Below are 104951 nucleotides of genomic sequence, written 5' to 3'. Positions count from 1 at the left end.
CAAACTCTCCATAAAAGCTTCTCAGCACTACGAAAAGCACAATCCAAGCAAACAAACAAACCAAAAACTGGCTGTTATAAAACGCGACCCCACAGACAGGGAAAGTGAGGCCGCAACCAAAAAAAATTTGGCACTATCACAAACAAAACACACTGTTGAGTTCTCAAACAACACCCACACACCGGTCCGCGGCGGCCGGGTCGGCTGCTGCTTCTCGGGGCTGTACTGCGTCTCGCCACCCTTCTCGGGGCAACTTCTCCAGGCTAGCGGAGCGGTTTCTCCGAGTCAACCCGGATTCCCTCTCCGCCCCTCCCGGAGCTCGTCTCCGCAGTGGGTCCGGCCTCTCGGCCCTGTCCCGCTCGCGGCGACTTCCAATAAGTTACGCAGACGTGAACCGAAACGCAAATCGCCTGGTGATGGCGAAAAACAAGAGGGCGCCGGGAGGCCCCGGCGCCCTCGTTCACGATGTCCTGCGGATCAGCTGATACGGACGCCCGCGAAGTTCTTCTTGCCCCTCCGCAGGACGAGCCACCGGCCGTGTAGCAGGTCGGTCGTCGTGGGCGTCCAGTCCGGATCGGTGACGCGCTCGTTGTTGACGTACGCACCGCCCTCGGCGACTGCGCGGCGGGCGGCTCCCCTGCTCTCGCTGAGGCCGGCCGCGGTGAGCAGGTCGACGATCGTCGCGGGGGCTCCCGGCTCCATCGTGACGGCTCCGGCGTCCTCGACCGCGGCGGCGAGCGTCGGCTCGTCGAGCTGCCTCAACTCCCCCCGGCCGAAGAGTGCCTGGGCGGCGGCCTGGACGGACTCGGTCGCGGCCACGCCGTGAACGAGCGTCGTCATCTCCTCGGCCAGCCGCTTCTGCGCCGCCCGCAGGTGCGGCTTCTCCGCGGTGAGCTGCTCAAGCTCCTCGAGCTCCTCGCGTCCGAGGAAGGAGAACCAACGCAGGTAGCGCACCACGTCGGCGTCGGCGGTGTTGAGGAAGTACTGGTACCAGGTGTAGGGGCTCGTCATCGCGGGGTCGAGCCACAGGCTCCCGCCGCCGGTGGACTTGCCGAACTTCTTGCCGTCAGATGAGGTGACCAGCGGCACGGTCATCGCGTGCACGGTCTCGCCGTCGACGCGCCGGTTGAGGTCCACGCCGCCCACGATGTTGCCCCACTGGTCGGAGCCACCGACCTGCAGCGTGCAACCGACCGCGCGGCGGAGCTGGAGGAAGTCGTTGGCCTGCAGGAGCATGTAAGAGAACTCGGTGTAGGAGATCCCGTCGCCCTCGAGGCGCCGCTTGACCGTGTCCCGCCCGAGCATCGTGTTGAGCGAGAAGTGTTTACCGACGTCGCGGAGGAACTCGATCGCCGTGAGGTGACCGGTCCACTGCATGTTGTTGACCACGATCGCACCCGTCGGCCCGTCGCCCAGGTCGACGAACGCCTCGAGCTGCCCGGAGATCCGCTCGGCCCATTCCGCGACGGTGTCCGTGGCGTTCATGGTGCGCTCACCAACGTCCCGCGGGTCGCCGATCATGCCCGTCGCGCCGCCGGCGAGGACCACGGGACGGTGCCCGGCGAGCTGGAAACGCCGCAGCGTGAGCAGCGGGATGAGGTGCCCTGCGTGCAGGCTCGGACCGGTCGGATCGAACCCGCAGTAGAGGGTCACCGTCCCCTCGTCGAGGTGGGCTCGCAGTGCATCGAGGTCGGTGGACTGCGCGATGAGTCCACGCCACTGCAGGTCGTCGAGGATGTTCTGCGTCACGGGCACCATTGTCCCCCATCGGCAGGCGCGTTCACCACGGGGCGGGGGTGGGTCGCCCGCGGGGCGCGCGGGCTGCGGCGGTACGCGGAGACCTCGCGTGCTCCGGCCAGCCAGAAGCGCCACGGGCGGTCGGCCTCCACCGAGACGCCGACCCGCGGTCCGGTCCGGATCTCCGGGGACGGGTGCGGATCGGGGCGGAACGTCACGGGCGAGGTCGGGTCGAGGACGTCCGTCCCGCCGTCGGCGAGCACGATGCCCAGCGTCCGGCCGAGGTTCCCGGGTCCGCGGGCCGCGCGGTCCGCGGGGACGCCCGGCCGCCGTACGTCGAGCGCCGCGTGCCCGGCCTCCACGCGGCCGGCGCGCAGCAGCACGCCGCCACCCTCCCCCGACGGCCGGCACGTGATGTTGACGCAGTGGTGGATGCCGTGGCTGAGGTAGACGTACAGATGACCGGCGTCGCCGAACATCACCGCGTTGCGCGCGGTGGGGCCCGACCAGGTATGCGCGGCCGGATCGGGGAACGCGCTGTCCGCCGGGCCGCCGTAGGCCTCCACCTCGACGATCCGGACCGCCACCCCGGCGTGGGAGAGCACCCCGCCGAGGAGTGCGCGCGCGGCGTCCGCGGGCGCGGCCTCGCGCAGGAACTCCCGGAACGACCCGGAATCGGTCGCGGTCGGACTCACTCCGCCGCGGATCCCCCCGCCCGGACGAGCAACTGCGCGTGCTCGTCGTCGTCCACCTGCCGGGCCTCGTCCACGAGGAGCACCGGGATGCCGTCGTCGATCCGGTAGATCCGCTTCAGGCGGGGGTTGTAGAGCGCGTCTTCACCCACGAGAAGCAGCGGCCCCTTGTCCTCCGGGCAGGCGAGGATCTCCAGCAGGCGGTCGTCGATGACGGGCATACCGCTCACCCTACCCACGCCGCGAGGTCGTCGCGGACCGAGCCGAGGCGGCGCCGCTGATCGGCCACCGCGGTCGCCGCCGTGCCACCACGCGCGTCGCGGGAGGCGATCGACCCCGTCACCGTGAGCACCTCGCGCACCTGCGGGGTGAGCGCGGGATCGACGGCGGCCAACTCGTCGTCGGTGAGCTCGTCGAGCCCCACGCCGCGCCCCTCGGCGACCCGGACGCACTCTCCCGCCGCCTCGTGGGCGACGCGGAACGGCACGCCCTGGCGGACCATCCACTCGGCGATGTCGGTGGCCAGCGTGTAGCCGGCCGGGGCCAGCTCCGCCAGGCGAGCCGGGTGGAACTCGAGCGTCCCCACGAGCCCCGCCATGGCCGGCAGCAGCAGCTCGAGCTGGGCCACGGAGTCGAAGACCGGCTCCTTGTCCTCCTGCAGGTCCCGGTTGTAGGCCAGCGGCTGCGCCTTGAGCGAGGCGAGCAGTCCGGTGAGGTTGCCGATGAGCCGGCCCGTCTTACCTCGCATGAGCTCGGCGACGTCGGGGTTCTTCTTCTGCGGCATGATCGAGCTGCCCGTGGACCACTCGTCGGCCAGCGTGACGTACCCGAACTCCGGCGTGGACCACGCGATGATCTCCTCAGCCAGGCGGGAGAGGTCAACGGCGATCTGGGCCAGGACATAGGCCGCCTCGGCCGCGAAGTCGCGCGAGCTGGTCGCGTCGATCGAGTTGTCCGCGGCGGAGTCGAAGCCCAGCTCGGCGGCGATCGCGTCGGGGTCCAGTCCCAGGGACGACCCGGCCAGCGCGCCCGATCCGTAGGGCGAGACCGCCAGGCGGCGATCGAGGTCCCGGACCCGGTCCAGGTCCCGCAGCAGTGGCTGCGCGTGCGCGAGCAGCTGGTGCGAGAGCAGAACGGGCTGCGCGGCCTGGAAGTGGGTCTTGCCCGGCATCACCGTCTCGGGGTGCGCATCGGCCTGGGCGACGAGGGCGTCCACCACGTCGAGCACGCCCGCCCCGACCGAGCGGACGGCGTCCCGCAGCCACATCCGGAACAGGGTGGCCACCTGGTCGTTGCGGGACCGGCCGGCCCGCAGGCGACCGCCTACCTCCGGCCCGACACGCTCGATCAGCCCGCGCTCGAGGGCGCCGTGGACGTCCTCGTCGGACTCCTCGGGGCCGAAGGCGCCCGAGTCGACGTCCGCGGCCAGGCGGTCGAGGCCGTCGAGCATGGCGTCGAGATCGGCCCCCGAGAGCAGCTCGGCCCGGTGGAGCACCCGGGCGTGCGCCTTGGACGCCCGGATGTCGTACGGCGCGAGCGCCCAGTCGAAGTGGGTGGACTTGCTCAGCGCCGCCATGGCGTCGGCGGGGCCGCCGGAGAAGCGGCCGCCCCAGAGCGCCCCGGTGTTGGTGCCGTGTCGGTCGGCCCCGCCCTGTGTGCTCACCGGATCGCTCACAGCCCCAGGTCCCGCTTGGCCGCGATCTTGGAGCTCAGGCCGTGCAGGTTGACGAAGCCCTTGGCGTAGCTCTGGTCGAAGGAGTCGCCCTCGTCGTAGGTCGCCAGGTTGAAGTCGTAGAGCGAGGCGTCCGAGCGGCGACCGTTGACCGTGATCGCCCCGCCGTGCAGCACCATGCGGATGTCGCCCGAGACGTGCTGCTGCGTGTTCTCGATGAAGGCGTCAAGGGCGTACTTGAGCGGCGAGAACCACAGGCCGTCGTAGACCGCGTTGGACCACGTGTCGGAGACTCCGGACTTGTAGCGGGCGACCTCGCGCTCGAGGGTGACGTCCTCGAGGGCCTTGTGCGCGGTGATGAGGACCATCGCACCGGGCGCCTCGTACACCTCGCGGCTCTTGATGCCGACGAGGCGGTCCTCGACCATGTCCAGGCGTCCGACGCCCTGCGCGCCGCCTCGGCGGTTGAGCTCCTCGATCGCCTCGAGCACGGTGACCTTGCGTCCGTCGATCGCGACCGGCACGCCGGCGTCGAAGGTGATGGTGACCTCGTCGGGCGCGGCGAAGTTGAGGGTGGGGTCCTCGGTGTAGTCGTAGACATCCTTGGTGGGCGCGTTCCACAGGTCTTCGAGGAAGCCGGTCTCCACGGCGCGGCCCCACACGTTCTGGTCGATGGAGAACGGCGACTTCTTGGTGACGTTGATCGGCAGGTCGTGCTCCTCGGCGAAGTCGATCGCCTTCTCGCGGGTCCACGCGTAGTCGCGGACCGGCGCGATCACATCAAGGTCCGGGGCGAGCGCGCCGAAGCCCACCTCGAAGCGGACCTGGTCGTTGCCCTTGCCCGTGCACCCGTGCGCAACGGCGGTGCCCGCGTGCATCTTCGCCGCCGTGACGAGGTGCTTGACGATGAGTGGCCGGGAGATGGCCGAGACCAGCGGGTACTCGCGCATGTAGAGGCCGTTGGCCTTGATGGTGGGTGCGCAGTACTCGTCGGCGAACTCGTCGCGGGCGTCCACGACGATCGACTCGACGGCGCCGCAGTCGAGGGCGCGCTGGCGCACGACCTCCATGTCCTCGCCCCCCTGGCCGAGATCGATGGCGACGGCGACGACCTCGGCGCCGGTCTCCTTACCGATCCAGCTGATGGCGACGGAGGTGTCGAGGCCGCCGGAGTAGGCGAGGACGACGCGGTCGGTCATGGTGTGCTCCTTGGTGTTCTGTGTCGGTTCGTGCGGTCTTCGGGGGCGGGGTCAGGGCTGGCGTCGCGCGAGCGCGGCGAGCCGGTCGGCGAGCGCCGCTCCCCCGTCGGGTTCTCGGGCCACCACGAATATGGTGTCATCCCCGGCGATCGTGCCCACCACGTCGTCGGGGTTCGCGCGGTCGATCGCGCTCGCGAGGAAGTTCGCGGCCCCCGGCGGGGTGCGCAGGACGGCGAGGTTTCCGCTGTGGTCCGCAGAGACGAGCAGCTCGCCGAGCAGGCGGGCGAGCCGGTCGGTGCCCCCGGGGATCCCGACGACGCGGGTGCCGTCCTCGGGGATGACGTAGCGGCCCGCCCCGCCGTCTGCGGCACGCAGCTTGACGGCCCCGAGCTCGTCGAGGTCGCGGCTCAGGGTGGCGACGGCCACGGCGATTCCCTCCTGTGCGAGCGCCTCGGCGAGCTCGGTCTGGCTGCTGACCGGCCGGCGCAACAGGATGTCGGCGATGCGGGCGTGCCGGGCCGCGCGCGTCACGGTGCCGGCGGTGGTCACGATCGCTCCAGGAGCCAGACGAGCAGCGCCTTCTGCGCGTGGAGCCTGTTCTCGGCCTCGTCGAAGACCCGGCTGCGCGGGCCGTCGATGACCTCGGCGGTGATCTCCTTGCCGCGGTACGCGGGCAGGCAGTGCAGCACGATGACGTCCTCCGACGCCGCGTCCACCGCGGCCTGCCCTAGCTGGTAGCCGGCGAGATCACGGAGTCGGTCGGCGGCGAAATCCTCCATGCCCATCGACACCCAGGTGTCGGTGATGAGGACGTCCGCACCCGCGATGGCCGCGTCGGCGTCGGTGGTCACAGTGACCGAACCACCGGTCTCGGCCGCCACGCGCTCAGCGTCGGCGACCACCTTTCCCGTCGGCTGGTAGCCCTCCGGCGCGGCGACGGTGATGTGCATCCCCGCCGTGGCGAAGCCCAGGAGGTAGGAGTGCCCCATGTTGTTGGCGCCGTCGCCGAGATAGACCGCGCGCAGCCCCGCCGTGCGACCGAACTCCTCCCGGATGGTGAGCAGGTCGGCGAGGATCTGGCACGGGTGGAACTCGTCGGTGAGGGCGTTGACGACGGGGACGGCGGAGTGCGCCGCGAGCTCCTCGAGGCCGGACTGCGAGAAGGTTCGCCACACGATTGCCTCGACGTAGCGGGACATCACCATGGCCGTGTCGGAGAGGGTCTCGCCCTTGCCCATCTGGGTGGACCCGGAGTCCACGATGATCGCGTTGCCGCCGAGGTGCGCGACGCCGGCGTCGAAGGAGAAGCGAGTGCGGGTGGAGGTCTTGTCAAAGATGACGGCGACGGATTTCGGTCCCTCGAGCGGGCGTGCCGAGAAGGGCTCGGCCTTGAGCCGCATCGCCAGGTCGAGGACCTCGGCCTGCTCGGCGGGGCTCAGGTCGTCGTCGCGCAGGAAGTGGCGGACGGCCGCGGTCGTCTCGGTGGTCATGACGTGGTCTCCTTCTCCTGAGCGGAATCGAGGATCGCGGGCAGCGCGGCGACGAAGTCCGCGGCCTGCGCCTCGGTGAGGACGAGGGGCGGGGCGATCCGCACGACGTCGGCGACGGTGGCGCCCACGAGGTAGCCGGCGTCCCGCGCCGCCACCTCGACGCTCTTGGCCAGCGGCGCGGTGAGCACCATGCCCAGCAGCAGCCCCCGTCCGCGGACGTGGTCCACCAGCGGGTGGTCGAGGCACTCGATCTCGGCGGCGATCATCGTGCCCAGCCGGTCGACGTGCGCGAGCAGGTCGTCCGCCTCGAGGGTGTCGAGGACGGCGAGGGCCGCCGCGCACGCGACGGGGTTGCCGCCGAACGTCGTGCCGTGCTGCCCGGCGGTGAGCAGGTCGCCGGCGGCCCCGACGCCGAGGCACGCGCCGATCGGCAGGCCGCCGCCGAGACCCTTGGCGAGCGTGATGACGTCGGGCACGACGCCCGCCTTGCGGGTGGCGAACATCGCTCCGGTGCGGCCGATGCCGGTCTGGACCTCGTCGACCATCATGAGGATCCCGTGCTCGGTGCACAGAGCGCGGACGTCGGCGAGGAAGCCCTCCGGGGGCTCGACGACGCCGCCCTCGCCCTGGAGCGGTTCGAGGATGATCGCGGCCGTGTCGGCCGGCGCCTGCTCCAGGAGCGCGGTGAGCGCGGCGATGTCGCCGTAGGGGTAGAACTCGACGCCGGCGGGCATGGGCTCGAAGGGCTCGCGCTTGGCCGGCTGGCCCGTCATCGCCAGCGCGCCCATGGTGCGGCCGTGGAAGCCGTTCTCTGCGGCGAGGATGCGTGAGCGCCCGGTGCGCCGCGCGATCTTGAACGCGGCCTCGTTGGCCTCGGCTCCCGAGTTACAGAAGAACGCCCGGACGGGGGCGTCCGCGGCGAGGAGCGACTCCAGCCGTTCGGCCAACGCGACGGCCGTCGGGTGCACGTAGAGGTTGGAGACGTGGCCGAGCTCGGCGACCTGACGGCTCACGGCCTCGACGACGGCCGGGTGCGCGTGGCCGAGCGCGTTGACGGCGATGCCGGCGAGCAGATCGACGTACTCGCGCCCGTCGGCGGCGGTCACGGTGACGCCCCGTCCCGAGACGAGCTCGAGCGGCGGGGTGCCGTAGTTGTGCATGAACGCGGCGTCCCACCGCGCGGTAAGGGTGCTGGCGTTTCCGCTCACGACGACTGTCCTCCGTTCCCGGTTCCCACCGGCTTGCGCGTCTCGTGGTCGCCCCTGGTGACCATGGTCCCGATGCCGCCCTCGGTGAGGACCTCGAGCAGGACCGAGTGCTCGACGCGGCCGTCGATGACGTGGGCCGCGCCGACGCCGCCGTTCACCGCCTGCAGGCACGCCTCCATCTTGGGCACCATGCCGCTCTCGAGCGACGGCAGGAGGCGTGCGAGCGGGCCGGTGCCGATGTAGCTCACGAGCGAGGACCGGTCGGGCCAGTCGGTGTAGAGGCCCTCGACGTCGGTGAGGACGACGAGCTTCTCGGCCCCGAGCGCGGCGGCGAGTGCTCCGGCGGCCGAGTCGGCGTTGATGTTGTGGACGGTCCCGTCGGCGTCGGGCGCGATGGTGGAGACGACGGGGATGCGACCGGCCTCGATGAGGTCGAGCACCGCGCGCGGGTCGACCGAGCCGACGTCGCCGACCAGTCCGATGTCGGTGGGCTCGCCGTCTACCATCGCGGTGCGGCGCACGGCGGTGAACAGGCCGGCGTCCTCGCCGGAGATCCCGACGGCGTACGGACCGTGGGCGTTGATGAGGCCGACGAGTTCCCGGCCGACGTGGCCGAAGAGGACCATGCGGACCACGTCCATGACCTCGGGCGTGGTCACCCTGAAGCCGCCGCGGAACTCGCCCTCCATGCCGAGGCGGCCGAGCATCGAGGTGATCTGTGGGCCGCCTCCGTGGACCACGACGGGCTTGATGCCGCAGGTGCGCAGGAACACCATGTCGGCGGCGAATGCGGCCTTGAGCGCATCGTCGACCATGGCGTTGCCGCCGTACTTGACCACGATGATCTTCTCGTGGAATTTCTGCAGCCACGGCAGGGCCTCGGCGAGGACGTGCGCGCGGACCAACGGCGTGAGCTGGGTCGAGCCGTCGTTCATCGAGGTCGTCGGCATGTCAGGCGCCTCCGGGGTCGGTGGGGATGGTCAGGGTCAGGTGGACGGTCGCGCCGCCGCGGTGACGGAACCGGAACTCGGCCCCGGTGTCGGTGGCCGCCGGCTCGGGCCACGGCTCCGCCTCGGCGTCCGGACGGAACACGAGCACCTCGATGGGACCGACCGCAGCGACCTCGGTCGTGAGCAGATCGGCCGCCGCCTCCGCCGCCCGGTGCGCGTGCTCGAAGCCGGCCGAGACGTCGTCGAAGCCCTCATCAGCGAGCAGGACGACGGCGCGGGTGGCGGGGATCTCAGCGCACCGGGCGCTCCACAACAGATCGGGGGCGGACTCCGGATCGCCGTCGATCTCGAGCCGGGCGGTGGTCCCGCTCGGCGCGCACCAGATCCGTCCTCCGGCCATACCGGTCGGCTCGTCGGCGCAGGCGAGCCCACCCACCCCGGGGGCGACGTTCACGGGGCGAGGCCCACCGTGCTGAGCCCCGCGGTCTCGGGCAGACCGAGCGCGAGGTTCATGGACTGGATCGCGCCGCCGGCCGTCCCCTTGGCCAGGTTGTCGATGGCCGCGGTGAACACGGCGCGACCGGCCCGCTCATCGACCTCGATGCCCAGCTGCACGGCGTTGGAGCCGAGGACCGACGCGGTCATGGGCTGGACTCCGGCGGGCAGCAGGTGCACGAAGGGCTCGTCGGCATACACCGCGGTGTACTCCTCCCGCAGCCGCTCGGCGGTGGCGGTGGTGGGCACGACCGCGGTGGTGAGGATGCCGCGGGCCATCGGCGCGAGGACGGGGGTGAAGCTCACCGAGACCGGCGCGTCGGTGAGGGCGCGCAGGTTCTGGGCTATCTCCGGTGTGTGCCGGTGGGTGGTGACGCCGTAGGCCTTGGCCGAACCCATGACCTCGGAGGCGAGCATGGGCACCTTGGCGGCCTTGCCCGCGCCCGAGGCGCCGGTCACCGAGACCACGGTGACGGCCGAGGCGTCGACGAGGCCCGCGGCGACGGCGGGGTACAGCGCGAGGGTCGCGCCGGTCGGAAAACAGCCCGGCACGGCGATCCGCCTGGTGGACCGCAGCGCCTCGCGCGCCCCCGGAAATTCCGGCAGCCCGTACGGCCAGCTCCCGGCGTGCTCGGAGCCGTAGTACGCCTCCCAGTCGTCCGCATTGGTGAGTCGGAAGTCCGCGCCCAGGTCGACTACGAGCACGTCCGGGCCGAGCTTCTCGGCGATCGCCGCCGAGTGTCCGTGCGGCAGGCCGAGCACCACCACGTCGTGCCCCGCCAGCGTGTCGGCACTGGTCTCGGCCAGTACGCGATCCGCGAGCGGGAGCAGATGCGGGTGGTGCTCGGCCAGCGCCTGGCCCGCGTTGGAGCCGGCCGCCAGTGTGCCGATCTCGATCTCTCCCGAGACGTAGTGTGGGTGCGACAGCAGGAGGCGGAGGAACTCCCCGCCCGCGTAGCCCGAGGCACCGGCGACTGCGACTGTGATGGCCATGCGCACGAGTATGCACTAGTTTGCAAGGTTTTGCACTAGTGCCCCTCGACCTCAGGGAACTCGCTCTACGCCCCGAGCTGCCGCAGCCCTCCCGCGAAGCGGCGCTGCCCCAGGTCCACCGCACCGCCGGCGCGGCGCCCCTCCGCCAGCCCGGTGGCGGCAATGCGGCGGCGACGACCCGGCGCCGTGCGCGGGAACCGCTCGCGCAACGCGGCCGCCGCGCGCTGCGCGTCCGACCGCAGCACGATCCCGGCCCCCGCGGCGTCAGCACTCTCCCGGACCGCGGACCGCTCCGCCGCCTCGAGCCTGCGCCCCACCTCGAAGGCGAAGCCCGCCATGAACGACTTACGGTGGCTGACGGCCGAGACCCCGGACACGGGGCGTTGACGGGCCGCCGCGGCGAGCATGACGCCGGAGAGTGCGCCGGCCAGCATCGCGACGCGCTCGACGTGACGGCGGACGCCTACCACGTGGACGACGCGCCGACCGTCGGCGGCCGGTGCGACCACCGCACGGCAGTGCAGCGCGCCGGCGAGAACGGCGACCAGCGCCACCTGGTCCGGCTGGTAGCGCCCCGAGACCACGTGGTCGAGCACCGTCACCTCCGACGCACCCCCGTCGGGCGCCGATCGGGCTAGCGCCTCGTCCACGCCGTACTTGGCGAGCAGGTGGTAGGCGCGTTCGAGCAGGACCTCCGCCTCCGGGGTGCCGGCGACGGACTCCGCCTTGGCGAAGAGCTTGCGGATACGCTCGAGGGACTTGTCGGCGGGACGAGTGGCGGAATCACGAATGGTCACGGCGTTCTCCTGATCTCTCGGGTGACGCGCCCTCGGTGGGCCGTCGGAGCGGATGCTCGCACACGTGTACGACACCGGGCCGTCGGCCTACTCGCCCCCTGCGGAAATTCCCTACAACCGTTGACGAGCGTGGTGGGGCCGCCCCCACGTCGATGACCGCGCCGTCGGGACCCACCCGCGCCGTACCCGGAAGGGTATCGCTCAGTGGTGGAGGAACCAGCCGTGGTCGAGAGGACCGGCGCCCTGACCCACCTCGAGCGTCAACCCGCCGTGGAGCGCCCCGTCCATCCACGGACGGACCCGCCGGTAGGCGGAGAGCCAGTCACCCGCGCCCACGCGGGCGGTGGCCAGCGCCGAGGAGAGAGAGCACCCGGTGCCGTGTGTGTGCGGGGTGTCCACGCGGACGAAGGGCAGGCGGCGGGTCGTCCGCCAGTCGCGCTCTGACTCCACGAGAACGTCGTGCGAGCTGCCGTCCGCCAGGTCGCCGGTGGTGGCGAGGACCGCGCTGCCGGTCTGCTCGTGGACGAGCTCGGCCTGCTCCACGACCATCTCGAGGTGCGGCGCGGTGGTCTGCCCGCACAGCACGCCGAGCTCGGGGACGTTAGGGGTCACGATGTCGACCACCGGCACCAGCTCGCGCAGCAGCCGCGCGGCGTCGTCCGAGGCCAGGCGGCCGCCGGTGGTGGCCACCATGACCGGGTCCAGCACGACGTTGCGCGGTCGCCGGCGCTCGAGCCACTCGCCCACCGCCTCGACCAGTGACGCCTCGCCGAGCATGCCGATCTTCATCGCGTCGATCTCGACGTCGTCGGCCACCGCGTCCAGCTGGGCCACCACGGTCTCGACCGGGATCGCGTGGACGCCGGTGACCCCGCGGGTGTTCTGCACGGTGACGGCGGTGACCACGCCCATCGCGTAGCCGCCCATCGCGGCGACGGACTTGACGTCGGCGAGCAGGCCGGCGCCGCCCGAGGGGTCCGTCCCCGCCAGGCAGAGGACGCGGGGCACGCGGGGGGGCGTCGTCTCAGCCACGGAGCACAGCCCCCACGGCGGATTCGGCGGCGGCGACGGCGGCGGTCCGGTGCTCGCTGGCCTCGTCCTCGGTGAGGGTGCGGTCGTCCGCCCGGAAGCTCAGCGCGTACGCGAGCGACTTGCGGCCGGCCCCGAGCTGCGCGCCCGTGTAGACGTCGAACAGGCGGACGCTCTCGAGCAGGTCGCCGCCCCCGGACCACAGCGCCGCCTCGACCGCGGAGGCCGGCACGGAGGCGTCCACGACCAGCGCGACGTCCTGGTTGACCGAGGGGAACGAGGAGATCGCCGGAGCCGGCAGGACCTCGCGGACGCCGATGGCGGTGAGGTCGAGCTCGGTCGCGCACGTCCGAGCCGGCAGCCCGAGCCGCTCGCACGCCGCGGGGTGCAGCTCTCCGGCGTGGCCGACCACCTCGCCGTCGACGAGGACCTCGACGCAGCGCCCGGGGTGCCACGGCGCGTATTCGGCCGCCCGCACGTCCACCTCGGCGCCGAGCTGGCGGGCGACGATCCGCGCGGCCTCGACCGCGTCGAGCGCGTCGGCGTCGCGCCCCGACCCCCAGTGCCCGTCGGGATTGCGTCTACCGGTGTAGAGGACGGCGACGTGCAGGGGCTGCTCGGGCAGGGACTCCCGGAGCGTCTCCTGCTCCTCGGCGGTGGGTCGGCGGTCCACGGGGAGCATCTCGACGCCCCGCGTGGTGTCTGTGCGGAAGGACACCTGTGCCACGGCGTAGAGCGAGAGGTCGCGCAGGCCGCGGGTGATGTTGCGGCGCGCGATCTCGACGAGCGAGGGCAGCAGCGTCGTGGCGAGATCGCCCTTGTCGCTCTCGAGCGGGTTGACCACGGACATCGTGCGGCGACGCTCGTCGTCGTGGGCCAGGCCCATCGCGTCGAACACCGTCCGGTCGATGAACGGGGAGGTGAGCACCTCGACGTGGCCCGCCGCGGCGAGGGCGTGCCCGACCGCACGGCGGCCCCGCTGCGTGGCGGTGAGGCCGCGCCCGGCCGGCGCGGTGGGCAGCACCGACGGGATGTCCTCGAGCCCCTCGAGGCGCAGGACCTCCTCCACCAGGTCGGCCGGCAGCGTGAGGTCGGGGCGCCACGTGGGTGGGGTGACGTGCAGGACCGTCTCGTCTCCGCCCACGGTGCAGCCGATCTGCTCGAGGCGGCGGCGGGCGGTACCGGGCGGGTAGTCCACGCCCGCGACCCGCGAGGGCCTGTCGGACCCGAAGGCGATGGTCGGCATCTCGGGTGCCGAGCCGACGTCGGTGAGGCCCGGCTCCACCGTGCCACCGGTGATCTCGGCGAGCAGCGTGGCGGCGCGGTCGAGGGCGGCCACGGAGGCGGCGGCGTCGACGCCGCGCTCGTAGCGTTTGCCCGCCTCGCTCGGGAGCTTGTGGCGGCGGATGGTGCGGAAGACGGCGAGGGGGTCCCACACCGCGGCCTCGAGCAGGACGTCGGTGGTCTGCTCGGACACCTCGGTACTCGCGCCACCCATGACGCCGGCCAGCGAGACCGGCCCGGTCTCGTCGCAGATCACCACGTCCTCGGGGTCGAGCGTGCGCTCGGTGTGGTCGAGGGTCGTGAGCGTCTCCCCCGCCCGGGCCCGGCGGACGGTGAGGCCACCGGACAGTCGTGCGGCGTCGAAGGCGTGCATGGGGTGGCCCAGCTCGAGCATGACGTAGTTGGTGACGTCGACCGCGGGCGAGATCGGGCGCACGCCCGAGAGCAGCAGACGGCGGGCCATCCACCACGGCGTGGCGGCGGTGGGGTCCACGCCCGTGACACGACGCAGCGCGAAGCGGGCGCAGCCGGCTTCGGGCTCGACCGCCAGCGGCCAGGCCTGAGCGTCCGAGGGCAGGCCCTGCTCGACGGCGGGGTCGGCGTAGTCGAGGTCGAAGCCACAGGCGAGCTCGCGCGCCAGGCCGCGGACCGACAGGCAGTAGCCGCGGTCCGGGGTCACGTTGAGCTCGATCACCGTGTCGTCGGTCCCCAGCACCGGGCCGGCCGGGTCGCCCGGTTCGGCGGTGCCGGCGGGCAGGACGATGATCCCGCTGTGGTCGGATCCGATACCCAGCTCGGAAGCCGAGCAGATCATTCCCTCGCTGGGCTTGCCGTAGGTCGTGCGCTCGCTGATCTCGAAACCGCCCGGCAGGACGGTGCCCGGCAGCGCCACCACCACGAGGTCTCCTGGAGCGAAGTTCCGCGCACCACAGACGATCTGCTGGGGCTCGTCGCCGCCCACGTCCACCAGACAGAAGCGGATGGGCTTCTTGAATCCCTCGAGCTCCTCGATGCTCGTCACACGGCCGATGGTGAGCGGGCCGGTGATCTCGGGCAGCGTCTCGGGCTCGCCCTCGACCTCGAGGCCGACCCGGACGAAACCGGCGTCGAGCTCAGCCGGGGTCACCGACCAGCCGTCGTTGGCGCGCTGCAGGATCTCGGTCAGCCAGGACTGCGCTACTCGCACGGTGGTGTCCTTCTCCGTCTCGTCAGGTGGGGGTGAGGTCTAGGCGCGGACGCCGAAGGGCAGGGAGAACCGGATGTCGCCCTCAACCATGTCGCGCATGTCGGACAGGCCGTTGCGGAACTGCAGGGTGCGTTCCAGGCCCATGCCGAAGGCGAAGCCGGAGTACTCCTCCGGGTCGATCCCGCAGGCGATGAGGACGTTGGGGTGGACCATGCCGCAGCCGCCCCACTCGACCCACCCGGCGCCGCCCTTTTTGCGCGGGAACCACACGTCGACCTCGGCGGAGGGTTCGGTGAAGGGGAAGTAGTTGGGGCGCATCCGCGTGCGGGTCTCGGGTCCGAACAGCGCGCGGGCGAACGCGTCGAGCGCTCCGCGCAGGTGCGCCATGGTCAGGCCCTTGTCGATCGCCAGTCCCTCGACCTGGTGGAACACCGGGGTGTGGGTGGCGTCCAACTCGTCGGTCCGGAAGGTCCGCCCGGGGCACGCGACGTAGATCGGCGGCTCGCGGTCGAGCATCGTGCGGATCTGCACCGGCGAGGTGTGCGTGCGCAGCACCTGGCGGCTGCCGTCGGGTGCCACGTGGAAGGTGTCCTGCAGGGTGCGCGCGGGGTGGTCGGGCAGAAAGTTCAGGGCGTCGAAGTTGTAGTGCTCGGCCTCGACCTCCGGCCCCTCCTCGATCTCCCAGCCCATACCCACGAACACGTCGGCCACCTGCTCGGTGATGATCGTGATGGGGTGCTGCGCGCCGCGGGGGGCGCGACCCGACGGCACGGTGAGGTCCATGGTCTCGGCGACGAGCACGGCGGCGTCGCGGGCCGCCTGCAACTCGGCCAGCCGGGCGTCGTAGGCCTGCTGGACCCGCCCGCGGGCCACGTTGACCGCCCTGCCCGCGGACGCCTTCTGCTCCTTGGGCAGCGAGCCGAGGGCGCGGCGCCCGAGCGCGATCGGGCTCCGGTCGCCCATGTGCGCGGTCTTGGCGGCGGCGAGCTGGTCGAGGTCGCCGGCATCCGTGAACGCCCGCTCGGCGGCCTCGGCGTAGCCCGCCAGGGAGTCCTCGTCGATCTGCACGTCATTCTGCCCGCTGCCCTCAGTCACGGCGACCAGCCTAGTCGACGTCTTTCCGGGTGATTCCCCGGAGGAAGGGCGGGCCGTCATCTCCATCTGCAGCAGGGAGCACGTGGTCGCGGAGAGCGTCGGCACCGCGTCCCACCGGCCGCGGAAGTTGGAGACGATCATCCGGAGCACCTCGAAGCCGCGGCGGTAAAGGAGGTGGCCCGGCAGGTCGTCGTTGTGCTCCCGCCATTTCTCAAGGGCGAGCCGTTGCAGCGAGTTGATCGGCGTGTGCGGCAGGGACGCGTTGAACCAGGTCGAGGTAGCCGCGACAGCTCACCGCCGACCCTCCCGGACCCCGCGGCCCTCCACCACGAACTCGCGCGTGGCCCGGAAGGCCGCGCGCATCCGCCGGTCGTGGGTCACGAGCAGCACCGTGCCGTCGAAGGCCTCCACCGCCTGTTCGAGTTGCTCGATCGCCGGCAGGTCGAGGTGGTTGGTGGGCTCGTCCAGCACGAGGAGGTTGACGCCCCGCTGCTGGAGCAGCGCCAGCGCCGCCCGGGTGCGCTCCCCCGGTGAGAGCGAGTCGCACGCCCGGCCCACGTGCTCGCCGCCGAGCCCGTACTTGGCCAGTAGGGTCCGCGCCGCGGTGGGGTCGAGCCCGTCTGGGTCGGCGGCCTCGCAGAACACGTCGAGCAGCGCCCGGGGTCCGTCGAAGGCCGCCCGCGCCTGGTCGACCCGCCCGGGCTGGACCCCGGCACCGACGGTGGCCCGGCCGGAGTCCGGGGCGCGGTCGCCCACGAGAAGTCCGAGGAGCGTGGACTTGCCCGCGCCGTTGGAGCCGCTCACCAGCACGCGGTCCCCCGCGTCGAGCTGCAGTGAGACGGGGCCGAGGGTGAAGGCACCGCGGCGTGCCACCGCGTCGTCGAGCACCGCCACCACCGCCCCCGAGCGGGGAGCCGCCGCGATCTCCATCCGCAGTTCCCACTCCTTGCGCGGCTCGGCCACCACCTCGAGCCGATCCATCGCGCGCTCGGTCTGGGCGATCTTCCCGGCCTGCTTCTCCGTGCGCTGCCCGGCGCGGTGACGAATGTGCTTGTCCCGCTCGGGATCCCTGCCGCCGGTCTTGCGCATCGCCGTCCGCACACCCTTGTCGAGCCACGTCTTCTGCGTCTGTAGCCGCCCCTTGAGGCGGTCCACCTCGCCGGCGTACTCCTCGTAGGCCTCACGGGCGCGCCGCCGGGCCAGCTCCCGCTCGGCGAGAAAGGCCTCGTAGCCGCCGTCGAACACCGTGATCTGGCGCTGCGCGGCGTCGAGCTCGACCATCCCGGTCACGCAGCGGGCGAGGAACTCGCGGTCGTGGCTCACCACCACCATCGGGCGCCGCTCGGCGCTCATGAACCTCTCGAGCACCTCGAGCCCGGCCAGGTCGAGGTCGTTGGTCGGCTCGTCCAGCAGGAGCACGTCGTACCGGCTCAGCAGCACCGCGGCCAGGTTCACACGGGCGGCCTGCCCGCCGGACAGAGCGGTCATCGGCAGCTCGAGCGCCTCCGCGGCCAGCCCGAGTCGCGCGGCCACGGCGGGAATCCGCTCCTCGAGGTCTCCCCCGCCCAGCGCCAACCAGTGTTCGAGAGCGTCGCCGTAGGCCCCGGCGGCCTCCTCTGTGCCCGATGTCGTGCCCGACATCTCTTCGGCGAGCGCGTCCATCGCGGACTGCGCGTCGGCCACCCCCGTGACTCGGTGCAGGTACGAGCGGACGTCCTCGTCGTCGTCACGCTCCACCTCCTGCCGCAACAACCCGACCGTCGCGTGGGGCGGGCTCACGGTGATCTCGCCGGACATCTCCGCGTCGGGTACCCCGGCCAGGGCCCGGAGCAGGGTGGACTTGCCGGCGCCGTTGGGGCCGGTGAGGCCCCACACGTCGCCGGGTGTGACGACGAGGTCGAGCCCGTCGAACAACGTGCGCGCGCCCCGGGAGGCCCCGACCCCGCGAGCGGTGAGGGTGGCGGTCACGGACGGCGGCCCCGCACCCGCGCGCTGGAGTGCAGGCAGATCGACGCGGCGGTGACGATGTTGAGGCTCTCCGCGCGGCCGCGGATCGGGATGCGGACGCGGGCGTCGGCGGCGGCGGCGAGCGCCTCGCGCACGCCGTGGGCCTCGTTGCCGAACACCCAGGCGGTGGGCCGGGCGAGCAGCTCGTCGGCGTTCTCGATGTCCACCTCGCCGTCGCCGGTCGCCACGAGCACCTGCAGGCCGGCGGCGTGGGCGCGCCCGACGAGGTCGGCCTCTGCGATCCCGCGAACCACCGGCACGTGGAACAGGCTGCCGGCGGAGGCGCGGACGGCCTTGGAGTTCTCGGGGTCGGCGGCGCCCTCGGTGAGCCACACCGCATCGGCGCCCAGGGCGTCGGCCACGCGGACGAGCGTGCCCACGTTGCCGGGTTCGGCGAGCGCCTGCCCCACGGCGACGAGACGCGGCGCGGCGGGGCCGTCCTCCCCCGGGCCCCGCGCCACGGCGCGGCACAGGGCGACGATCCCCGTGGGGGTGACGGTGTCGCTCAGCGACCGCGCCGCCCGGTCGGTGACCACCGAGACGGCCACGCCGTCCCCCCGCGCGGTCTCGACGAGGCCCGGGAACCGCTCGAGCGCGTCCTGGGTGCAGAACAGCTCCACCGCAGCGCCCGTGCCGAGCGCGGCCTCCACCGAGTTGGCCCCCTCGGCGAGGAAGCGCCCCGCCCTACGCCGGGCGGCGGAGCGGTGGAGCTTGGAAGCGGCGACGACCCGCGGGGTCCGTTCGGTGAACGGATCCGCGGGTCGTCCCGGGGTGTGCGTCAATGCGTCCTGCGTCAGGCTGCCGGCGCGTTGACGTCGCTCGGCAGTGCCTTGCGCGCGACCTCGACGAGCGCCGTGAAGGCGGCGGGGTCGGTCACGGCGAGGTCGGCGAGGACCTTTCGGTCCACCTCGACGCCCGCGAGCTTGAGGCCCTGAACAAAGCGGTTGTACGTCATGTCGTTGGCGCGGGCCGCCGCGTTGATGCGGGAGATCCACAGCTTACGGAAGTCGCCCTTGCGCTGGCGACGGTCGCGGTAGCTGTAGGTCATCGAGTGGAGCATCTGCTCCTTGGCCTTGCGGTACAGGCGCGACCGCTGCCCCCGGTAGCCCTTTGTGGACTCGAGAACAACCCGACGCTTCTTCTGGGCGTTGACAGCCCTCTTCACGCGTGCCACTGATCAATCCTTACTGGTCTGGGTGGGCCGGCGGGCGACCCTACGTTCTGGGGTGGAGGGGGCTCAGAGCCCGAGGAGCCGCTTGACGCGGGGCACGTCGGCCGGGGCGACGTCGGTGCGGCCGTCGAGGCGACGGGTGCGCTTGGTGGGCTTCTTCTCCATGATGTGGCGACGGTTCGCCTGCTGGCGGACGAGCTTGCCCGAGCCGGTCTTCCGGAAGCGCTTAGCGGTGCCCTTGTGGGTCTTCATCTTCGGCATGATCGCCTCTTCCTCGCATGGTTCGTCCCGGGGCCCGGTGGGGCCGCGGGTGAGCGGACGCCGGGGGCGTCCGTGGTCTTCTTCTCGGCGGTCGGCCGCGGTGGCCTACCCGGAGGTCTGGTCGGTGACCTTCGACTCCTGTGCCTTCTGGCGGGTCTTGGCGCCACGGTGGGGGGCGACGACCATGGTCATGTTCCGACCGTCCTGCTTGGCGCTGGTCTCGACGTATCCGTACTCGGTGATGTCGTCCGCGAGGCGCTGCAGCAGCCGGAACCCGAGCTCGGGCCGGGACTGCTCGCGTCCGCGGAACATGATCGTCACCTTGACCTTGGAGCCCTTCTCCAGGAAACGGACGACGTTCCCCTTCTTGGTCTCGTAGTCGTGCGTGTCGATCTTCGGCCGGAGCTTCTGCTCCTTGACCACGGTCTGCTGCTGGTTCTTCCGGGCCTCGCGCTCCTTCTGCGCGGACTCGTACTTGAACTTGCCGTAGTCCATGATCTTGCACACCGGCGGCCGCGCGTTGGGCGCGACCTCGACGAGGTCCAGGTCGGCCTCCAGGGCCAGACGCAGGGCGTCCTCGACGCGAACGATCCCCACCTGCTCTCCACCGGGCCCGACGAGCCGGACTTCGGGGACGCGGATCCGTTCGTTGATACGTGCTTCGGCGCTGATGGGCCCTCCTCGGTAGACACGGTTGCTCTGGCGCGACCGCCGACGCGGTCGCACATCCGCCCTCGAGGGACCCCCGGCCCCCACCGGACGAGGCCGGTGGAACCGAGAAGGCCCCGCGGTGAACACACCGGGGGCCTCTCACTCCTCACCCGTCGACCGCCGACGTCCCGCGAATCCTCGCAGGACCCCTCGCCGGGGGTGGTGACCATCAAACTGCCGTCGAGGGCGTCGGATGGTGGGAGATCGGGCTCCTCTTGGACGTCGGAACCCGCCGGGTGGCCGGTTCCCACAGTCGATCCTGGACCTTACCAGGAATGGCCCCGACCCCCAAACCGTGCCCCCGCCCCGACCTGGCACCACAAGCCCGGGGGCGACGTGGGACAGTGGTCGCCATGACCAGCGAGCAGCCCGCGTCCGCCGATCAGGCCGGCGTGTCCCAGACCGACGAACACCTCGACGCGCGCGAGGTGGAGATCGTCGACCTCGCCGACGTGTCGGCCCAGGAGATCATCTCCCGCTCGATCGTCGTGCTCATGAGCGCCGCCGCGGAGAAGCTCGGGCTCTCCGACGACGACCCCGCCACCAGCACGCACCTCGACCTCGACGAGGCCCGCAAACTCATCGGCGCCCTGGCCGGCCTCGTCACCGGCTCCGCCGAGTACCTCGGCCCGCAGGCGGGCGTGGTTCGCGACGGACTGCAGGGCCTGCAGCGCGCGTTCCGCGAGGCGAGCGCGTTCCCGGACGAGCCTGGTCAGGGCCCCGGCGAGAAGTTCACTGGCCCCGTCTACTGAGCACACGGGTCAGCGGAGAGCGCGGGCCTTCCGGGCGGCCTTGGCCGCGGCCTTCTTCGCGGGGGTCTTCGCGGCCGCGACCTTCTTCGCCGGCGCCTTCGTGGCCGACGCCTTCTTCTTCGGTGCCTTCGTGACCGACGCCTTCTTCGCCGACACCTTCCCGGCGGCGGCCTGCTCCCCCACCTCGGGCAGGATCTCGGCGAGGAACCGGCCGGTGTGGCTGGCGGCGACGCCGGCCACCTGCTCCGGCGTGCCCTCGGCCACGACCGTGCCGCCCCCGGCACCACCTTCGGGCCCCATGTCGATCACCCAGTCGGCGCACTTGATCACGTCGAGGTTGTGCTCGATCACGATGACGGTGTTGCCCTTGTCCACCAACCCCTGGATCACCACCAGGAGCTTGTTGATGTCCTCGAAGTGCAGTCCGGTGGTGGGCTCGTCGAGGATGTAGACCGTCCGCCCGCTGGAGCGCTTCTGCAGCTCGGCGGCGAGCTTGACGCGTTGCGCCTCGCCGCCGGAGAGCGTAGGCGCCGGCTGGCCGAGTCGAACGTAGCCCAGGCCCACCTCGGTGAGGGTCTTGAGGTACCGGTGGATCGAGGTGATGGGCTCGAAGAACTCGCAGGCCTCCTCGATGGGCATGTCCAGCACCTCGGCGATGGTCTTGCCCTTGTAGTGCACTTCGAGGGTCTCGCGGTTGTACCGGGCGCCGTGGCACACCTCGCACGGGACGTAGACATCCGGCAGGAAGTTCATCTCGATCTTGAGCGTGCCGTCGCCCTGGCAGGCCTCACAGCGGCCGCCCTTGACGTTGAACGAGAACCGTCCCTGCTTGTAGCCGCGGACCTTGGCCTCGGTGGTGGCGGCGAAGAGGGTGCGGATCTTGTCGAACACGCCCGTGTACGTGGCGGGATTCGAGCGCGGGGTGCGGCCGATGGGCGACTGGTCCACCTGGACGAGCTTGTCAAAGGAGTCCACTCCGTCGATCCGCGAGTGCCGACCCGGCACCTGCCGCGCCCGGTTGAGCTGGTTGGCCAGCGAGGTGGCGAGGATGTCGTTGACGAGCGTGGACTTACCGGAGCCGGAGACGCCCGTGACGGCGCAGAGGACGCCTCCGGGGAACACCACGTCGACGTCCTTGAGGTTGTTCTCCCGGGCACCGCGCACCAGCAGCTGCTTGTCGTCGCTCCAACCACGTCGCACCTCGGGCAACGGGATCTCCCGACGGCCTGCCAGGTAGTCGCCGGTGAGCGACTCGGGATTGGCGAGCAGGCCGTCGTAGTCGCCCGAGTGGACCACCCGCCCGCCGTGCTCGCCCGCGAGCGGGCCGATGTCTACGATCCAGTCGGCGGAGCGAATCGTGTCCTCGTCGTGCTCCACCACGAGCAGCGTGTTGCCGAGGTTTCGGAGCCGCACCAGGGTGTCGATGAGTCGCCGGTTGTCGCGCTGGTGCAGCCCGATCGACGGCTCGTCCAAGACGTAGAGGACGCCGGCGAGACCGGAGCCGATCTGGGTCGCCAGCCGGATCCGCTGCGCCTCGCCGCCGGAGAGGCTGCCGGCCACCCGGTCGAGCGAGAGGTAGTCCAGGCCCACGTCGAGCAGGAACCCCATGCGGGCCTGGATCTCCTTGAGCACCCGGCCGGCGATCATCGCCTGCCGGGCGTTCAGCTCGAGCCCGTCGAGGAACGCCGCGCAGTCCGCGACCGACATCCGGCTGATGTCCGCGATCGACCGCTGCGCCCCGTCCGGTCCGGCGAGGGTGACGGCGAGGATCTCGGGCTTGAGCCGCGTACCGTCGCACGCCGGGCAGGGGACCTCGCGCATGTAGCCCTGATACCGCTCCTTGGCGTGCTCCGACTCGGTCTGCTCGAGGCGACGCTTGAGGAACGCCATGACGCCCTCGAACTTCGCGTCGTAGGTGCGGACGCGGCCGTAGCGGTTCCGGTACCGCACGCGGACCTTGGTGGAGGCCCCGCCGAGGACCGCCTTGCGCACCCTGGCGGGCAGGTCCTGCCACGGGGTCCGCAGGTCGAAGCCCATGTCGTCGGCCAGGCCGGTGAGGAGCTGCTGGAAGTAGTCGGCGCTCTGGCCGCCGGACCAGGGCGCGATCGCCCCGTCGGCGAGGGAGCGTTCGGGGTCCGGCACGACGAGGTCCGGATCCACCTCGAGGTGCGCGCCGATGCCGTCGCACACCGGACACGCCCCGTACGGGGAGTTGAAGGAGAACGCGCGGGGCTCCATGTCGTCCAGCGCGATGGGGTGGCCGTTGGGGCACGCCATGTGCTCGGAGAACCGCCGACGGCGGCCGGGGTCGCTCTCCTCACGATCCACGTAATCGATGACGATCACGCCGTCGGCCAGCCCGAGGGCGGTCTCCACCGAGTCAGTGAGCCGTTGACGCGAAGACGCCTTGGCGGCCAGGCGGTCCACCACCACCTCGATGTCGTGCTTCTCCTGCTTCTTGAGCGTGGGGGGCTCGGTGAGCTGGTACAGCTCGCCGTCCACGCGTACGCGGCTGTAGCCGTCCGCGGCGAGCTGGGCGAAGAGGTCGACGAACTCGCCCTTGCGGGTCCGGACCACCGGGGCCAGGACCTGGAAGCGGACCCCCTCCTCGTCCTCGAGGATCTGGTCGACGATCTGCTGCGGAGTCTGCCGGGAGACCACCTCGCCGCACTGTGGGCAGTGCGGGACGCCCGCCCGCGCGTACAGCAGCCGGAGGTAGTCGTAGACCTCGGTGATCGTGCCGACGGTCGAGCGCGGGTTGCGGTTGGTGGACTTCTGGTCGATCGACACCGCCGGGGACAGGCCCTCGATGAAGTCCACGTCCGGCTTGTCCATCTGGCCGAGGAACATCCGGGCGTACGACGAGAGCGACTCGACGTACCGGCGCTGGCCCTCGGCGAAGATCGTGTCGAACGCCAGCGAGGACTTGCCCGACCCCGACAGGCCGGTGAACACGATGAGCGAGTCCCTCGGCACATCGATGTCGATGCCCTTGAGATTGTGCTCTCGCGCGCCACGCACGACCAGGCGGTCCACCATGGGGTTCTCCTTCCGAGGGGAGGTCGACACCGAGCCGCGATACGCGTGACGGCCGCCGTTCCCCGCAGACCGAAGGTACCAACGTCCTCGGACAAGGCTGTCCCCGCAGCACCCCTGCGACGTCGGTAGCCTGCAGGTATGTCGAATCCCACCGAGAACATCCCCGAACAGGTCACCCTCGCCGAGGGCTACACCGGCAGGCTCGACGGGCGCCTGACCGGCGAGCGCTTCCCCGTCGGGCCGGCCCGCGTCTCCAAGATCACCGTCGGGGAGATGGACAACAACGTCTACGTGGTCGAGTGCACCGCGAGCGGAGCGGTCCTGCTCGTGGACGCGGCGAACGACGCCCCCCAACTCGTCGCCCACCTCCGGGCGGAGGCGCCGGGCGTCTCCGAGGTGCTCACCACCCACCAGCACCCCGACCACTGGGTCGGTCTCGCCGAGACCGTCGAGGCCCTGGGACTTTCCACCCTCGCCTCCCCGGGCGACGCCGAGGGAATCGACGTCCCCACGGACCGGACGGTCGTCCATGGCGACGAGCTCGCCGTCGGCGACCTCCGGCTGGAGGTCATCGGGCTGCGCGGCCACACCCCCGACGGCCTGGCCCTGCTCCTGCGGACCGACGCGGGCACCCACCTGTTCTCCGGCGACTCGCTCTTCCCCGGTGGTCCCGGCAAGACCCACACCCCCGAGCAGTTCGGGCAGCTCATGGACGACCTCGAGCAGCGGGTCTTCGATCGGCTGGACGATGACGTGGTGGTCCACCCCGGGCACGGCGACGACACCACGCTCGGCGCCGAGCGGCCGCACCTGCAGGAGTGGCGCGACCGCGGCTGGTGACCCGCGGAGACGCCGGGAGGTCCACCGATTCCCAATCGTTATCAGCGCCTCCCGTGCGGCGGATCGGCCCAGCACACGCCCCCGTCGGGCGTGCCCGTGTGAGCGCCGCGACACGCGGACCGGCGGCGCGCCGGGCGGTTAGCGGTTAGGTTCGACCACGCATCCCATCTCCCCAGGAGGAACGATGATCCGACGACTCGCACGACCCATGCTCGCCTCGGTGTTCATCATCGACGGCGTCGAGACGCTGCGTAACCCGCAGGCCCGCATCGAGAACGCGGCGCCGCTCGTCGACAAGGCGACGCCGCTCGTCGAAAAGGGCGAGCAGGCCGTGAACGAGCGTGTGTCCACGAACGTCCCGCCCGTCCCCAAGGACACCGAGACCCTCGTCAAGGCCCTCGCCGGGGTCAAGGTCGGCGCGGGTGTGCTGTTCGCGCTCGGCAAGGCCCCGCGCCTGTCCGCGCTGGCCCTGACTGCCTCGCACGTGCCCACGACCGTCTCGAGGCACGCGTTCTGGATGGAGTCCGACCCGGCCGCCCGGAGCCGCAAGACCACCGGCCTGGCCACGGACGTCGCGCTCCTCGGTGCACTCATCCTCGCCACCGCCGACACCGCGGGGCAGCCCGGCCTGGGCTGGCGCGCCCGCAAGGTCGGCGACAAGGTCTCGGCCAAGCTGCCGGGTGCCAAGTCCGAGACGGCCGCCGCCGGCGCCGCCATCGCCGGTGTCGCCGCAACGGTCGCGGACCAGACCCGCAGTGTGGCCGACACGGTCAAGGAGAAGGCTCCGGTCGTCGCCGACACCGTCAGGGAAAAGGCCCCCGAGGTGGCCGACCAGGTCCGCGAGCAGGCGACGTCCTTCGCGGACGTCGTCCGCGAGAAGGCGCCCGTGGTGGCTGCGCAGGTCCGCGACCAGGCGTCCGCGGCACGCGAGCAGGCCGCACCGCTGGCCGCCCAGGTCCGCGAGCAGGCCTCCGCCGCCCGCGAGACCGCCTCCCCGGCCGCCGCCTCGGCGCTCGAGCAGATCAAGGGCCAGGCCGGCGCCGCCGCCGCGGCCGCGTCCGCCGGTGCCCACGACGCCCGGGAGCGGGCCGCCGTGGCCCGCGAGGCCGCCGCCGCCCGTGCCGCCGAGGTCGACACCGATCAGCTCCGCGCCGACGCCGGTGCGGCGGCCGAGCGGGCCAAGCTGAGGTCCGACCGGGCCCGCCTGGGCCTCGCGCGCATCATCGCGCCCTGAGCGTTCCCGCCGGCCCCGCGCCGGTGACCCCGGCGACGACCCCGCCCGGCATGCCGGGCGGGGTCGTCGCCGTCCGATGCCCTCCGGCCGCAACCGGTAGCCTGGACGTCCTGTCCGATCCACCCGTGAGCCCGAGAGGAGCGCCCGTGCCGGAACCCGACGCCGTCGCCGAGGAGCAGCGCCACCTCGGCCGGCTCCTCGACCGCCTCGAGGAACTGCGGACCGACACCCGCGCCCGGCTCGACGCGGTGCTGCGGGGCGCCGGGGGGACGCCGCAGGCCCGCTCCGAGCGGGAGTCCTTCGTGCGCCTGTACTCGGCGGAGCTCGCGGCGTACGGCGCCGCCAACCTCGGCCTCTACTTCGGTCGCCTGGACATGGAGGACGGCGAGGTCCGGCGGATCGGCCGGGTGGGTCTGAGAGACGACGACGAGGATCTCACCCCGCTGCTCCTGGACTGGCGCGCGGACCACAGCCGACCGTTCTACCTCGCCACCACCGCACGGCCGGAGGGCACGCACCGGCGCCGCCACCTCCGCACGATCGGTCGCCGGGTCATCGGGGTGCACGACGAGTACCTGACGGCCCCGGTGGGCGGGGCGCTGCCCGGGGAGGACACCGCCGACGTCGTGGGCGAGACAGCGCTACTGGAGACGCTCGACGCCGCCCGCTCGGGGCACATGACCGACATCGTGGCCACGATCCAGCGCGAGCAGGACGAGATCATCCGCAACCCGCACCGTGGGGTCCTGGTGGTCCAGGGCGGCCCGGGGACGGGCAAGACGGCGGTGGCCCTGCACCGAGCCGCGTACCTGCTGTACACCCACCGGCGCCAACTCGACCGCAGCGGCGTCCTCATCGTCGGCCCCAACGCCCGGTTCCTCGACTACATCGCGCGCGTCCTGCCGTCCCTCGGCGAGTCCGGGGTCGTGCTGCGCACCCTCGCCGACCTCTACCCCGGGATCCGGGCGACCGGCGCGGAATCGCTGCGCGGCGAGGAGGTCAAGGGCTCGGAGGACATGGTGGGGATCCTCCGCGCCGCGGTGCGGGCGCGTCAGCTCGCGCCGGAGTCGGACGTCGAGGTGCTGTGCGAGGGGCACCGGCTGGTGCTCACGCCGGCGATGGTGCGCTCGGCGCGGGGGCGCGCGCGAATGAGCCGCCGTCCCCACAACGCGGCGCGGGAGGCGTTCGCGGACCGCATCGTGGACGCGCTGGCGGAGCAGTACGTCGCCGCCCTCACCGAGCCCGTGGGCGACGCCGAGGCCGCCGCATGGGCCCCCGAGGGTGACGGCGTGGGTGACCTCGGGGACCCGTCACGGCCTCTCCTCGGGGCGGACGATCGCGCGGAGCTGCGCGCGGAGGTCGCCGCTGCTCCGGAGGTGCTCGAGGCGATCGACCGGTGGTGGCCGGTCCTGCGCCCCGAGCAGGTTCTGGCCGACCTGCTCGGCGACCCGGACCGGATCGCCGAGGCGGCCGGTGAGTACGTCGCCGAGGATCAGGTGGCCCTGCACAGGGTCGACGGCGAGGACTTCTCCGCGGCCGACGTGCCCCTCCTCGACGAGCTGGCCGAGCTGCTCGGCGAGGATCCGGCCGCGGACGGCTCCGAGGCCGACCGCGCGTGGGCCGAGCAGGTCCGCCAGGCCGAGGAGGCGCTGGAGATCCTCACCGGGTCCGCCGTCCAGGACATCGAGGACGACCTCGACCCCGAGGTGCTCATGGCCTACGACGTGGTCGACGCCGAGTCGCTGGCCCGCCGCCACACGGCGGACTCCGATCTCACCGTGGCGGACCGCGCCGGGGCCGACCGCACCTGGGCCTTTGGCCACGTCATCGTTGACGAGGCCCAGGAGCTGTCCGCCATGGCCTGGCGGATGCTCATGCGCCGTTCCCCCAACCGCTGGATGACGCTGGTCGGAGACGTCGCCCAGACCTCCAGCCCCGCCGGCATCGACGCGTGGGGGGACGCGCTCTCGCCGTACGTGGACGACCGGTGGGTGCACTGCGAGCTCACCGTCAACTACCGGACGCCGGCCACGATCGCCGCGGTCGCCGAACTCCTCCTCGCGGAGATCGACCCCGCCGCCATCTCCCCCCGGACGGTGCGGCCGGGTCGCCGCGAGGTCGCCTGGCTCGAGCCCGAGCCCGGCGCCGTGCCGCGGGTGGTGGCCGAGGAGGCCGGCGCCGTGGACCCGGAGCGGACGATCGCCGTGCTCCTCCCCGACGGGGCGGGGCATGCACCGGTGGTCGACGCCCTCGCGGCGACGCGACCGGACACCGTCGTGCTCCCGGTGTCCCAGGCCAAGGGGCTCGAGTTCGACACGGTCGTGGTGGTGGATCCCGACGGCGTACTCACCCGGTCCCCGCAGGGCCTGCAGGATCTCTACGTGGGCGCGACGCGCGCCACCCAGGAGTTGGTCCTGGTCCAGCCGGGTGGCTTCGGGCCGCTACTCGCGGGGATCCGCGACGCCCTGGGCGCCGGCGGACGGGAGCTCATCGCATGAGGACAATGCGCACACGGGCCGCGATCGCACTCGCGGCGGGCCTCGTCGGGGTCGCGGCGGCAGCGGGGTGCGCGAGCCCGGCGGACGAGCCCGCGGAGACCACCGGGACCGCCGCCGCCTCCGCCCCCGGCGGACAGGATCCTTCGGACACGCCGTCGGACACCGGCACCGGCACCGGCACCGGCGCGGAGCGCAGCAGCAACGAACAGGCGTTCCTCGACGACCTCGCCGGCCGCGGTGTCGCGACGGACACCGCGGCCGACACGGCCGTCGAGGTGGGGCTGGGGATCTGCCGCGGCATCGCCGAGGGGGCGGACCCGGGGACGGTCCTCGACCGCTTCCGTCCCTTCACCACCGCACTGGCCGCCCGCGACGGCGACGGCGGAACCAACTCCGCGGACGCGGGCCGCGCCCTCGTGGACGCGAGCCGCGCGCACCTCTGCGGCTGACCGCCGTCAGGTCGTGTGGACGATGAGCACGTCGCAGGTCGCACGACGGGCGGCGTCGGCCGGGACCGAGCCCAGCAGCCGGCCGGTGATGGAGTTGAGACCCTTGTTGCCCACCACCAGCAGGTCGGCCCCCACGTCGTCCGCGAGCTTGATGAGCGACTCCACCGGGGCGCCCTTGACGGTGCGCACCTCGATGGTCCCGGCACCCGCCGCGACGGCACGCTCGCGGGCACTGCGGACGATGTCCTCCGCCGGGTTGTCGCCGCGGATCTGGTAGGCGTCGTCACCCAGCTGGTCGGCGGCGTGGCTCACGGACCGCTGGTCGGCCAGGACGTACGCGCAGGCGATCACCAGGGTGGCGTCCTCGCCGGCCGCCAAGGTCGCCGCGCGCTCGACCGCCCGAAACGACGATTCGGAACCGTCGGTACCGACGACGACCTTCCTGTAGGCGCTCATGCTCTTCCTCTCCTCGGCGCGCGGCCGGTCCCCCGACCGGCACGGAACCGCGCTCAACTCGTTCCCCACAGCGTAGTGCCCGGGGTGGGGCCGCGTCCGCCGTAAGCGCCGGACGTCACATCCCGGTCAGTCGATGCCCGCCTCGCGCATCCCCTTGAGCTCGCGCCGCAGCTCGGCGATCTCGTCTCGGAGGCGGCCGGCCAGCTCGAAGCGTAGGTCGGTGGCCGCGGACATCATCTGCTCGGTCATCTCCTCGATGAGCTTCTCCAGCTCCTTGCGCGGCCGTGCGGCGTCGCCGGCCGCACGTGCGCCGACGAGCTCGGGGCGCAGGGTGGGGTCTGCGTCCTCCGCGGCGTCGTCCCGCTCCTCCCCCACCCGGTCGAGGATGTCGGCGATCTTCTTGCGCAACGGCTGCGGGTCGATGCCGTGCTCGGTGTTGTAGGCGATCTGCTTCTCGCGCCTCCGCTCGGTCTCCTCGATCGCGTAGCGCATCGAGTCGGTGACCGTGTCGGCGTACATGTGGACCTCGCCCGAGACGTTGCGGGCGGCGCGGCCGATGGTCTGGATGAGCGAGGTGCTGGACCGGAGGAAGCCCTCCTTGTCCGCGTCGAGGATCGCCACCAGGGAGACCTCCGGCAGGTCCAGGCCCTCGCGCAGGAGGTTGATGCCCACCAGGACGTCGTACTCCCCGCGCCGCAGGTCTCGCAGGAGCTCGACGCGCTGCAGGGTGTCGATCTCCGAGTGCAGGTAGCGCACCCGCACCCCAAGTTCGAGCAGGTAGTCGGTGAGGTCCTCGGACATCTTCTTGGTGAGTGTGGTGACCAGGACACGCTCGTCGCGCTCGGCGCGGGCGCGGATCTCGCCGATGAGGTCGTCAATCTGTCCCTTGGTGGGTTTGACGACGACCTCGGGGTCGACCAGCCCGGTGGGGCGGATGACCTGCTCGACGAACTCGCCGCCGGTCCGCCCCAACTCGTACGGGCCCGGGGTGGCCGAGAGGTACACGGTCTGCCCCACGCGGTCGGAGAATTCCTCCCACGTCAGGGGGCGGTTGTCCAACGCGGACGGCAGGCGGAACCCGAAGTCGACGAGGTTGCGCTTGCGGGAGGCGTCGCCCTCGTACATCGCCCCGATCTGCGGGACGGTGACGTGGGACTCGTCGATCACGGTGAGGAAGTCCTCGGGGAAGTAGTCGATGAGCGTGGCGGGAGAACTGCCGGCTTCGCGGCCGTCGATGTGCCGCGAGTAGTTCTCGATACCGGAGCAGAAGCCCACCTGCTGCATCATCTCGATGTCGTAGGTGGTGCGCATGCGCAGCCGCTGTGCCTCGAGGAGCTTGCCCTGGTTCTCCAGCTCGGCCAGCCGCTCCTCCAGTTCCTCCTCGATCGACGCGATCGCTCTGGCCATCCGCTCCGGGCCGGCCACGTAGTGGGTGGCGGGGAAGATGCGGACCTCCTCCACCTTGCGCACGACGTCGCCGGTGAGCGGGTGGATGTAGTACAGCGCGTCCACCTCGTCGCCGAAGAACTCGATGCGCACCGCGAGCTCCTCGTAGGTGGGGATGATGTCCACCGTGTCGCCCTTGGCGCGGAAGGTGCCGCGCGTCATGGAGACGTCGTTGCGCTCGTACTGCACGTCCACGAGCAGCCGCAGGAGCCGGTCCCGCTCGACCTCCTGGCCGACCTTGAGCGGGATCGAGCGGTCGAGGTACGACTGTGGCGTGCCCAGACCATAGATGCAGGACACGGAGCTCACCACCACCACGTCGCGCCGGGAGAGCAGCGACGAGGTCGCCGAATGCCGGAGGCGCTCCACGTCGTCGTTGATCGACGAGTCCTTCTCGATGTAGGTGTCCGTCTGCGCGATGTACGCCTCGGGTTGGTAGTAGTCGTAGTAGGAGACGAAGTACTCGACGGCGTTGTTCGGCAGCATCTCCCGCAGCTCGTTGGCGAGCTGCGCCGCGAGGGTCTTGTTGGGCGCCATCACGAGTGTGGGCCGCTGGACCTTCTCGATGAGCCACGCCGTCGTCGCCGACTTGCCGGTGCCGGTCGCGCCGAGCAGGACCACGTCCCGCTCCCCCGCCCGCAGCCGCTCGTCCAGTTCCGCGATCGCCGTGGGCTGGTCGCCGGACGGTGTGAACTCGCTGACCACCTCGAAGCGATCCGAACTCCGCTCGATCTCGCCGATCGGCCGGAACTCCGAGTAGGAGAGCACGGTGGGGTCGACGGGGGCCCCGTCGTCGGGGATCTCTGTCGCGAAGGCCATACGCCCAGAGTACGAGTCGCTCGTGCACCCCCACCCGGGAGAGCACCCCCTTCTGTCGTAGACGGACCCTAGTATGAGTCGCGACTTACCTCGACGCCCCATGGTCGACGCCCGCTGCCCCAGCCCGACCGGATCCGTCCGGGCGGGCGGAAAGGAGCCCCCGTGAACCCTCTCCGCCGTCTCACCTCGGCCGCAGTCGCTCTCGCCACCACCGTCCCACTGGCCACCGTGCTGTCCGCCCCGGCGGTCTCCGCCGGCCCGTGCAGCGAGATGTTCGGCAACTTCGGTTCACTCCTCGAGCACCGGACCGGCGCCGGGATGGCTGCCGGATCCCTGGGATCGCTCGGGTCTGCCGGATCCGCCGGGCCGGACGGTTCGGTGGGGTCCGCCTCCCGCGCGCTGGGGTCCGCGGACCGCTCGGGCTCGCTCGTCCAGCAGCTCGAGACGGGCTCGCTCGGGAACATCATCTCCGGATCGCTGAACCCGGTCACCGGCTCCGTCTACGGCATGCCGCCGTGGATCACCGGCGAACAGGGCACGGTCCCCGTCCTGCGCGGGCCCACGCAGTTCCTGCAGCTCGTCACCGGCCCGACCAGCCCGACCGAGTCGATCAACCGGTTCGGGGTCGCCGGCACCGACCTCGGGATCATGTGGGACAACGGCGACGCCGCCGACCCGCAGATCCTCATGGCCTTCGGCGACACGATGGGCGACTGCACCGTCCCCGGGAACCAGTGGCGCTCCAACGTCCTGTTCCGGTCCTCGACACCTGCAGAGGCGCTCGGCGACGGCATCACGATCGACTCGGCGGCGACGGGCCCCGACGGTCTGGCCAAGTCGATCGTTCCGCGTTCGCACCTGCCCGGCGAGGTCACCACCATCCCCACCGCCGGCATCTCCGTGGACGGCGTCCAGTACCTGCGCTTCATGTCCGTGGCCCAGTGGGGGCAGCCGGGCAGCTGGACCACCAACTACTCCGGCCTGGCCTACTCCGAGGACAACGGCGAGAACTGGGAGGTCGTCCCGGCGATGGCCCGGCCGATCACCGACACCGTTCCCGCCGGTGACGGCGCCCCGCCCGTCGACGCCGCATGGCGCGGCGCCCAGATGAGCGCGTTCCTCACGGCGGAGGGGTACCTGTACGAATACCTCACCCCCTCCGGCCGCCAGGGGGCGCCGGTGCTCGCCCGCGTCCCCGAGGCCGACGTCCTCGACCCCGGCGACTACGAGTACTGGGACGGCACGGGCTGGGTCCCCGATGTCCGCGACGCCGAGACGGTCATGCCCGGACCGGTCAGCGAGATGTCGGTGATGTGGAACGCCCACCTCGGCAAGTACACGGCCATGTACTCGCAGGGCTTCGACTCGGTGGTCCTGCGCACCGCGGACCACCCGGAGGGCCCCTGGAGCCGCTCGACCTCGCTCATCGACTACTCGATGCTGCCGGGCGTGTACGGCGCGTTCATGCACCCGTGGGCGCAGGGCGAGGACCTGTACTACCTCGTCACCACGTGGAACGCCTACAACGTCTTCCTTGTCCGCACGAAGCTCTCCGAGATCGCGGTCCACGGATTCCACCGGGCCTCGGAGCCGGCGGTCCCCGCCACGACCACCGAGGTCGTCCGGCAGGTCCCCGTGTCCGAGCTGGTCGACGGCAAGGTGCCCACGTCGTGATGCCCGGGCGCCGGGCGCCCGGAGCCGCGGTCGTCGCCCACGCGCCCAAGCGGGAGACCTTCGACGTCGCCGCGCGCGCGAACACCGACCCCAAGGGGTTCGTGCGCCCGGTGGACGTGTTCCGCGAGACAGCACACGGGCTCTACATGGCGCGCGAGGCCGACCATCCCCGGTTCTCCTACGTCGAGTCCTGGTTGCTTCCCGCTCTGGACCTGCGGATCACCGATTTCCACTTCACTCCCGGCAACGAGAAGGAGCAGGAGTTCTACGTGGACATCATGACAATCGAGCGGCCGGCCGGGGGCTCGGGTCCCTGGCGTACGCGGGACCTCTACCTGGACATCATCTGCAGGACCGGAGCCTTCACGGAGGTGCTCGACGGCGACGAGCTCGCCCTGGCCATCGCGGAGGACCTCCTCGATCCGGACACCGGCGGCCGGGCCATGGAGACGGCCTTCGCGGTCTCGACCGGAATCGCCGCGCACGGCCACTCGCTGACCGAGTGGCTGCGATCCGAGGGCCTGAGCCTGGAGTGGCTGCGCCGCTGACCGGCCGGGGCCGGCGGGGCTCGGATTCAGCGGCGGGCGCGGCTCACCGCCGGGCGCGGGCGCAGCGCGTCCGCTCCCACTCCCGGGTCGCCTCGCGGTCGGCCCGGCCCAGGATCTCGGAGTACTCGGCACGGGCCACGGGATCGGCGCCGATCACCTCGGCCATGAGGAGCGCGAACTCCTGCTCCGGGTCCTCCTCGCCGCGGATCGTCACCTCCAGCGGTCGTGCGGGGTCGCACCAGTGCAGGACCGGCCGCTCGGAGGAGCGGTCCCGCACGTAGCCCGCGGCCGTGAGCACCCGTACCGCCCGGTCGACGGCGTCCGAGTCCTGCACGGTGACCTGCAGATCGACGATGTCGGGGGCGTCCAGCCCGGGAACGGCGGTGGGCCCCACGTGGTCGATGCGGGACACCGTGTCGCCCAGGACGTGCCGCAGGCGGGCGCAGGCCCGCTCCGCCTCCGCCGCCCACTCGGGGCGGTGCGGCACCACGGAGCGGTCGCCCACCACCGGCGTCCCCGTGCGGAGGTTATGCTCGAACGGGCGCAACCGCTGCGCGACCAGGTCGTGGACCACCCCGCGCACAAGATCACGCGGTCCGGAGTTGTCCACCAGCACGTCCGCGACAGCCCGGCGGGCCTCGTCCGTCGCCTGCCGGGACATGCGGGCGCGGGCGTCGTCCTCCGGCATCCCCCGCTGCTCCACGAGCCGCTCGAGGCGGATCTCCGCCGGGGTGTCCACCACGATCACGAGGTGGTAGCCCGGGGTCATCCCGCCCTCGACGAGCAGCGGCATGTCGTGGACGACGATCGCGTCTTTTGGGGCGGAGGCGAACAGCTCGGACGTCCGCTCCCCGATGAGCGGGTGGGTGATGGCGTTGAGCGCGGCCGTTCGGTCGGGGTCGGAGAACGCGCGGGCCGCGAGCTCGGCACGGTTCAGAGCCCCATCCGATCCCACGATGTCGTCGCCGAACTCGGCGACGAGCATGGCGAGCCCAGGCGTGCCCGGCTCGACGACCTCGCGGGCGATCAGGTCAGCGTCGACGATCACCGCGCCCTCGTCCTCGAGGACGGCGGTGACCGTCGATTTGCCCGCGCCGATCCCACCGGTCAGACCCACCATCAACATGGCCAGGATTCTAGGCCAGCGGTGGACCCACCGGACCGGCGCGGCGGGCGTCAGTGCCCGTGCGACGCGTGTGCGGCACCGGGCGCGTCCCCGCCCACCCCGGTGAGCTCGTCAGTGGCGTGGGGCAGCGTCACCTCTGCCGTGACCTCCCCTGTCCGGAGGTCCACGGCCACGAGGCGCGAGGAGGACGGCTCGGTGACGTACGCGGTACCACCACGGACGTAGAGGGTCGGGCGCGGGTCCTTCCACTCGGTGGACTCGGTCCATTCGTCGACGACGTCGATCGAGCGGACGATCTCCGCCGACTCGGGATCGATCACGTGGAGTCGGCCGTCGGTGCCGAGCACGAGCGCCTCACCCTCCGGCCCGCGCCCCAGGGAGCGGAAGCTGTAGCTGGCCGGCAGGTCTACGAGACGCAGGGAGCGCTCCTCGGTGTCGACGAGAGCCACGCGCGTCGGCCGCTCGAGCTCGGCGTCCTCATCCACCTTGTAGTCGCCCAACACCACCGGAGACGACTCCGACCCCGCCTGGTTACCGATCCGGCCGTAGGCGTCAGGGGCCTCCACCTTGTGGAACTCGCCGTCGGAATAGACCACCACGCCGTCGGTGCAGCCGAAGACGAGGGCGCCGAGGGCCGCCGCCTCCCCGTGGATGCCGGGGCAGTCCTCGGTGCGGGTCACCTCGGCCCCGTCGGCGTCACGAACGTAGAGGCCCACTCGCGAGTCCTCGTCTCCGAGCGTGCTCACGACCGTCCCGTCCGCGGCGGGAACGGCGACGCCGTGGTGTGCGTACTCCGACTCGAGCGTACGACGCTCGACGCTGGGGTCCGCGGCGTCTGCGCTGTCCACCACCGTGATGCGGCCGGTTCCGTCGTCGAAGAACGCGGTGAGCCCGTCGTGGACCACGACGTGCCCCGGCTTCTCCGCCTCGAGAGTCACCGGGGTGAGCGCCGGGTCCGCGGTGTAGTGGTGGGCGTGATCACCGTGGGGCTCGCCCCAGGTGCCGACGTCGAGGATCCGGAAGCCTCCGGATGTGGAGACGGCCACGTGCCGGTCGTCGCCGAGCGGGTTGACGCGGTTGAAGCCGTCCAGCGGGAGGTCCGCCACCGTCTCGAGGGACTCCGCGTCCAGGACGAGCAGGCCGCCGTCGTAGGTGGCCACGAGCCGAGGCGTCGCCTGACGCTGCTCGACGGGGGCCGACGTCGTCTCCGCCGCCGTGTCGCCGCCGCCCTGGGCAGCGCTGTCGGTCTCGTCGTCGGTTCCACCGCACGCGGCGAGGACGGTGGCGGACATGGTCAGGAGTGCGGCGCCCCGTAGACGCCAGGTGAAAGTGTTGGGCATGCCGGGAATGATTACCAATAAGGAGGTGGCGCACAAGGCGTCGTATGCGCATCCCCGCACGTCCGCCGCCCGGGCAGAAGAGAGCGGCCCCGCACCCGGCGTCAGGCCGGAGTGCGGGGCTGCGTCAGCGAGCAGCTAGGGCGTGATCACTCGCCGCCGGCGAGCTTGGCGCGCAGGGCCGCGAGCTGCTCATCCGAGGCCAGCGAACCGCCGGTGGTCTCGGAGGTGCCGGCGTCCGAGGCGGACGGACGGGCCGACGCGCTGGACTCCGACGAGTAGTTGGTCGGAGCGGCCTCGGCGGCCTCCGCGGCGGCGGCGCGCCCCTTCTCGATCTGGGCCGTGTGCATCTTGTGGCGACGCTCGGCCTCCGCGTAGCGGTTCTCCCACTCCTCGCGCTGCTTCTCGAAGCCCTCGAGCCACTCGTTGGTCTCGGGGTCGAAGCCCTCGGGGAAGATGTAGTTGCCGGCCTCGTCGTAGCTGTCGGCCATGCCGTACTTCGACGGGTCGAACTCCTCGGTGTAGTCCTCGTCCGCCTGCTTGAGCGAGAGCGAGATACGACGACGGTCGAGGTCGATGTCGATGACCTTGACCATGGCGTCGTCGCCCACCGACACGACCTGGTCCGGCACCTCGACGTGGCGCTCGGCCAGCTCGGAGATGTGGACGAGGCCCTCGATGCCTTCCTCGACGCGGACGAACGCGCCGAACGGGACGAGCTTGGTGACCTTGCCCGGGACGATCTGGCCGATCGCATGGGTCCGGGCGAAGTGCCGCCACGGATCCTCCTGCGTCGCCTTGAGCGAGAGGGAGACGCGCTCGCGGTCCAGGTCCACGTCGAGCACCTCGACGGTGACCTCCTGGCCCACCTCGACGACCTCGGACGGGTGGTCGATGTGCTTCCAGGACAGCTCGGAGACGTGGACGAGACCGTCCACACCGCCGAGGTCGACGAACGCACCGAAGTTGACGATCGAGGACACGACGCCCTTGCGGACCTGGCCCTTCTGCAGCTGGTGCAGGAACTCGGAGCGGACCTCGGACTGGGTCTGCTCGAGCCACGCACGGCGCGAGAGGACGACGTTGTTGCGGTTCTTGTCCAGCTCGATGATCTTGGCCTCGAGCTCCTTGCCCACGTAGGGCTGGAGGTCGCGGACGCGGCGCATCTCCACGAGCGAGGCGGGGAGGAAGCCACGAAGACCGATGTCGAGGATGAGGCCGCCCTTGACGACCTCGATGACGGTGCCCTTGACGGCCTCGTCCTTCTCCTTGAGCTCCTCGATGGTGCCCCAGGCGCGCTCGTACTGGGCGCGCTTCTTGGACAGGATCAGACGGCCGTCCTTGTCCTCCTTGGTGAGGACCAGGGCCTCGACCTCGTCGCCCACCTCGACGACCTCACCGGGGTCGACATCGTGCTTGATGGACAGCTCGCGCGAGGGGATGACGCCCTCGGTCTTGTAGCCGATGTCGAGCAGGACCTCGTCGCGATCGACCTTGACGATCGTGCCCTCCACGATGTCGCCATCGTTGAAGTACTTGATCGTGGCGTCGATGGCGGCGAGGAAGTCGTCCGCGGAGCCGATGTCGTTGACGGCTACCTGCGGGGACGTGGTGTTGGTGGTCATAGGGTGGGGTGCTCCGAGGTGGATAGGAATCGTAGTGGACAGAGGAACTTCTCGCGCGTGACATGGGACTCGTACACACGCGACCGTCGACTGTACGCTTCCGTCGTGACGTGCACAAACCCCCCGCCACCGGACGACTCGGTCCGCGCCTCCCGCGCGTGGTGGGACGCCGAGGCGGTGGACTACCACCGAGAGCACGGCGACTTCCTCGGCGCCCACTCCCCCGACGGCGAGTTCGTCTGGTGTCCCGAGGGACTACACGAGGGTGACTGGCACCTCCTCGGCGACGTGGCCGGGCGCGACGTGCTGGAGATCGGCGCCGGTTCGGCACCGTGCTCACGCTGGCTCGCCGGGCAGGGAGCCCGCGCGGTGGCCACGGATCTGTCCTCGGGAATGCTCCGCGTGGGCGCAGAAGCCGCCTCCCGGTCTACCGGCCCCGCGGCCGACGTGCCGCTGATCCAGGCCGACGCGGGTTGCCTGCCCTTCGCCGACGAGGCCTTCGACGTCGTCTTCTCCGCCTTCGGCGCGGTCCCCTTCATCGCCGACACCGCCGCCGTCATGGCCGAGGCCGCACGGGTCCTGCGGCCCGGCGGCCGCTTCGTCTTCTCCGTCAACCACCCGATGCGGTGGATCTTCCGCGACGATCCCGGGCCCGAGGGACTCGTCGCACTGTTCCCCTATTTCGACCGCAGCCCCTACGCCGAGTACGACGACGCCGGCGAGCTCAGCTACGTCGAGCACCACCGGACGGTCGGCGACCGGATCCGTGAGCTCGTGGCCGCCGGATTCGTCGTGGAGGACCTCGTCGAACCCGAGTGGCCGGAGTGGCTGGACCGCGAGTGGGGCCAGTGGAGTCCGCTGCGCGGTGCGATCTTCCCCGGCACCGCGATCTTCGTCGCCTCGCTGCCGCGGCCGCGCTAGAGAATCTTGGACAAGAAATCCCGCGTCCGCCGGTGCTGCGGGTTACCGAGCACCTCGGCGGGCGCGCCGGACTCCACCACGACGCCGCCGTCGAGGAAGGCCACGGTGTCGGCGACCTCGCGGGCGAAGCCCATCTCGTGGGTCACCACGACCATGGTCATGCCACCGGCGGCGAGGTCGCGCATCACGGCGAGCACCTCGCCGACGAGCTCGGGATCGAGCGCCGAGGTGGGCTCGTCGAAGAGCATGAGCTTGGGCTCCATGGCCAGCGCGCGGGCGATCGCCACCCGCTGTTGCTGGCCGCCGGAGAGCTGGGCGGGGTAGGCGTCGGCCTTGCCGCCCAGGCCCACCTTGTCGAGCAGCTCTCGCGCCCGCTCGGTCGCCGTCGCCCTGGATACCCCCTTGACCAGCATCGGAGCCTCGATGACGTTCTCGAGGGCGGTGCGGTGGAGGAAGAGGTTGAAGTGCTGGAACACCATGCCGATGTCGCGGCGCTGGCGGGCGGCCTGCTTAGGCGAGATCTCGTAGAGCTTCTCACCTTTCTGGCGGTAACCCACCAGTTCGCCGTCAACATAGAGGCGTCCGGCGTCGACCTTCTCGAGGTGATTGATGCAGCGCAGAAAGGTGGACTTGCCGGAGCCAGAGGGGCCCACCAGGCACAGCACCTCTCCGCGGGCAACCTCGAGGTCGATGCCCTTGAGCACCTGCAGCGACCCGAAGTTCTTGCAGACCTGCTGCGCGAGGACCATCGGGGTCATTGCGCGCCCCCCTTCTCGCGGCCGGTGGCGGACATGATCGCCGAGGGGGTGACCCCATCGGCCTCCGCCATCACGCGCAGCTGTCGCGCGGTGAGCTGGCGGGTCGCGCCGCGGGAGAACCGCTTTTCGAGGTAGTGCTGGCCCACCATGAGGACGCTCGTGATGACGAGGTACCAGGTGGCCGCCACGAGCAGCAGCGGGATGGGCTGGAAGTTGACTCCGGAGATGTCCCGCGCCTGACCGTAGAGCTCGCCGGAGAACGGGATCGCGACGACGAGCGACGTGGTCTTGAGCATGGAGATCAGCTCGTTTCCCGTGGGCGGGATGATCACGCGCATCGCCTGCGGGAGCACGGTGCGGCGCATGGTCTGGGCCCGCGACATCCCGAGCGCCGTGGAAGCCTCGGACTGCCCCTCGGGGACAGACGAGATACCAGCACGCACGATCTCCGCCATGTACGCGGCCTCGTTCATGGCGAGGCCGATCACGGCCAGCCAGAACGCCGAGTACAGGACCATCGTGTCCTCGAAGCGCACGAAGGTCAGGTCGGTGAACGGGATCCCGAACTGGATCTGGCGGTAGAGGGTGAAGATCAGTCCCCAGAACAGCAGCTGCACGTAGATCGGCGTGCCGCGGAAGATCCAGAGGTATACCCAGGCCACGGCCTTGAGCACGGGGTTCTCGCTCATCCGCATCACCGACAGGATCACGCCGAGGATGACGGCGAGGATCATCGAGAGCACGGTGAGCGCGACGGTGTAGAACACCGCCATGCCGAACCTGGTGTCGAACAGGTAGCGGCCGTAGGTATCCCAGCGGTAGGCGGGGTTGGTGGCGGCGCCCCAGACGAACAGAAATACCAAGACCAGCACGAGCGCCGCCGAGATCCAGCGCCACGGGTGTCGCAGCGGGACAGCCTTGATGGGTACGGGCGTGCTCGGTTCGGGTCCGGTCTCGGGTCCCGTCTCGTCGGAAGTCACCGGCGGTTCACTCAGCCCTTTCGGACCTGCGGATCGTCGATGAGGCCGTCCTCGACACCCCAGTTGCCGGCGATCTTCTCGAAGTCGCCGGACTCGGCGAGCTTCTTGGCGGCAGCCTCGAGCGCCGGGCCGAGCTCGGAGCCCTTGCGGACGGGCCAGCCGTAGGGGGCGGCGTCAAAGACGTCGCCGGCGAGCTGCATCTTGCCCTCGGACTGCTTGACCGCGTACGCGCTGATCGGCGAGTCGGCGGACATCGCGTCCACCTTGCCGAGCGCGACGGCGGTCGAGGCCTCGTCCTGCGAGTCGAACTGGACCTTCTCGATGGCCGGCTTGCCGGCGTCGGTGCAGGCCTTGCTCCGGGCGGGGACGTCCTCCTGGTCGGAGACCGTGGTGCGCTGAACGGCCACGGTGAGGCCGCAGGCGTCATCGGGGTCGACATCCTTGCCGGCGGCGGAGGCCCACTGGATGCCGGCCTCGAAGTAGGTGACGAAGTCGACGGTCTTGAGCCGCTCGTCGTTGACGGTGAACGAGGAGGCGCCCATGTCCATGGTGCCGCCCTCGATGGCGGGGATGATCTTCTCGAAGTCCGACTCTCGCACGTCTGCCTCGAGGCCCATGAGCTGGGCGACGGCCTTGACCACGTCGATGTCGAACCCGACGATCTCGCCCTGCTCGTTCTTGAACTCGTTGGGCGCGTACGGAACGTTGGAGCCCACGACGAGCGTGCCACGCTCACGGATGTCGGCCGGCACCAGCGCGGCGATCTCCTCGTCCACCTCCAGTGCGACCTCCTCGCGGGGCTCGCCCGAGTCCTGTGGGCCCTCGGTGTTGGTGGTGCAGCCGGTCAGCGCGAGGGCGGCGGTTGCGGTCAGGGCGAGCGCGGCGCGCAGGCCACGTCGGGAGGTGGGGGTCATGTTCTGCTCTTTCAGGCGTAGAGGGTGCCGAGTATGGGACTGAACCTAAGGCATAGGGGGGCCGCCACAAAACGGAATGCCCGACAGTGGTCAGTGCCCGGCGGAATCCCAGTCGGGCCCGATGCCGGTGGAGACGTCCAACGGAACGTCGAGCTCGATCGCCTTGTACATCCGGTCCACCACGAGGTCGCGCACCTCGTCGAGCTCTCCGGGGGCGATCTCGAGCACGAGCTCGTCGTGCACCTGGAGCAGTAGCCGGCTGCGCAGCTCACGGTCGCGCAGATCGGCGTCGACCTGGAGCATCGCCGCCTTGATGATGTCCGCCGCGGTGCCCTGGATCGGCGCGTTCAACGCGGCGCGCTCGGCGTTCTCGCGCTTGAGCCGGTTGTCGGAGTTGAGCTCGGGCAGGTAGCGGCGCCGTCCGAAGAGGGTCTCGGTGTAGCCGTCCTTGCGGGCCTTCTCCACGACCTCGCGCAGGTAGTCGCGCACGCCGCCGAAGCGGGCGAAATAGGCTTCCATCTGTTCGCGTGCCTCTGCCTGGCTGATGCCGAGCTGCGCGGCGAGACCGAAGGCGCTGAGGCCGTAGGCGAGGCCGTAGCTCATGGCCTTCACCCGGCGGCGCAGGTCAGGGGTCACCTCGTCGATGGGGACGCCGAAGGCGCGGGAGCCGACGAACGAGTGCAGATCCTCGCCCGTCCGGAACGCCTCGATGAGTCCCTCGTCGCCGGACAGGTGTGCCATGACGCGCATCTCGATCTGGCTGTAGTCGGCGGTGAAGAGGCACTCGTAGCCCTCGCCCACGACGAACGACGAGCGGATGCGGCGGCCGTCCTCGGTGCGGACGGGGATGTTCTGCAGGTTGGGATCGGTCGAGGAGAGCCGGCCCGTGGCGGCGACGGTCTGGTTGAAGGTGGTGTGGATGCGTCCGTCGTCGCCGATCGTCTTGACCAGCCCCTCGACGGTGGTGCGCATCTTGGTGGCCTCGCGGTGCAGCAGCAGCGCCTCGAGGAACGCGCGGCCCGGGGTGTCGCTGGTCTCCTTGGCGAGCAGGTCCTCGAGCGCCTTGGCGTCGGTGGTGTAGCCGGTCTTGGTCCGCTTGGTCTTGGGCATGCCGAGCGTCTCGAAGAGCACCACCTGCAGCTGCTTGGGCGAGCCGAGGTTGATCTGTTCGCCACCGATCGCGGCGTAGGCGGCCTCAGCGGCGTCGCTCCCGCGATCGGCGAAGCCGCCCCGGAGGTCGTCGAGCGCGGTGCGGTCGACCGCGATACCCGCCGCCTCCATGCGCGCGAGCACCGGCACGAGCGGCAGTTCCATCTCGGCGAGCAGCCGGGCCCCGTGGACCTGCTCGAGCTCCACGTCGAGCCGCTCGGCCAACTCGAGCACCGCGCGGGCACGGGTGGCGGCGCCGTCGGCGGACTGCTGCTCGGCCTCGGACTCGTCCACCTCGTCGAGTAGCGAGAGCTGGGACTGGCCGGTCTCGACCTCGGGCAGTTCCTTCTGCAGGTGCCGCTGGTAGAGCTCGGCGAGCCCGTAGGTGCGTTGGCCGGGCCGGACGAGGTAGGCGGCCAGCGCCACGTCGCTGGTCACCCCGACCAGGTCGAGGCCGCGCCCGAGCAGCGCGTGGGTGGCGGGCTTGGCGTCGTGTACGGCCTTGGCCACCGCGGCGTCGGCGAGCCAGACGCGCAGCGCCTCTTCGTCGTCGGGCCCGATCCGGGCCAGGTCGATGTGCCCGGAGGCGCCGTCGGCGGCGGCCACGGTCACGGCCTGCGCGTCCCCCTCCGCGGGGCGGGAGGGTCCGACGACGACGAGTCCGTGCCGCTGCCCGGCGGCGGCGTGCGCGGCAAGCCAGTCGGACACCTCTCCGGCGTGCAGGACCACGGCCTGTTCGAGCTCGGCGGGTGCCGGCGGCTCGGGCTCGCCCTCGGAGAGGAACGCGGTGTAGAAGCGGTCGCGGGCCTGGGGTCCGAACTCGAGCTTGTCGAACAGCGCGTTGACGTCGGCCCGCTCCGGCTCGGCGCGGGTGAGGTCGTCGATTCCCACGCCCAGCTCGAGGTCCCGGGTGAGTTCGGTGATGCGCCGGTTGAGCTGGACCTGCGGCAGGTGCTCGCGGAAGCTCTCGCCAACCTTGCCCCTGACCTCGTCGGCATGGGCGATGAGCTCGGACAGGCTGCCGTACTGGGTGATCCATTTGGCGGCGGTCTTGTCCCCCACCTTGGGCACGCCCGGCAGGTTGTCCGAGGTGTCGCCGCGCAACGCCGCGACGTCCGGGTACTGCGCCGGGGTGACGCCGTACTTGGCCTCGACCGCCTCCGGCGTGTAGCGGGTGAGCTCGGAGACGCCCTTGACCGGGTACAGCACGGTCACCTCGTCGGTGACGAGCTGCAGCGCGTCGCGGTCGCCGGTGCAGATGAGCGTGTCCATCCCCGCCGGACCGGCCTGCGTGGCGAGGGTCGCGATGATGTCGTCGGCCTCGTGGCCCTCGAGCGAGAGGGTGCGCACGCCGAGCGCGGCGAGCGCCTCCTGGATGAGACCGATCTGGCCGGCGAACTCCTCCGGCGTGGCCGACCGGGTGGATTTGTACTCGGGGTACTCGGCCGTACGGTGCAGCGTCGAGCGGGAGACGTCGAACGCCACGGCGATGTGCGTGGGCGACTCCGATCCCACGAGGTTGGCGACCATGGACAGGAACCCGTAGACCGCGTTGGTGTGCTGGCCGGAGCTGGTGGAGAAGTTCTCCGCCGGCAGTGCGTAGAAGGCGCGGAAGGCCAGCGAGTGCCCGTCGAGGAGCAGCAGGCGGGGCCGCTCTCCCCCGTTGGTGGGCGTGGCGGGGGCGGGCGCGGTTCCTGGGGCCTGGCTCGTGGTGCTCACACCGCCACTCTAGGGGCGTGGTCTGACGGCCGCGCGGGGGTCTCCGTTAGACTTCCCGACCAGCGGTTCACCGCCGATCAGTCCCGCGGCCCCGCCGCGCCCGCCCCCGTAGCCCAATTGGCAGAGGCAACGGATTCAAAACCCGTCCAGTGTCGGTTCGAGTCCGACCGGGGGCACCATTGCTGACGCCGTCCTACCTGCGAGGACGGCCGCCAGTCCCGCCCGTGACAGGCCGGGATGCGGCGGGATTCATACGAACGGACGACACCGGATTTGTCGGACACCAGAACGAGGATTATCTTTGCTTGACGCAAGCAATTGTTTTCGGTGTGGTCAGGAGGACCCCGTGCCCGTCGATCCGGAGCTGTCGGCCGACCTCGCCGTCGACCTCTCCCGCGTGGTCAAGCTCCTCCGCGCCCTCAGCGCCACCTCGCCCCGCTTCCACGAGCAGATCGAGGTGTCCACCTACCCCCTGCTCTTCGCCGTCCGCGAGGCGGCTGCCCGGGTCACGACCCTGGCCGAGCGCGTCCACACCGACGTCTCGGTGGTGAGCCGACAGGTCCGACACCTCGAATCGCTCGGGCTGGCCGCCAAGGCCCCCGACCCCGACGACGGCCGGGCCAGCCTCGTGACCCTCACCCCCGACGGCGAGGAGCTCCTCGACCGGGTCACCGAGGGCCACGGACGCTGGCTCGCCGGCATCCTCGCCGACTGGAGCCCCGAGCAGGCCCGGTCGCTCCACCACCACCTCACCCACCTCGCGGACTCACTCCGGACCGAGCTCGACGCCCGCACCACCCCCGAGGAGACCCCGTGACAGACCAGGCCACCGCGCACTCTCCCGCCGCGGACGACGGCGAGCTCACCCACCGCCAGATCCTCACGATCCTCGCCGGCCTAATGTCCGCCATGTTCCTGGCCAGCCTGGACCAGACGATCGTCAGCACCGCGATCCGGACGATCGCCGACGACCTCCACGGCCTCGACGCTCAGGCGTGGGTCACCACCGCCTACCTCATGACGTCGACCATCTCGACGCCCCTGTACGGCAAGCTCTCCGACATCTACGGGCGCAAGCCGTTCTTCGTCATCGGCATCGTCGTCTTCGTCATCGGCTCCCTGCTCTGTTCGTTCGCCGACTCGATGTACACGCTCGCCGCCTACCGCGGGGTCCAGGGGCTCGGCGCCGGCGCGCTCATGTCGCTCTCGCTGGCGATCATCGGCGACATCATCCCGCCGCGCGACCGCGCCAAGTACCAGGGCTACATGCTGGCGGTGTTCGCCTCGTCGTCGGTCCTCGGGCCCGTCATCGGCGGCTTCTTCGCCGACCACGACACGATCCTCGGCCTCGACGGCTGGCGCTGGGTCTTCCTCATCAACGTGCCCATCGGCGCCGCCGCCCTGACCCTGGTCCTGGCCACGCTCACCGTCAAGAACGTGCGGGTCGACCACCGCGTGGACTGGGCGGGCGCCGCCGCGATCGTCGTGGGTCTGGTGCCGCTGCTCCTCGTGGCCGAGCAGGGTCAGGCCTGGGGCTGGTCCTCCCCCGCCGCGCTCACCTGCTTCGTGGTGGGCGCCGCCGGCATCGGTCTGTTCCTCCTCGCCGAGGCCCGCGCCGGCGACGAGGCGCTCATCCCGCTTCGCCTCTTCCGCGACCGGACGTTCGCCATCGCCACCGCCGGCGGGGTGATCGTGGGCATGGCCATGTTCGGCGGCATGATGACCCTGCCGCTCTACATGCAGATCGTCCACGGCGCGAGCCCCATGGACTCCGGCCTCATGATGCTCCCGCTGGTGCTGGGCATGATGGTCGCCTCGATCGTCTCCGGCATCCTCATCTCCCGGACCGGCCGCGTCCGCGAGTTCCCGATCCTCGGCACCGTGCTCCTGGCGGTGGGGCTGTTCCTGCTGTGGACGATCGACGCCGACACCTCGCTGTGGCTGGTGATGACCTACATGCTCGTCATGGGCGCGGGTCTGGGCAACTGCATGCAGCCGCTCACGCTCATCGTCCAGAACGCGGTGAGCCCGCGCGAGATCGGCGTGGCCACGAGCTCGGCCACCTTCTTCCGCCAGGTCGGCGGCACCGCGGGCGTAGCCGTTTTCCTGTCCATCCTCTTCAGCCGGGTGGGCGACTCCATCCGCGGCCAGCTCGAGACCGCCGCGGCCGACGGCAGCCTCGCCGTCGGGATCCGCGAAGGACTCGCCGACCCCGCTTTGCAGCAGGATCCGGCCGCGCTCGGCATCCTCCGGGGCCTCGCCGACCCCGCGACCGGCACGGCCGCCCTCGAGTCCGTGACCAAGGACTCGTCGGTGATCAACCGACTCCCCGAACTCGTCGCGCACCCATTCGAGCAGGGCTACGCGCTGAGCATGTCCGAGATCTACCTCGTGGCCGGGGTCCTCGCCGTGGCCGCCGCCGCGATCCTGACCCTCCTGCCCCGCATCGAACTGCGGACCGGCTCGGCCCGGGCCGAGGCGGCCCGGGATGCCGCGGCCGCCGCCCCGAGCGGCGTCGATTCCGAGGCCGCGGCCGCGCACAAACCCCCGCGCGACCGCTCCGCCGTGTCCTATGTTCGTACGACACCGCGGACCAATAGCCGCACGCGCGGGCGGTGAACACCGATAATTCGGGGAGAGAGCGACCGGGGGGCGACGAGAGGACCGACGTGATCAGAGTGGCGCTCGTGGACGACCACGAGACCGTGTTGCTCGGGCTCCGGGCCATGCTCGCCGACGTGCCCGACCTCGAACTCGTGTGGTCGGGCGCCACCGTCCCGGAGTTCCTCGCCGCGAAGGTCGACGTGGACCTGGTCCTGCTGGACCTGCGCCTGTCCGACGGCTCCTCCCCGGAGCTCAACGTGCGCGCCCTGCACGAGACCGGGGCCCCGATCCTCGCCTTCACCTCCGCCGAGAACCCGTACCACATCCGACGCGCCGCGCAGGCCGGCATCTGCGGGGTCCTGCGCAAGTCCGAGGCCGCCTCCGACATCGTGGCCTCCATCCGGGCCGCCGCCTCCGGCGAGACGGTGCCCGGGCTGGACTGGGCGGCGGCGATCGACGGCGACCCGGACCTGCCGGCCGTGGGCCTGTCGGACCGCCAGCGCGAGGTCCTCTCCCTCTACGCCTCCGGCGAGGACGCCGGCACCGTCGCGGCCATGCTCCACCTGTCCCCCCAGACCGTGCAGGACTACGTGGCCCGGATCCGCACCAAGTACGCCGAGTCCGGGCGGCCCGCGCGCAGCAAGATGGATCTCTACAAGAGGGCGGTGGAGGACGGCTACCTGCCGATACCCGAGGCCGGGCGGTGACGACGGGGCCGCGTTCCGCGACCTCACGGATGGCCGCCCTCTTCGGCGTGTTCACCGGGACCGCCGTCCTCCTGTTCATCGGAACGTTTCCCCCGCGGATCGTCGACGCGTTCCACGACTTCCCGTGGTGGACGGCCTGGGTGGTGGCCACCGAGACGCTTTGCGCGCTCGCCCTCCTGACCGCTGGGCTCACGGGCCGGCCGCGCCTCCAGCGCGGCGCCGCCACGGCGCTCGCCGGGTCCTACTGCTTCTCGTCCGCCTGGATGCTCGCGATCCGGGGCCTCGGCCACGGGACGGAGGCGGACGTGGTCTGGCACGAGGCCTACCCCTCGATCATCGTCATCGGCCTCGTGCCCTTTCTGCGGACCCGTATGGTCCTGCTGCTCGCCGTCGCGCTGTTCACGGTCGTCGGCCTCCTCGCCGTCGACGATCCCGGACGGTGGGTCGTCGTCAACATCCTGCACATGTACAGTCTCGGCGGCTTCAGCGTCGCCGTCGCCTACGCGATCCTCGGCATCGCGACGTTGAGCGACGAGGAGTCCGAACGGACGAGGGAGCGCATCTCGATCGCCTCCGTCGCGGAGGCCGAACAGATGGAACGCGAGCGGGTCGACGGACTCATCCACGACGCGGTGATGTCCACGCTCCTCGCCGCCGCCGGCGTCGGATCCGAGCCCCGGGTCGTGGCCTCGGCGGAGAACGCGCTCGCCGAACTCGACGCACTGCGGTTCCCCCGCGGCGACGACCAGCTCGTCCCCGTCGAGGACTTCGTCCATTCCCTCCGCTCCGGCCTGCACTTCATCGACCCCGGCCTGGCGGTCACGACGTCGATCACCGAGGCCCCCGTCGAGCCGATCCTCCCGGTTTCGGTGGCCCGCGACCTCACGGCGGCCGCGGCCGAGGCCCTGCGGAACAGCGTCATCCACGCCCGGGGGCACCGCAGGTCCGCCACGGTGTCCTACCGGGACGACGCCGGAGGTCCCCTCACACCCGGTGTCGTGGTCGTCGTGGAGGACGACGGCCCGGGATACGATTCCCGGACCGTCCCTCCCCACCGGATGGGCACGCGGGCCTCCATCGTGGGGCGCATGGACGCCGTCCCCGGGGCCGGCGCCACCATCGAGACCGCGCCGGGCGCCGGCGTCCGGGTCTCACTCACCTGGACCACCCCGTGACCGCGGACCTCCGGAACCCCTACGCCCCGATCGGGCTCACGCCGAGAACCGCCACGTTCATCCTCACACTTGTCGCCACGTTCCTCGTCGCCAGCATCGTCTCCGACCCCGCGGCCACGCCCCACCGCCCCATCCACCTCGCGGCCGCCGCCGCCATGGTGGTGGCACTGGGGTCGGTGTCCGGCCGGTCCTCCCGCGGTGCGACGCCCCTCTCCTCGACGCTGCTCGTCCCCGCCGTGGTCGGCGCGGCGGCCGTGGTGTTCGCGACGTGGACGACGATCCCCGAGGTCAGCGACTACCTCTGGTCCTGGCCGCTGTACATGGCGGGGATCATCGAGCTCGTCCTCTGCCTCAAGGGCAGGCCCGTCCCCGCGATCGTCATCCACGCCGGGGTCGCCGCGGCCCTCGCCCTCCGGGCGTGGCGGATCGACGGCACGCCGGCCACGGCGGCGCAGTCCCTGGGGTCGTACCTCCCGATGTTCTTCGTCGCCCTGCTGATCGCGATCTACGCCCGCCCGGTGATCGGGGAAATCGTGGCCCTCCGGGGCGCCGGCGAGTCCGCGGCCCGGGCCGAAACCGCCGCCGTGGCCGCGGTCGCGGCGCGCAACGACCGCCTCGACTGGATCGACCGCACCGCCGGCCCGTGGCTACGCCGAATCGCCTCGGGGGACCCGCTCGACGACGGCGACAGGCGGGCCTGCCGCCTCCTCGAGGCCGGTATCCGCGACGCGCTACGCGCACCCGGGCTCACCGGCCCCGGACTCGACGAGACCGTGGGGCGGGCCCGGGAACGCGGCGTGGAGGTGGTACTCCTGGACGACGGTGCACTCGACGGTGCACCCCCACGACTGAGGGCGGCGCTGCTCGGACTGGTGGCCCGTCGCGTCGCCGCGGTCGATGCCGGGCGCGTGACGATCCGGATCTGCCCACCCGGTCGCGAGGAGATCGCGACGGTCCTGCTCAGTTCCTCCGGCAGGGCCGAGAGGACGGTGCTACGTCCGGACGACCTAGAGGACGCCGCACGCCGGGACGCCCCCTGACCCGGTGCCCCTGCCGCGGGGGGCACCAGCCGCTGGGCACCGTCCGCGGGCTACGCGGTGTCGTACCCCGCCAATAATGTTCTCCTCATCAACGTTCGAGGACCAGGAGGACACGAGATGACCAGCGCCGTCGTCGACCACGCCCCCGCTGACGGGTCGCTTCGCCAGCGACCCGCGCTGAGCCCCCGCGAGGTCGAGGTGCTGCGCACGTGGTTGCTCGCCGACACCAAGGAGGAGGCGGCCCGCTCGCTATACCTGGCGCCGACCACCGTCACCACCTACATCACCCGGGTCCGGTCCAAGTACCTCGCGGCGGGCCGGCCGGCCCGGAGCAAGTCCAGGCTGCTCGCGCACGCCCTCCGGGACGGATGGATCCGGCTCGAGGACTTCGCCTAGCCCGGATCGGGATGAGCTTGCGCACGAGGTCCTGACCGGCACCCGTCTGCGACCCGAGCCGCTGGACCACCCGGTCCTTCGCCGTCGGCCGCACCGCACGGCCGGAACAGGCCGGACGCTACCGGCCGGCAGACGCCTCGACGTCGTCCTTGAGGTTCTTGAGGAGCGAGTGCTGGATCCGCTTGAGCCCGGCGGGCGCGAAGAGGCGCTCGAAGAAGCCGCCCACTCCCCCGGCACCCTTCCACGAGGTCGTCATCTCGACGAGCGAGCCCGCGGTGGCCTCGCGGACCGTGTACACCGTCGCCATCGACGAGTTGGCGTCCTTCTCCACGAGCGACCAGTGGCCGGGGGCGTCCTCCACCGTCACCTCCGCCTGCACGTCGCGGCTCCGCTTGGACGTGGCCCGGAGGTTCCACGCCGCCACGGTGCCGTGACCCTGCCCGCCTTCGAGCAGCCGGTAGGCCGTGTACTCCTCGGGCTGGATCCGGGGTCGGACCTGCGCGTAGTCGGCGATCGCCGCGGTGACGGCGGCGACGGGCGCCTCGATGACGATGGTGGTGTTGGCGGTGACCCTGCCCATGACGGTGCGTCCTCCCGGGTGATGCGGCCTCTCAGACGACCTCCATCCTGCCCGAGGCCCCGGCGCGGCGTGCGCGCCACCTCGCCCCGACCTTACGGGCCTCCTCGAGCCACAGGACCGACGAGCCCACCGCGAACTCAGGGAGAAAATCACCTCGTCGGTCGGAAGGGTGTGCCAGGCGATGGGGTCGTCGGTCGCTGACGCGGTCCTCGTCGTCATACCCCCATCGTGCCGCAGGGCGGATCAGTGGCCGCGGGCGATCCACTCCTCCAGGTGTGGGGCCTCGTCGCCCACCCTGGTGCCGTCTCCGTGCCCGGTGTGCACGAGAGTCTCCGCGGGCAGGGTGAGGATGCGCTCGCGGATCGAGGTGATGATGGTCGGGAAATCCGAGTAGGACCTGCCCGTGGCGCCCGGCCCACCCGAGAACAGCGTGTCCCCGGAGAACAGCACGCCCGCCTCCGGGACGTGGAAGACGACCGAGCCCGGCGAGTGCCCGGGGGTGTTCATCACGTCGATGCGGGTCCCCGCGATCTCCAGCCTCTGACCGTCCGCCAGGTCGGCGTGCCCGACCCCCGGGTGGGTCTGGTCCCACAGCATCTGGTCGCCCGGGTGCACGAGGATCGGCGCATCGAGCGTCTCGCTCAACTCCGGCGCCACGGTGATGTGGTCGTTGTGGGCGTGCGAGCACAGGATCCCCTTGACCCGACGGCCCGCGACGGCCTCGACGATCGGGGCGGCGGTGTGCGCGGCGTCGATGACGTAGACCTCGTCGTCGTCACCAAGGATCCAGATGTTGTTGTCCACCTCCCACTCGCCGCCGTCGAGCGCGAAGATACCGCTCGTCACCACTTTCTCGATGCGCAGACCGCCGGCGTATCCGGCGCTGGTGTAGGTCTCGCTCACAGGGTCACCACCGATCGGAGGACGGAACCGGACTTCATGGCGTCGAACGCGGCCTCGACGGCGTCGAGGGAGATGCGTTCGGTGACGAACTTCTCGAGCGGGAGCCGACCCTGCAGGTGCAGGTCTACGAGCATCGGGAAGTCCTTCTCGGGCAGGCAGTCGCCGTACCACGAGGACTTGAGGGAGCCGCCGCGGCCGAAGAAGTCCAGCAGCGGCATCTCCAGGCGCATGTCGGGGGTCGGCACGCCCACGAGCACCACCGTGCCGGCGAGGTCGCGGGCGTAGAAGGCCTGCTCGTAGGTCTCCGGTCGCCCCACCGCGTCGATCACCACGTCGGCACCGACACCACCCGTGAGCTCCTGGATCGCCGCCACCGGGTCGGCGGCCGAGGAATCGATCGTGTCGGTGGCTCCGAAGTCGGTGGCCCACTCGAGCTTGCGGGGGTCGATGTCCACCCCGATGATCGTCGAGGCGCCGGCCAGTCGCGCGCCCGCGATCGCCGCGATGCCCACGCCGCCGCAGCCGATCACCGCGACCGACTGCCCGCGCGTGACCCCGCCGGTGTTCATCGCCGCGCCGATACCCGCCATGACGCCGCAGCCCAGCAGGCCCGCCACGGCCGGGTCGGCGGCCGGATCGACCTTGGTGCACTGGCCCTCGTGGACGAGCGTCTTCTCGATGAACGCGCCGATGCCGAGCGCCGGGGTGAGCTCCGTACCGTCGGCCAGCGTCATCGCCCGCGAGGCGTTGTGGGTGGAGAAGCAGTACCGCGGCTCCCCTCGCCTGCAGGCGCGGCACTCCCCGCACACCGCGCGCCAGTTGAGCACCACGAAGTCGCCCTCCGCCACATGGGTTACCCGGTCGCCGACGGACTCGACGACCCCGGCCGCCTCGTGCCCCAGCAGGAACGGGTACTCGTCGTTGATCCCGCCGTCCCGGTACGCCAGATCGGTGTGGCAGACGCCGCACGCCTGTACGCGCACCACCACGTCGTTCGGGCCGGGTTCGGGGACCACGACGTCGACGAGCTCGACCTCCGCCCCCTCGCTTCGGGCGATCACACCCCTGACGGTCTGCGACATGAGCACTCTCCTGACGGTCGTCGGCGGTCTCTCCGACCCACTGTGTCAGAGATTCACGTATCGCGACACGGCAATGCGTCGCGCCCCGCCTCCCGAGTGGGAAGCGGGGCGCGACGAGGGACGTGCGGGGTGCGCGGACCGATCAGACCACCACGCCGTTGGCGGCGAGCCACGGCACGGGGTCGATCCACTGGCCACCCGGGTTCTGCACACCGAAGTGCAGGTGCGGACCGGTCGAGTAACCGCGGTTGCCCACGGTGCCGATGACCTGGCCGGCGTGAACGCGCTGGCCCACCGAGACGAAGTTCTTGTCGTTGTGGCCGTACTCGAGCAGGTAGCCGTCGTCGGTCTTGATGCGGATCCACAGGCCGTACCCGGAGGCCGGGCCGGCGGCGACGACGGTGCCGGACTTGGCGGCGTACATCGGGGTGCCGATCGGCGCACCGAAGTCGGTGCCATTGTGGAAGGTGCCCCAGCGGGGGCCGAAGCGCGAGGTGATCGGGCCGGTCGTCGGGGCGTGGGCGCCACCGCCGAGGAAGGGCAGCTCGACCGAGCCGAGACCGGGCATGCCGGCGTACTCACGCAGCTGCTCGTCGGAGACGCCGAACTGGCCGGCGACGTCCTGGGCGATCTGACCGAGCTCGGCCGGATCCACGAACTGGGCGGGGTCGAGCTCCGCCGACTGCGCGTTGGCGGCGGGGGCTGCAGCCATGGCCACACCACCGGACAGGGCGGCACCGGCGACGGCACCGGCGACCACGCGGCCGACGCCACCGGAGGAACGGGCGGCGCGATGACGGCCGGCGGACGCGGCGGAACCGCCCACCCCGAGCCGGTCGGCGAGCTCGGAGAAGGGGACGGTGCGGGTGGCGTCGGACATCAGGGAACCTCGTCAGTCGTGGAACGTGTGAAGCAGGGGGTCCACCGGATTCCCGGCGGCCTCCAAGAAGGTAACAGAAGCATCTCGGCGTTGTCACGCCCAAAGCACGAAATAACACGAAAACGCTGGTGACAGCAGGTATCACCAGCGCTTCGGGATCGTTATCGAGTAGTTGCAGAGCGCTCCGGGCTCAGTGGTCGGCCTCGCCCATCCGGTGCACGAGGATGAAGTTGGTCGAGCCCTCCACGCCGGGCACGCTCCCGGCCACGATCACGATGAGGTCGTCCTCGTTGTAGCCCTCCACCGGCAGCAGCAGCTCGTCCGTCACCTTGACGATCTCGGCCGTCTCGTTGACCCGGCTCGTGAGGAACGTCTCGGCACCCCACGTCAGCGCCAGCTGGCTGCGGATGCGCGGGTCGCCGGTGATCGCGATGAGCGGCAGGTGGCTGTGCAGGCGCGCCAGGCGCCGCACCGTGTCGCCGGTCGAGGTGACGGCCACGAGAGCCTTGGCGCCGAGCCGCTCCCCGATCTCGCGGGCGGAGTAGGAGATGACGCCGCGCTTGGTCCGCGGGATGTGGACGAGGTCCGGGGCGGCCGTCGAGTCCTCCTCCACGGCCAGCGCGATGGAGGACATCGTGCGCACCGCTTCGTACGGGTACCGGCCTACCGAGGTCTCGCCCGAGAGCATGACCGCGTCCGCGCCGTCCATCACCGCGTTGGCCACGTCGGAGGCCTCGGCACGGGTGGGCCGCGAGTTGGTGATCATGGACTCGAGCATCTGCGTGGCCACGATGACCGGCTTGGCGTTCTCCCGCGCGATCTGGATGGCGCGCTTCTGGACCAGCGGCACCTCCTGCAGCGGGAGCTCCACGCCGAGGTCACCGCGCGCCACCATGATGGCGTCGAAGGCCAGGACGATCGCCTCGAGGTTCTTGACCGCCTCCGGTTTCTCGAGCTTGGCGATCACCGGCACGTGGATGCCCAGCTCGTCCATGATCTCGCGGACGAGGTCGACGTCCGCCGGGGAGCGAACGAAGGACAGGGCGATGAAGTCGACGCCGAGGCGCAGCGCGAAGCGCAGATCCTCCTTGTCCTTCTCGCTGAGCGCAGGCACCGAGACGTTCATCCCGGGAAGGGAGACGCCCTTGTTGTTGGAGACGGTGCCGCCCTCCGTGACGACGCAGTGGACGTCGTCGCCGTCCACCGACTCGACCTCGAGCGCGATGTTGCCGTCGTCGACGAGCAGCCGGTCGCCCCTGCGCGCGTCCGCGGCCAGACCCTTGTAGGTGGTGGACACCCGGTCCTTGGTGCCCTCGACGTCGGCGACGGTGATGACGACCCGGTCGCCGTCCTCCCACTCGTGCTTGCCGTCGGTGAACCGGCCCAGCCGGATCTTGGGCCCCTGCAGGTCCGCGAGGATGCCCACGGCCCGACCGGACTCGTCCGAGGCCTGGCGGACCCAGCGGTAGTTCTGCTCGTGGTCGGCGTGCTCGCCATGGCTGAAGTTGAGCCGGGCGACGTCCATGCCCGCCTCCACCAGGCGGCGGATGCCGAACTCGGAGGCGACGGCGGGGCCCAGGGTGCACACGATCTTGGTACGACGCTTCACGGGCACCAATGTAGTCCCCCCGGCGATACCGGTCGTGAACCCGCGGGCAACGGCGGGCCAACGGAGGTGGCCGCCGGGCTACCCCTCGGGATCGCTCGCAGGTCGGAGCTCCGCGGGTTCCTCGCGGCCGCGGCGTTCCCACCACAGGTAGACGAGCGCCGCGAGTAGCACCACGGTAGAGACGATTGTGTTGATCCGCAGCCCGAGCACGTGGGTCGCGGAGTCCGCGCGGAGCAGCTCCACCCAGAAGCGGCCGAAGCAGTACAGCGCCACGTAGAAGGCGAAGACGCGGCCGTGGCCGAGACGGAACCGCCGGTCGAGGAGCACCAGCAGCACGGCCACGAGGACGTTCCACAGCAGCTCGTAGAGGAACGTGGGGTGGACGGTGGCGATTACCTGGCCCGTCGAGCGGCCCAGGGTCTCGGAGTAGCCGTACGCCTCGTCGTAGCGCTCGTAGATCTCCAGCGCCCACGGCACGTCGGTCTGGCGGCCGTAGAGCTCCTGGTTGAAGTAGTTGCCGAGTCGGCCGATGCCCTGCGCCAGGACGATGCCCGGCGCCACGGCGTCGCCGAACGCCCCGATAGCGCGGATGCCCTGCTGTCGCAGTCCGAGGTAGGCGCCGAGGGCGCCTAACGCCACGGCGCCCCAGATGCCGAGGCCGCCGTCCCAGATCTTCAGCGCGTCGAGGGGGTTGCGTCCCTCACCGAAGTAGCGGTACCAGTCCGTGGCCACATGGTAGATCCGCCCGCCGACGAGGCCGAACGGCACGGCCCACAGGGCCGTGTCGAGGACGACGCCGGGCCGGCCGCCGCGGGCCACCCAGCGCTTCTCGCCCCAGTAGATCGCCACGACGATGCCGACGATGATGCACAGCGCGTACGCGCGGATCGGGAGCGGGCCGAGATGCCACACCCCCTGGGGAGGGCTGGGGATCACGAGGCCGCCCCCGGGCGGCGCACGCCCTCGGCCAGCTCCGCGGTGAGTGCGCCGAGCGCGGCGCGGTCCGTGCCATCCGGGCCGGTGGCGGAGATGAGCGCCGAGCCCACGATCACGCCGTCGGCGTACGAGGCGATCTCCGCCGCCTGGTCGCCGTTGCGCACACCCAGGCCCACGCCGCACGCGATGTCCGAGATCTCGCGGACCCGCTGCGTGAGCACGCGCGGGGCGTCGGTCACCACGTCGCGCGCGCCCGTGACGCCCATGACCGCCTGGACGTAGACGAATCCGGCGGTGTGCTCGAGCGTCATGGCCAGCCGCTCGTTGGTCGAGGACGGCGCCACGAGGAACACGCGGTCGATGCCGTGTGCGTCGGTGGCGGCGATCCATTCCCGCGCCTCGTCCGGGATGAGGTCCGGAGTGATGACGCCCGTGCCGCCCGCGGCGGCCAGGTCCGCTGCGAAGCGGTCCACGCCGTACTGCAGGATCGGGTTCCAGTAGCTCATGATGACGGGGACGGCGCCGGCCTCGGCGACCGCGCGGACGACCTCGAACGTGTCCCGCACGCGGAAGCCCGCCGCCAGCGCCGCGTCGGCGGCGGCCTGGATCGTGGGACCGTCCATCATCGGATCCGAGTACGGGATGCCCACCTCGACCACGTCGCACCCGTGCTCGACCATCGTGCGGACGGCCTCGACCGAATCGGCCACCGTCGGAAATCCCGCAGGGTAGTAGCCGATGAGGGCGGCCCGCTCCTCGGCGCGGCACCGTGTGAACACCTCACTCAGCGCACTCATGACTCCACTCCCCCCTCCGCGTACTCGCCGTCGCCGTCATCGGCGCCCTGCCTGTGGTCCACCCCGGCTTCGGGGGGCGACCCCCCACCGATGAGGCCGAACCAGCGGGCGGCGGTGTCGACGTCCTTGTCACCCCGCCCCGACACGTTGACCAGGACGAGGCCCACGCCCTCGGCGGCGAGCTGCGCGGCGCCGGCGAGCGCGTGCGCGGACTCGATGGCGGGGATGATCCCCTCGGTGCGGCACAGCTGCGCGAAGGCGTCCATCGCCTGGGTGTCCGTGACCGGCCGGTACTCGGCGCGGCCGATCTCGGCCAGGTGGGAGTGCTCCGGCCCGACACCCGGGTAGTCCAGGCCGGCCGAGATGGAGTGGGACTCGACGGTCTGGCCGTCCTCGTCCTGCATGAGGTGGGCGTACGAGCCCTGGAACACGCCCGGACGGCCCGCGTTGACCGTCGCCGCGGTGCGCCCGGTATGCACGCCGTCGCCGCCCGCCTCACAGCCCACGAGCCGCACCCCGGGGTCGTCGATGAACGGGTGGAACAGCCCGATCGCATTGGAGCCACCGCCCACGCACGCCACCGCGGCGTCGGGCAGCCGACCCACCTGGTCGAGCATCTGGGCCCGGGCCTCGGTGCCGATGATCCGCTGGAAGTCGCGGACCATCGCGGGGAACGGATGCGGGCCCGCGGCCGTGCCGAAGGCGTAGTAGGTGTCGTCGGCGCGCGCGACCCACTCGCGCATGGCCTCGTTGATCGCGTCCTTGAGGGTGGCCGACCCGATCTCCACGGCCTCGACCTCGGCGCCGAGCAGCCGCATCCGCGCCACGTTGAGGGCCTGGCGGCGGACGTCCACGGCGCCCATGAAGACCTTGCACTCCATGCCCAGCAGCGCGCAGGCGGTGGCGGTGGCCACGCCGTGCTGGCCGGCGCCGGTCTCGGCGATGACGCGGGTCTTGCCCATGCGCTTGGCCAGCAGCGCCTGTCCGAGCACGTTGTTGATCTTGTGCGAGCCCGTGTGGTTGAGGTCCTCGCGCTTGAGCAGGACCCGCGCGCCGATCTCGGCGCCGAACCGCTCGGCCTCGTACAGCGGCGACGGGCGGCCCGAGTAGTGGCGCTGCAGGCGGTCGAGCTCGTCGAGGTACGCCTCGTCGGCGCGCGCCTTGGCGTAGGCGTCGGTCACCTCGTCGATCACTGCCATGAGCGCCTCGGGGATGTAGCGGCCCCCGAACAGCCCCCAGTGCCCCCGCTGGTCCGGTTCGTGCCCGGTGGGTTCCCGGAGCACCTCTCCCATGGTCGGCAGCGTCGGCAGGTCGTCTCTAGTCACGCCGCCCAGTCTGCCCGACGCGCGGGGGCGGCGGTCAGCGGGGGCCGCGGGCGGAGCGGGTCAGCGCGGACCCTGCGGGCAGGCCGGATGAGCGCCGGCCGTCGCCAGCGACGCGCACGCCGCCCGGGGGTCGCCCTGAGTGACGAGTCCCTCGCCCACGAGCACGGCGTCCGCGCCCGCGCTCGCGTAGGCCAGCAGGTCCGCGGCGTCCCGGACCCCCGACTCGGCCACCTTGACGACGTCCGAGGGCAGCCCCGGCGCGATGCGGGAGAAGACGTCCCGGTCCACCTCGAGGGTCTTGAGGTTGCGGGCGTTGACGCCGATGACGCCTGCGCCGGCCTCGAGGGCGCGGTCCGCCTCCTCCTCGGTGTGTACCTCGACGAGGGCGGTCATGCCGAGCGACTCGGTGCGGTCGAGCAGCGACACCAGCGCGTCCTGCTCGAGCACCGACACCATGAGCAGGACGAGGTCCGCACCGTGCGCCCGCGCCTCGTGGATCTGGTACGGCCCCACCACGAAGTCCTTGCGCAGCACGGGGATCCCCACGGCACGGCGCACCGCGTCCAGGTCGGCGAGGCTGCCGTGGAAGCGGCGCTCCTCGGTGAGGCACGAGATGATCCGCGCCCCGCCCTCCTCGTACATCCGGGCGAGCACCGCCGGGTCGGGAATGTCCGCGAGCTGCCCCTTGGACGGGCTCGCGCGCTTGACCTCCGCGATGACGCCCACCCCGGGCTCCCGGAGTGCCTTACGGGCGTCGAGGGGCTCGGGGGCGGCCTTGGCCGCCTTCTTGACCGCGGCGAGGTCGAGGACCGCCTCGCGGGCGGCGACGTCCTCGCGGACCCCGTCGAGAATCGAGTCGAGAACGTTGCCCACCGCGACCTCCCTCAGCGTTGACCGGGCGTACAAGTGTGATCGGCATCAACCATAGAGGGCCGTCGCAGGGTTCCCGAAACCGAGGTCCGGCTCGCCGCCGTCAGGCCGTGGGGTCGCGTCCCTCGTCGAGTTCCTCCCACAAACCCCGGCCCGTACCGGCGTCGCCGGCGCCGGCCTCCCCGCGCCGCGTCGACGGCGTCACGTACCGGTCGTCGCGGCGTGCCGCCCGCGCGGGCCACGCGATCACCACGGCTCCCGCCGCGAGGAGTGCCAGTGCGCCCCCCGCGGTGAGCGCGGGACCGGTCGCCCGCGTGGCGGTCCCGGTGATCTCCGACCACTCGGGCAGAGACTGCACCCCCGACGCGCCGGGCCCGGCGTTGGTGCGGCCGAGCTCCTCCTCACTCGTCACCGCGGCGTGCACGCGGTCGGTGTCCACGTCGCCCACCGTCGAGGCGGCCTGCGCGCCGGCGGCCACCCCGAGGAGCGCGATGACCGCGCCCACCACCCGGGCTCCGGTGCCGCGGACGAGGGCTACGGCCGCGACGGCGGCCACCGCCCCGAGGGCGATCGGCACGAGCGCCGGTTGCCAGTCGGCGCCGACGAGCGTTCGCCGCGCCTCGCCGGACTGGTCGTTGAACGCCACGACCTCGAGCCACGCCGTCCGCGAGGCGGCCCACAGCAGGACTGCCCCGAGGAGCAGGAGCACGACCGGGACGAGGAGCCGGTTGCGGGGCGTCACCCCGCTCCCCCGCCCGCCGGCCGCAGCGTCCCGGCGGCGGCCACGGCCCGCAGGACGGCCATCGCCTTGTTGCGGCACTCGGCGTCCTCGGAGGCCGCCACCGAGTCCGCGACGATCCCCGCGCCGGCCTGCACGTACGCCGTGCCGTCCCGGAGGAGGCCGGACCGGATGGCGATGGCCTGGTCGGCGTTGCCGGCGAAGTCGAAGTAGCCGATCACCCCTCCGTACACGCCGCGCCGGGTGTCCTCGAGATCCTCGATGATCTGCAGTGCCCGCGGCTTGGGCGAGCCCGACAGAGTGCCGGCCGGGAAACACGCGGTCACCGCGTCGACGCCGGTGCGCCCCGCGGCGAGCCGCCCGGTCACGGTCGACACGAGGTGCATGACGTGACTGTAGCGCTCCACCTGGCGGAACTCCGTCACCACGACGGTCCCGGGCTCACACACGCGGCCGAGGTCGTTGCGGCCGAGGTCCACCAGCATGAGGTGTTCGGCGTTCTCCTTGGCGTCGTCCACCAGATCCTTGGCCAGGAGGACGTCGTGCTCGTCGTCGTCCCCCCGTGGCCTCGTCCCCGCGATGGGGTGGGTCGTGGCCACCCCGTCCTGCACGGTGACCAGCGCCTCCGGACTGGAGCCGACGACCGTGAACGCGGTGCCGCCGAAGCCGTCGGGGCCCGAGCCGTCGGGCACGGTGAGCAGGAACATGTACGGGCTCGGGTTGGTGGTGCGCAGGATCCGGTAGACGTCCCGCGGGTGCGCGCTGGTGTCCACCTCGAAGCGCTGGCTGAGCACCACCTGGAACGCCTCGCCGGCGTGGATCTGCTCGATGATGTCGGCCACCCGTGCGTGGTAGGTGGCCTCGTCGGTGCAGCGGCGCACGTCCGGGTCGGGGGTGTCGAAGACGCTGACGCCGCCGGTGCCGGGCGCGGCGAGTCGGGCCGTCATGGCCTCGACGCGGGCACGCGCCTCTGCGTACGCCTCGTCGACCCGCTCGTCGCTGCCGTCCCAGTTGACCGCGTTGGCGATGAGGTGGATGCGGCCCTCGTGGTGGTCGAAGGCGGCCAGGTCGGTCGCGAGGAGCTGCATCAGCTCGGGCACCCGCAGGTCGTCGGCCGTGTCGGCAGCGATCCGCTCGAGCCGGCGGACGATGTCGTAGCCCAGGTAGCCGACCATCCCCGAGGTGAGCGGCGGCAGGCCCGGGATCGAGTCGGTGCGCAGCAGGTCCAGGGTGCGGCGCAGGACGTCGAGCGGGTCCCCGCCCGTCGGTGCGCCCGCGGGGACGTGCCCCCACCACGTCGCCTCGCCCGCGGCGTCGACCGTGAGCGCGGCCGCGGCGCCGCAGCCGATGAAGGACCACCGCGACCATGAGCGCCCGTGCTCGGCGGATTCGAACAGGAACGTGCCCGGCCGGTCGCCTGCGAGCTTGTCGTAGGCCGAGAGCGGCGTCTCGGCGTCGGCGAGCACGGTACGCACGACGGGCACCACGCGGTGCCCCGCTGCGAGGGCCCGGAACTGCTCGAGGGTCGTGGTCTGGGTACTCATCCGACGACCCGGCCCCCGATCCCGAACGAGTCGCGGGGCATGTCGTTGACGAGGCACCACACCGCGGCGGGGTCCTTGCCGGAGGCCTCGGCGTACGCGGCGGTGACGGCCTCGATGACGCGGGCCTTGTCCGCGGCGTCCATCCCGTCGAGCTGGTTGATCTGGATGAAGGGCACGGGTTCAGTCCTCCCCGAGAAGTGTCGCGGTGTCGAAGCAGCTGGTGGTGCCGTTGTGGCAGGCGGCGCCCGTCTGGTCGACGCGCAGCAGGACGGTGTCGCCGTCGCAGTCGAGCTGCACCTCCCGCACGTGCTGGACGTGGCCGGAGGTCTCGCCCTTGACCCAGCGCTGACCTCGCGAGCGCGAGTAGTACACCCCGCGCCGGGTGGCGAGGGTCTCGGCGAGCGCGGCGTCGTCCATCCACGCCATCATGAGCACGCGGCCGCTGGTGGCGTCCTGGACCACCGCCGCGATCAGCCCGTCGGCGTTTCGCGTCAGTCGGTCGGCGAGCCCCGGGTCGAGCACGTGGTCACTCATCGGACCGTGATCCCCTCGTCGGCCATCGCCTTCTTGACGTCGCCGATCGTCATCTCTCCGAAGTGGAAGACGCTCGCCGCGAGCACCGCGTCGGCGCCCGCGTGCACGGCCGGGGCGAAGTGCTCGACCGCGCCGGCCCCGCCGGAGGCGATGACGGGGATCGTGACGGCCGCGCGCACGGCTCGCACCATCGCCAGGTCGAAGCCGGCCTTGGTGCCGTCGGCGTCCATGGAATTGAGCAGGATCTCCCCCACCCCGAGCTCCTGGCCGCGCCGGGCCCACTCGACGGCGTCGATCCCTGTGCCTTTGCGGCCGCCGTGGGTGGTGACCTCCCAGCCGGACGGCGTGGGCTCGCCGCCCTCCGGCACGGTGCGGGCGTCGACGGACAGGACGATGCACTGGGAGCCGAAGCGGCGGCTGAGCTCGGCGAGCAGCTCGGGCCGGGCGATCGCCGCGGTGTTGACGCTCACCTTGTCGGCGCCGGCCCGCAGGAGCTGGTCCACGTCCTCCGCGGTGCGGACGCCGCCGCCCACGGTGAGCGGGATGAAGATCTGCTCGGCGGTGCGCGTGACCACGTCGATCATGGTGCCGCGGCCCGAGGACGACGCGGTGACGTCGAGGAAGGTGAGTTCGTCGGCGCCCTGAGCGTCGTAGGTTGCGGCGAGCTCCACCGGGTCGCCGGCGTCGCGGAGGTCGAGGAAGTTGACGCCCTTGACGACGCGGCCGGCGTCGACGTCCAGGCAGGGGATGACGCGTGTGGCGAGGGTCATGGCCGGATCACCGCCCGTCCTGCAGCCAGGGGCGCTGCGTCTCGGGTTCCGGCGTGGCCCAGCGGCGTCCGGCCTCGAAGAAGTTCCCGGGCTCGCCGAGTTGCCGGACGATACTCAGCACCTCGCCGTGCGCCTTCTGCCCCGCGGCCAGCACCGACGGGGAGTCGATCGCCCAGGGCTCGCCGGCCAGGTCGGTGACGACGCCGCCGGCGGCCCGCACGTGGCACACGCCGGCGGCGTTGTCCCACGGGTAGTTGCCGAAACTGATCGACGCGGAGAGCCGGCCGGAGCCGACGAACGCCATGTCGACGCCGGTGGATCCGAACTTGCGGGTCCGCGCGGCGTCCAGGGTGAGGCGCTCGAACACCTCGCGCCGGTAGGCGGGCGGGTAGGTGGCCCGGGCGCCGGTGTTGAGCGAGCCCAGCCCCAGGGCGACGTCGCGGACCGAGACGTCCCGCAGCGGGGTCACGTCCTCGCCGTTCTCCTGCAGCGTGCCGCCGGCCGTCGAGGTGAAGCGCAGGCCGAGCAGCGGAAGCCACGTGAGCCCCAGCACCGGCTGCCGGTCGTGGACGAGCGCGACGAGCATGCCGGTGGTGGGGATCCCGAGGGAGTAGTTGGCGGTGCCGTCGATCGGGTCCACCACCCACAGGGTCCCCTCGTTGACGGGCGGGCCGCCGTACTCCTCGCCGTGCACCTCGAGCCCGGTGCCCTCCCGGAGCGCGTCCGAGATCCGGCGCTCGAGCTCCAGGTCGAGGTCGATGGCGACGTCCGTGCGGGACTCCTTGGTGCGGGTGCCCTCGGTGCCCACGCCCTCGACGAAGCGGGGTGTGACCTCCTCGAGGGCGCGGACCGCTGCGGCGAGTGCCTCCGCCGGGTCGACGGGCAGGCCCGTCGGCAGGGTCGTTCCGGTCTGATCGGGCATCTCGGGCCTCCTGCTCGAGGTCGTGCGGTGGTGCTACCAGAGGGTCACGGCGCGCTCACCGGGCGCTGACGGCGGCGAGCGCCTCGGGGAGGGTGAACCGGCCGGCGTAGAGGGCCTTACCCACGATCGCGCCCTCCACCCCCTGCGGGACGAGGGTCGCGATGGCCTCGAGGTCCGCGATCGAGGAGACACCGCCCGAGGCGACGACCGGCGAGTCGGTGGCCGCGCACACCTGCGCGAGCATCTCGAGGTTGGGGCCGGTGAGCATGCCGTCCTTGGAGACGTCGGTCACCACGTAGCGAGCGCAGCCGTCGTTGTTCAGTCGCTCGAGGACCTCCCATAGGTTGCCTCCGTCGGAGACCCACCCGCGGCCGCGCAGGCGGGGCTCGCCGTCCACGACGCGGACGTCCAGTCCCACGGCGATCCGGTCGCCGTGCCGGGCGATGGCGGCCGCGCACCACTCGGGGTTCTCCAGGGCGGCGGTGCCGAGGTTGACGCGGGCGCAACCGGTGGCCAGGGCAGCGTCGAGCGAGTCGTCGTCTCGGATCCCGCCGGACATCTCCACCTTCACGTCGAGCTCGCCCACGACCTGCGCGAGCAGCTCCCGGTTGGAGCCACGACCGAACGCCGCGTCGAGGTCCACGAGGTGCACCCACTCGGCGCCGTCGCGCTGCCACTGGAGGGCGGCCTCGAGGGGGGCGCCGTAGGAGGTCTCCGTCCCGGCCTCGCCCTGGACGAGGCGGACGGCCTGCCCGTCGGCGACGTCGACGGCGGGCAGGAGTTCGAGATGCGCAGCGTTGGTCACGGTGTTCAGCCTAGTCCGTGCCCGGGACCGGGCCGGTCATCGGCCTCGCCGGGCTCGTGCGCCTCGCCGGCCACGTCGTCGCCGTACTCGGCGCGGATCGCCCGCGCGGTGACCCGGTTCGAGGCCACACCCATGGCCGCGACGGTGGCGACCAGCCCCACGAGCAGCGCCAGCGCCCGGCCGAACGGAGGGAGCGGCAGGAGCGCGACCGCCGCCCCGGTGAGCGCGAGGCCGAGCACGCCGGCGCCCGCCACGCTCAGCGCGAGGACCGCGAACGACACGGGTGTCGGGGGCTCCCCCGTCCGCCTAGCCAAGGGAGCGGATCCAGTTCTCGAGCAGGTGCGCTCCCGCGTCCCCGGACTTCTCGGGATGGAACTGCGTCGCGGACAGCGGTCCGTTCTCCACGGCGGCCACGAACCGCGAACCGTGCTCGGCCCACGTCACCATCGGGGGCCGCAGGACCTCGGACGGCTCCATCTCCCAGGTCCGCACGCCGTAGGTGTGGACGAAGTAGAAGCGCTCGTCGGCGGGCATGCCGGCGAACAGAACGGAGCCCTCGGCCGCGTCGACCGTGTTCCAGCCCATGTGCGGCAGGACGGGCGCCTCGAGGTGCTCCACCACCCCGGGCCACTCCCCGCAGCCGGGGACGCCGGGCGAGCCCTCGTGCTCGCCGTCCGCGAACTCGACGCCGCGCTCGAACATCACCTGCATGCCCACGCAGATCCCGAGCACCGGGCGGCCGCCCGCGAGCCGCTCGCCGATGATGCGCGGGCCGCGGATGGCACGCAGGCCCTCCATGCACGCGGCGAACGCCCCCACTCCGGGCACCACGAGGCCGTCTGCCTGCGTGGCGACCTTCGGGTCCGAGGTCAGCTCCACCTCGGCACCCACGCGCTCGAGCGCGCGGAAGGCCGACCGGAGGTTGCCCGAGCCGTAGTCCAGGAGCGCCACGCGTGGGGCGGGTGTCGTCATGGGGAAAGAGTATCGTCCGCCCCCGACACCACCCGATCCCGCGGGGGGCGGGTGCGGCGGGCGCCCACGGCGGCCGGGCCGCCCAGGGCCAGGACGAGACCGGCGGCGACGGCGAAGAGCACCACGTACCCGAAGCCGGCGAGCCCGCCCATGACGATCGAGCCGAGCCCGGTGCCGGCGTCGAAGGAGATGTTCCACGACGCCGAAGCGGTGCCGAGCCGCGACCGGGGCATCCGCTCGAAGGAGCCGACCAGGGCCTCGTTCTGCACGGCGCCGAAGCCCAGGCCGAAGACGACGCTCGGGAGGACGAACCACCAGGGGTTCGCCTCGGCGACCAGCAGCGCCGCGATGCCCGCCATGCCGAACGCCGATACGCCGAGGCCGGGCCACACCAGGGCGCCGGGGCCGCGGCGGTCGGAGACCATCCCGGCGACGGTGCGGCCCACGATGACGCCGGCGCCCAGCAGGCCGAGGCCCACGCCGGCGACGACGGCACCGCTGCCGGCGACGATCTGGTCCAGCGCCGGCGAAAGGAAGGAGGCGGCCGCGCCGTAGGGGACGGACACGGCGAGCATGACGAGGAACGGTCCGATGAGCAGGAGGATCGCGGCCCGCGTGCCGAGTGCGCCCGTGTCGGTCGTCTCGGGCGGGGCGGGCCGGACGTCCGGCAGGCGCGCGGCGGCGACCAGCCCCACGATCCCGAACGCGGTGGCGCTCCACGCGGCGGTCGGCAGGCCGAACGCGTCGAGCAGCCAGAGGCCGACGGGCAGGAACACGGCCTCGGAGATCCCCACGGCGAGCCCGACGAGCGAGCTGGCCCGGCCGAGCATGCCCGGCGGGGCGAGCTCGGCGACGAGGGCGGAACCGGCGACGGTCATCATGCCGAAGCCGGCGCCGCGCACGCCGCTGATCGCGAGGACGGCGAACGGCCCGTCGAACACCGCGAGCAGCCCGGAGGGCACGCCGAGAAGCGAACTTCCCACGGCCAACGCCCAGCGGTAGCCGACCGCGCGGAGGAACCGCGGCGTGAGGAGTTGGACGCACACTGTGACGGTCATGAACACGCCGGTGGTCGCCCCGGCGACGAGCTCGCTGCCGCCGCCGCGCACCACGGCGAGCGGCACCACCGGCAGCAGTAGGGAGAATCCGCCGAAGGCCAAAAGGACCAGGACGAACGCCGCGCGCACACCCGGCACCCGGAAAAGCTCGCCGAAGGTCCCCCGCGACCCGGGTCGGGCCGTCACGCCGACATCACTGCGCTCTCCCCCGTCACAGCGCGCCCTTGGTCGAGGGCACGCCGGTGATCCGCGGGTCCGGCTCGACGGCCGCGCGAAGCGCGCGGGCGACGGCCTTGTACTCGGCCTCGGTGATGTGGTGCGGGTCGCGGCCGTAGTGCACGCGCACGTGCAGTGCGATGCGGGCGTGGAAGGCCATGGACTCGAAGACGTGGCGGTTGAGGACCGTCCCGTACGGCGCGCTGTCGTGGCCGGTCACGACGTAGCCCATCATGAGGTCGGGCTCGCCGGTGTGCACGCAGTACGGGCGGCCGGACACGTCGACGACCGCCTCGGCGAGCGTCTCGTCCATGGGGATGGAGCACTGGCCGAAGCGACGGATCCCGCGCTTGTCGCCGAGCGCCTGTGCGAGCGCCCGGCCCAGGACGATCGCGGTGTCCTCGACGGTGTGGTGGGCCTCGATGTCGAGGTCGCCGGTGGCCTTGACGGTGAGGTCGAAGGCGCCGTGCTGACCGAAGGCGGTGAGCATGTGGTCGAAGAACGGCACCCCGGTGGCGATGTCGGTGACCCCGGTGCCGTCGAGGTCGATCTCCACGACGATCGACGACTCTCTGGTCGTCCGCTCGACGCGGCCCCGCCGCGCGGTCTGTTCGCTCATCGCTTCTCCTCGGTGACGGTGTCTGTGGCGGTCCGGAGCTCGGTGGCGGCCAGTTCGGCGCTCACCTCGAGCAGCCGGTCGTTCTCGCTCTCCAGTCCGATGGTCGCACGGAGGCGGCCCGGGATGCCCACGTCGCGGATGAGCACGCCGGCGTCGAGGTAGCGCTGCCAGGCCCGCGGCCCGTCGGCGAACGGCCCGTAGAGAACGAAGTTGGACTCGCTCGGCAGTACCTCGAAGCCGAGCTCCTCGAGGCCCGCGGTGACGCGTTTGCGCTCGTCGGCCAGCAACGCGACGGCGGCGAGGGTCTCCTCGGCGTGCCGTAGGGCGGCCCGCGCGGCGGCCTGGGAGATGGCGGAGAGGTGGTAGGGCAGCCGGACCAGGAGCACCGCCTCGACGAACGACGGATCGGCCGCGAAGTAGCCGAGCCGCCCGCCGGCAAAGGCGAAGGCCTTGCTCATGGTGCGCGACACGACGAGCTTCGCCGGGTAGTCGGCGAGCAGGGTGCACGCGCTGGGCGACGGCGAGAACTCGGCGTACGCCTCGTCCACGATGACGATTCCCGGGGCCGCGTCGAGTAGCCGCCGCAGGTCCTCGAGCTCCACCACGTGGCCGGTGGGGTTGTTGGGGGTGGTGACGAAGAGCACGTCGGGCCGGTGCTCGGCGATTGCCGCGAGGGCGGCGTCCACGTTGATCGCCAGGTCGGCGGCCCGCTCGACGGGGATCCACGCTGTGTCGGTGCCGGCCGCGAGGAGCGGGTGCATCGAGTAGCTGGGGACGAAACCCATCGCCGTGCGCCCGGGGCCGCCGAAGGCCTGCAGGAGCTGCTGGAGGATCTCGTTGGAGCCGTTGGCCGCCCACACCCTGTCCACGTCGAGCGCCACCCCGGTCTGCCGGGTGAGGTACGCGGCGAGGTCGCCGCGTAGCGCCACGGCGTCGCGGTCGGGGTAGCGGTTGAGGTCGGCGGCGACCTCGGCCACCGCGGCCGCGACGTCGGCGACCAGCGCCGCGCTGGGCGGGTGCGGATTCTCGTTGGTGTTGAGCTGCACGGGTACCTCGAGCTGCGGGGCGCCGTACGCACTCTTGCCACGGAGGTTCTCCCGCAGGGGCAGGGCGTCCAGGCCGACGCCGGGGTGGGGTGACGTCGTCACGGCTGCTCCCCCTCGTCCACACGGGCCACCCCGAGGTTCTCGAACCGGGCGCGCACCGCCTCTCCGTGGGCGGGCAGCCGCTCGGCGTCGGCGAGCGCCACCACGGTGGGGGCGATCTCCTTGAGCGCGGCCTCGTCGTAGTCCACCACGTGGATGCCGCGCAGGAAGGTCTGGACGCTCAGGCCCGAGGAGTGCCGCGCGGTGCCCGAGGTGGGCAGGACGTGGTTCGAGCCGGCGGCGTAGTCGCCGAGCGGGACCGGCGAATATGCGCCGACGAAGATCGCGCCGGCGTTCCGGACGCGCGCCGCGTCGGCCGCGGCGTCGCGGGTCTGCACCTCGAGGTGCTCGGCGGCGTAGGCGTTGACGACCCGCAGGCCGGCCGGGATGTCGTCGACGAGCACGGTCCCGGACTGCGGGCCCTCGAGTGCCTCGCGCACGCGGTCGGCGTTGAGCGTCACGGTGTAGCGGGCCCCGATCTCGCGGTCGACCGCGTCGGCCAACTCCTCCGAGTCGGTGACGAGCACGCTCGCCGCGTCGGGATCGTGCTCGGCCTGGCTGATGAGGTCGTAGGCGAGGTGGACGGGGTCGGCCGAGTCGTCGGCGAGGATCGCGATCTCCGTGGGGCCGGCCTCGGAGTCGATGCCCACGACGCTGCGGCACAACCGCTTGGCGGCGGTCACGTAGACGTTGCCGGGGCCGGTGACGATGTCGACCGGCTCGAGTTCCTCGCCCCCGGTGTCCTCGCCGCCGTAGGCGAGCAGGGCCACGGCCTGGGCGCCGCCCACGGCCCACACCTCCTCCACTCCGAGCAGCGCGCACGCACCGAGGATGGTGGGGTGCGGCCAGCCTCCGAAGTCGGCCTGCGGCGGGGAGGCCACGACGAGCGAGCCGACGCCGGCGACCTGGGCGGGGACGACGTTCATGATGACGCTCGACGGGTAGACGGCCTTGCCGCCGGGGACGTAGAGGCCCACGCGCTCGACGGGCACCCACTTCTCGGTGACGAACCCGCCCGGGGCCACCTCGGTGACGGTGTCGGTGCGCTGCTGCGCGGAGTGCACGATGCGGGCTCGCCGGATCGCCTCGACGAGTGCCTCGCGGACGTCGGGATCGAGGTTCTCCTCGGCCTCCGTGAGGACCTCGGCCGGGACCCGGACCGAGGCGGGCCGGACGCCGTCGAACGTCTCGCCGTGGTCCAGTGCCGCCGCGGCCCCGTGCTCGCGGACCGCCTCGACCACCGGGCGCACGGTGTCGACGACGGAGTCGACGTCCGCCGCGCCGCGCGGGAGGGTGCGGCGCAGCTCGGCGGTGCCGAGGGTACGGCCGCGCAGGTCGATGCGGGAGAGCATGGTGAGGCCTTTCCGTGGGGACGCGGAGATGAACGGGGCGCCCGGCACGCGGCCGGCGCCCCATTCCAGTCTAGGTGTGCGTGCGGCCGTGGCCTCGCCGAGCATCACCCGGACGGGGCGGCGAGCGCAGGCCCCGACCCGGCCCTCACACCGGGGCGCCGTCGACCAGATGCATCCGGGAATCGCACCGAGCGGCCACGGCGGCGTCGTGGGTGACCAGCATGAGCGCCACGTCGACCTCGTGTACCAGGCCCAGTAGCAGATCCGTCACGGCCGCGCCCGCCTCGGTGTCCAGGGCGCTGGTGGGTTCGTCGGCCAACAGCAGGGCCGGGTCGTTCATCAGCGCGCGCGCCACGGCGACGCGCTGCCGCTGACCACCCGACAGCGCGCCCACGGTTCGGTCGCCGGCCGCCCCGAGTCCCACCAGTTCTAGCAGCTCGCGGGCCCGGTCCCCGGCCGCGCGGCGTCGGGCCCGCGAGGGCCGGCCGTCGAGCCACGCCATCGCCTCGAGTTGCTCGCGCGCGGTGAGCGAGGCGAGCAGGTTGGACTGCTGGAACACGATCCCGATCTCGGTGCGGCGTAGCTCCGCGGCGCGGGCGCGGGACACGGTGGCCAGGTCCACGGGCCCGGCACCGGTCGCCAGCCACACGTGGCCGGAGTCGGGGCGGGTCAAAGTGGCGGCCACGGCGAGCAGGCTAGATTTGCCGGAGCCGGACGGGCCGGTCACGGCGAGCGATTGGCCGCGGCCGATCTCCAGCGAGACGTGGTCGACGGCGGCGACGCGGCTGTCGCCGTCGGGGTAGGTGAGCACGACGTCGTCCATCGCGAGGGCGGTGCGGGCAGGGGCGAGCAGCGGGGCGGTCATCGGGGGCACTCCTAGGGGTGTAGAGGATCAGCGCAGGGCGCCGAGGGCGGTGGTGGGGTCGGCGGCGACGACGGGGCGCAGCGACACGGCGGCGCCGGCCAGGCCGAGGACGGCGAGGAGCGCGGCCGGGGCCAGGGTGGTCGCGGGCGAGACGACGAACGGCACGGCCCCGGCCGCCCACAGTCCGACCAGCGCGGCGATCCCGACGCCGCCGGTCACGCCCACCACGAGGACGATCGCCGCCTGCCCCACCGAGTCGCGCACCACGGCGCGGGTGGAGGCGCCGAGCGCCTTGAGTACGGCGACGTCGCCGCGCCGCTGCATGCCCCACACGGCGAAGAACGCACCCACGACCAGGGCCGTCACGGCCAGCAGCATGATCGTCATGGTGTTCAGCGACGTGGCCTCGGCCTTGTGCGAGGGCAGGGCGCCGACGAGCCCGTCGCCGTCGACGATCGTCGTCGCCGGCACCGCGGTCGCCGTCCCGGCCGGCACCGCGACGAGGGTCGCCGCCCCGCCTCGGGGCGCGAGGCCGCGCCACGTGTCCAGGTCGGTGACGACGACGGGGGTGTGCGAGTGCCAGAGGTCGCCGACCGCGCCGGCGACGCGCAGAGCGTGCTCCCCGGAGCGGATCACGGCGGCGCCGGCGCCCACCTCGTCGTCGATCTCCGGGGACACCAGCACCTCCCCCGGCGCGGGCGGGGTCACCTCTCCCACCTTCCCGGCGAGGCCCAGGGCGACGGCGGAGACACCGGTCTCGGTGCCGTCGTCGAGGCGCACCCGCGCGAGTCCGACGGGCACCGCCCCGGGCGTCCCGGCGGTGACGGCGGTCACCTGCTCGTCCGACAGTGCGGCTCGGTCGAGGTCGACGGGCCCGGACTCCTCGGCGGGCAGGACGAAGTCGGCGCCGCCGGCGCCGAGGGCCCTCAGGGCGGACACACTCTGGTGGGCCAGGCCGGCGGTGAGGCCGAGCAGGCCGGCCACCAGGACGGAGAGTAATAGCACGACGCCTGTGATGAGGGCGAAGCGCCAGCGGGCGGTGCGCAGGTCGCGGAGCGCGAAGAACACGGTCGGGGTCCTCTCGTGACGGGGTCCCCTCCACCCTCGCCCGCGTCGGCACCCCGGCGGATCGCCCGGGAGACCGGTTCCTCGTCCGCGGACGATCGAGGCCGGGTCCATCGTTCGATGGATGCCCGCGGCGGTGACTCCGGCTAGCGTCGGGGCGTGACCCGCGTGCCCGACCCTTCCACCGAGGCCGCGCCGCCCCCGGAGTCGGCGGGCGTGCGCGCCGTTTTCGCGCAGCTCCAGGTGGCGCTGCACACGCTGGTGGCCGCGCTGCTCGCGCTCACGCTGGTGGCGGCGCACAGCCGCATCGACGCCGCGCTCGACGTGGGAGTGGTGCTCGCCGCGGCGGGCTTCGCCGCGGTGTACGTGGCCGGTACGGTCCGCGAGCGGCGCAGGGCCACCACCCGGCCGGCCCGCCTGGCCTGGCTGGCCGCGGTGCTCGGCCTGTGGGCCGCGCTCGTCGTCCAGGTGCCCGAGGCCGCCTACCTGGCGTTTCCGCTGTTCTTTCTCTCCCAGTTCCTCCTGGGCGTGTGGCCGGGCGTGGCGGCGGTGGCGGCGCTCGCCGCCGTGGCGGTGCTGGCCCTGGCCATGCATCACGGCTTCACGCCGGCGGGCGTCGTGGGCCCCGTGGTGGGCGCTCTGGTCGCGCTGGGCCTGGGCGCCGGCGTCCGGGCGTTGCACCGCGAGTCGCAGGCGCGTCGCGCTGTGATCGCCGAGCTCGTGACCGCGCGCTCCGAACTCGCCGCACGCCAGCGCGAGGTTGGCCGCGAGGCCGAGCGCACGCGGCTGGCCGGCGAGATCCACGACACGGTGGCCCAGGGTCTGTCGAGCATCCAGATGCTCCTGCACGCCGCCGAGCGCACCGACCCCACCCACCCGGCCACCGGGCAGATCCGACTGGCCCGCGAGGTGGCGGCGGACAACCTCGCCGAGACCCGGCGCCTCATCGCGGCGCTGCGGCCGGCCCCGCTCGAGGGGGTGGCGCTCGCCGACGCCCTCGGCCGCGTGGCGGATCGGACCCGCGCGGAATACCCGGGGATCGCGGTGGAGATCGACGGCACGATCGGCGTCGAGCCGCCCGCCGAGGTCGCGGCCGCGCTCGTGCGGGTGGCGCAGGAGGCACTGGCCAACGCCGCCCGGCACGGCGCGCCCACCCTGGTCTCCCTGCTGCTCGAGGAGGCCCGGTCCACGGTCTCGCTGACGGTGACCGACGACGGCTGCGGCTTCGACACCTCCGCCCCGCGCGCCGCGGCCGCCTTCGGCCTCGACGGGATGGCGCGGCGGGTGGCGGATCTGAGTGGGGAATTCGGAGTGGAGTCGGCGCCAGGCTCGGGGACCGTGGTCCGCGTGGTGCTCCCGGTGCGCGGCTCTACCGGCGTCGAGGAGGATCAGGGGTGACGACGACGAGGGTGCGCGTGCTCATCGCGGACGACCACGCCGTGGTACGGACCGGTCTCCGAGCACTACTGGCTTCCGAGCCGGACGTCGAGGTGCTCGCCGACGTGGCCGCGGCGGAGGACGCGGTCGAACGGGCACGGATCGGCGACGTGGACGTGGTGCTCATGGACCTGCGCTTCGCCGGCGACGCCACGGCCGGCGTCCGCGCCACCCGGCGGCTGCGCGAGCTCGCCACCGCTCCCCAGGTCCTGGTGCTGACCAGCCACGACACGGACGCCGACATCCTCGGCGCGGTCGAAGCCGGGGCGTGCGGCTACCTGCTCAAGGACGCCGCTCCCGACGAACTGCTCGCGGCCGTCCGCGCGGCTGCGGCCGGCGAGAGCGCGCTCTCCCCCACTGTCGCCGCGAGGCTCCTGGGTCGGCTCCGCGATCCGCGGCCGGTGCTCACCGACCGCGAGGCCGAGGTCCTGCGCGCCGTGGCCGCGGGCGCCACCAACCGGCAGGCCGCCGCCTCGCTCCACGTCTCGGAGGGGACGGTCAAGACGCACCTCGTCCACATCTTCGACAAGCTCGGCGCGACCTCTCGGACCGCGGCGGTGGCGCGGGCACGCGAGCTCGGGATCCTATGAGAGAGCCCTGTCGCCACCGTGCGGGAAGTCCTACCGTGATCGCAGCCCTGGTCCCGGCGATCATCGGGGCCGTGCTGTGGCTGTCCGGCAGGGACTCCGGACGCGACAACGGAGCGTGATTGCCCCACCAGCGCGACCCCGGCGATGGGCCCGTCTCGACCGCCTATGAGCCGCCTGGGCCTTAGGGCCCGCGCCCGCGGCCACCGTTGACCTGTCGGCTCGGCAAGGGGCCGCCGGATACACGGCTCGACCGACCAGGTGACCGGCGACGCGGCGGCGAGGTGACCGTCCCGAGGTGACGGTGGCCTTGCCTCCACGCGGCGTTCAGGTCGTCGTCACATCCCGTCCAGCTCCCGGGCACCGGGGGCCCGTACGGTTCGCGCCGACCTACTCAGAAGCGATCCGTCCGAAAGGCCCGCCGATGCGCCTGCGCCCCCCGTCCTCCGGCATCCTCGCCGTCGCCCTCGCCACCTCCACCGTCGTGGGGGTGCCCGTGCTCGCGGCCGCCGCGCCTCCGGCCACCGCCGACGACATCGTCATCAACGAGGTCGAGTCCAACGGCGACCCGGTGGGCGACTGGGTGGAGCTGGCCAACACCAACACCGAGCAGGACCTGGACATCTCCGGCTGGACACTCATCGACAACGACCCGACCCACGTGCCGTACACCTTCGCCGAGGGCACCGTGATCGAGTCGGGCGGCTACCTCTCCGTCTACACCGACGAGGACCCGGACGGATTCGGCCTGGGTGGCAACGACTCGGTGACCCTTCGCGACGCAGACGGCGAGATCGTCGACCACACCGAATGGTCCGGCCACGCCGCCACCACGTGGGGCCGTCTGCCCGACATGACCGGTGAGTTCGCCGTCACCGGCGAGCCCACCCGCAACCTGCGCAACGTCGCCCCGACCTCCGAGGACCCGATCGAGACCTCGCCGTGGCCGTTCGACCCGCAGGACATCACCGCCGTCGACCTGGGCGGCGACTTCGCCGGCGACGACATGTCCGGCGTCGACCTGGCCGCCGACGGCACCGCGTACGTGGTGAACAACGGGACCGGCACGCTCTACGTCCTGGACCGCGACGCGGAGACGGACACGTACGAGATCGCCCGGACCCACGTCCTCGCCTACGCCGACGGCACCGGCATCCCGGACGCCGAGGGCGTCACCGTGACCCCGGACGGGGTCGTGTACGTGGCCACGGAGCGCGACAACGCCGACAAGAGCACCAGCCGCCCGTCCGTCCTGCGCTACACGCTGCCCGCGGACGCCACCACGGGCGAGCTGCGCGCCGAGGCGGAGTACGACCTCTCCGGGATAGTCGGCGAGATCGGCGCCAACGCCGGGCTCGAGGCCGTCCAGTACCTGCCGGACGCCTGGGGCGGCGCATTCGCCGTGGGCGTCGAGGGAACCGGCGCGGTGCATTTTGTGCAGCTGGGCGCCGACGCGTCGGTAACGGAGAAGCAGACCTACGCGTCGCCGTTCCAGGGGGTCATGGCGCTCGACCTCGACGAGGCCACCGGAGTCCTCCGCGTGCTCTGCGACGAGGTGTGCGAGGGCCGCTCGCTCGAGATGACCTTCGACGGCACCGAGTGGACCACCGACGGCACCCTCTACGCCCGCCCCGCCGCGATGCCGAACATCGCCAACGAGGGCTTCGCCTCGCATCGCGAGACCGTCGCATGCACCCTCGACGGCGCCGAGGGCACAACCACCCGGGTCCGGCTGCTGTGGGCCGACGACGCCGCCACTGACGGCGTGGGCCTGCGCACCGCGGTCGGCGAGCCCGGCGAGTGCGAAGCCGCCGACTCCGGGCCGGTCGCCCCGGGCTCGCTCGGCGGGGCGACCTCGTCCGTCGAGGGCTCGCTGGCGGCGATCGGGTCGACCGTCACCGCGAACTCGGTCGCCGGGCTGGCGCCGCTGCCGCCGCGCTGACCGACGACCTGTGCGGGCGGGAACGACGGGCCCGGGTGCCCTCAGTAGATGTGGACCACCGCGTTGTTCCCGCCGGTACAGGTCACCACGCTCCCGCCACTGCAGGACATGGTGTAGGTGCGACCGGTGACCGGGCTGTAGGCCCAGACGACCATCGAGCCACCACTGCCTCCCGAGGAGAGGTAGCTGGAGCGGACGGCGACCGCGAACTCGCACGAGGTGACCGACGATCCCACGGCCACTCGCGAGTACTGGCCACCGCCGGTGTCCGCACACTCGTAGGCCCCGGAGGGTCGGGAGACCCGCGGGGCCTGGGCCGGTGCGACCGGCTCGGTCGGCGTGACCTCTCGCTCGGCGGTCGCGGTCTCGGTGGCGACCACCGTCGACGTCTCGGGCGCCGCGGACCCTCCCGTCAGCCCGGGGAAGGCGAGATAGCCGACGGCCCCGATGAGTCCGATGATCGTGACGGCCATGAGCGTGAGGAGCACGGCCAGCCCGGCTGACATCCCCTGTCGCGGTGGCGGCGCGCCGTAGGCCGAGGGCGGCACCTGCGCGAACTCCGAGGTCTGCGGGGAGCCCCAGTGCCCGCCCCCGCCGGAGGTGCCACCGGCGCCATGGGCATCCCCGTATGCGGTGTCGTCGTCCCATCTGGGACCCGGATCCCGGCCCATCTCTTACCTCCCGGTTTCCCCGGATCGCCTCTTCCGTCGAGACGAGTATGAGCCTCAGCTTACTGCTAGATACATCAACGGATGACCACTCCGGGTTGAGTCGGGAATACTCAATTCTGACGGTTGGTTGAACCGAGTGCCACCCGGCGCCGCCGGGGGCGAGACGACCAGTCCCGAAGGAGACCAGCCATGGCCACCAGCAACCGCTTTGATCCGTTCCGCGAGCTCGACCGCCTCCTCGGCGAGGGGCTGCGCAGCGTGAGTGGGTCCACCACCCTGCCTATGGACCTCTACAAGGACGGCGACCGCTTCGTCGGCCTCATCGATATGCCCGGTGTGGACCCTGCGTCGATCGACATCGACGTCGAGGACCGCACCCTCACCGTCCGCGGCGAGCGCCGCGCCCCGGCCGCCGGTGACGCCCAGTGGCTGATGCACGAGCGCCAGTCGGGCACCTTCGCCCGCCAGCTCGCGCTGGGCAAGGGCCTGGCCACCGACCGGATCGAGGCCGACTACACCGACGGCGTGCTCCGCTTGGTGATCCCGGTGGCCGAGGAGGCGCAGCCGCGCAAGATCGCCGTCACCCACGGCGCGCAGAAGTCCGAGCAGCCGCAGATCGTCGACGGCGACGCGCGCAGCGAGAGCGAGAACTGATCGCAGCGACGAACTGACGCCTGGAATGCCCCCGGCTCCCTGCGGGCCGGGGGCTTCTCGTCGCCCCATACTGTGCCTCGTCTGGCCGTAGGAGGGCACGGCGGGCATCACGCGGGGCATCCCATCCAGGTTAGGGAGGGATTTCCGGGACCGGCGCGAACGCGGGACAATGTGCAGATCGCGGGCGCCGGCCCGCCCCCGAGCCCCTTAGTCCCTGAGTCCCTGAGCCCGAGGAGTCCAGTGAGCACGTCCATCGACCGGTCCGACGCCCGCGGCGCCGGCCGAAGCGCCACCCGCGATCTCGCGCAGATCGCGGTGTTCGCCGCCCTCATCGTGGTCCTCGGTCTGCCCGGACAGCTCACCATCGGGACCGCGGGCGTACCCATCACCCTGCAGACCCTCGGCGTGATGCTCGCCGGCTCACTGCTCGGGTGGCGCAAGGGTGCCCTGGCGGTGGTCACCGTGATCGTCATCGGCCTGGCCCTGCCGGTCCTCGCGGGCGGGCGCACCACGCTCACCTCCCTGGCCGGCCCCACGGCGGGCTTCCTCGTGGGCTGGCTTCCCGCGGTGATTGTGATCGGCCGGCTCACCGCGTGGATGATGCCGCGCTACCGGGTGCTGCCCGGCCTCGTCGTCAACATCCTCGGCGGCATCCTCGTGCTCTACGCCTGTGGCGTGGCCGGCATGCTCGTGCGCACCGACCTCACCCTGGGCGCGGCGGTTGCCGCCAACACCGCGTTCCTCCCCGGCGACGTCCTTAAGGCCGTCGTCACCGCCCTCGTCGCGGCACAGGTCCACAGGGCGCGTCCCGGCCTGATCCCGCCTCGCCGCAGGGCGTGACGGCCCCGCCATGACGGAGATCCGCTTCGCCGGCGTCGGGCACTCCTTCGGCGACCGCACGGTTCTGGAGGGCATCGACCTCACGCTCACCGAGCGGCGGATCGGCATCGTGGGGGTCAATGGCGGCGGCAAGTCCACGCTCGCTCGGATGATCAACGGCCTGGTCGTTCCCGAGACCGGCACCGTCACCGTCGACGGCCTCGACACCCGTCGCAAGGGTGCGCAGATCCGCAGGCGCGTCGGGTTCTGCTTCACCGATCCCGACACCCAGATCGTCATGCCGACGGTGGCCGAGGACGTGGACTTCTCCCTGCGGCGCACCGGGTTGAGCCGGGAGGAGCGGCGCCGACGAGTCGAGCAGGTCCTCGACCGGTACGGCCTCGCCGACCACGCCGATCACCCCTGCCACCTGCTCTCCGGCGGTCAGAAGCAGCTGCTGGCGCTGGCCGCGGTGCTGGTGACCGAGCCGTCGGTGATCGTGGCCGACGAACCCACCACCCTGCTCGACCTGCGCAACCGCGCGCTGGTTGCCGAGACCTTCGCCGGCCTGCCCCAGCAGCTCGTCGTGGTGACGCACGACCTGGACCTGGTGGCCGACTTCGACCGCGTCCTCGTCGTCGACGCCGGCCGCGTGGTGGCCGACGACGCCCCCGCCCCCGCCCTCGCCGCCTACCGGCGGCTGGCCCTGGACACGGGGCGCTGAGGCGTGTTCGCCACCTACCTGCCGGGCACCTCGCCGCTGCACCGCCTGTCGGCGGGCTGGAAGATCCTGCTCGTGTGCGTACTCGTGCTGGCGATCTCGGTGACCGTCCGGGAGCCGTGGCACGTGGCACCCGCCCTCGCCCTGGCCGCCGCCCTGTACGCGGTGGGGCGCATCCCGCCCCGCGCGGCGTGGGGGCAGGTCCGGCCGGTGTTGCCGATGCTGGTGGCGATCCTGCTCCTGCAGTGGCTCGTCGCGGACCTTTCCACCGCGGTGCGTGTGGTGGGCGCCCTGCTCGCCGCGATCGCGGTGGCCGGTCTCGTCGCTCTCACAACCCGGATCTCGGACATGCTCGACGCGGTCACACGCGCCGCCGGTCCGCTGCGGCACATCGGCGTCTCCCCCGACCGTGTCGCCCTCGTCCTGGTCCTCACGGTGCGCGCGATCCCCCTCATCGCCCGCCGGTTCCGGCAGGTCGGTGAGGCACGGAAGGCCCGCGGGCTCGGGATATCGATCCGGGCGCTGGTCGTGCCGACGGTGCTCGGGGCACTGCAGACCGCGGATCAGTTGGGCGACGCACTGGCGGCGCGCGGGGTGGACGACGGAGAAACGTCTGTCATCACTCCTGCAAAAGGACGTCGTCCGCGGCCTCCGGTAGAGGGACGTTGACCATCTTCTGACGTTCCTGAGTGGTGAGAAGCTGCGCCCGCAGAGCCGGATCGAGGTCCACGACGTGAAACTCGACTCCGAAGACGTCAGCCGCGTGCTGCACCCATCCTGTGATCGACTGGCGGGCCTCATCGCTCGCGAACGCGATTATGGCTCTCACGTCGGTGTAGTCGGGGTCCTGCCGCAACATCGCGAGTTTCAGGACATCTTGTGCGATCTTCTTGAGCTGACCGCCCTTCAGCCTGCCCTGTCGCGCATAGGCCTCGACCGCGGCCCCGCCGTCTTCGCTCACTGCATCGAGGTGGATCCTTGCCCCGTTGCTCAGCGTCAACGCACCACCCGCGTCGAAAGGGATCCGGAGCTTTTCCGATAGCGCCGCGACGATTGCGCTCTCCGCTCCCCGCTGTACGGACGAATCGCTCGGATGGGGTCCGGTCATGGTGTGGACCTACGTCGGCTAGCCCGTCCGCTGTGTCGGCGCCGCGAACTCCAGCAGCGCATCGTGATGGTTGTGCGCGTACGGCCGCGGCGCACGACCGGTCTGCCGAGCAGCGAGGAGGTCTGCGTACTGCTCGAGTGGGGGCCGCGGATCGCCGAACGCCTTCCGCGCCTCGGCGGGCGTATAGACGGAGGAAGTGGCCGCCGGGATCCCGCGCAGATACCCCTCGAGCACCGGCCCGCCGCGCGGGGCGACGCGCCGCAGGAACCACAGCTGCGCCGGGGTGCTGCGGGCGAGGGCGGCCATCGCGGGCCGGATGACGGCGCCCACCCCGGCGTCGACGAGCACCGACTGGTGCACCCCCATGAGCGGGCGCATCCACCGCGGGTAGGTGGCGATCACGCCGGCGCGGACGAACGGGCCGAGGACCGCGCGCATCGGTGCCGGCAGTGCGGTGAAGACGGTGCGCATGCCGTCGAGGATGAAGTCGATGTTGTGCACCGCGGCCTCGGAGGCCGCGAGCCGGTCGCGCCAGTCGTCGAAGTACTTCTGGACCTCGCCCCGGGTCCGCGGGACGTCCGCGACCCGGATCGGCTGACACTCGGCGGCGACGGCGCACTCGCGCCAGTACTCGTTCTCGTCCGCCCGGGTGAGCCGTCCGGGACCGTACCGCTCGTAGACGTAAAGGATTGAGTGCCACGCGGTCATGTGGATCCACAGCTGGGAGTCGGGATCGTTGGAGTCGAATTCACCGCCGGTGACCGGGTTGGGGCCGTGCGCCCGGGCGTGAACCTTCATGAGGATGTCGGAGGATTTCATCACCGACTCGGCGTCGCCGAAGAGCACGGTGGCGAAGTACTGCACTGTGCGGTCGTAGCGCAGGGCCGGACGCTGGACCACCTGCCCGCTGTGGTCGACCGCCGCGGTGAGGTCGGGGTCGAGATGCTCGATGGTGACGGCGCGGATGAAGCCGAGGAGGGCGGAGGTCGGGTACGCCCACACCCGTCGGGCCACGGAGTCAGGGGCGAAGAGCCCCTCGTCCTGTCGGATTCCATCGGAAGTCATAGTTGACACCACCCTTGATTTTGTCCAGTGGTGGAACTGTAACACCGAACGTGATGCGCGTCACCCGTCGATCGGTCGTCGGGACCCTACGGGGTACGCCATTCGTGATCGCACACGGAACAGAGAAACTCAGGGGTGTCGTCGGTGATGATGCAGCCCACGGTCGCGGTCCCCACCGGCCCGGGCCCCGGGGCGTACCCCCATAGCACCTTGACGGTCCGCCCGGCACCGCACCGCGGACAGGACGGGCGACCGACGCAGGTCAGCTCGGTGAACGACGGAGCCCCGGGGCCGTGCAGTCGGGCGTGGCAGCTGCGGCAGACAAAGACCCCGTCGGTTCCGGCGAACTCGACGTCGCCGCCTTCGAGCCGGTGGAACTCCGGTGTCGCGTCCTCGTCCCCGCAGCACGGGCAGCCCGGCGGGTAGGTCACCGGGGGCGCGGCGAAGGGGGGCGACACGCAGCCCTCGGGATCGGTTCCGGCCATCTCTCATCACCTCGGCTCCATGATCACACCCGGGTCGGACAGCGGACCCGCCTGCGACTACGACTCCGCGCTCCCCCGCCGCCAGTAGCCCATGAACGCCACCGCCTCCCTCGGGATCCCCGCCGCGTCCACGCAGAGACGCCGCATGGCGCGGACGAGCCCGGCCTCGCCGGCGAGGAACACGTACGGGTCGTCGCCGGCGGCCCCGGAGGCCGGCTGCCAGTCCCGCTCGGCCGGACGGTGGCCCGCCAGGACCGTCTCCACCGCGGCCTCACCGAGGCCGAACTCCCAGGACAGCCGTCGTGCCAGCGCCTCACCCGGGGCCTCGCCGCGCGCGAGCACCGAGACGATCCCCGGGGTGCCCGGCGCGTGGTCCCGCGCGTCCGCCGCGAGCGCCCGGGCGTCCGCCGCGGTGGGGACCTCGACGAGGATCCGCACCTCCCGCGCCCCGGCTGGTTCGGCGGCCAGTTCCTCCGCGATCGCCAGCAGCGCGGGCGCCGCCGTCTCGTCGCCGGCACACACGACGCGGGCGGCCTCCCCCGGCGCCCACGCGGCCCACGGCGATTGCGCGAGGCCGGGTCCGAGCACGCGGACCCGGTCGCCGACGCGCACCTCGCGCGCCCACGCCGAGCCCGGCCCCTCCTCGGCCCCCGGGTGCACCACGACGTCGACCGTGATCGACGGCACCGACGCACCGTCCACGACCGCCGTCCCCGACCGGCGCACGGTGTAGGTCCGCATCCATCCCCGTTCGGCCTCGGGCAGAGCGAGCCAGCCACGCACGTCGGCCGCGTCCGGCTTCACGCCGAGGCCGGACCCGTCACGCCCTCCGCCGGGGGGCGGAATCAGGAGCTTGACGTAGGCGTCCCCGGCGGTGCCGCCCGCCATGAGCGCGCCGCTCCAACGCGCCAGGTCCCTCCCGGCCACGACGAGGCGGACGAACGACCCCCCCAGCGGCTCGGCCGCCACCACGGTGGTCTCGGCGCAGACGATCGGTTCCTCTACGGCGGTAGCGGTCATGCGGTGTCCTTTCGTCGTGCCCGCGGCAGGACCACGGGGTCCCCGGTCACGGGGTCGTCGAGCACGTCGGCCTCCAGGTCGAAGACGCGGCGCAGGGTGTCGGGCGTGATCACCTCGCGCGGCGGCCCCGCGGCCACCACGCCTCCGTCCGCGACGGCCACGAGGTGGTCGGCGACGCGGGCGGCCAGGGTGAGCTCGTGGAGCACGGCCACCACGGTGCGGCGCCCGGCCCCGTGGCCGGCGGGCAGCGGCAGCCCCCGCACGAGGTCCAGTACGTCGAGCTGGTGCGCCAGGTCGAGGAAGGAGCACGGCTCGTCGAGCAGCAGCGTGGGCGTGGCCTGCGCCAGGACGAGCGCGATCCAGGCCCGCTGCCGCTGCCCTCCGGAGAGTTCGTCCACCCGCCGGTCGGCGAGCCCGACCGTGTCGGTGAGCGCGAGCGCCTCGGCGACGGCGGTCTCGTCGTCACTCCCCCCGCCCCACCACCGCCGGTGCGGGTGCCTCCCCCGGGCGACCAGCTCGGCCACGGTGAGCCCCTCCGGCACGAGCGGGGACTGGGGCAGGAAGGCCACGGAGCGCGCGTACTCGCGCGGGCGAATCCGGGCGAGGTCCCGCCCGCCGACCTCGATCGTCCCCGCGCCCGGGGTGAGTTGGCGGCCGAGCGCGCGCAGGAGGGTGGACTTCCCGCAGCCGTTGGCGCCGACGAGCACCGTGGTGCGCCCGCGGGGGATGTCCAGGTCGAGCCCGTCGATCACGGGATCGGCGCCGTAGCCGAGGCGCACTCCGCGCAGCCGGAAGGCGGGGTCGGCGGTCGGCGGGTCCGCCGGGGGTCGCAGGGCGGTGGAGGGACGGGTCATGACGCGGCCTTTCGGGAGCGCAGAAGGATCCAGAGCATGGCGGGGGCGCCCAGGGCGCCGGTGACGACCCCGGTGGGCAGGTCCACCCGGCCGAGCGCCTCGGCGGCGACCACGTCGGCGGACACGACGAGCACCGCGCCGACGAGCGCCGCCGCGAGCAGGCGCGGCCGTCCGCCCCCGAGCGCCGTGGCGACCGGGGTGGCGAGCAGCGCCACAAAGGCCAGGGGGCCGGACACGGCGGTCGCGGTGGCGGCCAGGACGACGCCCACGCCGAGGGCGGCGGCGCGGGTGGGGACGGGCCGGGCCCCGAGCCCCACGGCCAGCTCGGGGCCGAGCTCGGCGGGCCGGAGCGCGCGGTGGAGCCACGCGGCCGCGGGGAGGACGACGACGAGGACCGCACCGAGCCAGGTGATCCGTTGCGCGGAGGCCCCGGACAGCGATCCCACGGTCCACACCACGGCCTCGTGGGCGCTCGTCAGGGTCAGCCGCGCGACGAGCTGGGTGACCACGGCCGTGGCGAGCGCGGCGACGGCGACCCCGCCGAGGAGGAACCGCTGCCCGACGATACCCGTGCGTCGCCCGGCGGACGCCGCGAGCACCAGCGCGAGGGCGACCGTGGCCCCGGCGAGGGCCGCCGGGACCACGGCGGTGCCCCGCAGCCCCCACAGCGCCATCCCGGCGACGGCCCCGGCGGACGCACCGTACGTCACGCCGAGGATGTCGGGGCTGGCCAGCGGGTTACCGAGGACCCGACGGAAGAGCGCGCCCGACGCGCCGAAGGCGCAGCCCACGAGTGCGGCGAGCACGGCGCGGGGCAGCTTCTCCTCGAGCACCACGAAGCTCGCCCCGGGCAGGGTCGCGCCGCCGACGATCGCGAGGAAGTCCGGGATCGTCACCGTGTACCGGCCGAGCAGCACACGCACGGCCATCGCGCCCAGGAGCACCACGGCGAGGCCCGCGGCGACGGCGGCGGCGCGGCGCCGACGCCCGGCACAGAGCTCACGGACGCGGTCCACGGCGGCGCTCGCGGCGGGATCGACCGGCGTGGTTCCGGTGCCGGCGGTGCTCACGCGGGCACCGCCGCCCCACGCAGCCCGCCGCGGCGCAGGAGCACGAGGAGGAACGGCACCCCGAGCGCCGCGGTCATCACGCCCACGGCGACCTCACCGGGCGGGGCGATCACGCGGCCGACGGTGTCGGCGAGGAGCACCACGGCGGGTCCGACGAACGCGGAGAGGGCGAACACCGCGCGGTGACCCGCGCCCACCACCCGACGCAGCACATGCGGCACGAGTAGACCGAGAAAGGCGATCGGGCCGGCCAGCGCGGTGGCCACTCCGGAAAGGATCACGACTCCGGCCAGGACCGCGGCCCTGCCCGCCGCGGGCCCCACCCCGAGGCCGCGGGCGAGGTCGTCGCCCAGCGCCAGGGCGTCGAGGGTGGACGCGCCCAGGAGCACCAGCAGCAGCCCCAGGACGACGAACGGCAGCGCGGCCCCCAGCTCGGACATCCCGGTGCGGGCCACCGAACCCAGGCCCCAGAAGCGGAAGCGGTCGAGCACGCCGGGCAGCGCCACGACGAGCGCCGACGTGAGGGCCGTACAGCCGGCGGTCACGGCGGCGCCGGCGAGCACGAGTCCCGTGTCGGAGTCGGCGCCGAGCCGGCCGGCGGAGACCACCACGACACCGGCGGCCAGCGCGCCGCCAACGGCGAACAGCGCCACCGCGTGGGGTCCGGCGGCCGGCGCCAGGGCCAGGCCCACGACCACGGCGAGCGCGGCCCCCGCGGTGAGACCCAGCAGCCCGGGGTCGCCGAGCGGGTTGCGCGTCGCGCCCTGCAGGCCGGCTCCCGCAACGGCGAGCGCGGCGCCCACGAGGATCGCGGTGAGCGTGCGCGGGACGCGGGCCGACACCACCGCCTCGTCCATCGTGGCCGCGCCCGTGCCCGGAAGTCCCAGGCCGCTCACGACCTGCCACACCACCTGCGGGTCCACGGCCCGGGCGCCGACGAACAGCGAGACCGCCGTCGCCGCGGCGAACAGCACCGCGGTGACGAGTGCTGCGAGGAGCGTGGTCCGGGGCATCGGGCAGCTCAGCGCCGCTCCGCGACGGCGACGATCTCGGGCACGACGTGCTCCAGGGCCCACGGCAGACTCAGCGGCGACGCGGCCGAGAGGGCGAGGACCTCCTGCTCGTCGGTCTGCACGACCATGCGTCCGGCCTCGACGGCGGGGATGCGCCCGAGCAGCGGGTCCCGCTCGATGGCCTCGCGGACGTCCGGGGAGGCGCCGTAGGTGACGAGGATGTCGGAGTCGAGTTCGTCGGCCCGCTCAGGCGACCACGTCACGGAGAACTCGTCGGGCGTGCCGCGGGAGGCCTCGGCGACGGCCGGGGACTGGACCATGCCGAGCTGCTCGAGGAAGCGGGGGCGGTTGTCGACGCCGGTGTAGGCGTAGATCTTCTCCGCGGCCGCGGGATCCACGGTGCCGAAGACGAACGAGGTTCCCCGGATACCCGGGTGTTCGTCGGCCACCGCCGCGATGCGGCCCTCGACGTCGGCGATCACCTCGTCGGCCCGCTCGGACAGGCCGAGCGCCTCACCGATGAGTCGGGTGGAGTCCTGCCAGGCGGTGCCGAACGGCGCGTCACCCTCGGGCATCGCCACCGTCGGGGCGATCTTGCTCAACGTGTCGTACTCTTCCCGAGTCATGCCGGAATAGGCGCCCAGGATGAGGTCCGGCTCGAGCGCGGCGATCGCCTCGGCGTCGATGCCGTCCGTCTCGGAGTACAGCGTGGGTGTCTCGCCGCCGTGGCGCTCGAGCTCGGCGTCGAACCAGTCGGTGGAACCGGCGGCGTTGGCGCCGAAGGACGCCCGGGGCATGCCCACCGGTACCACCCCGAGCGCGAGTGCGACGTCCGCGTTGACCCACGAGACCGTGGCGACGCGCGTCGGGGCGGCCGGGATCTCCGTGGTGCCGTACGCGTGGGTGATGGTGCGGGGAAAGTCGCCGGTACGCTCGACGTCCGTCGAGGCCGAGCCCTCCCCGCCGGTGTCGCCGATCGCACCCGTCGAGCAGCCCGCCAGCAGCGCGAGAAGCGCCGCGGCGGCGGCCAGGACGAGCAATGCGGGTCGGAGTCTGCCGATTCCGGCAGGGGCGTCGGTGAGGGACATGCGGTCTCCGTTGACTCGGGGTGGGTGCGCCGCGCGGCGGGTGGGACACGCCCGCGAACAACCACTTAGGTTTGGCTTACCTTGCTTCGGGAGACGGTAGACCGAGGGCATCCCTCAGCGCAAGGCCACCGTTTTAGAATCTCACTTCCACACTGCGGCAGAGTGTTTCATCTCACATCACCATTGCTTAGGTCAGGCTACCCTAACTACCGTTCGCCGGTGCCCACCGATATCGACCAGACCGGAGCACCCGTGCACGAGCACCTGCTGACCCGCCACAACCGCCACGGCCACGACGCCGCGCTGGCCGCCGCCACCGCCGAGGTCGGGAGATTCCTCGACGGCAGGACCACTCCGAGATCGGCCGCCTCGCCGTCGTCTCTCGCGGCCGCCACCGCCGCCGTGGACCTCGACACCCCGCTGGGCACCCTCGAGGCGGCACTGGACGAGGTCCGCCGCCTCTACCTCGACCACGCCGTGGGGTACCACCACCCGCGCTACCTTGCGCACCTCAACTGTCCGGTCACCCTGCCCGCCCTCGCCGCAGAGACACTGGCCACCTCGGTCAACACGGCTGTCGAGACCTGGGACCAGGGCACATCGGCATGCCTCATCGAGCAGCGTCTCCTCGACTGGGTCTGCGGCCTCGTCGGCTTCGACCCCTCCCCCGGAACGTCCCCGGACGGGGTGTTCACCAGTGGGGGCACCCAGTCCAACCTGCACGGCCTGTTCACCGCCCGCGAAGCCCGTCTGGCCCGGCCCGGAACCGGCGACCGGTGCGCGCGCCTGCCCCGGTTGCGGATCGTCACCGGCCCCCACGCTCACCTGAGCGTGCACAAGGCGGCGCGGTTGCTCGGTCTCGCCCCCGACGCGGTTACGGTCCTCCCGGGGACCGACGACCGGATGGATCCCGCGGCGCTCGCGGATGCCCTGGCCGCGATCGCCTCGACCGGGGACGAGGTCGCCGCCGTGGTCGCACTCGCCGGCACCACCGACCATGGGGCGATCGACCCGCTGGCCGACATCGCCCGGGTGTGTCGAGAACACGATGTGTGGTTGCACGTGGACGCGGCCTACGGCGGAGGGCTGCTCGTCTCCTCCACCCACCGCGGGCTGCTCGACGGGATCGAGCACGCCGACTCGGTGACCGTGGACTTCCACAAGACGTTTTTCCTCCCGGTGGCCGCATCTGCCCTGCTCCTGCGTGACGGCGCCGGGTTCCGCCACTCCACCGTGAACGCCGACTACCTCAACCCCGCCGACGGGGACACCCACGCGGTGGACAAGTCACTCCAGACCACACGCCGCTTCGACGCGCTCAAGCTCTGGATGACGCTGCGCGTACTCGGCGCCGACGGCATCGGTCGGCTCCTCGACGACGCGATCGCCGCCGCCGGGAGGGTCGCGTCGATGGTCGCCGCCGATCCAGAGCTCGAGCTGGTCCGTCGGCCGGCGCTGTCCACGATCCTGTTCCGCCCGCGGCCCCCGGGATGTCGCGACGGCGAGGCGGACGGCCTGGTCCGACCGGTCCGGGACGCGATGTTCGCCGAGGGTCGATCCCTCGTCGCCGCGACCCTGGTGGACGGGCGGCCGTGCCTCAAGCTCACCGTGCTCGACCCCACCCTCACCGACACCGACGCCGCGGCGGTCCTGACGGAGGTGCGTCGCACGGCCGCGCACCTCCACCGCGACGCGGTACGTGATCGCCGCCCGCACGCCGCCACGGGGGTGGTCGGATGAGCGAGCGCGTCCACGACCTGGTGGGGATCGGTATCGGCCCGTTCAACCTGGGCCTGGCCTGTCTGGCCGAGCCGCTGGACCTGGACGCGGTGTTCCTCGACGCCCGCGACGGGTTCGCCTGGCACCACGGGTTGATGCTCGAGGATTCCACGGTCCAGGTGCCGTTCCTCGCCGACCTCGTCACGTTGGCCGATCCGACCTCTCCGTACTCGTTTCTCGCCCACCTGAAGGAGGTCGGCCGCCTCTACCGCTTCTACATCCGCGAGGACTTCCAGCCACTTCGCGCCGAGTACGACGCCTACTGCCGCTGGGCTGCCGACCGCGTGAGCGGCCTGCGGTGGGGCCGCGAGGTGGTGGACGTGCGCCGGGTGTCGGGACGGCCGGAGAACGACCCCGTCTACCGCGTCACCGCGAACACCGACGCCGGTACCGAGACCCACCTGGCCCGGCACCTCGTCGTGGGGGTCGGCACCCGCCCCTGGTCCCCCGTCGAGACGCGGTCGATGGACGGGGGAGCCTGCACGGCACTGCACGCCTCTGACTACCTGCCCCGACGCGACGAGCTGCTCGCGCGCGACGCGGTGACGGTGGTGGGCAGCGGCCAGTCCGCCGCGGAGGTCTACCACGACCTGCTCTCGCGCTCGGGGGCATTCGGGCCCAGGATCGACTGGCTGACGCGTTCCCCGCGCTTCTTCCCGATGGAGTACACCAAGCTCACCCTCGAGATGACATCCCCCGAGTACGTCGATCACTTCCACGCGCTCCCCGGCGGCGCCCGGGACCGGCTGCTGCGGGAGCAGCGCTCGTTGTACAAGGGGATCGACTCGGACCTCGTCAACGCGATCCACGAGTTGCTCTACCGCCGCGAAGTCCACGGGCTGTCCAACGGGTTGCTGGTGGCGGCCACCGAGCTCGAGGAGGCCCACCGCGTCTCCGACGGCGTCCGGCTGCACCTGCGGTGCGCCGACACGGGGCGACAGTGGACGCATCGCACCGAAGGGCTGGTCATGGCGACCGGTTACGCCCCCACACCACCGAGCTTCCTCGCCGGGGTGGCCGACGAGCTCGACACCGAGGACGCGCCCTCGGCACCCGGACCGAGCGCCCGCTACAGGGTGGCCCGCGACCACAGCATCGACCGGGCCCATTCCCGGATCTGGGTGCAGAACGCCGAGGAGCACACCCACGGCCTCACAGCACCGGACCTGGGCATGGGGGCGATGCGCAACAGCATCATCCTGCGCGGGGTCACCGGTCGCGAGGTCTACCCCGTCGAGGAGCGCATCGCGTTCCAGCGCTTCGGCGCCCCCGCCCCCGCCACGGCCGCGGCCGCGACAGAGGTCGCCTCACCCCAGGAGGTCCTATGACCACCCACACCGTCCACACGTCAGCGGGACTGGTGACGCTCGAACCGATGCCGCTCGACCGCGCCACGGTCGGCAGCCTCCACGCCTGGCTCACCCACCCGGGCGCCGGGTACTGGGGAATGAGACACCTCGACCGGGACGAGGTCGGCGAGGTGTTCGCGAACTGGAACGCCTGCCCACACCGAAGGGTGCACCTCGTCCGCATCGACGGGATGCGGGTCGGCCTCGCCGTGACCTACGACCCCGCCGAGGTCGAGCTCGCCGGACGGTACCCGCACGAGCCGGACGACCACGGCATGCACCTGCTCCTGGCCCCCACCCGCACGCCGGTCCCCGGCACGAGCGCGGCGGTGATGGGAGCGATCTGCGAGACCGCATTCGGTGCGCTCGGCGCGCGCAGGCTCGTGGTGGAGCCGGACCTGGACAACACCGCCGTGCACCGGCTCAACGCGAGGGCCGGCTTCGTCGCCCACGGACCGCTCGCCCTACCCGACAAGACCGCCCTGTTCTCGTCCTGCACGGCGGAGGCGTACCGCGTCTCCGAGATCGGACGCCGGACGCACGCCCTCCCGGTGCGCGGCGCCCCCGAGGACGGCGCGCACCGCCACCTCACCGGCCACGCGATGCGTCGAGCGCACCGCCACCTGTGCGTCAAGGCGCTCGCCGAGTTCGCGCACGAACGGCTCATCACGCCGAAGGCCCTGTGCGACGCCGGCGACTCCCCCACGTATGCCGTCCGCGCGGGGCGCGAGACGTGGACGTTCCGTGCCCGCCGGCTCCCACTCGATCACTGGGTCGTCGACGAATCGTCCCTGCGGCGCGAGGTCGATGGCGCGCCCGCCGAGCCCGACGCCCAGGCGCTCGTCACCGCGCTCTCGCCCCACCTCGGGATCACGCCGGGGACAGCGGAGATTTATCTCGAGGAGATCGCCGCCACGCTCTTCTCGGCCGCGTTCTGCCTGCACCATCGGGACCGGCCCGCGCAGGACCTCGCCGCCGCCGGACTGCAAGAGGTCGAGGCGGCGATGACCGAGGGGCATCCGGGGTTCGTGGCCAACAACGCCCGAATCGGTCTCGGCCTCACGGACCGCCACCGTCTCACGCCCGAGGCCCCGGCTACCGTCCGGCTCGTGTGGCTGGCCGCCCGCCGCGACCTGTGCCACCTCGCGACCGTCCCCGGACTCGACGAGGACGCGCACTACGAGGCCGAGTTCGGGCGGGACGGGCTCGACCGCTGCCACGCCACGCTGCGCGCGCTCGGCCTCGACCCCGCCGACTACCGCCTGCTGCCCGTGCACCCATGGCAGTGGGAACACCAGATCGCCGTGGCGTTCGCGCCCGATCTCGCCCACCGCCACCTCGTGTACCTCGGCGAGTCGAGCAGTGAGTACCGACCCCAGCAGTCCCTCCGGACCTTTTTCGACGTGAGTCGCCCCGGACGCGCGTACGTCAAGACCGCGCTCGCGGTGCGCAACATGGGCTTCACCCGCGGACTGTCCCCGAAGTACATGCGCGACACCCCGGCCGTCAACGCCTGGGTGGCCGATCTCGTGGCCGCCGACACCGTTCTCGCCCGGCTACGATTCGGCGTTCTCCGGGAGGTGGCGGCGATCGGCTACACGGGCGACGCCTACCACCGGGCGGCCGACTCCGGGACCGCGGAGGAGGGCCCTCACACCAGGATGATCGCCGCCCTGTGGCGGGAGAGCCCGGTGCCCGGACTGGCCGCCGACGAGCGCGCCGTGACGCTCGCCGCGATGCTGCACGTGGACCCGCACGGGCGACCCCTCGTCGTCGAACACCTCGAGCGCTCCGGCCTTGCGGCCCGCACCTGGCTGCGGACGCTCCTCGACGTCTACCTCGCACCGATCGCCCGGTGCCTGGTCGCCCACGGCGTCGTCTTTATGCCCCACGGCGAGAATGTGATCCTCGTGCTGGACGAGGCGCACGTGCCACGGCGGGTGCTGCTCAAGGACATCGGCGAGGAGGTCGCCGTGGTCCGCGACCGCGATCTCCCCGCCGACCTGGCGAGGATCCGGCACGTCGTGGACCCGGAGACCGCGGCACTGGCGGTCCACACGGACGTCATGGACGGCGTGTTACGGCACCTGTCCGGGATCCTCGACACCGCCGGGGCGCTCTCTGCATCGGCGTTCTGGGACGTGGCCCGGGAGTGTCTGGAAGACCTCGCCGGCGACGAGGTGGACTCCCCCGCCTGGGCGCCCCTGTTCGCGCCGGAGTTCCGGCACTCGTGCCTCAACCGACTGCAGTTGCGCGACGCGCGACACATGGTGGACCTCACCGACCAGGCCGGCTCCCTGCAGTTCGCGGGAACGCTGCCCAATCCGGTCGCGCGGTAGGCCGGGTCCGGAACCCGGCGCGGTCAACGGTCCTGGCCGTAGTCGGGGTAGCGTCGGCGACATGGACGGGCGGGAACTGCAGCACCGGGCCGCGATGCGGGCCCGGGAGCTCCCGGCGATGACGCTGGAGTTCCCGTTCGGCCCGGACTACGACGTGTTCAAGGTCCGCGGCAAGATGTTCATGTTCCACACCGTGCTCGGGGACGAGCCCGTCGTCGTCCTCAAGGCCGTGCCCTCGGATTCCCTCGCCCTGCGCCAGGCGCACGCCGACGTCACGCCCGGTTACCACATGAACAAGCGGCACTGGATCACGCTGCACCCGGGCGGCAGCCTCACCGACGGGATGGTCGACGAGCTGGTGGCCGAGTCCTACCTGCTCGTCGTGGAGAAGCTGCCGCGGGCGCAGCGGCCGGTCGAGCCATACGCCTTCGGCCGCCGGCAGCGCTGAGCTGGCAGCGCTTCGCCGTCAGCAGGTGACGATCTGGTTGGGGTCGCTCGTGGTGTCGAGCCACCGGCCGTACGCGTCCCCGCCCGCGGTGCGCACGTCGGCGCACAGCTCGGCCTTCGAGTAACCGGAGGGACGGTAGACCGCGTAGATCACGTTGCCGCTGGGGTCCCGCTGCCGCAGCGACGGGCAGGACTGGTCCGTGCGCAGGTACAAGGCTCCCGGATTCCGTGCCAGCGCCGCGGAGACCTCCTGCTCATACTGCCCCGGCGTGACCGCGGAGTACAGCACGACGATCCCGCGCCCGTCGCAGCTCGGTCGCGTCATCGGCACCGACAGCCCCAGGTCACCGGGCACCGTGTTCGGGGCCGGGGTAAAGGTCGAGGAGGAGGTGCTCGCCTCCGTCGACTCCGAGGTCGTTGTGGACCGCGAGGTCGCCTCGGTCTCGGTGGTCGGCGAGGCGCTGGTCGGCCGGGCCTGGCTCGTCACCGTCTCTTCCGCCGGCTGCTCGGTCGTGGTGTCCGCCACGACGGCGGTCCCCGGGTCGTCGGACCGGGTCAGCATGTAGCCCAGGACGCCGCCCATCGCCACGACGAGGACGACGACGAGTCCCACCAGCGCCCAGATGATGCCGTTGCCCCCGGAGCCGTCGACGCCCCCGCCGTACGGGTGCCCCGCCCAGTCAGCGCCATCGTTCCAGCCACCCTCGTTCCAACCGCCCTCGTTCCAGCCGCCGCCATCCCCGCGGCTCCAGTCGCCCTGCCACACGTCGGACACCCCCACTCCCCTCCGGACCGGGTTCGCCAGCCGGTCCCCCGAATACCCGCCTATCGTAGTGACCCCAACCGACAGGAGAAGCACATGACCTCGGCCGTCGCCAACATCGCCCAGTGGACCTTCGTCGCGGAGTGCCCCATCCCGCAGGACATCGGCCCGATCCTGGTCGAGGGCGAACAGCCCCTCGCCGCGTACAAGACCTTCCGGGACTCGGCGATCTTCACCACCAAGCGGCTGATCGTCCGCGACGCCCAGGGACTCACCGGCAAGAAGGTGGAGATCTATTCGCTGCCCTACAACGCGATCAGCATGTGGTCGTCCGAGAACGCCGGGCGCATGCTGGACTTCAACGCCGAACTCGAACTGTGGACGCGGGCCGGCCACATCAAGATCAATCTCGGCAAGGGGATCGACATCCGTAGGCTCGATCACCTGATCTCGCACGTGGTCCTCAACGGATAGGGAGAGTGGGGGCATGTCCGCACTCCCCGCCGCCCCCTCCGACCACTCGCTCGCCGACGTCATGCCGTCCGTGGCCTCCGCGCTCGGCGTGGACATCCGCAACCCCCTCGGTCTCGACCCCGCGGGCGACGCCGTCCTCGTGCTCGTCGACGGGCTCGGCGCCGAACTCATCCGCGCGCACGCCGAGGACGCACCCACCCTGTCCGCCCTGGCCACACGCATGATCAGCGCGGGCTTCCCCGCCACCACCGCCACGAGCCTGACGAGCCTGGCGGTGGGCGCCCCCTGCTCGCGGCACGGGATCGTGGGCTACAGCTTCCGCCTGTCCCCCGCCGGCGGCGGGCCGCCCACCACGTTCAACCCGCTGCGGTGGACCCTCCGCGCCGCCGACGGCCCCTCCGCGCTGGACGCCTTCCCGCCGCGTGAGGTCCAGTCCCGGCCGAGCCTGCTCGAGGTCCTCGACGGCGAGGGCGTCGGGGTCCACTACGTCATGCGCCCCGAGTTCCGGGACTCCGGACTCACCCGCGCCGCGTTCCGCGCAGCCGGCACCCTACGGCCGGCGGTCTCGCTCGACGAGGTCCGCGACGGGATCCTCGACGCGGTGGGCGCCCCCTCGCGGACCCGTCGGTTCGTCTACGCCTACTACGGCGACCTCGACCTCATCGGCCACATCCACGGCCCCGGGTCGCCGGAGTGGCGGCGGTCGCTGCGCGAGGTGGACGCGTTCGTGGCCGGCCTCGCCACCGACCTGCCTCGTGACTGCACCCTCGTCGTCACCGCCGACCACGGCATGGTGGCCGCGGAGACCGTCGTGGACCTGGACGCGCACCCGGCGCTCTCCACAGGCGTCGAGCACATCGCCGGGGAGGCCCGCGTCCGCCACGTCTACGCGCGGCCCGGGGCCGGCGGCGACGTCCTCGCGGCGTGGCGCGACGGGCTGACCGGTCGCGCCCGGGTCCTCGACCGGGAACAGGCGCTGGACGAGCGTCTCTTCGGCCCCGGTGCCGAGCACGCGGACCGGATCGGCGACGTGGTGGCCGTCGCCACGGGAGGGGTGATCCTCGCCCGCACCGAGGCCGAGCCGATGGAGTCGTCGATGGCCGGGCACCACGGGGCGAACACCCCAACGGAGCAGCACATACCCTTGGTCGTTCGAGAACGGGCTTAGAGAGGACGACATGCCGCCGAGGCCATCTCCTCCGCGCTCGCCGAGGACGGCGACAGAGGCGGGCACGCAGTAGTCGACGAGCCGATCCCGGTCGCCGCACCGGATGCGGTACCGACACGCCGGCCATACCGTTTGGGGCACGACCAACTCACGCACCACCCGTGCGGATCCCACGACGGGACCGGGCCGACGGGACGAGCACCAGAAGGAGCCACCATGAAGGCAGTCACCTGGCACGGCAAGCGCGATGTCCGCGTGGAGGACGTCCCCGACCCGCGGATCGAGGAACCCACCGACGCGATCGTCCGGATCACCAGCACCAACATCTGCGGATCCGACCTGCACCTGTACGAGGTCCTGGGACCGTTCATGACGCCCGGGGACATCCTCGGCCACGAGCCGATGGGCATCGTCGAGGAGGTCGGCTCCGAGATCACCGACCTCAGGCCGGGCGACCGGGTGGTGATGCCCTTCCAGATCTCCTGCGGCCACTGCCACATGTGCGGCGTGGGGCTGCAGACCCAGTGCGAGACCACGCAGGTCCGCGATCAGGGCATGGGCGCGGCGTTGTTCGGCTACTCGGAGCTGTATGGAAGCGTGTCGGGCGGGCAGGCCGAGTACCTGCGTGTGCCGCAGGCGCAGGACACCCACATCAAGGTCCCGCACGAGCACGCCGACGACCGCTACCTGTACCTCTCCGACGTCCTCCCCACCGCCTGGCAGGGCGTGGAGTACGCGCAGATCCCCGACGGCGGCACGGTCGTCGTGCTGGGCCTGGGTCCGATCGGCGACATGGCCGCTCGAATCGCCGCCCACCGCGGCCACCGCGTGATCGGCGTGGATCCCGTCCCTGAGCGCCGCGCACGCCAGGCCAACCGGGGCGTCGACGTGATCGACCCGGCCGCTGCACCCGGCGAGCTCGGCGACGTGATCCGCGACATGACCGACGGTCGCGGTCCGGACTCGGTGATCGACGCCGTCGGCATGGAGGCGCACGGCTCTCCCGCTGCAGGGGCCGCGCACGCTGCTGTGGGGATGCTGCCGAAGTTCCTCGGAAAGAAGATGATGGAGAACGCGGGTGTGGACAGACTCGCCGCGTTCTACTCGGCGATCGACATCGTGCGCCGAGGCGGCACGATCTCGCTCTCGGGGGTGTACGGCGGCAGCGCGGACCCGCTGCCCATGCTCACGATGTTCGACAAGCAACTCACCCTCCGGATGGGCCAGGCCAACGTCAAGCGCTGGGTCCCCGAGATCTTGCCGCTGCTCACCGACGACGACCCGCTGGGCGTCGACGAATTCGCCACCCACCGCCTGCCGCTCGCTGACGCCCCGCGCGCCTACGAGATGTTCCAGAAGAAGGAGGACGGCGCCGTCAAGGTCGTGCTCTCGCCATGAGCGCCGGGCGGGGTGTGGCGGCCCTCGCCCTCGGGGCGGCCCTCGTCGCGGGCTGCTCCGGGCCCTTCCCCCGCGACGTCGACGGCAGCCTCGAGCGCATCTCGGGCGGGACGCTCCGCGTCGGCGTCTCGGAGAACCCCCCGTGGACGCAGGTGTCGGACGACGGCGAGGTGACCGGCCGCGAGGCCGATCTCGTCACCGGGTTCGCCCGCTCCGAGGGCGCCCGGGTGGAGTGGACCCCCGGGGCCGAGAGCGAACTCGTCACGGCCATGACGCGCGGCGACCTCGACGTACTGATCGGCGGCCTCACCGCGGACTCGCCGTGGGAGCAGGAGGTGGCGATCACGCGCCACTACGCCGAGGAGGTCACGCCGGACGGCGACACCGAGAAGCTCGTCATGGCCACCCCGCTGGGCGAGAACGCCCTGCTCGTCGCGCTGGAGACCTACCTCGCCGGGACCGGGGAGGCGTCGTGAGCCGGCGCGGACCACGCCGGCGTGCCCCATCGCCGCCGGCGTTCGGGGACAACCACCTTCCCGACGCGCAGCGGGCCGCCCTGCGTCGGGCCGTGCGCCTGGAGTGGGTGACGATCAGCGTCCTCGCGGCGACCGTGGCGATCGTGTACCTGGTGGCCGGGCAGTCGCAGGCGATGAAGGCGGCGTGGATCGAGGACTCCCTCTCCCTGCTGCCGCCGATCGCCTTCCTCGTGGCGGTGCGCGTCGCCCGCGCGTCGCCGTCCGAGGCCTTTCCCTACGGCCGACATCGCGCCGTGGGCGTCGGCCACCTCGTCGCCGGCGTCGCGCTGCTGACCATGGGCGCGTTACTCATCGGGGACTCGGCGCACGGGCTCGTCACCGGAGAGCGTCCGCCGATCGGGACCGTCGAGCTCGGCGGGCACGTGTTCTGGGCGGGCTGGGCGATGGTGGCGGCCATGGTGGTGACCGGGGTGGGGCCGGTGATCCTGGGGCGGCTCAAGGAGAAGTCGGCGCAGGAGTTGCACGACAAGGTGCTCCACGCGGACGCGGACATGAACCGGGCCGACTGGAAGACCTCCCTCGCCACGATCGTGGGCGTGCTCGGCATCGGCCTGGGCCTGTGGTGGGCCGACGCCGTGGCCGCGCTCGTGGTCTCCGTCTCGATCGTCCGGGACGGCTGGGCCAATACCCGCGGCGCGATAGCCGGGCTCGCCGACGCGCGGCCCACCCGGTACGACGGCAGCGAGCCCCACCCGCTGATCCACGAGATCGGCCGGGTCCTGGCCGCCGTCAACTGGGCCGTCGACCACGGGGCGCGGGTCCGCGACGAGGGCCACGTGTTCCACGTGGAGGCGTTCCTCGTGCCCGCCGACGGCGAGGAGATCACCGTGGACCGCCTCACCGAGGTGCGCCGGGGTCTGGCCGGGCTCAGCTGGAAAATCGAGGACGTCGTGGTGACCGCGGTGCCGGAGATCCGCGACGCCCACCGACCCTGCTGAGCGCGGGCCGGCCGAGGCCTCTCACCGGCAGCCCCGGGGCCGAGACGTCCGTCTCGCCCTCCCGGTTGTAGGCCACCGCCCGCACGCCGTCGACCGCGTCCCACGGCTCCTCGAGCGCGCGTCAGACATGACGGGGCTACAGCGCCACCGTGTCCTCCGGGTGGTCGGAGTCCTTGAGGGGAGCCTGCGCGCCGCCGGAGAGCACGGTCTCCCCGAGTCGGGCGTCGCGGTACTTGTCGGCCTGGGCCTGGGCGATCGGCTCGCGCTTGCCGTCCTTGGCGTAACAGACCGGCAGCCACGCGCCCTCGGCGTCGAGCCGCGCCACGATCCGCGGACGGAGCCGGAACGCCTGGAGCATGTGCGACCAGACCACGATCGTGTCGAGGTCGGACGCCTCGGCGTCCGGCCGCGAGTCGGTGGTGCAGAAGTGCTGGACGCTCCGCCAGACGGCGAAGTGCCCACCGGGCGCCGTCGGGTCCACCGCCACGGCCTTGGGCGCACGGGGCGCCCGGGGGGCCTTTCGCGAGGGCGCGGGGAGCGGGGGCGGAGGGGGCGAGGTGTTCTCCCCCGCCTCCACGCGGCGGCGGGCCTCCGCCATGCGTGCCTGCCGTCGTTGCGCCGCCGCTCGTCGCTCGCTCGCGTCCCCGAAGCCGGTCATGCGTCGACAGTACGCGTCACATGTCCAGGCCGAGGTCCAGCACTGCGACCGAATGAGTGAGACCGCCCACGGCGAGGTAGTCCACCCCGCACCGGGCGTAGTCGGCCGCCACGTCCAGCGTCAGCCCGCCGCTCGACTCGAGCCGGGTCCCCGGCGCGACCGCGTCGCGGCGCTGCACGGCGATCTGGGTCTGCCAGACCGGGAAGTTGTCGAGCAGGACCAGGTCCACGCCGGCGGCGAGCATCTCGTCGAGCTGCTCGAGCGAGTCCACCTCGACCTCGCACGGCAGGTCCGGGAAGCGCTCCCGCACGGCGTCCAGCGCGGGCCGGATCCCGCCCGCGGCCACGACGTGGTTGTCCTTGACCAGCACTGCGTCGCCCAGGCCCAGCCGGTGGTTGACCCCGCCTCCGCAGCGCACCGCGTACTTCTGCAGCAGACGCAGACCGGGCATCGTCTTTCGGGTGTCGCGTACCGCGCAGCGCGTGCCCTCGAGCCGGTCCGCCCAGGCCCGGGTCGCGGTGGCCACCCCGGACAGGTGACACACGAGGTTGAGCATCGTTCGCTCGGCGGTGAGCAGCCCCCGCGTGGGCGCCTCGATCTCGGCGACCACGTCCCCGGCGGACACGCGGTCGCCGTCGACCGCGAGCAGCCGCACCTCGTAGCCCTTGCCCAGGACCTCTCCCAACACCATCTCGATGAGCGGCAGCCCGGCCACCACCCCGTCTTCGCGGCTGGTCACCCGGGCCACGGCGCGGGCGTCCGCGGGGACGGTCGCGACCGAGGTCGCGTCCGGGCCGTAGCGCAGGTCCTCCTCGAGGGCGCGCCGGACGGCGAGCAGGGCGTCGGCCCGGGTGTCGGGGCCGAACCCCTCGTCGTCGTCCCCCGGCGCGGCCCCGTCGGGCCCGACGCTCACTCCCCGGACCCCGGGTTGCCGATGGCGATCATCCTCTCCACCGACCCGCGCGCGGCCTCGGCGGTCGCCGGGTCCACGTCGACCTCGTCGGCCCCCTCCACCAGGGAACGCAGCAGGGCGGCCGGGGTGATCCTCTTCATGTACGGGCAGCTCGCGTCCTCGTTGACGGGCAGGAAATCGATCTCCGGGGCCGCCGTGCGCAGCTGGTGGATCATGCCGACCTCGGTGGCCACGAGCACCTCCTCGGCGCCCGAGGCGCGGGCGGCGTCGACCATGCCGCCGGTGGACAGGATCTTGACCCGGTCGGCGGGCACGGCGCCCTCGTCCGCCAGGTGCAGTGCGCTCGTGGCGCAGCCGCACTCGGGGTGCACGAACAGCTCGGCGTCCGGGTGCCGCTCCGCCTGATCCTCCAGCTGGTCGCCGTTGATCGCGGCGTGCACGTGGCACTCGCCGGCCCACACCCGGACGTTGTCGCGTCCGGTCATCCGGCGCACGTGCTGGCCGAGGAACTGGTCGGGCAGGAAGAGCACCTCGCGGTCCGGGTCGATGGACTCCACCACGTCCACGGCGTTGGAGCTCGTGCAGCAGATGTCGGTGAGTGCCTTGACCGCGGCGGTGGTGTTGACGTAGGAGACCACCACGGCATCCGGGTGCTCTGCCTTCCACTCGGCCAGCTGCTCCGCCGTGATCGAGTCGGCCAGCGAGCAGCCGGCGTCGGCGTCCGGGATGAGGACGGTCTTGTCCGGTGAGAGGATCTTGGCGGTCTCGGCCATGAAGTGGACGCCGCAGAAGATGATCGTGGACTGCTCGGCGCTCGCGGCGATGCGCGACAGGGCCAGCGAGTCGCCCACGTGGTGGGCGATGTCCTGGATCGCGGGCACCTGGTAGTTGTGCGCCAGGATGACCGCGTCGCGCTCGGCCGCGAGCCGGCGGACCTCGTCCGCCCACTCCTGTGTGGCCTCGACGCCCGTATAGCCGTGCTCGCCCTGACGGATCCGCGCAGCCAGCGGCGAATCGAGTCGCCCGACGGCGGTGCGTACTCCAGTGGCAGTGCTCATCGCTGCCCCCTCCCGGTGAGTCGTGCGGGCCGGTGCATCACAGGCCCCGTTTTCGTCTTACAATCGAAAACATGCGGAAGTCTAACACCGGGCACGAGGTGCTCGTCGTCGTGGGGCAGGTCAGGCCCGTCCCAGACGCCGTCGAACCCGTTCTCCACGTGTTGTTGTGGCGCCACGGTCTGGGCCCCGAGGCGGGGCGGTGGGCGCTGCCCGGCGGCGAGGTGCGTGACGACGAGGACCTCGCCTCGTCCGCGCGCCGGCAGCTCGCGGAGAAGGTCGATGTGCGCTCGCTCAGCCACCTCGAGTCGGTGTCCGAGTTCTCCGACCCGGCCCGGGTGCCCGGCCGGCGGGTGTTCGCCTCCGGGTTCCTGGGTGTCCTCCCCAGCGACGCCGACCCGGCGATCCCCGACGACACCGCGTGGTTCCCGGTCGACGCCCTCCCGGACACCGTCTTCGACCACGCCGAGATCGTGGCCCGCGCCCGCGCTCGCCTTGCCGCCAAGCTGTCCTACTCCACGCTCGGCTTCGCCCTGGCCCCCGAGGAGTTCACACTCTCGGCGCTGGCCCAGCTGTACGCGGCGGCGCTCGGCCACCCGGTGGATCCCACCAACCTGCAACGCGTGCTCACCCGCCGCGGCGAGCTCGTCCGTTGCGGCCGCAGTGCACCCCCGGGCCCGTCCGGCGGCCGCCCCGCGGCCCTCTACCGCTTCGCCGAGCGGCGGCTGCGGATCACCGACCAGTTCGCGGCGCTCAGGCCTCCCGCTCGACGGCCGGATCCGGTGCACTGACCGGGCTGGCGTCATCCGGGCAGGAGGGTCCGTCACCCAGATCATCCGAGGTGGCGAAATGCGCCAGGGCAGCCGCAGTCAGCAGAGCGACGGTCGCCGCGGCCACGAACCATCCGGCGCCGGCCGGCAGCGCCCCCCACGATGGTCCGGACTCGCCGTAGACCATCGGGCCAAAGAACAGCGGCCCCACCTCGGGAGGAAGCCCGAGCACGACGCCCGGAGGCGTGTCCTCGTCCGGGGCGAGCAGCAGGTCGGCCACGGGTGTTGCCGCCGCCGCGGCCGCAGCGCAGGTCAGTGCGGGCACGCCCGCGAGCACGACGAGCCCTCTCGGCCTCCGTAGGCCGGGATGGCACCGCCACAGGACGAGGACCGCGCACACGACCGCGGCGCCCAGCAGCACGAGCAGCAGCAACAGTTGTGCCCCGCCGGCCGAGCCGGACTCCGGGAACAGCACCCCACGGCCCTCGCCCACCGAGACCAGCTCGGTGCGCGGCGCGCCCACCAGCCACAGGGCGAGCGCCGCCACGGCCGGGGCGACCACACCGACGGCGGTGCCCACCACCCGGGGGCTCACCCGACCACGCCGCATGCTCACCCGACGTCGATGACGTCGGCCGAGATCGCGCCGTGGCGCGAACAGCGTGCCGTCCAGCCGACGGGGTCCACCTGCACGACCATCCGGCGACCACAGAGCTGGCAGAAGCGCGGCGCCTCAAGCCCCAGTTCGGCCGCCCGGAAGGCCCGCCCGGACGGGCCTTTCGCGAGGTCGGCCCCCGTGAAGGGATCGAACCGCGGGGGGACGCCGGTGAGCAGCGCCCGCTCGAGCTCGGTCGGGTCCGCGCCGTCCCTCGTCGTCGTCACCGTCGCCCCCGTGCTCATCAGATGGTGTCGTTGAGGGCCTTGATCGGCATCTGAAGGTCCTCGAGCAGATCCAGGTCCTTCTCCGCCTTGCGGCCGAGCGTGGTGAGGTAATTGCCCACGATGACGGCGTTGATGCCGCCGGTCAGGCCCTGCTCCGCGCCGAGGTCGCCGAGCGTGATCTCGCGGCCGCCGGCGAAGCGCAGGATCGTTCGCGGCAGGGCGAGGCGGAACGCGGCGATCGACTTGAGGGCCTCGGTGGCGGGCAGCACCTCGAGATCGCCGAACGGCGTTCCGGGGCGCGGGTTGAGGAAGTTGAGCGGGACCTCGTCCGGATCGAGCGCGGCCAGGTCGGCGGCGAACTCGGCGCGCTGCTCGAGGGTCTCGCCCATGCCGAGGATGCCGCCGCAGCACACCTCCATGCCCGCCTCGCGGACCATGCGCAGCGTGTTCCAGCGCTCCTCCCAGGTGTGGGTGGTGACCACGTTGGGAAAGTGCGACTTCGCCGTCTCGAGGTTGTGGTTGTAGCGGTGCACTCCGAGCGCCGCCAGCTGGTCGACCTGGTCCTGCGTGAGCATGCCCAGCGAGCACGCCACCTGGATGTCCACCTCGTTGCGGATCGCCTCGACGCCCGCGGCCACCTGGGCCATGAGCCGCTCGTCCGGGCCGCGGACCGCGGCGACGATGCAGAACTCGGTGGCACCCGTCTTGGCGGTCTGCTTGGCCGACTCCACGAGCTGCGGGATGTCGAGCCACGCGGCCCGCACCGGCGAGGCGAACAGGCCCGACTGGCTGCAGAAGTGGCAGTCCTCGGGGCAGCCGCCGGTCTTGAGGCTGATGATGCCCTCGACCTCGACCTCCGGACCACACCACCGCATGCGCACGTCGTGGGCCAGCCCGAGCAGCTCCTCCAGCTTCTCGTCGGGCAGTTGCAGGACCCGCAGCACCTGGTCGCGGCTCAGCCCCTCGCCCCGCTCGAGCACCTGCTCGCGGGCCTCGGCCAGAATGTCGGTCATCTCCGGTGCGGACGTCACTTCGGGCACTCTCCTAGGTCGGTGTTCCCCGCGCGGCGTCGGGCCGTGCGGCGGGCACGGCTGCCATTATGACGTCAGCCTCAGATCTGTGGGCGCACCGGGTGCGAACCACCCCGGCGCGTTGGCGCGGAACGCCTCCGGGGCCAGTGTCCCGGCCCCCTCCGGCACCGCCCCGAGCAGCGGCACCCCGGTCAGTCGAGGAAGGTCCTCCAGGTTGCAGCGGGCCGTCATGTCGGGCTCGGCGGGGAGGGAACCGACGAGCACCCCGGCGCAGACCAGGCCGCGACGCCGGATCTCCCGCACCGTCAGCTCGGTGTCGCTGAGCGTGCCGAGTCCGGCCCGGGTCACCACCACGACCGGCGCGTCGAGAGCGGCCGCCACGTCGAGCACCGTGAGGTCGGTGCCGAGCCGCACGAGCGCTCCCCCCGCGCCCTCGACCAAGACGAGATCGGCGTCGATCCCGCGGACGTCGGCGAGGAAGCCGTCCAGGGTGGACTGCGGTTCCCCTGCCACGCGGGCGGCGGTCTCCGGTGCCAGCGGATCACGCAGGCGCCGGCCCTCGAGCGCGACGTCCGCCCCGCCGAGCCCGGCGACCACGTCGACGTCTCCGGGCTCTCCCGCCTCCAGCCCCGTCTGGATCGGCTTGTAGACGGCAGTGCGCAGACCCCGGTCACGGGCGAGCGCGGCGAGCGCCGCTACGGCGACCGTCTTGCCCACGTCGGTGCCGGTGCCCGACACCACGAGGGCCCTCACGCGAGCTCCCCCACGGGCCCGAAGTCGGCGAGCACCTCGCCGAGGACCGCGCGGACCTGCTCGAGATCCCCGGGGGTGAGGTCGGCCCGCGCGGTCAGGCGCAGCCGCGAGGTGCCCTCGGGGACCGACGGGGGCCGGAAACAACCCACCGACACGCCGCGTCCGAGGGCTGCGTCCCGGGCTTCGACCGCCCTGACCGGGTCGCCGAGGATCACCGAGACCACCGCCGACGTGGGTTCGGCGGCGCCCGTCGCCGCGGCGAGCACGGCGGCGTTGTCCAACACCCGCGCCGCGAGCCCGGGCTCGTCCCGCAGGACCGCCAGTGCGGCGCGGGCGGCGCCGACCGCGGCCGGGGTGAGCCCGGTGTCGAAGATGAAGGTCCGGGCCGCGTCGATGAGGTGAGCGCGCACCCGACGCGACCCGAGCACCACGCCGCCCTGCGAGGCGAGCGACTTGGACAGGGTCGCGGTGACCACGAGGTCGTCGCGGCCCTGTAGCCCCAGCTCGTGGACCAGTCCTCGGCCCCCGTCGCCGCGCACCCCGAGCCCGTGGGCCTCGTCGACGAGCAGCGCCGCACCGTGGCGGCGGCAGACCGCGTGGAGCTCGGCGAGTGGGGCGAGCGCGCCGTCCGCACTGTAGACCGAGTCGGTGACGACGAGGGCCCGCGCCTCCCCCCGCCCGGCCAACGCACGCTCGACCGCCTCCACGTCACCACGAGGGGTCACCTCGACCCGCGCACGCGAGAGCCGGCAGGCATCGACGAGCGACGCATGCGATCCGGCGTCCGACACCACCAACGAATCCCGGCCAGACAGCGCCACCACCGCGCCGAGGTTCGCCTGGTAGCCGGAGGAGAACACGAGTGCGGCCCCGCTGCCGGTGAACTCGGCGAGCTCCTCCTCGAGCCGGATGTGCTCGGCCGTCGTGCCCGTCACCAGCCGGGAACCCGTGGAGCCGGTGCCCCACTGACGAAGGGACGCGATGGCCCCCTCGACGACCCGCGGATCGGTCGCCAGCCCGAGGTAGTCGTTCGAGGCCAGGTCGAGCAGTTCCTCACCACGCTCACGCGGTCGCAACGTACGACGCAACCCTTCGTTCCGGCGGCGGCGGGCCACGTCGTCGAGCCAGTCGAGGGCCCCGGAGCTGTCGGAGAGGTCGGTCACCCAGAAGACCATAGCGCCCGCTCCTGAAGCCACCTCCGGCGTCCCGAATCCGGGCCCCCGATCCCCACCGCGGGGCCCGACGCCCGCCCTCATGCGGCGCGATCGTGGTCGGTCCAGACGTGTTCGTACGCGGTTTCGTCGTAGACGTCGGCAAGGAGTCTTTCCCGCGCCATCTCGGCGGCGAGTTCGGTGTCGGTGAGGGTGTCGATGCGGCATCCGGGGTCGCTCGG

At 72.2% G+C, this 104951-nt stretch carries 103 protein-coding genes and 1 tRNA gene; 32 read left to right on the top strand and 72 right to left on the bottom strand.

What is annotated here, in order from left to right; all coding sequences use genetic code 11:
- Positions 1–477 precede the first annotated feature (477 nt).
- From tyrS to infC, 20 genes are all read right to left on the bottom strand, one after another.
- The gene (tyrS, locus tag ACH0BZ_RS13085; RefSeq protein ID WP_406898947.1) at positions 478–1749 is read right to left on the bottom strand and encodes a tyrosine--tRNA ligase; all 1272 of its coding nucleotides are present in this window, start codon (positions 1747–1749) and stop codon (positions 478–480) included.
- Positions 1746–2432, bottom strand: a complete 687-nt coding sequence (locus ACH0BZ_RS13080; protein ID WP_406898946.1) for a DNA-3-methyladenine glycosylase — start codon at positions 2430–2432, stop codon at positions 1746–1748. Before ACH0BZ_RS13080 ends, tyrS begins: the two co-directional genes overlap by 4 nt.
- A complete protein-coding gene (locus ACH0BZ_RS13075) occupies positions 2429–2650 on the bottom strand; it encodes a Trm112 family protein (RefSeq protein ID WP_406898945.1) in 222 nt (73 codons plus the stop codon). The genes ACH0BZ_RS13080 and ACH0BZ_RS13075 overlap by 4 nt, the downstream gene beginning before the upstream one ends.
- Before the next feature lie 5 nt (positions 2651–2655).
- Positions 2656–4092 carry an argininosuccinate lyase gene (argH, locus tag ACH0BZ_RS13070; protein WP_406898944.1) on the bottom strand — a complete coding sequence of 479 codons (1437 nt, stop codon included), beginning with the start codon at positions 4090–4092 and terminating at the stop codon, positions 2656–2658.
- An 8-nt stretch (positions 4093–4100) separates the two neighbouring features.
- Positions 4101–5300, bottom strand: a complete 1200-nt coding sequence (locus ACH0BZ_RS13065; protein WP_406898943.1) for an argininosuccinate synthase — start codon at positions 5298–5300, stop codon at positions 4101–4103.
- Positions 5301–5351: 51 nt separating this feature from the next.
- Positions 5352–5849, bottom strand: coding sequence for an arginine repressor (locus ACH0BZ_RS13060; RefSeq protein WP_406898942.1), 498 nt, complete (start codon positions 5847–5849; stop codon positions 5352–5354).
- Positions 5846–6790 carry an ornithine carbamoyltransferase gene (gene argF, locus ACH0BZ_RS13055; protein WP_406898941.1) on the bottom strand — a complete coding sequence of 315 codons (945 nt, stop codon included), beginning with the start codon at positions 6788–6790 and terminating at the stop codon, positions 5846–5848. Before argF ends, ACH0BZ_RS13060 begins: the two co-directional genes overlap by 4 nt.
- Positions 6787–7998: an acetylornithine transaminase gene (locus ACH0BZ_RS13050; protein ID WP_406898940.1), complete on the bottom strand. Its 1212-nt coding sequence runs from the start codon at positions 7996–7998 to the stop codon at positions 6787–6789. The genes argF and ACH0BZ_RS13050 overlap by 4 nt, the downstream gene beginning before the upstream one ends.
- Entirely contained in the window at positions 7995–8948 is a 954-nt protein-coding gene (gene argB, locus ACH0BZ_RS13045; RefSeq protein WP_406898939.1) for an acetylglutamate kinase, read from the bottom strand. The genes ACH0BZ_RS13050 and argB overlap by 4 nt, the downstream gene beginning before the upstream one ends.
- A 1-nt stretch (position 8949) precedes the next feature.
- Positions 8950–9402, bottom strand: a complete 453-nt coding sequence (locus tag ACH0BZ_RS13040; RefSeq protein WP_406898937.1) for a hypothetical protein — start codon at positions 9400–9402, stop codon at positions 8950–8952.
- Entirely contained in the window at positions 9399–10436 is a 1038-nt protein-coding gene (gene argC / locus ACH0BZ_RS13035; RefSeq protein WP_406898936.1) for an N-acetyl-gamma-glutamyl-phosphate reductase, read from the bottom strand. Before argC ends, ACH0BZ_RS13040 begins: the two co-directional genes overlap by 4 nt.
- Before the next feature lie 65 nt (positions 10437–10501).
- Entirely contained in the window at positions 10502–11233 is a 732-nt protein-coding gene (locus ACH0BZ_RS13030; RefSeq protein WP_406898934.1) for a DUF2786 domain-containing protein, read from the bottom strand.
- A gap of 201 nt (positions 11234–11434) precedes the next feature.
- A complete protein-coding gene (gene thiD, locus ACH0BZ_RS13025; protein ID WP_406898932.1) occupies positions 11435–12241 on the bottom strand; it encodes a bifunctional hydroxymethylpyrimidine kinase/phosphomethylpyrimidine kinase in 807 nt (268 codons plus the stop codon).
- Between the two features lie 16 nt (positions 12242–12257).
- Positions 12258–14732 (bottom strand): phenylalanine--tRNA ligase subunit beta, encoded by a 2475-nt coding sequence (gene pheT, locus ACH0BZ_RS13020; RefSeq protein ID WP_406898930.1) that lies wholly within the window; start codon positions 14730–14732, stop codon positions 12258–12260.
- A gap of 39 nt (positions 14733–14771) precedes the next feature.
- Positions 14772–15968, bottom strand: coding sequence for a phenylalanine--tRNA ligase subunit alpha (gene pheS, locus ACH0BZ_RS13015; protein WP_406898928.1), 1197 nt, complete (start codon positions 15966–15968; stop codon positions 14772–14774).
- A 150-nt stretch (positions 15969–16118) separates the two neighbouring features.
- Positions 16119–17795: an ABC-F family ATP-binding cassette domain-containing protein gene (locus ACH0BZ_RS13010; protein ID WP_406898927.1), complete on the bottom strand. Its 1677-nt coding sequence runs from the start codon at positions 17793–17795 to the stop codon at positions 16119–16121.
- Positions 17792–18616 (bottom strand): TrmH family RNA methyltransferase, encoded by an 825-nt coding sequence (locus ACH0BZ_RS13005; protein WP_406898925.1) that lies wholly within the window; start codon positions 18614–18616, stop codon positions 17792–17794. Before ACH0BZ_RS13005 ends, ACH0BZ_RS13010 begins: the two co-directional genes overlap by 4 nt.
- A gap of 11 nt (positions 18617–18627) precedes the next feature.
- On the bottom strand, positions 18628–19008 hold the full coding sequence (gene rplT, locus ACH0BZ_RS13000; RefSeq protein ID WP_406898923.1) for a 50S ribosomal protein L20: 381 nt from the start codon (positions 19006–19008) through the stop codon (positions 18628–18630).
- Positions 19009–19071: 63 nt separating this feature from the next.
- Positions 19072–19266: a 50S ribosomal protein L35 gene (rpmI, locus tag ACH0BZ_RS12995; protein ID WP_406898921.1), complete on the bottom strand. Its 195-nt coding sequence runs from the start codon at positions 19264–19266 to the stop codon at positions 19072–19074.
- Positions 19267–19371: 105 nt separating this feature from the next.
- Positions 19372–19992, bottom strand: a complete 621-nt coding sequence (infC, locus tag ACH0BZ_RS12990; RefSeq protein ID WP_406898919.1) for a translation initiation factor IF-3 — start codon at positions 19990–19992, stop codon at positions 19372–19374.
- Positions 19993–20330: 338 nt separating this feature from the next.
- On the opposite strand from infC, the gene ACH0BZ_RS12985 reads away from it, so the two are divergent.
- On the top strand, positions 20331–20729 hold the full coding sequence (locus ACH0BZ_RS12985) for a DUF1844 domain-containing protein (protein ID WP_406898918.1): 399 nt from the start codon (positions 20331–20333) through the stop codon (positions 20727–20729).
- 9 nt (positions 20730–20738) lie between these two features.
- Here the strand turns inward: ACH0BZ_RS12985 and uvrA are convergent, their stop codons facing one another.
- Positions 20739–23768 (bottom strand): excinuclease ABC subunit UvrA, encoded by a 3030-nt coding sequence (gene uvrA / locus ACH0BZ_RS12980; RefSeq protein WP_406898917.1) that lies wholly within the window; start codon positions 23766–23768, stop codon positions 20739–20741.
- Positions 23769–23906: 138 nt separating this feature from the next.
- Between uvrA and ACH0BZ_RS12975 the strand changes: the two genes are divergently transcribed.
- From ACH0BZ_RS12975 to ACH0BZ_RS12960, 4 genes are all read left to right on the top strand, one after another.
- Entirely contained in the window at positions 23907–24608 is a 702-nt protein-coding gene (locus tag ACH0BZ_RS12975) for an MBL fold metallo-hydrolase (protein WP_406898915.1), read from the top strand.
- A 184-nt stretch (positions 24609–24792) separates the two neighbouring features.
- Positions 24793–25842 carry a DoxX family membrane protein gene (locus tag ACH0BZ_RS12970; RefSeq protein WP_406898914.1) on the top strand — a complete coding sequence of 350 codons (1050 nt, stop codon included), beginning with the start codon at positions 24793–24795 and terminating at the stop codon, positions 25840–25842.
- A 146-nt stretch (positions 25843–25988) separates the two neighbouring features.
- Positions 25989–28340, top strand: coding sequence for a HelD family protein (locus ACH0BZ_RS12965; RefSeq protein ID WP_406898913.1), 2352 nt, complete (start codon positions 25989–25991; stop codon positions 28338–28340).
- Between the two features lie 5 nt (positions 28341–28345).
- A complete protein-coding gene (locus tag ACH0BZ_RS12960) occupies positions 28346–28789 on the top strand; it encodes a DUF732 domain-containing protein (RefSeq protein WP_406898911.1) in 444 nt (147 codons plus the stop codon).
- A 6-nt stretch (positions 28790–28795) separates the two neighbouring features.
- Here the strand turns inward: ACH0BZ_RS12960 and ACH0BZ_RS12955 are convergent, their stop codons facing one another.
- Together ACH0BZ_RS12955 and uvrB are read right to left on the bottom strand one after the other, a co-directional pair.
- Positions 28796–29245 carry a universal stress protein gene (locus ACH0BZ_RS12955; RefSeq protein WP_406898910.1) on the bottom strand — a complete coding sequence of 150 codons (450 nt, stop codon included), beginning with the start codon at positions 29243–29245 and terminating at the stop codon, positions 28796–28798.
- Between the two features lie 126 nt (positions 29246–29371).
- Complete coding sequence (gene uvrB, locus ACH0BZ_RS12950) at positions 29372–31510, bottom strand: excinuclease ABC subunit UvrB (RefSeq protein ID WP_406898908.1); 2139 nt, start codon at positions 31508–31510, stop codon at positions 29372–29374.
- 162 nt (positions 31511–31672) lie between these two features.
- Here uvrB and ACH0BZ_RS12945 point away from each other — a divergent pair, with 162 nt between their 5' ends.
- Both ACH0BZ_RS12945 and ACH0BZ_RS12940 read left to right on the top strand, forming a co-directional pair.
- Positions 31673–33184 (top strand): DUF4185 domain-containing protein, encoded by a 1512-nt coding sequence (locus tag ACH0BZ_RS12945; RefSeq protein WP_406898907.1) that lies wholly within the window; start codon positions 31673–31675, stop codon positions 33182–33184.
- A complete protein-coding gene (locus ACH0BZ_RS12940) occupies positions 33184–33732 on the top strand; it encodes a DUF402 domain-containing protein (RefSeq protein ID WP_406898950.1) in 549 nt (182 codons plus the stop codon). The genes ACH0BZ_RS12945 and ACH0BZ_RS12940 overlap by 1 nt, the downstream gene beginning before the upstream one ends.
- Before the next feature lie 43 nt (positions 33733–33775).
- On the opposite strand, the gene coaE is transcribed toward ACH0BZ_RS12940, so the two are convergent.
- The 3 genes from coaE to rpsA all read right to left on the bottom strand — a co-directional run bounded on the left by coaE (position 33776) and on the right by rpsA (position 37820).
- Complete coding sequence (gene coaE / locus ACH0BZ_RS12935; protein WP_406898905.1) at positions 33776–34858, bottom strand: dephospho-CoA kinase; 1083 nt, start codon at positions 34856–34858, stop codon at positions 33776–33778.
- A 50-nt stretch (positions 34859–34908) separates the two neighbouring features.
- Positions 34909–36198 carry a zinc metallochaperone AztD gene (gene aztD, locus ACH0BZ_RS12930; RefSeq protein ID WP_406898904.1) on the bottom strand — a complete coding sequence of 430 codons (1290 nt, stop codon included), beginning with the start codon at positions 36196–36198 and terminating at the stop codon, positions 34909–34911.
- A gap of 146 nt (positions 36199–36344) precedes the next feature.
- Entirely contained in the window at positions 36345–37820 is a 1476-nt protein-coding gene (gene rpsA / locus ACH0BZ_RS12925; RefSeq protein ID WP_406898903.1) for a 30S ribosomal protein S1, read from the bottom strand.
- A gap of 105 nt (positions 37821–37925) precedes the next feature.
- Here rpsA and ACH0BZ_RS12920 point away from each other — a divergent pair, with 105 nt between their 5' ends.
- The gene (locus tag ACH0BZ_RS12920; protein WP_406898902.1) at positions 37926–38741 is read left to right on the top strand and encodes a class I SAM-dependent methyltransferase; all 816 of its coding nucleotides are present in this window, start codon (positions 37926–37928) and stop codon (positions 38739–38741) included.
- Here the strand turns inward: ACH0BZ_RS12920 and ACH0BZ_RS12915 are convergent.
- The 4 genes from ACH0BZ_RS12915 to polA all read right to left on the bottom strand — a co-directional run bounded on the left by ACH0BZ_RS12915 (position 38738) and on the right by polA (position 44261).
- Positions 38738–39499 carry an amino acid ABC transporter ATP-binding protein gene (locus ACH0BZ_RS12915; RefSeq protein ID WP_406898900.1) on the bottom strand — a complete coding sequence of 254 codons (762 nt, stop codon included), beginning with the start codon at positions 39497–39499 and terminating at the stop codon, positions 38738–38740. The two genes, ACH0BZ_RS12920 and ACH0BZ_RS12915, sit on opposite strands and share 4 nt — an antisense overlap.
- On the bottom strand, positions 39496–40479 hold the full coding sequence (locus ACH0BZ_RS12910) for an amino acid ABC transporter permease (RefSeq protein ID WP_406898899.1): 984 nt from the start codon (positions 40477–40479) through the stop codon (positions 39496–39498). The genes ACH0BZ_RS12915 and ACH0BZ_RS12910 overlap by 4 nt, the downstream gene beginning before the upstream one ends.
- A gap of 11 nt (positions 40480–40490) precedes the next feature.
- A complete protein-coding gene (locus ACH0BZ_RS12905) occupies positions 40491–41393 on the bottom strand; it encodes an ABC transporter substrate-binding protein (protein WP_406898897.1) in 903 nt (300 codons plus the stop codon).
- A gap of 90 nt (positions 41394–41483) precedes the next feature.
- The gene (gene polA, locus ACH0BZ_RS12900) at positions 41484–44261 is read right to left on the bottom strand and encodes a DNA polymerase I (protein ID WP_406898896.1); all 2778 of its coding nucleotides are present in this window, start codon (positions 44259–44261) and stop codon (positions 41484–41486) included.
- Between the two features lie 102 nt (positions 44262–44363).
- Here polA and ACH0BZ_RS12895 point away from each other — a divergent pair.
- From ACH0BZ_RS12895 to ACH0BZ_RS12865, 7 genes are all read left to right on the top strand, one after another.
- Positions 44364–44440 (top strand) — tRNA-Leu (locus ACH0BZ_RS12895).
- A gap of 167 nt (positions 44441–44607) precedes the next feature.
- On the top strand, positions 44608–45078 hold the full coding sequence (locus ACH0BZ_RS12890) for a MarR family winged helix-turn-helix transcriptional regulator (RefSeq protein WP_406898895.1): 471 nt from the start codon (positions 44608–44610) through the stop codon (positions 45076–45078).
- The gene (locus ACH0BZ_RS12885) at positions 45075–46880 is read left to right on the top strand and encodes an MDR family MFS transporter (RefSeq protein WP_406898893.1); all 1806 of its coding nucleotides are present in this window, start codon (positions 45075–45077) and stop codon (positions 46878–46880) included. Before ACH0BZ_RS12890 ends, ACH0BZ_RS12885 begins: the two co-directional genes overlap by 4 nt.
- Positions 46881–46930: 50 nt before the next feature.
- Complete coding sequence (locus tag ACH0BZ_RS12880) at positions 46931–47572, top strand: response regulator (protein WP_406898892.1); 642 nt, start codon at positions 46931–46933, stop codon at positions 47570–47572.
- A 29-nt stretch (positions 47573–47601) separates the two neighbouring features.
- Positions 47602–48747 carry an ATP-binding protein gene (locus ACH0BZ_RS12875; RefSeq protein WP_406898890.1) on the top strand — a complete coding sequence of 382 codons (1146 nt, stop codon included), beginning with the start codon at positions 47602–47604 and terminating at the stop codon, positions 48745–48747.
- Positions 48744–49787, top strand: a complete 1044-nt coding sequence (locus ACH0BZ_RS12870; RefSeq protein WP_406898889.1) for a hypothetical protein — start codon at positions 48744–48746, stop codon at positions 49785–49787. Before ACH0BZ_RS12875 ends, ACH0BZ_RS12870 begins: the two co-directional genes overlap by 4 nt.
- Before the next feature lie 117 nt (positions 49788–49904).
- Positions 49905–50183, top strand: a complete 279-nt coding sequence (locus ACH0BZ_RS12865; RefSeq protein ID WP_406898888.1) for a LuxR C-terminal-related transcriptional regulator — start codon at positions 49905–49907, stop codon at positions 50181–50183.
- A 118-nt stretch (positions 50184–50301) separates the two neighbouring features.
- Here the strand turns inward: ACH0BZ_RS12865 and ACH0BZ_RS12860 are convergent, their stop codons facing one another.
- From ACH0BZ_RS12860 to ACH0BZ_RS12745, 24 genes are all read right to left on the bottom strand, one after another.
- On the bottom strand, positions 50302–50763 hold the full coding sequence (locus tag ACH0BZ_RS12860; protein ID WP_406898887.1) for an SRPBCC family protein: 462 nt from the start codon (positions 50761–50763) through the stop codon (positions 50302–50304).
- 243 nt (positions 50764–51006) lie between these two features.
- Positions 51007–51666 (bottom strand): MBL fold metallo-hydrolase, encoded by a 660-nt coding sequence (locus ACH0BZ_RS12855; protein WP_406898886.1) that lies wholly within the window; start codon positions 51664–51666, stop codon positions 51007–51009.
- Positions 51663–52748, bottom strand: a complete 1086-nt coding sequence (locus tag ACH0BZ_RS12850; protein WP_406898884.1) for an S-(hydroxymethyl)mycothiol dehydrogenase — start codon at positions 52746–52748, stop codon at positions 51663–51665. Before ACH0BZ_RS12850 ends, ACH0BZ_RS12855 begins: the two co-directional genes overlap by 4 nt.
- A 142-nt stretch (positions 52749–52890) precedes the next feature.
- Positions 52891–53628: a M23 family metallopeptidase gene (locus ACH0BZ_RS12845; protein WP_406898883.1), complete on the bottom strand. Its 738-nt coding sequence runs from the start codon at positions 53626–53628 to the stop codon at positions 52891–52893.
- A gap of 190 nt (positions 53629–53818) precedes the next feature.
- A complete protein-coding gene (gene pyk / locus ACH0BZ_RS12840; protein ID WP_406898882.1) occupies positions 53819–55237 on the bottom strand; it encodes a pyruvate kinase in 1419 nt (472 codons plus the stop codon).
- Between the two features lie 78 nt (positions 55238–55315).
- Positions 55316–56173 (bottom strand): prolipoprotein diacylglyceryl transferase, encoded by an 858-nt coding sequence (lgt, locus tag ACH0BZ_RS12835; protein WP_406898881.1) that lies wholly within the window; start codon positions 56171–56173, stop codon positions 55316–55318.
- On the bottom strand, positions 56170–56970 hold the full coding sequence (gene trpA / locus ACH0BZ_RS12830) for a tryptophan synthase subunit alpha (RefSeq protein WP_406898879.1): 801 nt from the start codon (positions 56968–56970) through the stop codon (positions 56170–56172). Before trpA ends, lgt begins: the two co-directional genes overlap by 4 nt.
- Positions 56967–58262 (bottom strand): tryptophan synthase subunit beta, encoded by a 1296-nt coding sequence (gene trpB / locus ACH0BZ_RS12825; RefSeq protein WP_406898949.1) that lies wholly within the window; start codon positions 58260–58262, stop codon positions 56967–56969. Before trpB ends, trpA begins: the two co-directional genes overlap by 4 nt.
- A gap of 93 nt (positions 58263–58355) precedes the next feature.
- Positions 58356–59168: an indole-3-glycerol phosphate synthase TrpC gene (gene trpC / locus ACH0BZ_RS12820; RefSeq protein ID WP_406898878.1), complete on the bottom strand. Its 813-nt coding sequence runs from the start codon at positions 59166–59168 to the stop codon at positions 58356–58358.
- Between the two features lie 100 nt (positions 59169–59268).
- A complete protein-coding gene (locus ACH0BZ_RS12815) occupies positions 59269–59907 on the bottom strand; it encodes a TIGR02234 family membrane protein (protein WP_406898877.1) in 639 nt (212 codons plus the stop codon).
- Positions 59904–61448, bottom strand: coding sequence for an anthranilate synthase component I (locus tag ACH0BZ_RS12810; protein WP_406898876.1), 1545 nt, complete (start codon positions 61446–61448; stop codon positions 59904–59906). Before ACH0BZ_RS12810 ends, ACH0BZ_RS12815 begins: the two co-directional genes overlap by 4 nt.
- Positions 61445–61624 (bottom strand): 4-oxalocrotonate tautomerase family protein, encoded by a 180-nt coding sequence (locus ACH0BZ_RS12805; RefSeq protein ID WP_406898875.1) that lies wholly within the window; start codon positions 61622–61624, stop codon positions 61445–61447. Before ACH0BZ_RS12805 ends, ACH0BZ_RS12810 begins: the two co-directional genes overlap by 4 nt.
- A gap of 4 nt (positions 61625–61628) precedes the next feature.
- On the bottom strand, positions 61629–61982 hold the full coding sequence (gene hisI, locus ACH0BZ_RS12800) for a phosphoribosyl-AMP cyclohydrolase (protein WP_406898873.1): 354 nt from the start codon (positions 61980–61982) through the stop codon (positions 61629–61631).
- Positions 61979–62752 carry an imidazole glycerol phosphate synthase subunit HisF gene (hisF, locus tag ACH0BZ_RS12795; protein ID WP_406898872.1) on the bottom strand — a complete coding sequence of 258 codons (774 nt, stop codon included), beginning with the start codon at positions 62750–62752 and terminating at the stop codon, positions 61979–61981. The genes hisI and hisF overlap by 4 nt, the downstream gene beginning before the upstream one ends.
- Before the next feature lie 7 nt (positions 62753–62759).
- A complete protein-coding gene (locus tag ACH0BZ_RS12790; RefSeq protein WP_406898871.1) occupies positions 62760–63674 on the bottom strand; it encodes an inositol monophosphatase family protein in 915 nt (304 codons plus the stop codon).
- Between the two features lie 55 nt (positions 63675–63729).
- Positions 63730–64479 (bottom strand): bifunctional 1-(5-phosphoribosyl)-5-((5-phosphoribosylamino)methylideneamino)imidazole-4-carboxamide isomerase/phosphoribosylanthranilate isomerase PriA, encoded by a 750-nt coding sequence (gene priA / locus ACH0BZ_RS12785; RefSeq protein WP_406898869.1) that lies wholly within the window; start codon positions 64477–64479, stop codon positions 63730–63732.
- A gap of 5 nt (positions 64480–64484) precedes the next feature.
- On the bottom strand, positions 64485–64760 hold the full coding sequence (locus tag ACH0BZ_RS12780) for a hypothetical protein (protein ID WP_406898867.1): 276 nt from the start codon (positions 64758–64760) through the stop codon (positions 64485–64487).
- Positions 64761–64785: 25 nt separating this feature from the next.
- On the bottom strand, positions 64786–65451 hold the full coding sequence (gene hisH / locus ACH0BZ_RS12775; RefSeq protein WP_406898866.1) for an imidazole glycerol phosphate synthase subunit HisH: 666 nt from the start codon (positions 65449–65451) through the stop codon (positions 64786–64788).
- On the bottom strand, positions 65448–66695 hold the full coding sequence (locus tag ACH0BZ_RS12770; RefSeq protein WP_406898864.1) for an MFS transporter: 1248 nt from the start codon (positions 66693–66695) through the stop codon (positions 65448–65450). Before ACH0BZ_RS12770 ends, hisH begins: the two co-directional genes overlap by 4 nt.
- 25 nt (positions 66696–66720) lie before the next feature.
- Complete coding sequence (gene hisB / locus ACH0BZ_RS12765) at positions 66721–67344, bottom strand: imidazoleglycerol-phosphate dehydratase HisB (protein WP_406898863.1); 624 nt, start codon at positions 67342–67344, stop codon at positions 66721–66723.
- Positions 67341–68492, bottom strand: coding sequence for a histidinol-phosphate transaminase (locus ACH0BZ_RS12760; RefSeq protein WP_406898862.1), 1152 nt, complete (start codon positions 68490–68492; stop codon positions 67341–67343). Before ACH0BZ_RS12760 ends, hisB begins: the two co-directional genes overlap by 4 nt.
- Positions 68489–69841, bottom strand: coding sequence for a histidinol dehydrogenase (gene hisD / locus ACH0BZ_RS12755; protein ID WP_406898860.1), 1353 nt, complete (start codon positions 69839–69841; stop codon positions 68489–68491). Before hisD ends, ACH0BZ_RS12760 begins: the two co-directional genes overlap by 4 nt.
- A 145-nt stretch (positions 69842–69986) precedes the next feature.
- Positions 69987–70706, bottom strand: a complete 720-nt coding sequence (locus ACH0BZ_RS12750) for an ABC transporter ATP-binding protein (RefSeq protein WP_406898858.1) — start codon at positions 70704–70706, stop codon at positions 69987–69989.
- Positions 70707–70733: 27 nt separating this feature from the next.
- Positions 70734–71774 (bottom strand): FtsX-like permease family protein, encoded by a 1041-nt coding sequence (locus tag ACH0BZ_RS12745; protein ID WP_406898856.1) that lies wholly within the window; start codon positions 71772–71774, stop codon positions 70734–70736.
- A gap of 156 nt (positions 71775–71930) precedes the next feature.
- Here ACH0BZ_RS12745 and ACH0BZ_RS12740 point away from each other — a divergent pair, with 156 nt between their 5' ends.
- From ACH0BZ_RS12740 to ACH0BZ_RS12730, 3 genes are all read left to right on the top strand, one after another.
- A complete protein-coding gene (locus ACH0BZ_RS12740) occupies positions 71931–73169 on the top strand; it encodes a sensor histidine kinase (protein WP_406898855.1) in 1239 nt (412 codons plus the stop codon).
- Positions 73166–73798 carry a response regulator gene (locus tag ACH0BZ_RS12735; protein WP_406898854.1) on the top strand — a complete coding sequence of 211 codons (633 nt, stop codon included), beginning with the start codon at positions 73166–73168 and terminating at the stop codon, positions 73796–73798. Before ACH0BZ_RS12740 ends, ACH0BZ_RS12735 begins: the two co-directional genes overlap by 4 nt.
- Positions 73799–74219: 421 nt before the next feature.
- A complete protein-coding gene (locus ACH0BZ_RS12730; RefSeq protein WP_406898852.1) occupies positions 74220–75737 on the top strand; it encodes a lamin tail domain-containing protein in 1518 nt (505 codons plus the stop codon).
- 41 nt (positions 75738–75778) lie between these two features.
- Here ACH0BZ_RS12730 and ACH0BZ_RS12725 read toward each other — a convergent pair whose 3' ends face one another.
- Positions 75779–76243, bottom strand: coding sequence for a serine/threonine protein kinase (locus ACH0BZ_RS12725; protein WP_406898851.1), 465 nt, complete (start codon positions 76241–76243; stop codon positions 75779–75781).
- Positions 76244–76597: 354 nt separating this feature from the next.
- Here ACH0BZ_RS12725 and ACH0BZ_RS12720 point away from each other — a divergent pair, with 354 nt between their 5' ends.
- The 4 genes from ACH0BZ_RS12720 (at position 76598) to ACH0BZ_RS12705 (ending at position 79271) form a co-directional block, all read left to right on the top strand.
- A complete protein-coding gene (locus tag ACH0BZ_RS12720; RefSeq protein WP_406898850.1) occupies positions 76598–77062 on the top strand; it encodes an Hsp20/alpha crystallin family protein in 465 nt (154 codons plus the stop codon).
- A gap of 240 nt (positions 77063–77302) precedes the next feature.
- Positions 77303–77902 carry a biotin transporter BioY gene (locus ACH0BZ_RS12715; protein WP_406898849.1) on the top strand — a complete coding sequence of 200 codons (600 nt, stop codon included), beginning with the start codon at positions 77303–77305 and terminating at the stop codon, positions 77900–77902.
- 10 nt (positions 77903–77912) lie between these two features.
- Complete coding sequence (locus ACH0BZ_RS12710) at positions 77913–78605, top strand: energy-coupling factor ABC transporter ATP-binding protein (protein WP_406898848.1); 693 nt, start codon at positions 77913–77915, stop codon at positions 78603–78605.
- A 3-nt stretch (positions 78606–78608) separates the two neighbouring features.
- Positions 78609–79271: an energy-coupling factor transporter transmembrane component T family protein gene (locus tag ACH0BZ_RS12705; RefSeq protein ID WP_406898847.1), complete on the top strand. Its 663-nt coding sequence runs from the start codon at positions 78609–78611 to the stop codon at positions 79269–79271.
- Here the strand turns inward: ACH0BZ_RS12705 and ACH0BZ_RS12700 are convergent.
- The 8 genes from ACH0BZ_RS12700 to ACH0BZ_RS12665 form a co-directional block, all read right to left on the bottom strand.
- Entirely contained in the window at positions 79222–79710 is a 489-nt protein-coding gene (locus ACH0BZ_RS12700; protein ID WP_406898845.1) for a hypothetical protein, read from the bottom strand. The genes ACH0BZ_RS12705 and ACH0BZ_RS12700 overlap by 50 nt on opposite strands.
- 18 nt (positions 79711–79728) lie before the next feature.
- Positions 79729–80775 (bottom strand): oxygenase MpaB family protein, encoded by a 1047-nt coding sequence (locus ACH0BZ_RS12695; RefSeq protein ID WP_406898844.1) that lies wholly within the window; start codon positions 80773–80775, stop codon positions 79729–79731.
- Between the two features lie 86 nt (positions 80776–80861).
- Complete coding sequence (locus tag ACH0BZ_RS12690) at positions 80862–81260, bottom strand: hypothetical protein (RefSeq protein ID WP_406898843.1); 399 nt, start codon at positions 81258–81260, stop codon at positions 80862–80864.
- 57 nt (positions 81261–81317) lie between these two features.
- On the bottom strand, positions 81318–82280 hold the full coding sequence (locus ACH0BZ_RS12685; protein WP_406898841.1) for a siderophore-interacting protein: 963 nt from the start codon (positions 82278–82280) through the stop codon (positions 81318–81320).
- Positions 82277–83134: an ABC transporter ATP-binding protein gene (locus tag ACH0BZ_RS12680; protein WP_406898839.1), complete on the bottom strand. Its 858-nt coding sequence runs from the start codon at positions 83132–83134 to the stop codon at positions 82277–82279. The genes ACH0BZ_RS12685 and ACH0BZ_RS12680 overlap by 4 nt, the downstream gene beginning before the upstream one ends.
- Positions 83131–84204 carry a FecCD family ABC transporter permease gene (locus tag ACH0BZ_RS12675; protein ID WP_406898836.1) on the bottom strand — a complete coding sequence of 358 codons (1074 nt, stop codon included), beginning with the start codon at positions 84202–84204 and terminating at the stop codon, positions 83131–83133. Before ACH0BZ_RS12675 ends, ACH0BZ_RS12680 begins: the two co-directional genes overlap by 4 nt.
- On the bottom strand, positions 84201–85217 hold the full coding sequence (locus ACH0BZ_RS12670) for a FecCD family ABC transporter permease (RefSeq protein ID WP_406898835.1): 1017 nt from the start codon (positions 85215–85217) through the stop codon (positions 84201–84203). Before ACH0BZ_RS12670 ends, ACH0BZ_RS12675 begins: the two co-directional genes overlap by 4 nt.
- Positions 85218–85225: 8 nt before the next feature.
- Positions 85226–86305: an iron-siderophore ABC transporter substrate-binding protein gene (locus tag ACH0BZ_RS12665; protein ID WP_406898833.1), complete on the bottom strand. Its 1080-nt coding sequence runs from the start codon at positions 86303–86305 to the stop codon at positions 85226–85228.
- 219 nt (positions 86306–86524) lie between these two features.
- Between ACH0BZ_RS12665 and ACH0BZ_RS12660 the strand changes: the two genes are divergently transcribed.
- From ACH0BZ_RS12660 to ACH0BZ_RS12645, 4 genes are all read left to right on the top strand, one after another.
- A complete protein-coding gene (locus tag ACH0BZ_RS12660) occupies positions 86525–88045 on the top strand; it encodes a pyridoxal phosphate-dependent decarboxylase family protein (RefSeq protein WP_406898831.1) in 1521 nt (506 codons plus the stop codon).
- Complete coding sequence (locus tag ACH0BZ_RS12655; RefSeq protein ID WP_406898830.1) at positions 88042–89412, top strand: lysine N(6)-hydroxylase/L-ornithine N(5)-oxygenase family protein; 1371 nt, start codon at positions 88042–88044, stop codon at positions 89410–89412. The genes ACH0BZ_RS12660 and ACH0BZ_RS12655 overlap by 4 nt, the downstream gene beginning before the upstream one ends.
- Positions 89409–91772: a GNAT family N-acetyltransferase gene (locus ACH0BZ_RS12650; protein ID WP_406898828.1), complete on the top strand. Its 2364-nt coding sequence runs from the start codon at positions 89409–89411 to the stop codon at positions 91770–91772. Before ACH0BZ_RS12655 ends, ACH0BZ_RS12650 begins: the two co-directional genes overlap by 4 nt.
- A gap of 61 nt (positions 91773–91833) precedes the next feature.
- Positions 91834–92220, top strand: a complete 387-nt coding sequence (locus ACH0BZ_RS12645; protein WP_406898827.1) for an MmcQ/YjbR family DNA-binding protein — start codon at positions 91834–91836, stop codon at positions 92218–92220.
- 18 nt (positions 92221–92238) lie between these two features.
- Here the strand turns inward: ACH0BZ_RS12645 and ACH0BZ_RS12640 are convergent, their stop codons facing one another.
- A complete protein-coding gene (locus ACH0BZ_RS12640) occupies positions 92239–92994 on the bottom strand; it encodes a serine/threonine protein kinase (protein WP_406898826.1) in 756 nt (251 codons plus the stop codon).
- A gap of 84 nt (positions 92995–93078) precedes the next feature.
- Here ACH0BZ_RS12640 and ACH0BZ_RS12635 point away from each other — a divergent pair, with 84 nt between their 5' ends.
- The 5 genes from ACH0BZ_RS12635 (at position 93079) to ACH0BZ_RS12615 (ending at position 97496) form a co-directional block, all read left to right on the top strand.
- Positions 93079–93456: a PH domain-containing protein gene (locus ACH0BZ_RS12635; RefSeq protein ID WP_406898824.1), complete on the top strand. Its 378-nt coding sequence runs from the start codon at positions 93079–93081 to the stop codon at positions 93454–93456.
- A 13-nt stretch (positions 93457–93469) separates the two neighbouring features.
- A complete protein-coding gene (locus tag ACH0BZ_RS12630; RefSeq protein ID WP_406898823.1) occupies positions 93470–94624 on the top strand; it encodes an alkaline phosphatase family protein in 1155 nt (384 codons plus the stop codon).
- A 216-nt stretch (positions 94625–94840) separates the two neighbouring features.
- On the top strand, positions 94841–96022 hold the full coding sequence (locus ACH0BZ_RS12625; RefSeq protein WP_406898822.1) for a zinc-dependent alcohol dehydrogenase: 1182 nt from the start codon (positions 94841–94843) through the stop codon (positions 96020–96022).
- The gene (locus ACH0BZ_RS12620) at positions 96019–96498 is read left to right on the top strand and encodes a substrate-binding periplasmic protein (RefSeq protein WP_406898821.1); all 480 of its coding nucleotides are present in this window, start codon (positions 96019–96021) and stop codon (positions 96496–96498) included. The genes ACH0BZ_RS12625 and ACH0BZ_RS12620 overlap by 4 nt, the downstream gene beginning before the upstream one ends.
- Positions 96495–97496 carry a cation diffusion facilitator family transporter gene (locus tag ACH0BZ_RS12615; RefSeq protein WP_406898820.1) on the top strand — a complete coding sequence of 334 codons (1002 nt, stop codon included), beginning with the start codon at positions 96495–96497 and terminating at the stop codon, positions 97494–97496. The genes ACH0BZ_RS12620 and ACH0BZ_RS12615 overlap by 4 nt, the downstream gene beginning before the upstream one ends.
- Before the next feature lie 136 nt (positions 97497–97632).
- Here ACH0BZ_RS12615 and ACH0BZ_RS12610 read toward each other — a convergent pair whose 3' ends face one another.
- From ACH0BZ_RS12610 to nadA, 3 genes are all read right to left on the bottom strand, one after another.
- Positions 97633–98154 (bottom strand): hypothetical protein, encoded by a 522-nt coding sequence (locus tag ACH0BZ_RS12610; protein ID WP_406898818.1) that lies wholly within the window; start codon positions 98152–98154, stop codon positions 97633–97635.
- Positions 98155–98170: 16 nt separating this feature from the next.
- Positions 98171–98992: a carboxylating nicotinate-nucleotide diphosphorylase gene (gene nadC, locus ACH0BZ_RS12605; protein WP_406898948.1), complete on the bottom strand. Its 822-nt coding sequence runs from the start codon at positions 98990–98992 to the stop codon at positions 98171–98173.
- A gap of 71 nt (positions 98993–99063) precedes the next feature.
- A complete protein-coding gene (gene nadA, locus ACH0BZ_RS12600; protein ID WP_406898817.1) occupies positions 99064–100125 on the bottom strand; it encodes a quinolinate synthase NadA in 1062 nt (353 codons plus the stop codon).
- 71 nt (positions 100126–100196) lie between these two features.
- Between nadA and ACH0BZ_RS12595 the strand changes: the two genes are divergently transcribed.
- The gene (locus ACH0BZ_RS12595; RefSeq protein WP_406898816.1) at positions 100197–100913 is read left to right on the top strand and encodes an NrtR DNA-binding winged helix domain-containing protein; all 717 of its coding nucleotides are present in this window, start codon (positions 100197–100199) and stop codon (positions 100911–100913) included.
- On the opposite strand, the gene ACH0BZ_RS12590 is transcribed toward ACH0BZ_RS12595, so the two are convergent.
- The 5 genes from ACH0BZ_RS12590 to ACH0BZ_RS12570 form a co-directional block, all read right to left on the bottom strand.
- Positions 100876–101487, bottom strand: coding sequence for a hypothetical protein (locus ACH0BZ_RS12590; RefSeq protein ID WP_406898815.1), 612 nt, complete (start codon positions 101485–101487; stop codon positions 100876–100878). The genes ACH0BZ_RS12595 and ACH0BZ_RS12590 overlap by 38 nt on opposite strands.
- A gap of 17 nt (positions 101488–101504) precedes the next feature.
- Positions 101505–101792, bottom strand: coding sequence for a hypothetical protein (locus tag ACH0BZ_RS12585; RefSeq protein WP_406898814.1), 288 nt, complete (start codon positions 101790–101792; stop codon positions 101505–101507).
- Positions 101792–102805, bottom strand: a complete 1014-nt coding sequence (gene bioB, locus ACH0BZ_RS12580) for a biotin synthase BioB (protein WP_406898812.1) — start codon at positions 102803–102805, stop codon at positions 101792–101794. Before bioB ends, ACH0BZ_RS12585 begins: the two co-directional genes overlap by 1 nt.
- Positions 102806–102871: 66 nt before the next feature.
- The gene (gene bioD, locus ACH0BZ_RS12575; protein WP_406898811.1) at positions 102872–103558 is read right to left on the bottom strand and encodes a dethiobiotin synthase; all 687 of its coding nucleotides are present in this window, start codon (positions 103556–103558) and stop codon (positions 102872–102874) included.
- The gene (locus tag ACH0BZ_RS12570) at positions 103555–104721 is read right to left on the bottom strand and encodes an 8-amino-7-oxononanoate synthase (protein ID WP_406898810.1); all 1167 of its coding nucleotides are present in this window, start codon (positions 104719–104721) and stop codon (positions 103555–103557) included. Before ACH0BZ_RS12570 ends, bioD begins: the two co-directional genes overlap by 4 nt.
- Between the last annotated feature and the right edge of the window lie 230 nt (positions 104722–104951).

It is taken from the genome of Dietzia sp. 179-F 9C3 NHS (assembly GCF_045369825.1).
In the GTDB taxonomy this organism is placed as follows: domain Bacteria; phylum Actinomycetota; class Actinomycetes; order Mycobacteriales; family Mycobacteriaceae; genus Dietzia.
The sequence above is the reverse complement of the archived record's forward strand: the minus strand, read 5'-3'. Positions and strand labels throughout refer to the sequence as shown.

Coding starts and splice junctions, on each gene's coding strand:
- ACH0BZ_RS13075 (WP_406898945.1), bottom strand. CDS start 2,650: ATGCCCGTCATCGACGACCGCCTGCTGGAGATCCTCGCCTGCCCGGAG.
- ACH0BZ_RS13065 (WP_406898943.1), bottom strand. CDS start 5,300: ATGACCGACCGCGTCGTCCTCGCCTACTCCGGCGGCCTCGACACCTCC.
- argF (WP_406898941.1), bottom strand. CDS start 6,790: ATGACCACCGAGACGACCGCGGCCGTCCGCCACTTCCTGCGCGACGAC.
- argB (WP_406898939.1), bottom strand. CDS start 8,948: ATGCCGACGACCTCGATGAACGACGGCTCGACCCAGCTCACGCCGTTG.
- argC (WP_406898936.1), bottom strand. CDS start 10,436: ATGGCCATCACAGTCGCAGTCGCCGGTGCCTCGGGCTACGCGGGCGGG.
- pheS (WP_406898928.1), bottom strand. CDS start 15,968: ATGATCGTCTCCAACTTCCGCGGCCGGTGGGACGCGGTGCCGACGCTC.
- rpmI (WP_406898921.1), bottom strand. CDS start 19,266: ATGCCGAAGATGAAGACCCACAAGGGCACCGCTAAGCGCTTCCGGAAG.
- ACH0BZ_RS12985 (WP_406898918.1), top strand. CDS start 20,331: ATGACCAGCGAGCAGCCCGCGTCCGCCGATCAGGCCGGCGTGTCCCAG.
- uvrA (WP_406898917.1), bottom strand. CDS start 23,768: ATGGTGGACCGCCTGGTCGTGCGTGGCGCGCGAGAGCACAATCTCAAG.
- ACH0BZ_RS12975 (WP_406898915.1), top strand. CDS start 23,907: ATGTCGAATCCCACCGAGAACATCCCCGAACAGGTCACCCTCGCCGAG.
- ACH0BZ_RS12970 (WP_406898914.1), top strand. CDS start 24,793: ATGATCCGACGACTCGCACGACCCATGCTCGCCTCGGTGTTCATCATC.
- ACH0BZ_RS12960 (WP_406898911.1), top strand. CDS start 28,346: ATGCGCACACGGGCCGCGATCGCACTCGCGGCGGGCCTCGTCGGGGTC.
- ACH0BZ_RS12955 (WP_406898910.1), bottom strand. CDS start 29,245: ATGAGCGCCTACAGGAAGGTCGTCGTCGGTACCGACGGTTCCGAATCG.
- uvrB (WP_406898908.1), bottom strand. CDS start 31,510: ATGGCCTTCGCGACAGAGATCCCCGACGACGGGGCCCCCGTCGACCCC.
- ACH0BZ_RS12940 (WP_406898950.1), top strand. CDS start 33,184: ATGCCCGGGCGCCGGGCGCCCGGAGCCGCGGTCGTCGCCCACGCGCCC.
- coaE (WP_406898905.1), bottom strand. CDS start 34,858: ATGTTGATGGTGGGTCTGACCGGTGGGATCGGCGCGGGCAAATCGACG.
- aztD (WP_406898904.1), bottom strand. CDS start 36,198: ATGCCCAACACTTTCACCTGGCGTCTACGGGGCGCCGCACTCCTGACC.
- rpsA (WP_406898903.1), bottom strand. CDS start 37,820: ATGACCACCAACACCACGTCCCCGCAGGTAGCCGTCAACGACATCGGC.
- ACH0BZ_RS12915 (WP_406898900.1), bottom strand. CDS start 39,499: ATGACCCCGATGGTCCTCGCGCAGCAGGTCTGCAAGAACTTCGGGTCG.
- ACH0BZ_RS12905 (WP_406898897.1), bottom strand. CDS start 41,393: ATGACCCCCACCTCCCGACGTGGCCTGCGCGCCGCGCTCGCCCTGACC.
- ACH0BZ_RS12875 (WP_406898890.1), top strand. CDS start 47,602: ATGGCCGCCCTCTTCGGCGTGTTCACCGGGACCGCCGTCCTCCTGTTC.
- ACH0BZ_RS12865 (WP_406898888.1), top strand. CDS start 49,905: ATGACCAGCGCCGTCGTCGACCACGCCCCCGCTGACGGGTCGCTTCGC.
- ACH0BZ_RS12860 (WP_406898887.1), bottom strand. CDS start 50,763: ATGGGCAGGGTCACCGCCAACACCACCATCGTCATCGAGGCGCCCGTC.
- ACH0BZ_RS12850 (WP_406898884.1), bottom strand. CDS start 52,748: ATGTCGCAGACCGTCAGGGGTGTGATCGCCCGAAGCGAGGGGGCGGAG.
- ACH0BZ_RS12845 (WP_406898883.1), bottom strand. CDS start 53,628: ATGTCCGACGCCACCCGCACCGTCCCCTTCTCCGAGCTCGCCGACCGG.
- trpA (WP_406898879.1), bottom strand. CDS start 56,970: ATGAGTGCGCTGAGTGAGGTGTTCACACGGTGCCGCGCCGAGGAGCGG.
- trpB (WP_406898949.1), bottom strand. CDS start 58,262: ATGGGAGAGGTGCTCCGGGAACCCACCGGGCACGAACCGGACCAGCGG.
- ACH0BZ_RS12810 (WP_406898876.1), bottom strand. CDS start 61,448: ATGAGTACCCAGACCACGACCCTCGAGCAGTTCCGGGCCCTCGCAGCG.
- hisI (WP_406898873.1), bottom strand. CDS start 61,982: ATGAGTGACCACGTGCTCGACCCGGGGCTCGCCGACCGACTGACGCGA.
- hisF (WP_406898872.1), bottom strand. CDS start 62,752: ATGACCCTCGCCACACGCGTCATCCCCTGCCTGGACGTCGACGCCGGC.
- ACH0BZ_RS12790 (WP_406898871.1), bottom strand. CDS start 63,674: ATGCCCGATCAGACCGGAACGACCCTGCCGACGGGCCTGCCCGTCGAC.
- hisH (WP_406898866.1), bottom strand. CDS start 65,451: ATGACGACACCCGCCCCACGCGTGGCGCTCCTGGACTACGGCTCGGGC.
- hisB (WP_406898863.1), bottom strand. CDS start 67,344: ATGAGCGAACAGACCGCGCGGCGGGGCCGCGTCGAGCGGACGACCAGA.
- hisD (WP_406898860.1), bottom strand. CDS start 69,841: ATGCTCTCCCGCATCGACCTGCGCGGCCGTACCCTCGGCACCGCCGAG.
- ACH0BZ_RS12750 (WP_406898858.1), bottom strand. CDS start 70,706: ATGACCGCCCCGCTGCTCGCCCCTGCCCGCACCGCCCTCGCGATGGAC.
- ACH0BZ_RS12730 (WP_406898852.1), top strand. CDS start 74,220: ATGCGCCTGCGCCCCCCGTCCTCCGGCATCCTCGCCGTCGCCCTCGCC.
- ACH0BZ_RS12725 (WP_406898851.1), bottom strand. CDS start 76,243: ATGTCAGCCGGGCTGGCCGTGCTCCTCACGCTCATGGCCGTCACGATC.
- ACH0BZ_RS12720 (WP_406898850.1), top strand. CDS start 76,598: ATGGCCACCAGCAACCGCTTTGATCCGTTCCGCGAGCTCGACCGCCTC.
- ACH0BZ_RS12710 (WP_406898848.1), top strand. CDS start 77,913: ATGACGGAGATCCGCTTCGCCGGCGTCGGGCACTCCTTCGGCGACCGC.
- ACH0BZ_RS12700 (WP_406898845.1), bottom strand. CDS start 79,710: ATGACCGGACCCCATCCGAGCGATTCGTCCGTACAGCGGGGAGCGGAG.
- ACH0BZ_RS12695 (WP_406898844.1), bottom strand. CDS start 80,775: ATGACTTCCGATGGAATCCGACAGGACGAGGGGCTCTTCGCCCCTGAC.
- ACH0BZ_RS12690 (WP_406898843.1), bottom strand. CDS start 81,260: ATGGCCGGAACCGATCCCGAGGGCTGCGTGTCGCCCCCCTTCGCCGCG.
- ACH0BZ_RS12685 (WP_406898841.1), bottom strand. CDS start 82,280: ATGACCGCTACCGCCGTAGAGGAACCGATCGTCTGCGCCGAGACCACC.
- ACH0BZ_RS12680 (WP_406898839.1), bottom strand. CDS start 83,134: ATGACCCGTCCCTCCACCGCCCTGCGACCCCCGGCGGACCCGCCGACC.
- ACH0BZ_RS12670 (WP_406898835.1), bottom strand. CDS start 85,217: ATGCCCCGGACCACGCTCCTCGCAGCACTCGTCACCGCGGTGCTGTTC.
- ACH0BZ_RS12665 (WP_406898833.1), bottom strand. CDS start 86,305: ATGTCCCTCACCGACGCCCCTGCCGGAATCGGCAGACTCCGACCCGCA.
- ACH0BZ_RS12655 (WP_406898830.1), top strand. CDS start 88,042: ATGAGCGAGCGCGTCCACGACCTGGTGGGGATCGGTATCGGCCCGTTC.
- ACH0BZ_RS12650 (WP_406898828.1), top strand. CDS start 89,409: ATGACCACCCACACCGTCCACACGTCAGCGGGACTGGTGACGCTCGAA.
- ACH0BZ_RS12645 (WP_406898827.1), top strand. CDS start 91,834: ATGGACGGGCGGGAACTGCAGCACCGGGCCGCGATGCGGGCCCGGGAG.
- ACH0BZ_RS12635 (WP_406898824.1), top strand. CDS start 93,079: ATGACCTCGGCCGTCGCCAACATCGCCCAGTGGACCTTCGTCGCGGAG.
- ACH0BZ_RS12630 (WP_406898823.1), top strand. CDS start 93,470: ATGTCCGCACTCCCCGCCGCCCCCTCCGACCACTCGCTCGCCGACGTC.
- ACH0BZ_RS12625 (WP_406898822.1), top strand. CDS start 94,841: ATGAAGGCAGTCACCTGGCACGGCAAGCGCGATGTCCGCGTGGAGGAC.
- ACH0BZ_RS12620 (WP_406898821.1), top strand. CDS start 96,019: ATGAGCGCCGGGCGGGGTGTGGCGGCCCTCGCCCTCGGGGCGGCCCTC.
- ACH0BZ_RS12610 (WP_406898818.1), bottom strand. CDS start 98,154: ATGACCGGCTTCGGGGACGCGAGCGAGCGACGAGCGGCGGCGCAACGA.
- nadA (WP_406898817.1), bottom strand. CDS start 100,125: ATGAGCACTGCCACTGGAGTACGCACCGCCGTCGGGCGACTCGATTCG.
- ACH0BZ_RS12595 (WP_406898816.1), top strand. CDS start 100,197: ATGCGGAAGTCTAACACCGGGCACGAGGTGCTCGTCGTCGTGGGGCAG.
- ACH0BZ_RS12585 (WP_406898814.1), bottom strand. CDS start 101,792: ATGAGCACGGGGGCGACGGTGACGACGACGAGGGACGGCGCGGACCCG.